The following is a 115092-nucleotide window of genomic DNA, read 5'->3' on the forward strand; positions in this document are numbered from 1 at the left end:
GATCGGCTGGGCGTCGTCCGGAAACAGGTTGATGATCGGCGCACAAAACAACCGGACGTGGTCGGCCGTGGCGGCGGCCAGGCGCTGGGCGCGATGCGAATCCGGATGCACGCCCGCGATCGCGAGGTGGAGCGCGACGCGACGGCTGCCGCCGGCGATTCGCTTGATCGCCCGCATGTCCAGGTCGACAAAGTCGAAGCGCTCCGGCACCGCGCAATACGCCATCAGCAAGTGGAACGGCCAGAGGGCATCGTCCGGCCGCACGTCGAGCAGCGCATCGGCAGGCTCGAATCCGACGGCCGTGAACGTCGCGTCCGGCAGACGCTTCCAGCGCGTTGAATCGCCTGCTTCGGCGAAGCTTCGGCCGGCAAGAAGCAACGCGGCATCGGTGAGCGCCGCGACGATTTCCCTCGCACCGGTGAAATGCAGGCGCAATCTGTCCGGCACGATGGCGAACGTCGCCTCCGGCGTAGTGAGCTCGAACGTGAAGGTCAGCAAGCCGGTCGTTTCCGCGGGCAACGCGACGTCGCGCGGCGCGATCGACGATGTCGTGTAACGCACCGACGACACCGTCAGCGGCACGATCTCGATGTCATCGGCAATACGAAATACTTCCTTGCCGATCGGCGTGATCAGCCGGTCGCCGCGAGGAACGACGCGGGGCGCAGTCAGTTCGCTGCTGCGGTCGCCATGAAATTGCGCAATCGCGCACGACGGGAACGGGCGCAGGAATGCGCCGTGCAGCGTATCGAGAAAACCGTGCGTAAACGCAGGCACATCATCTTCGAGACGAATGTCGTGACACGCCGCCATCAACGCGAACGACTGCAACAGGCGTTCGACGTGCGGATCGTCCGAATGCCCGCCGGCGATCGCCAGGCGAGCGGCTATTTTGGGAAAGTGTTGAGCAAACGTCTGCATCGAACGGCGCAGCAGCGTCATCTCGCGTTCGAAGTGCGGCAGCAGATCCTTGGGTTCGATGGCCATACTCGTTCCGTCCGTCGCCGCATGTGCGTACCCACGATGCAGCGTTCAAAAAGGCGGAACGATTTTATTTGGACGACCGATCGTTTCATTTCCGATGAATCGAAAATCGCCATTTTGGCGATGATGAATCCAGTCGATGGCGATCCTGAATTCCGCGAACATCAAGGCTCGCCGCTTACGAACGGCCGCTCGGACATTTTCGCGCCAATGGTGACGAACCGTTACAACAGACGGCCCAGCGTGCTTGTCGGCGCCGGTAGCCACGCGCACCGCGTCGCCTCACCGCGGCGAAACCACAATCGCCGCCCGCCGATTCTGCGCCCGCCCGGCCGGTGTGCGGTTATCCCCTACCGGATCGCGCTTCCCTTTCCCGATGATCGCGATCTGCTTCGCATCGAGTCCGACGTCAACCAACTCAACCGCAACGACTTCAGCCCGCCGCCTCGACAACTCGAGATCGTAAGCAGCCTCCCCCTCCTCGTCCGAGTACCCATAAACCCGCACCCCGTTGATTCCCGCCGAACTCAACGTCCGCCCGATCCGCTCAACGATCCGCCGCACATCCGGCTTGAGGTTGTACCGGTCGAAATCGAACAGAATCGGCCCGGTCGACCCGAACTCGAATCCCTGCCCGGTCTCCTGGAACCCGGCCGACTTCAGCGCCGTGACCTGCGTCTGCGTCAACCCGCGATGAAGCGGCGGCGTCTTGCAGCCCCCCAGCAGCATGCACAGCAGCAGCGCGCTCCCGACGCACATCCGCCCCATGCTCACAGGAAACGAGTGGTTCATGTCACATCCCCTTCTATCGCGCCCGCTCTGCAAGCGCTTCTTTTAACCGCCGCTGCGGCCTCGCCCGCAGCGCGAGTCGATCGACATCACACCGGCCCTGCAACGCTCTCCGCGAGCTGCCACGATCCCGGCCGCGCGCGCTTGGCGCGGTACATCGCGATATCCGCCGCGCGCAGCAAGCCGCTCGCGTCCGACGCGTGATCGGGATACAGCGCAACGCCGGCACTCATCATGGTGGCCACCACGCGGCCGTCGGACAACTCGATCGACGGCGCCATGCCGGACAAAATCTCGTCGGCGATCCGGCCCACGCTGCCCGCTTCAGGCAGCGCCGCCAGCATCACCGCAAATTCGTCGCCGCCCAGGCGGGCGACGAGATCGGTCTCGCGCACCCGCGTGCGCAGCCGCGACGCGATGCCGATCAGCACCGCGTCGCCGGCGTCGTGGCCGAGACAATCGTTAATCTCCTTGAAGCGGTCGCAGTCGAGATAGAGGACGGCGACCCGCTGCCCCGTCAACGTGGCCTCGCAAAGCGCAAGCGCGAGGCGCGATTCGAACTGCACGCGGTTGGGCAACCCGGTGAGCGCATCGTGCGTCGCCTTGTGTTCGAGCGACGCGTTCTCGTCGCGCAGCGTGTTCTGCCAGTCTTCGAGTTCGTCGAGCAGCGCGTTGAAGTCGTCGCCGAGCTGGTTCAGTTCGGCGATCGCCGCGGGCTCGACGCGCCGCGCGAACGCACGCTCGCGCCGCACTGCGTGCGCGACGCCCGCCAGCGCGCGCAGCGGCGAAACGATGTCGCGCAGCAGACGCTTCGAGCTGACATACGCACCGAACACGCTGACGGCAAGGCAGCCGAGAATGCCGCCGACGCCGCCGAGCAGGAAGCCGAAGAACTGGTGCCCGCGCCCGCGCACGACGACGTGGCCGACGATGATGCCGTCATGCATCACCGGGGCGGTGACCGGCCCCGGCAGCGCCACATCGGCGACGGCGCGCTCGAGCCGCGCGATCCCGTTTCGGGCCGGCAACTGCCACGTCGCGAACAGTTGTCCCTTGCTGTCGGTGACGACCACCTGCGCGACGTCCTCGTCGCCGGCGATCATCCCGATCGCCTCGTTCGCCGCGACGCGATCGCCGAACACGAGCGCCGCCTCGACCGTATAACCGAGCGAGCGCGCCAGCAGGTTCAGGTTGTTGCCGGCATACGCGCGCAACGCGATCACGGCGACGACGATCAACGACACGGCGGCCATCGTCACCGCGACGAACGCGAGGCGCAGGTGCGCGCGACGCAGCACGCTTTGCAGCGTCGGGCGCCGCAGGCGCGAAGCGGAAACGGGGGGCGCGAAGCGTGTCATGGCGTCACCGGCCGTCGTGCGAGATTGAGGACGTTCGGATGCACGCGCACGCCGCTGCGCGCGACGGCATCGAGATTGATGTCGAAGGTGACGCGCTCACCCTCGACAGTGACGCAGAACATCGCGCCCGCGGTGCAGGACATATCGTGTTCGGCGATGGTCAGCACCGGGCGGCCGGACAGCTCGGCCTTCACCCGTGCTCGCTCATCGTTGCCGAGGGTGCCGAGATAGACGACGTCGCACGCCATGCCGAGCGCGGGATCGTCGAAACGGATGCGCTGCACGTCGAGCAGGGTCGAGCCGGCCTGCAGCGTATCGGTCAGGCCACCCGCGTAGTCCGGCCTGCCCGTCACGCACAGATGCAGGCGGACGGGCGTCGACGGCCAGCGCGTGAAGCTGATGATGCCGAGCACCACCTGACGCACGGCGGAGTCGTGTGACGAAAAGGCGGGACCCGTTGGACTAACCGGCGTGGTGGCGGCGGCAAGTTGCACCGTGTCGACCGGACGCTCCGTCACCGCAGTCGCTCCGGCGAGGACGGCAGGTGTCGCGCTCAGGACGCAAACGATTGCGGCAATCGCATGGCGGAACGTGGCGACTCGGTCGCGCCGGCCGGACGCCTTTCGCGCGGCGATTGCCGCCGCACACGCTGGCGTCGATGCGACTGCAAGATCCGCAGCCGCCACGCACACATTCGCATCCATGATGGAAACATCTGCTGCAGTCGTTCCCGGCCCTGCCTCCTGCCTGCCATGCGCGTGCAGGCACCGTATCACGCGCACGAGTCCTTCCATCTTAGGTAAAAATTCGTATCCCAAACCAGTGGGATACACCCGCGCATCATGTCGGAAACCATGCTGAATCGGCGCTGCGGCAACCAACGGCGGCCCGGTGTCGGCGTCGGTAAATTGATCTGCGGATTGAACCCCGGGTCACGGCAAACTTCATCCATCCGACCGCCACGCATTCAAGCGCCTCGCCTGCGTCAAATCGATATCGACGAGAATATCCGCTTGTCCTGCGGCCATACGTCGGAATGCCGGCATGCCCGAATGCCGGATCCAGCCTGCACACCGGAGCTCCATGAAAGTCGAAAACTCGGAACTCGAAGCATTCGTCGCCGTCGCGGAGCTCGGCACGTTCCATCGCGCAGCGGAAAAGCTGAACCTCACCCAGCCGGGGCTGTCGCGCCGCATCCAGAAACTCGAACAGACGCTCGGCGTCGAGTTGTTCCAGCGCACCACGCGCAGCGTGACGTTGACGGGCGTCGGCCGCCAGTTCCTGCCGATGGCGCGCGAGCAGATCGCGCAGCTCGGGATGATGCTGTCGTCGATCCAGGACATCGCGCAAAAACGTTACGGCAAGGTACGGCTCGCGTCGATTCCGACGGTCGTCGCACAGGCGCTGCCCGACGTGCTGCGTCGCTACGCCGCCAAGTATCCGCACGTCGCCGTGCAGATCCTCGACGGCAATCACGACTTCGTGCTGTCGCAGGTGCGCGCGGGTATCGCCGAATTTGGCGTGAGCCTGCATCCCGGCGACGACGACGATCTCGTGTTCGAACCGCTCTTCACCGACCGTTACGTGCTCGCGGCGCACGACGACGATCCGCTGGCGCGCGCGGACGCCGTCACGCTCGGGGAGTTGCGCCATGCGAAGCTGATCATCGGCGGTCGCGACAGCGGTAATCGCCTGCTGCTCGAAATGCTGATGGGCCAGGAAGCGGTGCGAACCCGCTGGTTCTACGAAGTCGAGCACATCTCGTGCGTTGCCGCGCTGGTAGCGGCCGGGGTCGGCTGCGCGATCCTGCCCGAGAGCGCGCTGCGTGCATACGGCTCGCCCGCAGTGCGCGCGGTGCCGATCGCGAGCCCGACGATCGAGCGCACGGTCGGCATCGTGCGCCATCGCGCCATCTCGATGTCCAGCTTCGCGAGCGACCTCCATGCGCTGGTGAAGGCATCGTTCGCGTAACGCCGCGCGCCACGCGGCGGCACAGCGGCGCGCGCATTGATGCCGGTTTCGCATGAATCGCGAGCCGAACGGCATTGGACACCCGAAAAATGGCTGGGGACGATGGGGGCGAACATGAACGACGGAAACGGGCACGGCCCGGCTCCGGGCGAATTCTGGAGGAACCACCATGCATTTCGACGTGATCCTGCGTCGCGGCGAGTTGATCGACGGCACCGGCGCCACACGCTTCGAGGCCGATCTCGGCGTGACCGGCGAGCGCATCGCCGCGATCGGCGACCTGGGCGATGCGACGGCCACGCACACGCTCGATGCGAGCGGCCTCGTCGTCGCGCCGGGCTTCATCGACAGCCACACGCACGACGACGCGTTCGTGCTGACCGATCCCGACGTCGAGCCGAAGGTCGCCCAGGGCGTCACCACGGTGATCGCCGGCAATTGCGGCATCAGCCTCGCGCCGCTGCTCGCCGAACGCGACGTGCCGCAGCCGCTCGACCTGCTGGGCGCCTGGCAGTCGTTCCGCTTCCCGTCGTTTCGCGCGTATCTCGACGCACTCGACGCAACGCCCGCCGCCGTCAATACGGCGGCCCTGATCGGCCACTCGACGCTGCGCGTGCGGCACATGGCCGATCTCGACCGCGCAGCCAACGCGGCTGAAATCGCGGCGATGGCGGCCGACGTGCGCGAAGCGATGGCGGCCGGTGCGTTCGGCGTCTCGTCGGGCACCTTCTACCCGCCCGCGGCAGCCGCGACGACGGACGAACTGATCGACGTGTGCGCGCCGCTGCGCGAGACGGGCGGCGTGTTCGCGACGCACCTGCGCGACGAAACCGACGCGATCATCGCGTCGCTCGACGAAGCGTTCTCGATCGGGCGCGCGCTCGACGTGCGCGTGGTGCTGTCGCATCACAAGGTGGCCGGCAAGGCCAATCACGGCCGCTCGGTCGAAACGCTTGCGCATATCGACGCGCAGCGCACGCGACAACCGCTGTGTCTCGACTGCCATCCGTATCCGGCCACGTCGACGATGCTGCGCGCGGATCGCATCCGCCAGTCGTCACGCGTGATCCTCGCGTGGTCGAAGCCGCATCCCGAACTCGCGGGCCGCGATTTCCATGAACTGCTGCCGCTGTTCGGCGATTCCGTCGACGCCGCGATCGACGCGCTGCGCCCCGCCGGCGCGATCTACTTCGTGATGGACGAAGCGGATGTCGAGCGCATCATCCGTCACGAACTGACGATGGTCGGCTCCGACGGCCTGCCCAACGACATGCGCCCGCACCCGCGCTTGTGGGGCACGTTCCCGCGCGTGCTCGGCGAATTCTCCCGCGAGCGCGGCCTGTTCCCGCTCGAAACCGCCGTGCGCAAGATGACGGGCCTCACCGCCGAGCAGTTCGGCATCGCGGAGCGTGGGCGGCTCGCGGTCGGTCATTACGCCGATCTCGTCGTGTTCGACCCGGCGCGCGTGATCGACCGCGCGACGTTCGCGAGCCCGACGCTGCGCCCCGAAGGCATCGAGCACGTGTTCGTCAACGGGCGGGCCGTGCTCGAACATGGCCGGCACACCGGCACGCGTCCCGGCCGGGCGCTGCGCCGCGACATCTAGAACCGGCCGATCGACGGCGCGCGGTCGCGTGGTCGCGGCAGCCGCCCCGGAGTCCACCTGCACGGAGTCACCATGACGAATCCCAACGGTGCCGCCACGCCGCGCGGCATGCAAGCCGGCCCGCCCGCGCACGCGGAAGCCGTCGCCCCCGGCCTCGATGCGCTGTATGCACGCCTGAGCCGGCGCATCATTCCGCTGATCCTGGTCTGCTATTTCTTCGGCTATCTCGACCGCGTCAACGTCGGCTTCGCGAAGCTGCAGATGGTGACGGACCTGCACCTCACGGACGCCGCATACGGCGTCGGTGCGGGCCTGTTCTTCGTCGGCTATCTGCTGCTGCAGGTGCCGGCCGGCTGGCTCGTGCGGCGGATCGGCGTGAAGCGCTGTCTCGCCGGCTCGATGCTGACGTGGGGCGTCGTGTCGGTCGCCACGCTCGCGACCCGCGACACCGCGAGCTTCTACGCACTGCGCTTCCTGCTCGGCGTGACCGAAGCGAGCTTCTTTCCGGCCGTGATCGCGTACTTCAGCGTGTGGTTTCCGTCGCACCGGCTCGCGAAGGTCATGGCCTTCCTGTTTCTCGCGATGCCGCTCGGCGTGATCGTCGGCGGGCCGCTGTCGGGCTGGATCATGGACGCCACGCACGGCGGCTTCGGGCTGCGCGGCTGGCAGTGGATGTTCGTGATCGAAGGCCTGCCGGCCATCGTGCTCGGCCTGTACCTGCTCGTGCGTGTGACGGAACGGATCGACGACGCAACCTGGCTGACCGATACGGAAAAGCGGATGATTCACGCGGAGATGGCTCAGGAAGCGGCCGGCAAGCGCACCCATCTCAGCGCCGCGCTGCGCGAGCCGACCCTGTGGCTGCTGTTCGCGACGTCGTTCCTCTACAACGTCGGCAACTACGGGCTCGTGTTCTGGATGCCGACGATGATCAAGGCGCTCGGATCGTTGAGCAACCTCCAAATCGGCCTGGTCAGCGCCATCCCGTACCTGGTCGCGTCGGTCGCGATGGTCGCGAACGCGCAGCATTCGGTGCGGACCGGCGAACGCCGCTGGCATACGGCGCTGCCCGTCGCGATCGGCGGCGTCGCGCTGCTCGCGAGCCTCGGCATGCGCGCGCATCCCGTGCTCGCGGTCGCGTGCCTGACCGCCGGCGTGGCCGGCATCATGAGCACGCTCGCGATGTTCTGGAGCCTACCGTCGCGAATTCTCGCGGGAGAAGCGGCCGCGGGCGGCGCCGGGCTCGTCAACATCGGCGCGGCCGTCGCGGGGTTCGTCGGCCCGACGCTGATGGGCTATGCCACTGGATTGACGGGCAGCACCGAGCTCGGCGTCGCGCTGCTCGCCTTCACGCTGTTCGCCGCCTCCGCGCTGATCCTGTCGATTCCGCGCCGGCTCATGGTGCGCACGTGAACGCGGCGCCGTCGATGCGCAGCGCGCTGGCGTTGGCGGCCGGGGTGCGCAGCGGGCGGGTGAGCGCGGCGTCGCTCGTGCAAACCGTGCTCGCCGACATCGCCGCGCGCGACGGTGCGATCAACGCCTGCGCGGCCACCTTCGACGAGCGGGCCAGGCGCGATGCGCTGCGCATCGACCGCCTCGTGCGGGACGGGCGCGACCCGGGCCCGCTGGCAGGCGTGCCATTCCTCGTGAAGTGGAACATCGACGTGACGAGTTATACGACGGTTGCCGGATCGCCGGCGCGCGCTGCGTTGCCGGCCGCCCGCGCCGATGCGCCGATCGTTGCGCGACTCTGCGCGGCCGGCGCGGTCCCCCTAGGCGCGACGCAGATGGACGAACTCGCGTGCGGCGCCACCGGCGTGAATCCGCACTATGGCGCGGTGCACCTGCCGGCCGATCAGACGCGCATGACGGGCGGCTCGTCGAGCGGCTCGGCCGCCTCGGTCGCCGCCGGATACGTGCCGCTCGCGCTCGGCAGCGATACCAACGGCTCGATCCGCGCGCCGGCGGCGCTGTGCGGCGTATGGGGGTTTCGTCCCGGCGACGGACGGCTGTCACGCGCCGGCTGCGTGCCGTATGCTGACTCGCTCGATACCGTCGGCGGGTTCGCGAACGATATCGACGATCTTGCGGTGCTGTATGACACGCTGTGCGAAGCACGTGCACCGCGCGCGCAACCGCCGCGCGATCCAGCCGCCCCGCTTCGCGTCGCCGTGCTGACCGGCGATTTCGAAACACATGCCGATGCGGATGCGCAACGCGCTGTCCGGCGTGCAGCGGCGTGCCTGCGGGCGAGCGAAGCCGTGCCCGTCGCCAGCGACGAAGTCGCGCACGTGCGAGAAGCGGCGCTCGTGATCTCGAACGTGGAGCTCGCGCGCGCCCATCGCGGGTTGCTCGACGCCCCGGCGGCGCTCGTCTCCGAGCGCCTGCGGTCGCGCGTCGCGGCCGGCCTCGCGACGTCCGACTCCGCGTATCGGCACGCGCTTGCCTGCCGTGCCGCCTGGCGTGCGCGCATTGCAGCGCTGTTCGCGCGCTACGACCTGCTGCTCGCGGCCGCGACGCCTTGTGCGGCGCCGCGCTTCACCGACGCGACCGTCGAGGTCAACGGCGTCGCGCTCGAACCCGCGAAGACGCTCGGCCTGCTGACGCAGCCGATCTCATTCGCGGGGCTGCCGGTCGTCAGCGCGCCGTGCTTCGCATCGGGCGAACTGCCGGTCGGGGTGCAGTTGATCGGTTCGCCCGGCGATGACGCGGTGTGCTTCGACGCCGCGCGGCAGTTCTCGGCGGCGTGGCGCGACGACATGCGCCGGTAGCGACACGCCCCTCTTGGTGCCCCGCGCCGCCGCGAGTATGCTTGTGCTTCGCACGCTCTCCAACACGCGGCGGCACGGTAGACGCGACACCGATGCCCCGCCAACCGTCACTCACCATCGATGGATTTCGACGTCATCGTTCTCGGCGCCGGCATCGTCGGCGTCTGCGCCGCGCTGCACCTGCAGGATCGCGGCCGCAAGGTCGCCCTCGTCGATCGCGGCGCGCCCGGCGAAGGCACGAGCTTCGGCAATGCCGGGCTGATCGAGCGCTCGTCGGTCGAGCCGTATCCGTTCCCGCGCAGCCCGTTCACGCTGATGCGCTATGCGCTGAACCGTTCGACCGACCTCTACTGGCACAGCGCGTCGCTGCCCGCGTTCGCGCCGTGGCTTGCGCGGTTCTGGTGGGAATCGGCGCCGCTGCGTCACGCGGCGGCTTCGCGCGACATGCTGCCGCTGATCGAACGCTGTATCGTCGAACACGACGCGCTGATTTCGCGCGCCGGCGCCGGCGAGCTGATCCGCGCGAGCGGCTGGCTCGAAGCGTTCCGCACGCCGGCCGCATTCGAACGTGGCGTGGCCGAGGCCGGCCTCACCGCGCGCCGCCACGGGCTCGGCATCACGCCGCTCGACGCGGCCGCGCTGCTCGCGCACGAACCGAGCCTCGCACCGGGCTTCTGCGGCGCGCTGCACTGGCTCGACCCGAAAAGCGTCGTCGATCCGGCCGCGCTCGTCAAAGCGTATGCGCACCTGTTCGTGCAGGGCGGCGGCACGCTGCTGACGGGCGACGCCGCGAGCCTCGACGCGCTGTCGCCCGGCTGGCAGGTGACGACCGACGACGGCCCGGCGGCCGCGCCGGCCGTCGTCGTCGCGCTCGGGCCGTGGTCCGACACGGTGTTCGGCAAGTTCGGCTACAAGATCCCGCTGCGCGAGAAGCGCGGCTATCACATGCACTACGCGCCGTCCGCGCGCGGCGTGCCGTCGGCGCCGATCGTCGATCGCGAATACGGGTACGTGATCGCGCCGATGCGACGCGGGCTGCGGCTGACGACGGGCGTCGAGATCGCGCGGCGCGGGCTTCCGCCAACGGGTGTGCAGCTCGAACGCGCGGAACGCGTCGCGCGGCCGGTGTTCGGTTTCGGCGAGCGGCTCGACCCGCATCCGTGGCTCGGCTTCCGGCCGTGCACGCCCGACATGCGCCCGGTGATCGGCCCCGCGCCCGCGCATCGCGGGCTGTGGTTCGCGTTCGGGCACAACCATCACGGGCTGACGCTCGGCCCCGTCACCGGCCGCCTGCTGGCCGAGATGATGACCGGCGAGGCGCCGTTCACCGATCCGGCGCCGTATCGCGCGGATCGCTTCTGAGCGCGCGATACCGGCCGGCACACAGGCCCGAATGGCGTCGCACCCGCCGTCAGCGAAAGCGCAGCTGATTCCGCCCGAGCTGCGAAACGGACGCGCAGCCCATCAGCCGCATGTCCCGTTCGATCTCCGCCCGCATCAGTTGCAACGCGCGCTCGACGCCGGGCTGCCCGGCGGCGGCGAGCGGGAACAGGTAATAACGCCCCAGGCCGACGGCCTTCGCCCCCAGCGCCAGCGCTTTCAGCACGTGCGAACCGCGCTGCACGCCGCCATCCATCATCACGTCGATCCGGTCGCCCACCGCGTCGACCACCTCGGCAAGCTGGTCGAATGCGGCGCGCGAACCGTCCAGTTGCCGTCCGCCGTGGTTCGACAACACGATGCCGGTACAGCCGATGTCCACCGCCCTGCGAGCATCGTCGACCGACATCACGCCTTTCAGGCAAAACTGCCCGTTCCACTCCCGCACCATCGCGGCGACGTCGTCCCATGACATCGACGGATCGAGCATGTCCGTGAAGTAGCGGCTGATCGAGATCGCGCCGCCGCCCATGTCGACATGCCGGTCGAGTTGCGGCAAACGGAACCGCTCGTGGGTCAGATAGTTGAACGCCCAGGCCGGCTTCAACGCGAACTCGGTCATCCCCGCGAGCGTCAGCCGGAACGGAATCGAGAAGCCGGTGCGCTTGTCGCGCTCGCGATTGCCGCCGGTGATGCTGTCCACCGTCAGCATCATCACGTTCACGCCGGCCTGCCTCGAGCGGTTCATCATCTCGCGGTTGAGGCCGCGATCCTTGTGAAAGTAGAACTGGTACACCTGCGGGCCCGGGCTGATCGCACGGGCTTCCTCCAGGCTCACGGTGCCGAGCGACGACACCCCGAACATCGTGTCGAATTTCGCGGCTGCGGCGGCGACCGCGCGCTCGCCGTCATGGTGAAACAGGCGTTGCAGCGCCGTCGGCGAACAATAGACCGGCATGCCGAGCTTTTGCCCCATGACCGTCACCGACAGATCGACATCGCGCACGCCACGCAACACGTTCGGCACCAGATCGCAGCTGTCGAACGCGCTCGTGTTGCGTCGATACGTGACTTCATCGTCGGCCGCACCGTCGATGTAATTGAAGATCGGTCCCGGCAACCGCCGCCTGGCCAGCTCACGGAAGTCGTGGAAATTGTGGCAATCGTTCACGCGCATTCGTCACACTCCATTCGGCGCGCGAGCGGCATGCCGGTGGGTCGGCGCGCGGCGCTCGCATCGCAGCGTTCGTTCGGTCCCGGCAGCCGGTGTCCTCGTGCGGGACGGATGCCGCGTCGGCACCCCGGGAGAGGCCGCATCGCGTCCGCCGCTTGCGAACATGCAGCGAATCGATTCGCGCGCTCAGTCGAGCGCACGGCCGAAGATGCGGATCACTTCGTCGAGATGCTCGGCCATCGCACGGCGCGCGGCATCGGGGTCGCGCGCGCGGATCGCGTCGAGGATCGCGCGATGCTCGCGCTCCGAGCGGTGCGGCATGTCGTTCGGCATGTACAGCGACTGCAGCCGCTGGAACATCAGGTCGTACTTGTGCGCGAGCAACTGCTTGATCATCAGCGCATACGCGGCGTTGTCGCTCGCTTCTGCGATGCGGATATGGAACAGCCGGTCGCCCGGGTGCGTGAGCGAGCCGCTGCGGTTGTCGTCCTGGTTGCGCAGGAACGCTTCGTGAATGCCTTCGATCTGCGCGTCCGAGCCGTGCTTCGCGGCAAGCGACGCGGCTTCCGGCTCGATCAGCCGGCGCGCCTGCAGCAGCGCGAACGGCGGGATTTCGGTGTCGAGATCGAGCGCGATGCCGAGTTCCGGATCGATCTCGACGATCGAGAACGGTGCGACCGTCGCGCCGGGCGCCGAGGCGGGTTCGGGCACGGCGGCCGTTTCGGGATGGCGCACCTTCACGCCGTCGCCGACGCGCACGCTGACGAGCCCGTTGACTTCGAGCGCGATCAGCGCCTCGCGCACCGACGTGCGCGACACGCCGAACCGTTCGGCGAGTTCGCGCTCGGGCGGCAGATAGCTGCCCGGCGGGAAATCGCCGGACTCGATCATCGCACTGAGCTTGTCGGCGATCTGCTGGTAGAGGCGGCGGTTCTGAATCGGCTGGATGGACATACGTTGACGCTGGTAATCGGTTTCGTTCCGGACGGCCTGACGAATCGACAGACCGCTCGCGCCTATTTTATATGCCGCGCTTCACATCGCCCGGCACCGCGTAGCACCGCGCGGCCGTGCCGCCCCACAACGCGCCGCGCTCGGCCGCCGACAGTCGCGATTCGGCCCAGCGTTCGACCAGCGACGCCACCTCGTCATACGACGCCGCGAGCAGGCACACGGGCCAGTCCGACCCGAACATCAGCCGCTGCGGGCCGAACGCGTCGAGCGCCGCGTCGAGACACTGCTCGATATGCCGGAGGTCCTGCCCGCGCAGGCCGCGCCGCCAGTCGGCCTCGGTCACGAGCCCCGACAGCTTGCACGCGACGTGCGGCAGCGCGCCGAGTTCATGCAGCGACGCGCGCCAGCGCGCGAGCGCCGTATCGTCGTGCTCGAACTCTGCGAGCGCCGGCTTGCCGGCGTGGTCGAGCACGAGCCAGTGCGCATCGTGCCGCGCGCAGAACGCTTGCACGTCCGGCAACTGGCGCTCGAACACGAGCACGTCGTACACATAGCCGTTCGCCTGCAGCCACGCGACGCCGCGATTGAAGCCGGGATCCGCGACGAACGCGCCGACGTCGGCTTCGTCCTGCACCTGATGACGAAAACCGCGCAGCTTCGGGCTGCGCCACTCGGCGACACGGTCGGCCAGCGCCGGCGCACCGAGATCCTCCCAGCCGACCACGGCCGCGATGCGTGCGTCGTCGCGCGCCAGATCGAGCAGGAACGCCGTCTCGTCGCACCCGGCGCGCGCCTGCACCGCGATCGACGCGTCGAGCGCCTGCGCATGCATCTGCGGCCACAGCGCGTCGGGCAGGTAGTCACGGGCGAGCACGCCCATCCCGGGGCCGATCCACGGATAGTCGGCCGCGCGATAACGCCAGAAGTGCTGATGCGAATCGATACGCACTGCGCCCATGATGCCCTCGTGTTCGATCACCGCGGCGGCGACGGCCGCCTCGCCGCCGCCCATCCGCCACGTTCAGTCGTACAACACCGCTGCGATCTTCGGATCGTCGATATTGGTCTTGTCGTACCAGTAGAAACCGGTATCGATGACCTTCGGCAGCTTCTCGCCCTTGATCGCCTTCACGGCCGCCTCGACCGTCTTGTAGCCGATGCCGATCGGGTTCTGCGTGATCGCGCCGGCCATCAGCCCGCTGCGGATCGCGTCCTTCTGCTGCTTGCCGGAATCGTAGCCGACGATCACGACCTTGCGCTTCATCTCGCGCACGCCGTTGACCACGCCGATCGCCGAGCCTTCGTTGGTGCCGAACAGCCCCTTGAGCTTCGGATAGCCCTGCAGGATCGACTTCGTCACTTCGGTCGATTTCAGCTGATCGCCTTCGCCGTACTGCACGGTCACGACCTTCACCTTCGGGTGGGCGGACTTCATCCGGTCGAGAAAGCCGTCGCGGCGGTCGATGCCGGTGCGGCTCGTCTGGTCGTGCGCGACCACGGCCACCTCGCCTTCGTCGCCGATCAGCGCGGCGAGCTTGTCGGCGGCGAGCGCGGCAGCCGCCTTGTTGTTGGTCGCGGCCGTCGTCACCGGAATGTCGCTGTCCACGCCCGAGTCGAACGCGATCACCGGAATCTTCTCGGCCTGCGCCTTCTTCAGCAGCGGCAGCGCGGCCTTGCTGTCCAGCGCCGCGAAGCCGAGCGCGGCCGGCTTCTTCGCGATCGCGGCCGACAGCATGTCGATCTGCTTGTCGACCATCGCCTCGGTTTCGGGCCCTTCGAACGTCACCTTCACCTTGTAGTCCTTCGCGGCCTGCGTCGCGCCCGATTTCACGGCCTGCCAGAACTGATGCTGGAAGCCTTTCGAGATCAGCGGGATATAGGCTTCCTGCGCTTGCGCGCCGGCCGTGACGCCGACGGCGAACGTCAGCCCGACGATCGCGTTCAACACCTTGCTCCTGATCACTTCGCGTCTCCTTGGTTGGTATCGACTGAAATGCCGGCCCGGCCGGCGGTGAAGCCCATGCGTGTTGGCGTCCGTATTGGCGTCCGTGTCTGCGTCAGCGGCGACGCCGGCGCAGGATGTCCACATAGACGGCGAGGATGATGATCACGCCCGTCACGACCGTCTGCCATTCCTGCGCGACCGACATGATGCGCAGGCCGTTGGTCAGCACGCTCATGATGAACGCGCCGATGATGGTGCCGACGATGCTGCCCGCGCCGCCCGACAGCGACGTGCCGCCGATCACGACGGCCGCGATCGCATCGAGCTCGTAGCCCTGCCCGAGCGCCGGCTGCGCCGAGTTCAGCCGCGAAGCGATCAGCAGGCCGGCGATCCCGCACACCGCGCCGCTGAACGTGTAGACGGCGATCTTCCACGCATCGACGTTCACGCCGGATAGCCGGAGCGCCTCCTCGTTGCTGCCGAGCGCGAACGTGTAGCGGCCGAAGATGGTGCGGTTCAGCACGATCGACGCGCCGATCGCGACGAGGAACAGGATCAGCACCGCGTTCGGGATCGGCAGCGCGGGAATCAGGTTGCCGATCAGCGAATCCTGCGCGATCGACGTGAAGCCCGGCGTGTCGTTGAAGTAGATCGGCCGCGTGCCCGAGATCACGAGCGACAGCCCCTTGAGCAGCATCATCATGCCGAGTGTCGCGATGAACGGCGGCACCTTCATCTTCGCGATCACGAAGCCCGACACGCAGCCCGACAGCGCGCCGAACGCCAGCGCGGCCAGGATCCCCAGCGGCAGCGGCATGCCCCACTTCGTCAGCACGACGCCGGCCATCACCGCGCAGAACGTCATCAGCGTGCCGACCGACAGGTCGATGCCCGACGTGATGATCACGTACGTACAGGCGACGGCCAGCACGCCGTTCACGGCGGTCGCCTGCAGGATCGACACGAGGTTGTCGACGTCGAGGAAGTTCGACGACGCGAAGCTGAAGAACACGATCAACAGCACGAGGCTCGCGAACGCGAGCAGCTTCTGCCGTGCGGCCGGGTTGAAGAAGCGCGATTTCAGGCTCGACGCGCCGGCCGGCGTGTCGCCGGTGGCAAGGGGCGGAACGGGATGCGTATCGTTGGACATGATCGGGTAGGCGTGTGAATCGGGACAATCAGGACAACACGGTCGACTCGCGCTGCGTCGCGAGCTGCATGATCTTTTCCTGCGTGGCGTCGGCCGCGCGCAGTTCGCCGGTCACGCGGCCTTCGCACATCACGAGAATCCGGTGGCTCATGCGGAGCACCTCGGGCAACTCGGACGAGATCATCACGATCGCCTTGCCGGCGGCGGCGAGCGCATCGAGCAGCTTGTAGATCTCGCTTTTCGCGCCGACGTCGATGCCGCGCGTCGGCTCGTCGAAGAACAGGATGTCGCAGTCGCGCAGCAGCCACTTCGCGATCACGATCTTCTGCTGGTTGCCGCCCGACAGCAGCCGCGCAGGCTGCGCGACCGACGGCGTGCGGATCGCGAGCTGCCGCACGTACGACTGCGCGGCGTCGCGCATCCCGCGCGCATCGAGGAACACGCCGCGGCGCACGAAGCGGCGCATGCTCGACAGCGCGATGTTGTTCTGCACGTCCATCCCGACCGCGAGCCCGAAGTGCTTGCGATCCTCGGACAGGTAGCCGATGCCGGCCTTCACCGCGTCGGCAGGCGTGCGGATCGTCACGGCCCTGCCGTGCACGCGAATCTCGCCCGCGTCGACCGGGTCCGCGCCGAACACCGCGCGCGCAACCTCGGTGCGGCCCGCGCCCATCAGCCCGGCGAAGCCGAGGATCTCGCCGCGCCGCAGCGTGAAGCCCACATCGCGGATCGCGCGGCCGCGCGACAGCCCGCGCACTTCGAGCGCAATCTCGTTCGCGGACGTATCGGGCGGCGTGCGGGATTCCGTGTCGAGCTGGCGGCCGACCATCATCGAAATGATCGTGTCCATCGACGTATCCGCCATCGGCACGGTCGCGACGTACTTGCCGTCGCGCATCACGGTCACGCGATCGGCGATCTGGCGCAGCTCGTCCATCTTGTGCGAGATGTAGACGATGCCGACCCCGTGCGCGCGCAGGTCGCGGATGATGCGGAACAACTCGGCGATCTCTGCGTTGTTCAGCGCGGCGGTCGGCTCGTCCATGATCAACGCGCGCGAGTCGAACGACAGCGCCTTCGCGATCTCCACCATCTGCTGCTTCGCGACCGTCAGCCGGCCGACCGGCGTGCGCGGATCGAGATCGAGCCGCATCCGCTGGAAAATCGCAGCCGCGTCGCGGTTCAGCCGGTCTTCGTCGACGAACACGCCGAAGCGGCCGCGCGGCTCGCGGCCGATGAAGATGTTCTGCGCGACGCTCAAGTGGTTCATCAGGTTCAGCTCCTGATGGATGATGCCGATGCCGAGCGCCTGCGCGGCACGCGGGTCGGCGATCTCCACCGGGCGGCCGTCCATCCGGATTTCGCCTGCGTCGCGCTGATAGACGCCCGCGAGAATCTTCATCAGCGTCGACTTGCCGGCGCCGTTCTCGCCCATCAACGCATGCACTTCGCCCGCGCGCAGGTCGAAACGGCAATCGTCGAGCGCCTGCACGCCCGGAAAGCGCTTGCCGATGCCGGTCAGCGCGATCAACGGCGGCGCGGTGTTCGGGTTCAGGTCGGGTTGCATGAATCGCGGCCCTCAGCTGATCGCACGATCGAGATGCGTATAGCCGCCATCGACGAACAGCCACTGGCCCGTCGTGTGCGATGCGCGATCCGACAGCAGGAACACGGCCGTATCGGCAATCTCGTCGGCCGTCGTGAAGCGTTGGCCGAGCGGCACCTTGCCCGCGATTTCCGCGACTTTCGCTTGCGGATCATCGAAACCGGCAATCCAGTTCCGATAGAGCGGCGTCATCACCTCAGCGGGGATCACCGCGTTCACGCGCACGCCGTCGTCGCGCAACGCGACGGCCCATTCGCGCGTCAGCGCGAGCTGCGCGCCCTTCGACGCGCAATAGCCGCTCGTGTTGCCCTGGCCGGTCACGGCCGTCTTCGACGAGATGTTGACGATCGCGCCGCGCGCCGCCTTCAGGTGCGGCACGCAGTAATGCGCCATCACGTAGTAGTGGATAAGGTTGCGTTCGAGCGATGCGACGAACGCGTCGCGCCCGGCGTCGAGCCCGATGCTGTCGTTGATGCCCGCGTTGTTGACGAGGCCGTCGATGCGGCCGAAGCGCGCGACGGTCTGCGCGACCGCGTCGCGGCACTGCGCGTCGTCCTGCAGCTCGACGGTCACGCACGCGGCGCGCGGCTGCTGCTGCGCGAGTGCGCGCCAGAACGCGTCGTCGGGCGCGTGGCGTGCGAACACCACCGGGATCGCGCCTTCACCGGCCAGCCGCATCGAGATCGCAGCGCCGATGCCCGACGCGCCGCCGGTCACGATCACGACCTTGTCTTGCAGATTCAAATCCACTTCGCGTCTCCGTCGTTCATGTTGTCGCCGCGCACGATGCACATGACTCGCATCGCGCGCCGTCGCGCGTTGCCATGCGTCAGCCGCGGAACCGGTACTGCTCCAGCGATTCGGGCTTCATCTCGATCGAGAAACCGGGCGCCGTCGGCGGCATGTACGCCGCGCCGCGCACCACGCACGGTTCGACGAAATGCTCGTGCAGGTGATCGACGTACTCGGTCACGCGCCCTTCCTTCGTACCGGAAATGCACACGTAGTCGATCATCGACAGGTGCTGCACGTATTCGCAAAGCCCGACGCCGCCCGCATGCGGGCACACCGGCAGCCCGTACTTCGCGGCCATCAGCATCACCGCGAGAATCTCGTTCACGCCGCCGAGCCGGCACGCATCGATCTGCACGACGTCGATCGCGCCGCGCGCGATGAACTGCTTGAACAGCACGCGGTTCTGGCACATCTCGCCGGTCGCGACCTGCACCGGCGCGATCGCCTCGCGGATCTTGCGATGCCCTTCGACGTCGTCGGGGCTCGTCGGCTCCTCGATGAACCACGGCCGCGCGAACGCGAGTTCGCGCACCCAGTCGATCGCCTCGTCGACTTCCCACACCTGGTTCGCGTCGATCATCAGCTTGCGGTCTGGGCCGATCACCTCGCGCGCGATCGTCACGCGACGGATGTCGTCCTCGAGGTTCGCGCCGACTTTCAGTTTCACGTAGTCGAAACCTTCTTCCACCGCCTCGCGGCACAGCCGGCGCAGCTTGTCGTCGCTGTAGCCGAGCCAGCCGGCCGAGGTCGTGTAGCACGGGTAGCCGTCGCGCTCCAGCGCGGCGATCCGCGCGGCCTTGCCGGGCGCCTGCCGGCGCAGCAGGTCGAGCGCTTCGTCCGGGCTCAGGCAGTCGGTCAGGTAGCGGAAGTCGATCGCCCGCACCAGCTCCTCGGGGCTCAGGTCGGCGACGAGCCGCCACAGCGGCTTGCCGACGGCCTTCGCCCACAAATCCCACACCGCATTGACGACGGCGCCCGTCGCCAGGTGGATCGCGCCCTTGTCGGGGCCGATCCAGCGCAACTGGCTGTCCGACGTGACGTGCCGCCAGAAGCGGCCCATGTCCTCGCGGATCCAGTCGAGGTCGAGACCGACGACGAGGTGGCGCATCGCGTCGATCGCCGCGCAGCAGATTTCGTTGCCGCGCCCGATGGTGAACGTGAGCCCGTGGCCTTCGAGGCCGTCGTGGTCGGTTTCGAGCACGACGTAGGCCGCCGAATAATCGGGGTCCGGATTCATCGCGTCGGAGCCGTCGAGCTGGCGCGAGGTCGGAAAGCGCACGTCGAGGACGCGCATCGATCGAATGATAGGCATGACGAACCGTCCGTTGAAGGGAGGAATCAGGCCTGCACGGTGCGCTGGCGTTGCTCGCCGAGCCCGTCGATGCCGAGCGTGATCACCTGTCCGGCGCGCAGGTACACGGGCGGCTTCTGCCCGAGGCCGACACCCGGCGGCGTGCCGGTCGAAATCACGTCGCCCGGCTGCAGGCTCATGAAGCGGCTCAGGTAGCTGATCAGGTGCGGCACGCGGAACACCATCGTCGCGGTCGTGCCGTTCTGGTAGCGGTGGCCGTCCACCTCCAGCCACAGCCGCAACGCGTGCGGATCGGGCACTTCGTCGGCCGTCACCAGCCAGGGCCCAAGCGGGCCGAACGTGTCGTTGCCCTTGCCCTTGTCCCACGTGCCGCCGCGTTCGAGCTGGTATTCGCGCTCCGACACGTCGTTCACCACGCAGTAGCCGGCGACGTGCGACAGCGCATCGGCTTCCGCGATATAGCGGCCGCCCTGGCCGATCACCACGCCGAGCTCGACTTCCCAGTCGGTCTTCTCGGAGCCGCGCGGGATCTCGACGTCGTCGTTCGGGCCCGAGATCGCGCTCGTCCACTTGCCGAACACGACCGGCTCCTTCGGCACCTCCATCCCGGATTCGGCCGCGTGATCCGAGTAGTTGAGCCCGATGCAGATGAACTTGCCGACGCGGCCGACGCACGCGCCGAGCCGCGGCGTGCCTTCGACGAGCGGCAGCGACGACGGCGGAATGTCGCGCAGCCGCGCGAGCGATGCGGGGGTCAGCACGTCGCCGGCGATGTCGTCGATCACGCCGGACAGGTCGCGAATCTGGCCGTGCGCATCGAGCAGGCCCGGCTTTTCATGGTGTTTGTCGCCAAATCTCAGCAGTTTCATAGCGTTGTCAGAACGGAAATGGGAAGGGGATGGGAAGACTGGGTCAGTTCGACACGGTCAGTTCGACGCGGTCGGCTAGACGCGGTCGGCTAGACGCGGTCGGCTAGACGCGGTCGGCTAGACACGGTCAGTTCGACACGGTCAGTTCGACCAGCCGCCGTCGATCAGGTGAATCGTGCCGGTGGTGAACGACGCTTCGTCGGACGCCAGGTACAGCGCGAGCGCGGCCACTTCGTCCGCGGTGCCGATGCGGCCGATCGGCTGGCGCGCGACGAACGCCTGGCGCACCTCGTCGGTGGACACGTGGCGCGTGCGCGCCTGATCGGCGATCCGCTGCGCCAGCGACGGCGATTCGATCGTGCCCGGGCAGATCGCGTTGCAGCGGATGCCCCGCTCGACGAAATCGGCGGCCACCGCCTTGGTCAGCCCGATCACGGCCGCCTTGGTGGTGCCGTACACGAAGCGGTTCGGCACGCCCTTCACGCTCGACGCGGCCGACGCCATGTTGACGATCGACGCGCCGCCGGCTTCGAGCATCGCGGGCAGCAGCGCGCGGATCAGCCGGTACATCGACGTGACGTTCAGGTTCAGCGAGAACGCCCACGCGTCGTCGTCGCAATCGAGGATCGAGCCGTGATGCACGTAGCCCGCGCAGTTGAACAGCACGTCGAACGCGCGTTCGCTCGCGGCGAGCGCGGCCACCTCGTTCGAATCGGTGACGTCGAGTCGCCGCGTGACCAGCCGGCCGCCCGCGCGCTCGGCGTCGGCTTCGAGCCGCACCAGCGCGGCTTCGTTGATGTCGGTCGCCAGCACGTCGGCGCCCTCGCTCGCGAACCGCAGCGCGGTCGCGCGGCCGATGCCCTGCCCGGCCGCCGTCACCAGCGCGCGTTTGCCCTGCAATCTCATGAGCAACTCTCCCGAAATAGCCGGCCGCCAGTCGGCCGATTGGCACAAAGGACTAAAGGTCCAACCAATCATAGAAAGGGAGTGCGCGTTTGTCACGAAATTGGGATTCAGTATTTACCCGGGGCGGATGAATCCGTCTGGCGCACCAAATTCGGCGTGAAAGCGGCGTTGAGGCCTCGCCCCGCGATCCGCTCAAACCCAATACCGGCGGGCCTTCCAGCCGATTCTTCCGCAACGTTCGGCACTACGGACGGGGCAAACTGACAAAAAAGTCATGTTCGCGTCAGGGTGTCAACGGGTGGCGCGCGCCATCATGGCGTTGCCGGACCGCGCTTCCGGTATATCGCCTCCCCGCCCGCGCTGGATCCCTGCGGGCACCTCCGTCCCCCGGCGATATATCCCGTGACTGGGCGAGCAGACACGGCGCGCGGCCCGATTTTCCGCCCCGGACTGTCCGTCCGGGGCTTTTTGTTCTTGGTTTTCCAAGAAAATAAGCGTGGATTGTTTCTAAATCGGCAAAAGGTAATTCGAGCCGGACAGGATGTTTTTTCCGGTCACAGACGCTTACATTTAGCGCACCACTCATGGAAACCGCTACGGATTCGCCATCGGGTAGTGACATCCACTGCCACGGCCGAAACCGCACGAGCTTTAGGAAACGGCAAAATGAAGGCCTCCAAATCCCTGCCTGCGCTCGATCCCGCCGACGTCCACGTCGAAATCCTCGAACGTTCCGATACGCTGCTCGTCGTCCGCTGGGTCGAACCCGGCCGCTGTCACTACGGTGAACAGCGCTGGCGACGCCGCTTCGCACAGCGCACCGGCACCTGCGCGCTGTCGCGCCAGGTCATCCACCGCGGCGACGAAGTGTTCCGCCCGGCCGAGCGCCCGGCCCCCGCGAACGCCGCCGCCATGATCTCCGCCGCCGAGGTGCTCGCGCTGGCCGGCAGCAGGTAAAACCTGCCGGCCGCGCGCCGGGCTTGCAGTGCCACGCCACACACGCCACGCGCCAGCCTTAGAAGCGCCGGTCTAATTCCCCCGCTTGTCTGCTACGTCCGCCCGCACTATCGTTACACCACTCAATGTAACGATTACGTGCCGCGGCCGACCGGCCGCGCCGACGGAGGCAGACATGCATGCATGGAGCGCGCGCCACGTCCCGGCGCAAGGCGGCAAGGTCGCGGTCGTGACCGGCGCCAACAGCGGTCTCGGCTGGCAGCTCGCGGAAACGCTGGCCGCGAAAGGCGCGACGGTCGTGATGGGCTGCCGCGACGCCGCACGCGGCGCGCAGGCCGCCGACGCGATCCGCCGGCTTCATCCTCATGCACGCGTCGAAGTCGATCCGCTCGACCTCGCCGATCTCGCGTCGATCGCACGCTTCGCGGCCGACGTCGGCGAACGCCACGGCCGCGTCGACATCCTCTGCAACAACGCCGGCGTGATGTTCCTGCCGCTGCGGCACACGCGCGACGGCTTCGAGATGCAGTTCGGCACCAACCACCTCGGCCATTTCGCGCTGACCGGCCATCTGCTGCCGGCGCTGCGCGCCGCGCGCCGGGCGCGCGTCGTCACGATGTCGAGCGGCTTCAACCGCGGCGGCCGGATTCGCATGGACGACCTGCGCGCCGCGCATCGCTACAACCGTTATCTCGCCTATTGCGACAGCAAGCTCGCGAACCTCGTGTTCGCGATCGAGTTGCAGCGCCGCTTCGAGCGCGCGGCGTTCGCCGGCATCAGCGTCGCCGCGCATCCCGGCTATGCGGCAACCAACCTGCAGTTCGCGGGCCCGGCGATGGAGCGCTCGCCGGCCCGCGCCGCGCTGATGCGCGCCGCGAACCGTTATCTCGCGCAACCGGCCGACCAGGGCGCGCTGCCCGCGATTCATGCGGCGACATCGCCCGATCTGGCCGGCGGCGCGTACATCGGCCCGTCCGGCTGGTTCGAATCGCGCGGCCTGCCGGCACCGGCGAGCGTGCCGCGCGCAGCGTGGCGGCGGCGGCGTTGCTGTGGGAAGCCTCGGAAGCCGCGACGGGCGTGCGCTTTCTCAGCGCCGGCGCGCCCGCCGGACGCACGCCGGGCCGGCCGTTCGATGCGGCGGCCGAAGCGCGCTGAACCGCGCGCCAGGGATTCCGACATTCTTCATACTTATTACGCCAACCGAAAAGAAAGCCCGTTGAAAGACTGATTCGACGTAGCACTGTTACCGGTCAGGAAACAATTTATCGTCAAAATCAGCGTTTACCCTGAACACGCCGGTGACTAAGATTTGATCAATCGCTCAAGACAAGGGTGTCGAGAGCGAACTCAATAAAACACCGGAGGTCACCATGAAATCGCTCGTTTCCGCAGTCGTTGCCGCTGCCGCCCTGTCCGCTTCGTTCGGCGCATTCGCGCAAAGCACCGTAACGCGCGCTCAAGTGCGCAACGAACTGGTCCAGCTCGAACAAGCCGGCTACAAGCCTGGCCTGTCGAGCCCGTACTACCCGAACGACATCCAGAGCGCCGAAGCGCGTGTTCATGGCGCCGACACCAGCGGCTACGGCGCACAACCGGCTCCGCTCGTCCACTCGGGCGCGCCGGCCACGTCGTCGAACGCACGCGACTCGATCTTCTTCGGCCAGTAAGCCGACGCGCCCTCGGCGGGCGCCGCGCATCGCGCGATGAAGTCATGCAGTCCGGACGAGCCCCTTCGCGGGGCTCGTCTTTTTTGTGAAACGCATACCTCCGCCGCCCGGCAGCGGGTGGCTTCGCCCGGACGCCTGGCGTCCGGGTGCTTTTTCCCGACGAGGTGTGCGGGAATGCGCCGGGTGCGCCGGTCAGCGCGCCGCAGCTTCGGCCGACGCCGCCCGCGACAGCACGCGCCACCGCGACAGCAATTCGTCGCGATCGACGTAACAGCCCTGCAAGTGCCGCCGGCCCGTCGACGGGTCGAACTCGGTGCGCGCATGCAGCACGCGCCGGTTGTCGAACGCCCACATGTCGCCCGCCCGCAGCCGGCGCTGCACGCGAAAACGCGGCTCGCGCGCCAGCGCGAGGAACCGTCGGTATGCGCGATAGACGGCCGCCACAGCACCGGCCGGCGCATCGAGCGGCCCGCGCAGGAAGTTCGCGACGCGCACTTCCGTCACGTTGCCGCGCGCATCGCGCCCGATCACCGGCGCCGAACAACGGTAGTCGCTGTTCGCGCTCTTGTTCCAGAACTCGAACGGCGTCGACGCGAGTCGCTCGAAATCGTCCGGATGTTCGCGCCGCAGCGCATCCGCGAGCGCGAAGCCGTCGAGGAAGATACTGTCGCCGCCCGTCGCGTCGTTCGCGAGGCAGTGCAGGAACTGCACGCCCGGCTGCAATTCGCGCGTCGGCAGGTCGGTGTGCGGCGGAAGATTCAACGACGTATACGCATTGCTGTCCGGGCGCGGCTTCGATTCGACGTCGAACAGCACGCCGAAATTGCTTTCGCGGATCAGGCCGATGCGGCGCGCGATCCCGTCGACGCGGCCACGCTCGGCCGGCACGCCCTCGACGAGCGTCAGCCCCGTGCGCTGCAATGCGCCGAGCCATGCGAGCAACGCGCGGTCGTCCTCCATCACGTCGCGCCATGCGAACACGCCGATCGCCGTCGCGTCGTCGCCGGTCCACACGTGCCGCCCGTGCGCGGCCAGGCGCTCCGCGCGCGACGCATCGTCGTATGCATGCGCACGCAACCAGCCCGGCGACCACGCGCTGCGGTGCCCGTCGTTCCATTCCACCTGCAGCGCGCCGTCGGTTTCGACGTGCACGGTGAGCGCGGACAGATCCTCGCGCGCATCGGCGATCTCGAACACCTGTTCGCGCGTGACCGCATGCACGCACGCGGAACACGCGCAGTTGTCGCGCAGCCAGTCGAAATGGAACGGCGATCGTCGCGCGTCGCTCCACTCGACGTCGATCGCATCATCGCCGATCGTCGCCGCCGCGATGGCCGCGTCGGCCGAAAACGTCCGCCAGTCCTCGATACGGTGTTGCGCTGCCGCCTGCATCGTTGCCTCCCGGAAAACGCCCGCTACGCGTGCGGTGCGAGCAAGAAATGGCCGACCATCCGGTGCATCCGTGCGGCTTGCGGACTCGTCCCGAGCGCGCGCCAGCAGCCGTGCACCAGCCCCTCTCCCATCCAGTAGCGCGCGACCCCGCCGGCTGCGCGAATCCGTTCGACGTACACGCGCGCATCGTCGCGCAGCGGATCGTGCTCAGCGCCGATCGCGAGCACCGGCGGCAAGCCGTCGAAACGCGCCGCCTCGAGCGGCACCGACGCGCGCAACAGCGGGTTGCCGCTCCGTAGCGCGTCGGACAAGTCACCATCCCAGTACAGTTCTCGATAGCGATGCACGTCGTCGAGCGTCAGCATCGGCGCGTGCGCTTCCGTTTCGCGCGCGGGCGATTGCGGTTCGAAACCGAGCATCGGATAAACGAGCGCGATGCCGTCCACGCTACCTTCGCCTGCATCACGCAGCGCGGTCGCCACCGCCGCCGCGAGCATGCCGCCCGCGCTGTCGCCCGCGAGCGTCAACGGATGCACGCACGGCCCGAATGGCCAGCGCGCATCGCGTGCGGCGCGCGTGACGGCCACGCAATCTTCAAGTGCGGCCGGCGCGCGGTGTTCGGGCGCCAGCCGATAGTCGACGGCGATCACGTCGAGGCCCGTATCGGCCGCCAGTTGCGCGGTGATCAGCGCATGACTGTCGAGCGAGCCGACGACGAAACCGCCGCCATGAAAAAACAGCACCGTGCCGCGCGGCGTGCCGTGCGCGGACCTATAGCGCCGCAGCGCGATCGCGCGACCGTCCGGCGCGTGCCACACGGCGTCCTGCTGCACGATGCCGGCCGGCAGCGCGGCCGGCGTCCATTCAGCCGCGAAGCGGTCGTAGAGGCGACGCTGCTCGTCGGGCGAGCGCGCCGCCGCATCGGCCGGATACCACGCGTCGACGGCCGCGACGAACGCCGCGATTTCCGGTTCGAGCATCGTGTGCGCTCCGCGGTCGAAGGTGAAGGTCGAAGATCGAAAGGTGAAGCGCGCCGCTAGCGGCGCGGCGGCAGCCCGATCACGCGGCCCGCATACGCAGGCGCCGCGCAATCGCACTGCAACGCATGCAGTTCGGCCACGCGCGCGGCCACGTCGTCGTCGAACGGTGCCGATTTCGCACCGTCGCGCGTATCGACGTGCAGCAGCATCTGCTCGCTCGCCGATACCGCGTCGTCATGCCCGTCGGCGAACAGTTCGAGATACAGGTGCAGCCGCTTCGCGTCGTGCGCGAGCACGCGCGCATCGACGCGCACCGCCGTGCCTTCCTTGATCTCGTGCAGGTAGTTCACGTGCGCTTCGAGCGTGTAGACCGAGCGGCCCCGCTCGCGACGCGCGGCGTCGTCGAGGCCGATCCGATCCAGCAACGCATCGGTCGCGAAGCTGAAGATCAGCAGGTAGAACGCATCGCGCAGGTGGCCGTTGTAGTCGACCCATTCGGGCCGCACGACGTCGCGGTAAATCGTCAGCGGGGTATCGCCCGTCATCGCCTGTCCTTTAGTCCTCGAATCGCATCCCGTGCCGCGCCTTCACCGCGGCGATCGATTTCAGCACCTCGGTGATGCACTCGTCGCGATAGCGTTCGAGTTCCTTGATGCTGCGCGTGCCCTGCTGTTCGGTCGTGCCTTCGACGACGCTGTCGATCAGCGCGTCGGTCAACGTCGGCGCGACCAGCTTCGTCCACGGCAGCTCGAGCGCGGGGCCGAATTGCTGCATGAAGTGTCGCATGCCCGCGTCGCCGCCGGCCAGCGTGTAGGTCAGGAACGTGCCCATGAACGACCAGCGGATGCCCGCGCCGAAGCGGATCGCATCGTCGATCTCGCCGGTCGTCGCGACGCCTTCGTTGACGAGATGCAGCGCCTCGCGCCACAACGCTTCGAGCAGACGATCCGCGATGAAGCCCGGCACTTCCTTGCGCACGTGCAGCGGCCGCATGCCGAGCTTGCGATAGATCTCCATCGCGCCTTCGACCGCTTCCGGCGACGTGCGCGCGCCGCCGAGCACCTCGACGAGCGGCAGCAGGTAGACGGGGTTGAACGGGTGGCCGACCACGCAGCGCTCCGGATGCGTCGCCCGCGCGTAGAAATCGGTCGGCAGCAGCCCCGACGTCGACGACGCGATGATCGCGTCGGGCTTCGCCGCGCGGCTGATCTGCTCGTGCAGTTCGAGCTTCAGCGCCTCGCGCTCGGGCGCGCTTTCCTGGATGAAATCGGCATCGGCGACGCAGGCCTCGATCGTCGGCTCGAAACGCAGCCGCGCGGGATCGGCGCCCGGCGCGAGGCCGACGCGTTCGAGCGCGGGCCACGCGTTCGCGACGTTCGCACGCAGCCGCGCTTCGGCGCCGGGCGCCGGATCCCACACGACCACGTCCAGGCCGTGCGCGAGCGCGCGGGCGATCCATCCGCTGCCGATCACGCCGGTACCGATGGCGGCAAACGTCTTGATGTCGGTCTTCACAGCCATGTCAACGCATCCTTCAAATCAGGGGAAATCGGTGGGCGACCGCGCTCGTGCGCACCGCCCTGTCGTATCAATCAGCGAAAAAACTCACGCGAATTCGGCGATCGCGCGACGTTCGAGCGCACGCTCGCCGCGCGCCGGCAGGCCGAGCTTGCGGCGGCCCTCGGCCGGCGTCAGCACGCGGCCGCCGAGACGTTCGACGATCTCGCGGGCGCGCTCGACGAGCGTGCCGTTGGTCGCATGCACGCCGCGGTCGAGCCAGATGTTGTCCTCGAGGCCCACGCGTACGTGGCCGCCGAGCAGCATCGCCTGCGCAACCATCGGCATCTGCATGCGGCCGATCCCGAAGCCGGCCCAGTGCGCGCCCGGCGGCAGGTTGTCGACCATCGCCTTCATCGTGCCCGTATCGGCCGGCGCGCCCCACGGAATGCCGAGGCACAGCTGGAACAGCGGCGGATCGTCGAGCAGCCCTTCCTTCAGCAACTGCTTCGCGAACCACAGATGGCCCGTATCGAAGATCTCCAGTTCCGGCTTCACGCCGAGTTCCTGGATGCGTTTCGCGCCGGCGCGCAACTGCGCGGGCGTCGAGACGTAGATGTAGTCGCCGTCGCCGAAATTCAGCGTGCCGCAGTCGAGCGTGCAGATTTCGGGCAGCAGCTCCTCGACGTGCGCGAGGCGCGTGAGGCCGCCGACCAGATCGGTGCCCTTGCCGAAGCGCATCGGGTCCTCGCCCGGGCCGATCTCGAGATCGCCGCCCATGCCGGCCGTCAGGTTGATGATCACGTCGACGTCGGCCGAGCGGATGCGGTCGACTACTTCGCGATACAGGTTCGGGTCGCGGCTGCCGCGCCCCGTCTGCGGATCGCGCACGTGGCAGTGGGCGACCGTCGCGCCGGCCTTCGCGGCCTCGATCGCGGCGGCCGCGATCTCCTTCGGCGTGACCGGAATCGCCGGATGCTTGCCGACCGTATCGCCCGCGCCGGTGACGGCGCAGGTGATGATGACTTCGTGATTCATGCTGGATGCCTCGCTTGATTCGGGTTGTGTCGCATTGCTGATAGCGTATGGGCGCGGGCCGTTACAGGCCGAGATACGCCTTCACGGCAGGCAGGCCGTCCTTGCCGTCGAACGTCTTGACGCCCGCGAGCCACGGATCGAGCACCTGCGGGTTCTTCTTCAGGTACGCCTTCGCGGCGTCGGCCGGCTTGGTCTTGTTCATCACCGTCTGCATCAGTTGGTTCTCGAGCTGCGTCGAGAAGCGCAGGTTCGTCACGAGCTTGCCCGCGTTCGGGCAGCGCGCGATGAAGTCCGGCGCGGTGAGCGTGTACACGCGCGCTTCGCCATAGTTCGGCCCGAACGACGCGTCGCCGCCGGACAGGTAGTTCATGCTGAGCTGGATGTTCATCGGATGCGGCTCCCAGCCGAGAAACACGACCCACTTCTTCTCGCGGACCGCGCGCTCGACCGTCACCAGCATCCCGGCCTCGCTCGATTCGACGAGCTTGAAGCCGCCGAGCCCGTACTGGTTCGTGTCGATCATCTTCTGGATCGTCGCGTTCGCGCTGCTGCCCGGCTCGATCCCGTAGATCTTGCCGTCGAGTTCCGCACGGTGCTTCGCGATGTCGTCGAAGGTCTTCAGGCCGGCCTGGTATGCGTAGCTCGGCACCGCGAGCGTCGCCTTCGCACCGGACAGGTTCGGCGGTTCGACGACGTTGATCGACTTGCTGTCGAGGAACGGTTGCAGCTGCTTCTGCTGCACGGGCCACCAGTAGCCGAGCGACACGTCGAGCTGCTTGCTCTTGAGGCCGGCGAACGAGATCGGCACCGATGCGATCGTCGTGGTCGGCTTATAGCCGAGCGCCTCGAACACGGTCGACGCGAGCGCCGTGGTCGACGTGATGTCGGTCCAGCCGATATCCGCGAAACGCACGGTGCGGCAGGTCGCGGCCTCCGTCTCGGCCAGCGCGGCTTGCGTGAACGCGCCGGTCGCCAGCATGGCCGCGGCGAGCGCGGCGATCTTCGTCGACTTCATGGTTCGATTCCTCCCGATTGGTCTCGCGGCAGCCGGCGCGCGGAGTGTGCGCCGGCCTGCATCGTGGGAGTAAAAGTAACGAGCCATATTCGCCGCGAGAAGACCGGCGGCGACCTGTTCTTGCCTGTTTGCGACTATGAGTAGAAACCACTACGTGCGGGCTGTGGCACGTGTGACGTGGGTTGCGGGCGGATTTTGACGGGGATGGCCTTGTCCGGATGCGGCGTTGCGGGAGGTAGACCGGACGTGCTTCGGAGACGGGGGGCGAACGGGCCCGATGCAGTTTCCGGCGGCTGCCGATGTCGTCGCTCAAGGGAGTGGCACAGTCCGCTGAAAAGCGATCTTCGCGAGCGTTGGTATTAGAATCGTCGGCAATCGGCTCCCGATTCTGCAGCCTTCCCCGTTCGCGAGAACGTAGCGATGAAGGTAACGATTGCAACCATCGACGAACCGGCATTTGGATGGACACTCACGGCCTGCGGTTACGGGCAATCGGCGGCGTTGAACATCGAAAACACGTGGAGGCTATACCGTGACCGACACCGAAAAATACGTGATGGAGTGCATCACCCGATGGGTTTGGTCAGGCTTTCATGACCCCGACGACGTCCGGGAAATGATGGACGATATTCTGGAGCCCGACTGCGATGTCGATCGGTTGGAAGGCTTCATCGAGACAGAATTCCAGCGCAAGCTCGACGCAGAAGCATCGTGGCCTCGAGAGACCGATTGCGATCGACTGGACCGCGTGTTCGACGAGCTGGACGACGACGGCGTCTGCGCGCTGTCGAACGCCGGATACACGATGTCGGACGGTCGCTCGGACGTTTCGGAAGTCGTGCGGGATACGCCGCACGGCCGCTACCACGGGTACTGCTTCTATCACGGGCAGGATGTCGAAAGGGCCTTGGATGGACACGGCCTGACGATCGCCTTCGGCGACCTGGCCGACGACAAGGAACGTAGTGCCGCGGTGGGCCGCCAGGTCGTGGAAGCGCTATCGCGGGCCGGGTTCGGAGCAGCCTGGAATGGGTCCGTTACCACTCGCATCGACATTCCATCGTTCGACTGGAAGAGACGACATCGGTAACGTTCGGTTCGCCAGTTTCGCGAGCGTGTGCGGAAACCGAAACGTATCAGCTTCGCTGCGATGAACATGAAAAGCCGTACCCGCCAGCACATGGTCCAATCGACCCGCAAGCCCGCTGCCGGTCCGCTGCGGTGGATCAACGGACTGGCCGTGGCGCGTGGCTATCAATGGCCGTGGCTGCCTCACGATCTGCTTGCCGGCGTCACGCTCAGCACTGTTCTCGTGCCTGCCGGCATGGCATACGCGCAGGCAGCGGGCCTGCCCGCCGTCAACGGGCTCTATGCATCGTTTGCCGCGATGCTCGCGTATGCGCTCTTCGGCCCAAGCCGCATCCTCGTCCTCGGACCGGACTCCGCGCTGGTCGCGCTGATCGCCGCAAGTATCATGCCGCTTGCTCACGGCGACGCCACCCATGCGCTGGCCCTCGCTGGTGCGCTCGCAATACTCACGGGCGCGATCTGCATCGCGGTAGGGGCGCTCAGGCTCGGATTCGTCACCGAGCTTCTGTCGCTGCCCATCCGGTACGGTTTTCTGAACGGCATCATGCTGACGATCGGCATCGGACAATTGCCACGGCTGCTTGGATACAAAGGCACCGGCGAATCGTTTGTCGAGCAGGCGCGCGACATCATCGAAGGCATCTCGGCATCGAGGGTGAACGCGGCCTCGTTCGCGATCGGCGTCGCCGCGCTCGCGTTGATACTCGTCTTCAAACGGCTCTGGCCCAAGGTGCCGGGCGTGCTGCTCGCCGTGGCGGGCGCGACGGTGGTGGTGATGTGGTTCGATCTGTCCGGGCGCGCGGGCGTCGCAACCGTCGGCGCGGTCGCGCAGGGCCTGCCCGTGCCACGCATACCCCGCGTGGCCCTCGGCGACTGGCTGCATCTCGCCGGTAGCGCGGCGGCGATCGCGCTCGTTTCGTTCACGGATATCAGCGTGCTGTCACGTACCTACGAACTGCGCAACGACACCAGCGTGGACCGGAATCACGAATGCGTCGCGCTCGGGCTGTCGAACATCGCCGCCGGCCTGGTGCAGGGGTTCGCGGTGAGCGCGAGCGGATCCCGCACGCCCGTCGCGGAAGCCGCGGGCGCAAAGACGCAGGCGACGGGCGTGGCGGCTGCCGCTGTCGTCGCCGCGCTGCTCCTGTTCGCGCCACGCGCGCTTGCGCACACGCCGCAATCCGCGCTGGCCGCCGTCGTGATTGCGGCATGCCTGAACATGGTCGAGGTACGGGGCGTCATGCGGCTTTATCGTCTGCGCAAAAGCGAGTTCGTTCAGGCGGTGGTGTGCTTCGTCGGCGTTGCGATCCTGGGTGTCGTGAACGGCATTGCACTGGCGCTGCTGCTCACCGTGCTGTCGTTTCTATGGCGTGCGTGGCGGCCGTACGATGCCGTGCTCGGGCGAGTGGACGGCATGAAGGGCTATCACGACGTGTCGCGCCATCCGGAAGCGCGGCGCGTGCCCGGGCTCGTGCTGCTGCGCTGGGATGCGCCGCTCTTTTTCGCCAATGGGGAAATCTTTCGTGAACGCGTGCTGCGCGCCGTCGACGAGTCGCCCGAGCCGGCACGCTGGATCGTCATCGCGGCGGAGCCCGTGACCGATATCGACCTGACCGCCGCCGATGTACTCGAACGGCTGCACGGCGAACTGGCGGCGCGGCAGGTCAAGCTGGTCTTCGCTGAACTGAAAGGCCCCGTAAAAGATAGCCTCAAGCATTACGGCATGTTTGGCATGTTTGGCGACGGCAACTTCTTTCCGACGGTTGGCGCGGCGGTAAGCCGATATCTGAAAACGCATCGGGTCGCATGGCATGACTGGGAAGACGAAGATCCGGGGTGAAAACGGATCACTCGCCGCCAGTGGAGATCAGTACCGGTCGGACACGCCATCGATCCCGCGCGCCTGCAATGTGCAGACCAGCCCGGCGCGTATCGTCACGACGTACCGTCGACGACGGCACGCCGAACGGTGCGTGGTGCAAAAACGCGCTGAGCGCCGGCAAAACCCGCGATAATCCCGGCTTGAACGTTCGGCGCCCGCGCCTGCCCACTCGCCGCGTCGCGCGGTGCGCGACGACCACCCGCTTCCACCCCACGCCCCGATGCCCGAGGATTTCCACTTCCTGTTGCTGCCCGGCTTCTCCGCGCTCGGCTTCATGTCCGCGGTCGAGCCGCTGCGCGTCGCGAACCGTTTTCGCACCGAGCTGTATCGCTGGCACGTGATCAGCGCGGACGGCGCGCCCGTCGCCGCGAGCAACGGCATTCCGGTCGCCGCCGAAGCCGCGTGCGCGGACGTCCCGCAGGTCGATACGGTATTCGTCGTCGCGGGCTTCGATCCGCTCGTGTGCTACACGCGCACGCTCGGCGACTGGCTGCGCCGCCAGCACCGGCATGGCGCCACGCTGGGCGGCATCGATACGGGCAGCTTCGTGCTCGCGGAAGCCGGGCTGTTCGACGCGTCGCAGCCGCTCACGCTGCACTGGGAGGCGCTGGCCGCGTTCCGCGAGCGCTATCCCGGCCTGAATGCGACGCAGGAGCTGTTCGAGATCGACGACCGGCGCATCACGTGCGCGGGCGGCACCGCGTCGATCGACATGATGCTCGACCTGATCGGCCGCCGCCACGGCACCGACCTCGCGGCGGCGATCTCCGAGCAGTTCGTCGTGAGCCGCATCCGGCAGCGCTCGGACAGCCAGCGGCTCGAGATCGCCGCACGCTACGGCGTGCACAACCGCAAGCTGATCCAGGTGATCGGCACGATGCAGCGGCACATGGAGAACCCGCTCGGTTCCGATGCGCTCGCGCAGGAGGTCTCGATCACGCGGCGCCAGCTCGAACGGCTGTTCAGCGCGACGCTGAACGATACGCCGACGCACTTCTACCTGAACCTGCGCCTCGAGCGCGCACGCGAACTGCTGCAGCAGACCGACATGAGCATCACGTCGGTGTGCGTCGCGTGCGGCTTCGAATCGCCGTCGCATTTCTCGCGCACCTATCGCGCGCGATTCGGGATGAGCCCGCGCAGCGACCGGCGTGCGACGCGCTGATCGTCGCGGCTTTTGATTACAATCCGGCGCGGTATTGCGCGTTCCGGCAGCGTTTCCCGCCGCTCGATGAACAATGCCGGCGATTGATCGGCGGACCGAAGCGGTCGTCGAAAATAATCTGGAATGTCGCTGAAAATATTCTGTAACATACCAAAAAAAGTTAGATAGGCAGCCTAACGACACGCATGCTTCATCTCGACGTGCGTCGCGCCACGCAGGCTGCCAACCGATATCGATCCGACCCGAGGGGTATGACATGACGATGCTCGCTTCGCCGTCGCCGCACCTGCCTGCCGTTCGCATCCCTTCACGCGCGTCCCCCTCTTCGCCTGCCCGCTTCTTTTCGACCTGACATTTAGGTTTCCTTAGTCAGTCGAGACTCCCAACACCGCTTCGCCGCACCGGTTCCATCGAACCGGCGCGCGGGCCGTGTCGTGCCTGCTCGCCACGAGCGCGCGGGCGTGTCCAACCGTTGAGATGAGGATCACGTATGCAGACATCACGCAAAGCATTGCCGCTCGCCCTGAGTCTCGCGCTCGGTTTCGGCATCGTCGGCGGCACCCTGGCCGATACGAAAGTGTCGAATCCGCAGGCCGCGAGCCTGCGCGAAAGCCTGACGCGCGGCGTCGCGCCGCCGGCCGCGAAGGCCGATACGGCCGCCGGGCAATTCCGCGCGGACGGCGTCGCCGTCACGCTGTACAACCCGGCCTATCGCGTCAAGAAAGCCGCCGCGACGCCCGCCGCCACCGCGCGCGACTTCGTCGCGTCGCAGGCGGCGCAGCTCGGGCTCGACGCGGCCGCGCTCGCGAGCCTCGTCGTCACGTCGGAACGCAACGATGCCGACTTCACCGTCGTGCGCCTACAGCAGCAGGCCGCCGGGTTGCCCGTGTACGGCAGCGACATCGCAGTGACCGTCGCGAAGGACGGCCGCATCCTGTACGTCGCGAGCAACACGATCAACGGCGTGGTCGCGACGACGCGCAAGTCGCAGGCCGTCGATCAGCAGCAGGCGCTCGACCGCGCTCGCGCGTATCTCGGCGCGAGCGGCTTCACGCATCTCGATGCGCAGCTCGTCGCATTCGTCGACAAGGCCGGCACGCATACCGCGTGGAAGGTGCGCGGCCGTCCGCAGGACGGCCCGAAGGGTGACTGGGAACTGCTGATCGATTCGGGCAGCGGCGAAGTGCTGCGCGCCGAGGACAAGGCGTTCTACGCGACCGACGGCACCGGCTTCGTGTTCCGCCCCGATCCGCTGTCACCGACGAAGAGCAGCTACGGCAGCACGGGCTACAAGGACGGCAACGACGCCGATTCGACGCAGCTCACGGCCGCGCGCGTGCGCGTGACGCTGAAGGAGCTCGCGCAGTCGGGCTCGCGCTACACGCTGACGGGCCCGTACGCGGCGTGCGTCGACTTCGATGCGCCGCTCGACAAGGCCTGCCCGTCGCAGTCCACGCCCGCGTTCGAATTCACGCGCGGCAACCTGTATTTCGAGGCCGTGAACACGTACTACCACATCGACACGTTCCTGCGTTACGTGAACCAGACGCTCGGTATCAAGGCGCTGCCGTACCAGTACACGGGCGGCGTGCAGTACGACCCGCACGGCGAATCGGGCGACGACAACTCGTCGTACTCGTCGAGCAGCGGCCGGCTGACCTTCGGGCAAGGCGGCGTCGACGACGCGGAAGACGCGGACGTCGTGATCCACGAGCTCGGCCACGGCATCCACGACTGGGTCACCAACGGCGGCCTGTCGCAACAGGAAGGCTTGTCGGAAGGCACCGGCGACTATCTCGCCGCCGCGTACAGCCGCGACTTCAACCAGTGGAGCCCGTCGGACGCGCAGTATCACTGGGTCTACAACTGGGACGGCCACAACGAGTTCTGGGGCGGCCGCGTGACCAACTGGAACGTGGGGCGCACCTATGCGCAGGCGCGCGGCGCGGAAATCCACACGGCCGGCCAGTACTGGGCGTCGTGCAACCTCGTCGCACGCGATGCGATCGGCGCGCAGGCGATGGACAAGGCGTTCCTGAAGGGGCTGTCGATGACCAACAGCTCGACCAACCAGAAGGCCGCCGCGCAGGCCGTGCTGACGGCCGCCTCCGCGCTCGGCTACAGCAGCGCGCAGCTCACCGCGATCGGCAACGCGTACAACAAGAGCTGCACGTACGGCGTGACCGTCCCGCAGAAGTCGTAATAGCGCAGCAGGCGGGAGCGCATCGCACGATCTGCGGCGCGCTCCCTTCATCGACATCGCCATCCTCACGAGATCGAACATGCCTACTCTGAAACCGACCCGCCTGAGCGCCGCGCTGGGCGGCATGCTGCTGAGCGCCGCCGCGCACGCGACGCCCGTCTGGATCACGCTCGGCGACACCGCGTTCCGCCAGCTTCAACGCATCGATGCGACCGCAACCGCGCAGTACAGCACGACCGTCGACGCCGGCAAGGCGGCCGACGGCGCCGCGCGCCGCGAAACCGTTCACGTCGTCGAGATCGACGATGCCCGGCTCGGCGAACTGGCGCGCGCCGTCCACCACACGCGCGGCCACGGGCCCGGCTACGTCGTGCACGATTCGTTCGACGACGCGCGGCAGGCGCTGCAGCCGTTGCCGGCGACGCTCGCAAAACAGGCCGCCGCCCCCGCGTACACGGTGTCGAACGTGCCGCAGATCGGCACGTGGGTCCAGCAACTGCAGGCCAGCAACATCGTCGGCACGATCACGTCGCTGTCCGGCTTCACGAACCGCTACTACACGACGTCGCACGGCGTCGCCGCGTCCGACTGGCTCGCGTTGCAGTGGAAGCAACTGGCGGGCTCGCGCGCCGACATCACCGTCGAACAGTTCGCGCACACGGGCTTTCCGCAGAAATCCGTGATCCTGACGATTCGCGGCAGCGATCCGGCCGCGGGTACCGTCGTGCTCGGCGGCCACCTCGATTCGACCGTCGGCCGCACGACGGAGAACACGCGCTCGCCCGGCGCCGACGACGATGCGTCGGGCATCGCCAGCCTGACCGAAGCGCTGCGCGTGCTGCTCGCGAACAACTACCGGCCGAAACGGACGATCAAGTTCGTCGGGTATGCGGCCGAGGAAGCCGGCCTGCTCGGCTCGAAGGCGATCGCGAAGCAGTTCCGCACGCAGAATGCGAACGTGGTCGGCGTGCTGCAGCTCGACATGACGAACTACAAGGGCGATCCGAAGGATATCTACCTGATCACCGACTACACGAACGCGGCGCAGAACACCTACGTGAAGAACCTGGCGGCGACCTACCTGCCGGAGCTCGCGATCGGCACGTCGCAGTGCGGCTATGCATGCTCGGATCACGCGTCGTGGAATGCGCAGGGGTATCCGGCATCGTTCCCGTTCGAGGCCGACCAGAACGACAGCCCGTACATCCACACGGTGAACGACACGCTGGAAAACTCGGATCGACAGGCCAACCATGCACTGAAATTCGGCAAGCTGGCGCTGGCCTATACGGTCGATCTCGGCGGCATTGCCGGCGCAACGGTCAAGCACTGAGCGTGCCTCGCCGAGCGGCTCGCGCGTTCGGCAATGAAACGGGCGTTCACCCGCGTGGGTACGCCCGTTCGAATGCCTTTTCTCGGTCCGGCTAGAATCGTCGTTCGACCACTCGCTACGCGCTTGCCCACCATGACCGATCCCACCCGCTCCATCGACGACCTGTCGCCCGCCCGCGTCACGACCGCCTTCGACCTGCCCGGCCATACGACCGTTCGCTCGCTCGGCGTCGCCCAGGGCATCGTCGTGCGCTCGCGCTCGATCGTCGGCTCGTTCGGCGCGTCGCTGCAGACGATCTTCGGCGGCAACATCACGCTCTATACGTCGCTGTGCGAGAAGGCGCGCGAGCACGCCTTCGACAAGATGCTCGCCGATGCGCGCAAGCTCGGCGCGAACGCGATCGTCGCGATGCGCTACGACTCGACCGAGATCGGCTCGGGCGTGACCGAAGTCATCTGCTACGGCACGGCCGTGCGCGTCACGCAGGATGCATGACGTGTGATGCACGTCACGCGTCGCGTTCGAGCGACTTCATGTTCGTGAGCTGCGGAAACAGCCGCATCCACGCCAGCGCGACCGCGATCGTCGCCGCGCCGCCGACGACGATCGCGGCCGGCGCGCCCCACCACGCAGCCGTCACGCCCGATTCGAATTCGCCGAGCTGGTTCGACGTGCCGATGAACAGCGAGTTGACCGCGCTCACGCGGCCGAGCATGTCGTCGGGCGTGCGCAGTTGCACGAGCGACAGGCGAACGACGACGCTGATCACGTCCGATGCGCCGAGCGCGGCCAGCGACACGAGCGACAACGTGAAATGCCGCGACAACCCGAACACGATCGTCGCGATGCCGAACGCGATCACACCGCCGAACATCGCGCGGCCCGGCCGGCCTTTCAACGGGAAACGCGTGAGCCACAGCGTGCCCGCGAGCGCGCCGACGGCCGGCGCCGCGCGCAATGCGCCGAGCCCCCACGGGCCAACCTGAAGGATGTCGCGCGCATAGATCGGCAGCAGCGCGGTCGCGCCGCCGAACAGCACCGCGAACAGGTCGAGCGACAGCGCACCGAGTATCGCCGGTTCGCGCCGGATGAACGCGATGCCCGAAAACACCGAGCGCAGCGTGACCGGCTCGCGGGCGGGCGGCGCGCTGCGCAGCGGAATCGTGCCGCTCAGCATCGCCGCGACCGCGAATGCCGCGACGCTCGTGCCGAACGCAACGGGCGCGCCGACACCGTAGAGCAACCCGCCGAACGCGGGCCCGAGAATCTGCGCGGCCTGGTTCGCGGACGTCGACAGCGCGGTCGCGCGCGGCAGGTCGGTGCGCGGCACGACGGCCGGCAACAGCGACGACACCGACGGCGACTCGAACGCGCGGGCCGTGCCGACGATGGCCGCAAGCGCATACACGGCCGGCGCGGTGAGCGCGCCTTTCGCCGCGCCGAGCAGGAACACGCCGGCTGCCAGCGCCTCGACGCCCTGGCAGATCGTCGCGATGCGCCGGCGGTCGTAGCGGTCGGCCACCTGCCCGACGACGAGCGTCAGCGCGAACATCGGCACGAACTGCGCGAGGCCGACGAGACCGAGCGCGAATGCGCTGTGCGTGAGCGCGTACACGTACCAGCCGATTGCAACCGACAGGATCTGGAAGGCCAGCGACGACATCACGCGCGTGCCCCAGAAACGCTGGAACGGTGCGTGGCGGAACAGGTTGGCGGGTAACGGGGATAAAGGACTGGAATCGGGCACGGGGGTGGTCATCGGGTTCTCGGCGATTGGCGCTGCGCACCGCAACCGTTCGGGAAACGACGACGCACACCGGTGCGCGCGGCAACGGTGCAGACGCGGCCAAACCGTGATGATATGCCAACCGCCGACAACCGGCCGGCCACCCGCCGCGAGTCCCGTCGAGCCGGCGCATCGCACAAAAAAAAGCGCGAACCGAGGTTCGCGCCAAAGAGAGATCTCGCTGAAGACGTCACACCACCCCGCTTAGAACGAATGCCGCATCCCGATCCGCACGTCGGCCTGCGTCTGCGTCGTCGACGGCGTGAAGCTGTAGCCGATCACCGCATCGACGCCCTGCGACGCGCGCAGGTAGTCGCCGGAGATATACACGTCCGTGCGCTTCGACAGCAGGTAATGCAGGCCCGCCGTACCCTGGTTCCAGTGATGGCCTTCGAAGCGCGTGTGCTGGTAGCCCGCGATGAAGCTCAGCGCCGGCGTGAACTGGTACAGGCCGCCGCCTTCGTACACCTGCATGTGCGACGACTGGCCGAAGCCCTTGATCGTCGTGTACGAGTAGTTGGCGTCGAGCGTCAGCTTGCCGATCGTATAGCTCGTGCCGATGCCGAACGTGCCCTGGCTGTCGACGTCCATCGCGGTGTTCGCGAACAGGTCGGTGCGCGCGCCGGTCGCCGGATCGACGGTGACGGTCTGCTGACCGAGGAACGTGTGCGTGCCGATCATCGCGTACGGGTCGAACGCGTAGATGCCGTTCGGGTTGTTCAGGCGCGTGTACGCGGCGCCGATCGAGAAGTCGCCCTTCGTGAAGCTCGCGCCCGCGCTCCATGCGCTGTTGCGATGGAAGTTGCCCGCGACGTTGCCGAACGAGTACATCGCGCCGAACTTGAAGCCGCTCATGTCGTTCGACAGGAACTTCACCGAGTTCGGCAGGCGGTCGCCGTTGAAGCGGTCGAAGTCGCCCTGGTGGATCGCATAGCCGCTGCCCCACGCCGAGATGTTGTAGATCGACACGAGTTCGTTGGTGATGTCGAGCTGGTTGCCGAACGACAGCGTGCCCCAGTCGTTCTGCAGGCCCACATACGCCTGCCGGCCGAATTCGGCGCCGCCGAAGCCGAGTTGTCCGTTGCCGAGGTGGAAGCCGCTCTCGAGCACGAACACGGCCTTCAGGCCGCCGCCCAGGTCTTCGGTGCCCTTGAGGCCGAAACGGTTTCCGTAGGCAACGCCGTCGTCGAACTTGACCACGTGCGAACCGCCCGTGTTGTTCACGTACGTGATGCCCGCGTCGAGAATCCCATACAGCGTCACGCTGCTTTGCGCATGCCCGATGGCGGGAATACAGGCCGCGCATGCAAGCGCGGCGGCTACGGCAACTTTCTTTTGCTTCATTGTCGACCACCCTCCCTGAACCGTTCGATGGATAGAATCTCGTCCCGGCGCGTGCCGCGATGCGCCGGTGGATTCGAATTCAGACCGCCCCGCTGGCCCCGGTATTTCGTTTTCCGCAATAACGCAGCCATTGGCGAAAAATACAAACCCATATTTCAGGTCACCCGTCTGAAGGCGACACTAAATGGTCACGATGCGACGGGTCGGGAAAACACGTAGACAGGCGGCACGGTAAAAACCGGCCGCCCGGAGGGAGGAAATCAGCGACCGTCGAGGGCCGTGCGCACGGCCGGCAGGCCCGGCGCGCCGGCCGCCGTCGTCACGCCGTCGAGCCAGCCGGCGACCAGCGCGGGCTCGGCTTTCAGCGCATGCTGCGCCGCGAGCGCGGGCGACGTCTTGTGCTCGAGCATGTCGGCGATCATCCGGTTCTCGACGTCGACGGAGAACGTCATCTGCCGGAACAGCCGCGCGAGGTTCGCGCACTGGCCGGCGAACCCGGCACGCGTGACCGTGTTGACCGTCGCGCCGCCGTAGTTCGGGCCGAAATACGCATCGCCGCCCGACAGATACGTCAGATGGAACTTCGTGTTCATCAGATGCGGCTCCCACGCGAGAAACACGATCCAGCGCTTGTCGCGCACCGCGCGCTCGACTTGCGTGAGCATGCCCGTCTCGCTCGATTCGACGAGCGACCAGTTCGCGGCCCCCAGCGCATGGTCGGACAGCATCCGCTTGATGTTCTGGTTCGCGGGCGCGCCGGGCTCGATCCCGTAGATCTTGCCGCCGAAGCGGTCCGCGTAGCGCGCGAGATCGGCGAATGTATGCACGCCGGCGGCGGCCACATAGTCGGGCACCGCGAGCGTGAACTTCGCACCGCTCAGGTTCGCGTGCAGCACGTCGATCGATTTCTCGTCGACGAACGGCTTCACGAGCGGCGCCTGCGCGGGCATCCAGTTGCCGAGGAACACGTCGACCTGCCCTTTCTTCAACCCCTGGTACGTGATCGGCACCGACAGGTTCGCCACGTCCTGCCGGTAGCCGAGCGCCTTCAGCACGACGCCCGCCATCGCGTTCGTCGCGTCGATGTCGGTCCAGCCGGGCGCCGCCATCTTCACGTCGCCGCACGTCTGCGGGTCGGCCGCATGCGCAGGCAGCGCCGCCACCACGCACGCGGCGGCGGCGAGCGCCGCGCCGATCCTTCGGATTGCTGCATTGCATTGCCGTTTCATGGTTCGCTTCCTCCGTCGTTCTTCAATGACCGCGATGCGGTACGTTCAGCGCCCGACGCGCGGAAAACGCGCCATCGCTTCGAGCGTATCGAGTTCGATGTGATTGCGCATGTAGCGCTGGCTCGCGTCGGTGAACGGCTGCCAGTCCCACGCGTGGATGCGGCCCTGCGTCGTCGCCGCGTAATGGAAGCGCCGGCGACGCTGGCTCGCGCGCACCTGCCGGTCCAGCTCGGGCAGGTTCCAGCGCTGCGCGGCCTCCGCGCGGAACGCGGCGAGCACGTCGGCGGCTTCCGGCTGCCCGGCCAGGTTCGTCAGCTCGCGCGGGTCGTCCGACAGGTTGTAAAGCTGGTCGGGATCGGCCGGGCAATGCACGTATTTCCAGTCGCCGCGGCGGATCATCACGACCGGCGCGAGCGCGCCTTCCGCGAGGTATTCGCCGAGCGCGACATCGTGCGCGGGTGTGCCGTGCAGGTGCGGCACGAGGCTCGCGCCGTCGACCGGGTCCGGCCATCCGGGGTCGGGCCAGCCACCTGCGGGCGCCGCGCCGGCCAGGTCGACGAGCGTCGGCAGCAGGTCGACGTGCGACACGGGCCCGCGCACGCGCGCGGCGTCGAAGCGGCCCGGCGCATGCACGATCAACGGCACGCGGCAGCCGCCTTCGAAGAACGTCATCTTGTACCAGAGCCCGCGCTCGCCGAGCATGTCGCCATGGTCGGACGTGACGATCACGATCGTGTCGTCGGCGAACCCGCATTGCTCGAGCGCGGCCAGCACGCTGCCGAACTGCGTATCGACGTAGGACGTCGCGCCGTAATACGCACGGCGGGCGGCGCGGATCTGCGCGTCGGTCGGCGGCGTGCGATCGTTCTCGCAGACGAAGCGCAGCCGCTGCGAATGCGGATCGCTGTCGGCCGCATCGAGCCGCACGGCCGGCATGTCGATCTCGTCATCGTCGTAGCGATCCCAGTATTCGCGCGTGATCGCATACGGGTCGTGCGGATGGGTCAGCGACACGACCAAGCAGAACGGCCGCGCATCGTGCCCGGCCGCGCGCTCGCGCGCGACGTCGTACAGCTTCTGCTTCGCGGCGAACGTGACTTCGTCGTCGAAGTCGAGCTGGTTCGTTCGCACGCACGGGCCGGCCTCGAGCACCGAGCTCATGTTGTGATACCAGCTCGGTCGCTCGGTCGGGCTGTCCCAGTCGGGCACCCAGCCGAAATCGGCCGGATAGATGTCGGTCGTGAGGCGTTCCTCGAAGCCGTGCAACTGGTCGGGCCCGCAGAAATGCATCTTGCCGGACAGCATCGTCCGGTAGCCGCCCGCGCGCAGGTAGTGCGCGAACGTCAGCGTTTGCGCGGGCAATTCGGCCGCGTTATCGTAGGCGCCGATCCCCGACGGCAGCTTGCCGGTCAGCAGCGAGAAGCGCGACGGCGCGCACAGCGGGCTCGCGCAATACGCGGCGTCGAACACCACGCCTTCGGCGGCGATCCGGTCGAGCGTCGGCGTGCGGGCGACGCGGTTGCCGTACGCCGGCAGCGCGAACGGCGTGAGCTGGTCGGCCATCAGGATCAGGATGTTGGGTGTCGGGTTCGTCATCGGCGGTCGTGGGGAAAGCGGTGTTCGAATGGAACGGATCGTCGCCCGGGCAGCGAGACGTCCGGCATGACGGAGGCGGTCCACAGAAACTGCCGCGCGCAGGGGCCGCGCTGGCTAGAATCGCGGAATGCGTTGCGCGGCGGCGCATGAAGCGCATGTGCCGCACCGTCCGCCGCACTATCGCCCGCCCGAATTCGCGCGGGTAGGCGTCCGGCCCTTATGGGGCCATTAGAGGGGCTTATGTCGGGACTTATGTCGAAATCCGAACCGTTACCGTCGATGCAGGCGCTGCGCGCGTTCGAATCGGCCGCCCGGCTTGCGAGCTTCACGGCCGCCGCGCGCGAGCTCGGCTCGACGCAGCCGGCCGTGAGCCAGCAGGTGTATCAGCTCGAAGCCGAACTCGGCGTGCCGCTGTTCGAACGCAGCCCGCGCGGCGTCACGCTGACGGCCGACGGCGAGTGCCTGTACGAAGCCGTGCGGCTGAGCCTCGACACGCTGCGCGGCGCGACCGCGACGCTGCGCGCGCGCCGCGAGCACGGCGCGCTCACGATCGTCACCGATTTCGGTTTCGCGACCTACTGGCTGATGCCGCGCCTGGCCGGACTGAAGCGCGTGATGCCGGACGTCGACGTGCGCGTCGTCACGTCACAGGATTACGACGCGCAGCGCGACCACGGCGACATCGCGATCCTGTTCGGCGACGGCCACTGGCCGTCGTGCACGGCCGCGCGGCTGTTTCCGGAATCCGTCACGCCCGTCTGCTCGCCCGCGTTCCGCGACGCGCACCCGGGCGTCGCGCGGGCCGACCACCTGCTCGCGCTGCCGCTGCTGCACGTGCAGCCGACGCGCCCCGAGCGCTGGCTGTCGTGGTCGGGCTGGTTCGACGCGCACGGGCTCGAACCGCCGCCCGCCGCCCGCGGCGTGACCTTCAACAGCTATGCGCTTGTGATCCATGCGGCGCTGCTCGGCGAAGGCGTCGCGCTCGGCTGGTCGCCGCTCGTCGACGAGCTCGTCGGGGCCGGCCAGCTCGTGAAGCTGGTCGACGCGCCCGTCGTCACGCCACGCGGCTACTTCCTGGTGCGCCCGCCGCAGCGGCCCGAACCGGATGCGACCCACGTGTTCCGGCGCTGGTTGCTCGACGCGTGCGCGGCGGCCTGAGGCAGCGCGCCCGCCCTCGTTTCCGTTCCCCCTTCCCCGCTCCCGGCCCGCTGGCGCACCGATACCAGCCACACGGCGCGTTGGTTCTATCCGCGCCGAAATCGTCCTGATTTACTTGAGCCTCCCGCTATCCGCGCGGCGCGGCGCTGTCGTGCGCCGCCGCGCGGCCGTGCGCCCCATGCCATCCGAGGAGTCTCATGAACGCCGAGCACCGCCCCGATCAATTCGTCCTGACACTGTCGTGCCCGAGCGCGGCCGGCCAGGTCGCCGCCGTCGTCGGCTTTCTCGATCGCCATCGCTGCTACGTCGATGCGCTGAACGTGTTCGACGACGATCTCAGCAACCGCTTCTTCGTGCGCTGCGTCTTTCATCCGACGGATGAGACGCTGCAGATCGACGCGCTGCGCCAGGAATTCGCGCCGATCGCGTCCGGACTCGGCGGCCACGATGGCGACATCCAATGGGCGATCCACGACGTCAATGCACGCCCGAAGGTGCTGATCATGGTGTCGAAGCTCGAGCACTGCCTCGCGGATCTTCTGTTCCGCTGGCGAATGGGCGAGCTGAAGATGGACATCGTCGGCATCGTGTCGAACCATCCCGACTTCGAGCCGCTCGCCGCGCAGCACGGGCTGCCGTTCCGGCACTTCCCGATCACGGCCGATACCAAGGCGCAGCAGGAAGCGCAATGGCTCGACTTCTTCGAATCGAGCGGCGCCGAGCTCGTGATCCTCGCGCGCTACATGCAGGTGCTGTCGCAGGAGACGAGCGCGAAGCTCGCGCACCGCGCGATCAACATCCACCACTCGTTCCTGCCCGGCTTCAAGGGCGCGAAGCCGTATCACCAGGCACATGCGCGCGGCGTGAAGCTGATCGGCGCGACCGCGCACTTCGTCACCGACGATCTCGACGAAGGCCCGATCATCGAGCAGGTCGTCGAGCGCGTCGATCATGCGCTGCGGCCGGAGCAATTGCTTGCGGTGGGGCGCGATGTCGAAAGCCTCACGCTCGCGCGCGCGGTGAAGGCGTTCATCGAGCGGCGGGTGTTCTTGAACGGGGATCGGACGGTGGTGTTTTCGTAAGCGCGTCGCATCCGCGAACGCCGTCGCACTCCGTCACGCGGACGCCGACGACGCGCGCGCAGGCGCCGCGCCAATGCGTCGCGCGCGGCGTCGCAGATACAGGTTGTTGAGGATCAGCGCCACGCCCGTCAACGCGGCGCCCGCGATCTGCGCGCGGTTGGGCACCACGCCCGTGACCGCGGACACGACGAACGCGGTGATGGGCACGATGTCCATGAACAGCACGCCGTTCATCGGCCCCAGGTTCCGGTTGCCGGTCATCCACAGCAGGATCGCGCCGAAGCCGGCCACCGGTCCCATGTAGGCGAGGTGCGGCAGCACCGCGTGCACGGTAGCCCATGACGGCGCCGCGACCCGGTGCGTCGCGACCAGCACCACGTTCACCGTGACGATCGTGGTCAGCCCGAGCCACGTCGTGAACGTCGTGTATTTCAGTGCCGACCAGCCGGTAAAACGCGCCGCACCGAAGGTATAGACAACCCAGCACAACGCGCCGACGATGATCAGTGCATTGGCCGCGTAGTGCTGCGGTTCGTGCAGCGCGACAATCACGTCGCCGCGCGTGATCACGAGCGCGACGCCGGTAAAGGACAGCACGACGAACAGCACCGACACCGGTGCAGGTGCGACGCGCCGCATCAGCGCGTTGAGCAGGAGTCCCATCATCGGCTGCGTCGCCATCATGATCGATGCGGTCAGCGCGCCTTCGTCGCCGGCCAGCTGCTGGCCCAGGAACACGAACGAGCCGAATCCGCAAAAGCCGATCGAGCCGAGCAGCCATGCAAGCGGCACCGATTGGCCGGCCGCGCGGAATGCGCCGGGCCCTTCGACGATCCGCAGCAACACGATGAACGCGGTACCGGCGATCAGATAGCGCAGCGATGTGAACGTGAAGGGGTCGATGTATCGCAGCGCATCGGTCATCACCGGGAACATCACGCCCATCAGGATCGTCGCGACGACACATGCCACGATGCCCTTCCCGTATGCGCTCGCGGCCGGGATTCCGTTATTCGCACCATTCATGACCGATCATTCCCAAATTAATTGAACAAGGGTGCCGGCGCGGCTGTACGCAGCGGCGGCGTGTTTTCAACTTTCTAGCTGAGTCTGCTTGCCCTTCACGGTCTCGTAGCGTACGTAGCGCACGCATCATTTGAAACCAATCATTCTCAAAATAATCAAAAAAAATCAGGTCAGCGCCCGCATCGCGATTTCGACGATCGACGCCAGCTCCGCCTCCGACGCACTCGACTTGCCCAGCACGCGCATGCCCTGGATCAGGCACAGCAGGAACCGCCCGACCTCTTCCGGATCGAGGTTCCGGTCGAAATCGCCCGACTGCTGGCCACGCGCCACCGCAAGGCTGAACTGCGTGCCGATGCGCAGCAGCGTCGATTCGATGTACGGCCGCAACGCGTCGTCGCCGGGCAGGAGTTCGACGGCCGAATTCGTGATGAAACAGCCGCGGCGCTCCGACAGCCGCACACCGATTTCCGTGTAGTACAGCAAAGCGTCTCTGAGCGCCTGCCGAGGCGGCAGGTCCGCCGCGAGACGCTCCTTGAGCCGGGCGATCGCACCCTCCGCGTAACGGTCAAACGCGGCGACCAGCAACCCGTGCTTGTCGCCGAACGTCCGGTACAGGCTGCCGCGGAAAACACCGGTCGCCTCGCATAACGTATCGATCGACGTCGCGTGATACCCCTGCTCCCAGAACACGCGCGCAGCGACGTCGATCACCTCGTCGGTGTCGAATTCGCGTGGACGCCCCCTGTCGCGGGAGCCGGGAGAGGTCGGGCTCATGAATCCGGATATTAGAACCGAACATTCCCAAAATCAAGTGTCCTTGATCGCGTAGTTGCTGCGCCGTACACGCCGGCAATAGCGCCGGCCATGAACGACGAAAGCCCGACCGGTTGCAAGCCGGTCGGGCTTCGTTGCTTCGTTGCTTGCCGCGCGATCGATCGCGACGCCCGTGTGCGGTTTCCGGGCGGCGCGCACCGTTACCCGGCCTCGCGCGTCACTTCCCCCACGCGAAGTAATACGACAACCAGATCGTCAACCCCGCCCCGATCAGCGCCGCATACGGCATCAAGTTCAGCCACGGCGCGCGCTTCGGTACTTCCAGCTCCATGTCGCGCTGCATCTGCTCGGGGAAGCGGCCGCGATCCTGCCAGTAGTGGCGGAACAGGAACACCGGCACGATCAGCAGCATCGCGATCAGCCCGTTGCGCAGCGTGCCTTCGCCCTGCAGGTTCGCGCCCGCGCCGACGTAGACGAGGTTCGCATAGCCGCAGATCGCGCCGCCGACGAGCAGCCAGGTCGGGCAGCGGAACGGCCGATCCCAGTTGCCGCGATCCATCCGGTGGATCCAGCCCGACTGAAGATTCAGGAATACGAACAGCATGTAGCAGACGTTCGAGATCGACAGCACCGTCATGTAGTCCGACATCATCAGCAACACGAGGTTGAAGCCGAGATCGGTCCACATCGCGCGGGTGGGCGAGCCGTGCTCGTTCACGTGCGACAGGTACTTCGGCAGCCAGCCGTCGACCGATGCCTGGTACAGCGTGCGCGACGAACCCATCATCGACGTCATCACGATCAGCAGGATCGACAGCATCAGCATCACGACGACCGCATTCGCGACCCACGCGCCGCCGCCGACGATCTTCGCCATCGCGGCCGCGACGCCGGTGCCGTCGCCGATCGACGGATCGAGCATCGCCTGCGTGCCGAGCGCGCCCTGGAACGCCATCGGCACGAGCGTCATCACGACCAGACACAGCGCACCCGACCAGAAGATCGCCTTGGCGGTATCGCGCCGCGGATCGCGGAATTCGCGCGTATAGCAGACGGCCGTCTCGAAACCGTACGACGCCCAGCCGGCCATGAACATCGCGCCGAGCGCCATCGTCACGCCCTGCCCGTTCCACGAGCCGAAGGTCGCGGCCGTAAGGTTGCCCTGCGCGTCGTGACCGAGCGGCAGCAGCGGGAGCAGGTTCGACATCGGCACGTCGCCGGTGACGAACGGCACGATGCCGACGATCAACAGCGGCGTGAGCGATGCAATGCCGAGAATGCGCTGCGTACGTGCAGCCTTCGACGCACCGCTGTGCTGAAGCTTGAACGTGATGAGAAGCAGAATCGTCGCGATGATGAACGTCGCGTTGATTCGCAGGGAAAGACCCGGCTTGATGAACCCGAGATCCGCAATCTTGAGCTGCCAGTGCAGCACCGCCGCATTGGCGGGAAAGAGACTCGTGAGCGCATAGCTCGCCGCGAGGCCGCAGCCGAGCGCGAGCATCGGCGACCACGCAAGCCAGTTGCACCACACGGAAACCGGGGCAATCAGTTTGCTGTAACGCACCCAGCCGATCGCGCCATACACCGACGCGCCGCCCGATTTATGGGGAAATAGCCCGGATATTTCCGCATAAGTCGCGCTTTGAACCAGCCCCATCGTGATCGCGGCGATCCAGATCGCCCACGCGGGCTGGCCGATCGTCGCGCATACGCCGCCGATCGTAAACAGCACGCCTGCCGGCACGCCGCTCGTCACCCAAAAAGCGTCTTTCCAAGTGAGGCCACGATGCAGCGTGTGGCCCGTCGAATCATGTGAGATGGTTGCCTCAACATCACTGGTGCGATTAGCACGCAGTCCTGCCTGACTCATCCAATTCCTCCTCTCGATCAGTGTTAGCGCTTCAGCGCTTACTCTGTTCAGATGCAAAGCAGATGACTCCGCACAAGGGCGCTAGTGTAACAACTTACGCGCTTTTTTGCAGAATTCGCAAAACAATTCCGAGATATGGCCGCACGGAATCAGGATTATTTCGGATTCCTGCGTGCCATTCTCGGTGCATTTTTTTGTCGATTCGTATAACGTACTTTTCGGTGATTACTGGACGCCTTCAGTCCACGAATTCACACGATCCGAATGGGCCGCAATCCACGCGTCGGCGGCCGCTTCCGGCTTCGAACCGTTCTGGATCGCGAGCATCACGCTATCGATTTCACCCGGCTTCCACTGGAATTTCTTCAGGAACGCGACGACCGGCTTCGCCTTGGTTTCGAGCTGCGGATTCACGACGCTGTCGACGTGCTCGGCGCCGCCGAACACTTTCTTCGGATCTTCGAGGAAACGCAGCTTCCACTTCGCGAACATCCAGTGCGGCGCCCAGCCGGTCACGATGACCGGCTTGTTCGCACCGACGGAGCGGGACAGCTCGGCCGTCATCGCACTGCCCGAGCTCGGCATCAGCGTGTAGCTCAGCCCGTAGTTCTTGATCGCTTCGTCGGTCTTGCGCATCACGCCCGCACCGGCATCGATGCCGACGATCCGGCCGCCGAAGCTGCTCTTCTCGGCGTTCAGGTCCTCGATGCTCTTCGCCTTCACGTAATCGGGAACGATCAGGCCGATCTTCGCGTCGGGAAAGTTCGCGCCGACGTCGACGACCTTGCTCTTGTATTCGCTCCAGTACGAGCCGTGCGTGACGGGCAGCCACGCGGACAGCGTCGCATCGAGATCGCCGCGCGCGACGCCCTGCCACATGATCCCGGCAGCGACCGGCACGAGCTTCACCTCGTAGCCGAGCTTCTTCTCGATGACGCGGGCCGCGACGTTCGACGTCGCGACGCTGTCGTCCCAGCCTTCGACGTAGCCGATTTTCAGCGTCGGCTTCGTATCGGCGAGCGCCGATGCGCTCAATGCCACCATCGCCGACAGGGCGCCGGTCCAAAGCAGTTTTCCAAACAGTTTCATGGTCGATCTCCTGGGTCTGCGCACCGTGCGCGTTGTCTCTCTAGGTTCTTCAACCACAAATCCGCGGTATCGTTGTTTTCCGACGGATGCTTGTCCGGACGCGACGCGCCCGGACAGCCGATGGCGAGTTTCGACTACTTGTCGATCACGAGATCCGACAGCGGCTTGCTGCAGCACAGCAGCACCATCCCCTGATCGATCTCGCGCTGGCGGATGCCGCCGTTGTGTTTCATCTCGACCTGCCCCGACACGAGCTTCACCTTGCAGGTGCCGCACATGCCCTGCGTGCACGATGCCGGCAGCCGCACGCCCGACTGGCGCGCCGCGTCGAGCACGTGCTGCGCCGAGCCGCACGAGATCTCGCGGTTGCTCTTCGCGAAGCTGACCGTGTACTGCTTCGTCGCTGCGTCGCCGCTTTCGGCCGGTGGCGCAAGCTCGGCGAGCAGTTCGTCGCTCGCGGTCTGCGCGAGCGTCTCGAACGAGAAGCTTTCCTCGTGATACTGCTTGCGATCGAAACCGGCTTCGTCGAGCAGGTCGCGCACCGCCTTCATGTACGGCGCGGGGCCGCACGTGAAGATCTCGCGTTCCATGAAATCCGGTGCGATCAGCTTCAGCAGCGGCAGCGTCAGGAAGCCCGTGACGCCCGGCCAGTTGGTGCGTGCGCCGACGCGCTCGACGACGAACGACGTGCGGAAATTCGTATGGTTCGACGCGATCAGGTCAAGCTCGCGCGCGAAGATGATGTCGTCCGGCGTGCGTGCGCTGTGCACGAACAGGATGTCGCGATCTTCCGCGAGATCATGGTGTGCACGGCTCATCGACATCAGCGGCGTAACGCCCGAGCCGGCCGACAGGAACAGGTACTTGCGCGCCGGATGCCGTGCGCACGTGAATTCCCCGGCCGGGCCGAGCACGCGAATCGACGCGCCCGGCTGCAGGTTGTCGTGCAGCCAGTTCGACACCTTGCCGCCCGGCACACGCTTGACCGTGATCGAGATCGTGTGCGGCCGCGCCGGCGACGACGAGATCGTGTAGCACCGGTTGATCGTTTCGCCGTCGATGTCGAGCTCGAGCGTGATGAACTGCCCGGGCTCGAACGAGAACGTGCGGCCCTGCGGCGAACGGAAGAAGAAACTCTTCACGTCGTGGGTTTCCTGCCGCACGTGGCAGCACACCAGCGTTTCCTCGACGTCGCTCGTCCAGCGCTCGGGCAGCGCGTTCCAGAAGGCCGGGTGCGTCACCCGGCTGTCCACCGGCTCGAAATTGGCCGCATCTCGCATCATGTCTTGCTCCGCTTGTTCGCTGCTATGTCCTACGCGCCGGTTTTTTCGGCGAGCCGGCCGATGTACCAGGCCGAGAATTTTTCGACGAGACCTTCCGTGTACGGCGAATACGGGCCCGGCTCGTACGCGCTGCTGGTCGCGCCGCGCTGCGAGAATTCGACGAGCGCGCGATCCTGGTCGTTGGTCGCGTTCCATACGGCCGTGAGGTTCTTCACGTCGTAGTCGATGCCTTCCTTCGCGTCCTTGTGCACGAGCCACTTCGTACGCACGAGCGTCTTGCCGGCCGACAGCGGGATCACCGAGAACGTCACGATGTGATCGCTCATGAAGTGGTGCCACGAGTTCGGCTGCGTCCAGAACGACAGCCCGCCGAGGTCGGCCTTGTCGAAGCCGCCGAGCAGCTTCTTCGACGCGACCTTCGCGTCGAGCGTCTGCGATTCGCCGTGGCGGTCGAGCGGCAGGCGCTGCGTGCGGAAACCCGTCACGTCGGACAGCTTTTCGATTTCGGCGGACGGCAGGCCCATCTCGGCCCACTCCTTGCCGCGGCGGACGCAGGTTTCCGCGAACGCGTCCATGCCTTCGGCGTTCGCGTCGGAACGCTGGTAGCCGAAGCCGTATTCGTACAGCGAGATCGTCAGCTCCGGATGGTTCGCGACGCAGTGATAGCACTCGCGGTTGTTCTCCATCGTGAGCTTCCAGTTGCCTTCCTCGATGATGTCGATCTGCGCGGCGATCTTCGTGTTCGGCAGGTCGTGCGGCAGCAGGTACGGCTCCATCTCGGCGCGCATCTGCGCGAAATCGACCGGCGGCTCGTCCGCGAGGCAGATGAAGATCAGGCCCGCGAGGTTCTCGACGTGCACCGACTTCAGGCTGTGCTTGCAGCGGTCGAACTTCTCGCCCATGTGCTCGGCGAACATCAGCTGGCCCGTCAGGTTGTAGGTCCAGCTGTGGTACGGGCACACGATGTTGCCGACCGAGCCTTTATCTTCGTTGCACAGGCGCGCGCCGCGGTGACGGCACACGTTGTGGAACGCGCGGATCGCCATGTCGTCGTCGCGCACGATCAGGATCGAATCGCTGCCCAACTGCACGGTCACGTAATCGCCCGGCTCGGGAATGTCCGGTTCGATCGCCACCTGGATCCAGTGCTGGCGGAAAATCGCCTCCATGTCGAGCGCGAAGATGTCCTCGCTCGTGTAGAACGGTGCGTCGAGGCTGTGCCCTTCCTTGCGCCGCTCGATCAATGCACGAATGTCTGCCGATACTTTCATCGTTTGCTCCGGATTCCTTGCATCCCTGGGTTCTTGCCGACAGGCATCAAAATCAGTAGTCGATGAGCTGATGCTCGCGCAAATACGCGAGGATCACTTGTGCTTTTTCGACCGAACTCCCTTCATTTACGACGTTGCCGCCACGGCTTTCGGTCGTCGTCGCGGACAGCATCCGGGCATGCCCGGAGCGCTTCTCGGCGGCGACCAGTTTTACGGGTTTACGCTCGACCGGGCCGACCGTCCACGCGGCCGCGTCGGCGTCCGTGCCGGGCGCCGCGAGCGCCGGCCGGATCGCGCCGGCGCGCAGCCGCGCATACGCATAGCGCGGCTCCACACCGGCGAGCGGATGGACGGCGACGACGGCCGGCAGCGCCGCGTCGACACGCCGCCGCAGCCCTTTCGGCAAAAATTGCCGCACCGCCGCGCGGCCGCCGTCGACCGTCACGTCGACGGCCGAGCCGACGAGCGGATAACCGAGCGCCGCGGCGACGCGGTACGGCAGCATCCCGGTGTCGTATGCGCCCTCGGCGCGCGTACCGGTCAGCACGAGGTCGTAGCCGTCGAGACGCGCGGCGAGCGCGTGCACGGCATCGTCGTCGTCGCGGCAGGCCAGCACCTCGACCTCCCGCGCGCCGAGCGCGAGATACTCGGCAAGCGCCACATTCGCGGGGTCGCCTGCATGGATCACGTCGAGCGTCGCGCGATGCTTCTCGGCGAGCTGGCGGCCGGTTTCGAGCGCGGCCGCGTCGTTGCGGCTGTAGCGCGCGACGCCGCTGACCGGATGCCGGCCGACGGACACGAGCACCGCGATGCGTTGCAAGGGGCGAGGGGCGTTCATGCGGCGACTCCTTCGGGTTCACGGGTACCGACCGCGGCCGGCGATTCGCCGCGCGCGGCCCGCGCGGCCTGGACCTGTTCGATCAGCGCGGCGATCGTCGCCTGCGCGTCGCCGACCACGGTCAGGTTCGCGCGCTTCGCGATCGGCGCGCTGCCGTCGAGGTTCACCGCGATCACGTGGCGGCAGTCCTTGATCCCCTGCAGATGCTGCACCGCGCCCGAGATGCCGAACGCGATGTACACGCTCGCCTCGACCGTCTTGCCGGTCGCGCCGACCTGCTTGTCGCGCGTGAAGTGGCCGTTGTCGACCGCGACGCGGCTCGCGCCGATCGCCGCGCCGAACACGCCGGCCAGCCGCTCGAACGCGCCGATGTCGGACACGCCGTTGCCGGCCGACACGATGAAATCGGCTTCCTCCAACGCGACCTGAGCCGCGTCGATTTCGTCGAGACCGAGATCGCGGTACGGCTGCGCGGCGTCATGCGCCGGGCGGATGAAATCGGCGGCGACGCGTTCGCCCGCGCCGACGAACGGCAGCTTCGCTTCGACCGCGTTCTGCGCGAGCAGGATCACGTCGGGCAGCGCACGGGTCGCGAACGCACGCCCGGCCTGCGCATACGCGCCCACATGCTTCGCGTCGATCTCGACGACGTGAGTCGCGACGCTCGCGCCGGCGGCCGCCGCGTAACGCCGGCCGAGATCGCCGTCGCCCGTCGCGTTGTCGGGCACGAACACGTGCTTCGGTGCGAGCGCGGCCACGCAGGCCTGCAATGCTTGCAGTTCGCTTTCGGGATCGAACGCGCGGCGCTCGAAGCCGGCCAGCTCGAGCAGCTTGTCGACGCCGAGTTCGGCCACGTCGTCCTTCAGTTCGCCGAACGCGAGCAGCGCGACTTCGGTCTGCGCATCGGCGAGCACGGCGGCGGCGGCGATCGCCTGCCGCGAATGGTCGTCGAGCGCGCCGCGTTCGCTGTGCGCGACCACCAGCATCACGTGCTTCGGGTCTTGCAGCGCGCGGCGCGGCTTCGCGGCGGCGCCATGACCGTGCGCGGACCACTGCGCGGCGTTCGCATCGGCGCTGCCTTCCTCGCCGAGCGTGATGCGCTTCAGGCCGGCGGCCGTAATGATGAACGGCCGGCGCGGATCGATTCGTTTGATCGTATTCATCGATTCACTCCAGCGAGGCGGCGACGAGTTCGGCGACGTCGAGCACGTCGGGGCGCGGGCCCACGACGCCTTCGAGCATGGCCGTGCAGTTCGGGCACGCAACCGCGACCACGTCCGCACCGATCGTGCGTGCATCGGCGATGCGGATGTCCGGGATGCGCTGCTTGCCGGGGATGTCGGTCAGCGGCGCACCGCCGCCACCGCCGCAGCAGCGGCCGCGCATGCCGTTGCGCTCCATCTCGACGACCTGGATGCCGATCGTCTTCAGCAGCTTGCGCGGCGCTTCCGTCTCGCCGTTGTAGCGGCCGAGATAGCACGGATCGTGATAGGTCGTGCGCTTCTCCTGCAGCGCCTCGACCGCCTTCGGCACGATCTTGCCGCTGTCGGCCAGTTCGGCCAGATAGGTCGTGTGATGCTTGACCGTCACGCGCAGCCCGAGCGCACGGTATTCGTTGCGCAGGCTGTGCATCACGTGCGGGTCGGCCGTCACGATCTGCTTGTACGACAGCGAACCGAGCGTGCCGATCAGGCGCTTGGCCATCTGCTGGAACGTCGCTTCATCGCCGAGCCGGCGTGCGACGTCGCCGGTGTCGGTCTCGGTCCCGCCGAGCACCGCATAGTCGACACCCGCCTTGTTCAGCACCGTGACGAACGCGCGCAGCGTACGCTGGTAGCGCATGTCGAATGCGCCTTCACCCGCGACGAACAGCACGTCGACCGACTTGCCGGGTTGCGCGACGGGTGCACTCAGGTCCACCGACCAGTCGTAGCGCGCGGCCGTGTCGTAGCCGCCCATCGTGCCGGTCTCGCGCAGGTTCGCGAGCACTTCCTGGCCCTTGCCCGGCACCGTGCCGTGCACCAGCGTACGGTTACGGCGCATGTCGACGATCGCGTCGACGTGTTCGATCAGCATCGGGCATTCCTGCACGCACGCGCGGCAGGTGGTGCACGACCACAGCGTCTGTTCCTCGATCAGGCCCGACACGATCGGGCCGTTCGGCTCGCCGCGATGCTGGCCGACCGCGATACCCGGCGACGGGCTGCCCGCATACGCCGCATCGGTGCCGCCGGCCATCCCGACCACGAGATCCTGGATCAGCTTCTTCGGATTCAGCGGCTGGCCCGACGCGAACGCGGGGCACGCGGCTTCGCACTTGCCGCACTGCACGCAGGCGTCGAAGCTCAGCAGCTGGTTCCAGCGGAATTCGACCGGCTTCGCGACGCCGTACTCCTGATGCTCGATGTCCGGCAGCTTCAGCGCGGTCGGCGGCGTGGCCGTGCCGTTGCCGGTGAACGAGTCGCGCGTAGCCGCGAAACGCTCCTGACGCGGGTGGAACGCGAGATGCAGCAGGCCGGCGATCGCATGCTTCATCGGGCCGCCCTTCGCGGCGCCGACCGTCATCGTGAACGCGCCGATACCGATCAGCAGCGCGCAGAGCACCGCGAACGTACCCGACATCGCGCCGGTCGGCACCAGCATGAACAGCACGAGGCCGAGCGCGAACGAACCGAGCAACCAGGGCAGCGTATTCCACGGGCCTTTCGACAGGCGCGCCGGCACGTCCTTCGCCGCGCGTCGACGCCACACGAACACCGCGCCGACCAGCATCGCGAGCGCCGCGAGGAAGATCAGCTTGTCGAGCCACGGCGAGTAGATCGCGAGGCCGTAGTTGACGAACACCAGCGCGAGCGCGCCGATCGCGCCGCCGGCGGTCGCGACGTGGGTCTTCGCGATGTACGGATCGCGGGCCACCACGTGGTGCAGGTCGACGAAATAACGCTTCGGAATCGCGAACAGGTTCGCGACGCCGAACGAGCCGGGCGCCGTCGCACGGCCCAGACGCCAGTAGGACGAGCGCTTCGCGACCGCGAACGCGAGCCCCGCCACCGACAGCCACAACAGGGCGGTAATGAGGAAGGACGGGTTCATCTTTTAGAAATCCTTCACGAGACGCAGCGAGTCGTAGATGGCCCCATGGACGTTGTGCATCGAGATGCAGTCGCCGACACGGAACAGCAGGAAACGGCCGTTGCCGAGTTCTTCCGACAGGCACGGCTGCGGCTCGGCCGCGAACAGCGTGTGCGGATCGATCTGGCCGCGGTTCACCGATTCCGGCTTGAGCTTCCAGTACAGTTCGTCGTTCGGCGACGAACCGTTCTCGATCACCACCTGGTCGACGGCGCGCTCTTCCAGTTCTTCCGTGTACTCGTTGCGCAGCACGGCGATCATCTTGCCGTTCTCTTCATAGACGCGATCGAGCATCGTGTTCGGCGTCGGGATCACGCCGAATGCGTACAGGCGGCGATAGAAGATCGGGAATGTCGTGCCGCCGCAGTCGTCGGCCACCTTCACGTCCGGCGTGACGACCTCGACCTTCGAGCCGCGGCTCGCCATGAAGTCGGCCACGCCCGCGCCCGCATGCGTGCTCACGCCGTCGAACAGCAGCACGTTCTGCTTCGGCTCGACCTTGCCGGTCAGGATGTCCCATGAGCTGACGGCGAGGCCTTCGGCCACGCCCCACGCCGGCACCTGCCATGTGAAGCTCGAGCCGCCCGTCGCGAGCACGACGATGTCCGGCTTCTCGGCCATGATCATCTTCTCGTCAGCGGCCACGCCGAGACGCCGGTCGACGCCCAGACGCTTCGTTTCCATGTCGAACCAGCGGATGATCCCCGACATCTGCTCGCGCTGCGGCGCCTTCGCGGCGATCATCACCTGGCCGCCCACTTCCGCGTTCTTCTCGAACAGCACGACGTCGTGGCCGCGCAGCTTCGCGACACGCGCGGCCTCGAGGCCCGCCGGGCCCGCGCCGACCACCACGACCTTGCGCTTCGGGCCGCGCGACTTCTCGATGATGTGCGGCATCGTCGCTTCGCGCGACGTCGCCGCGTTCTGGATGCACAGCACGTCGAGGCCGTTGTACTGGCGGTCGATGCAGTAGTTCGCGCCGACGCACTGCTTGATTTCGTCCTCGCGGCCGTCGCGGATCTTGATCACCATGTGCGGATCGGCGATCTGCGCGCGCGTCATGCCGACCAGGTCGATCATGCCGTTCGCGAGCAGGCGCTCGGCCTGGCCCGCATCGCGGATGCTCTGCGCGTGCATCACCGGAATCTTCACGACCGACTTGATGCCGGCCGCGAGGTGCACGAACGGCTCCGGCGGCAACGCCATCGGCGGCATGCAGTTGGCGATCGTGTTGTGCGTATCGCCACCCGAGCCGACCACGCTCAGGTAGTCGATCAGGCCCGTTTCCGACATCGCCTGCGCGATTTCCTTCAGTGCCTCATGGTCGAGGCCGTCCTCGTGGAATTCGTCGCCGCACATGCGCAGGCCGACGCAGAAATCCTTGCCGACCGCCTCGCGCACGGCCGTCAGCACTTCGATGCCGAAGCGCAGGCGGTTTTCCAGGCTGCCGCCCCACTCGTCGGTGCGATGGTTCGAACGCTTGCTCCAGAACTGGTCGATCAGGTGCTGGTGCGCGGCGGAGATTTCGATGCCGTCCATGCCGGCCGCCTTCACGCGCTTCGCCGCCGCCGCGAAATCGCTGATGATGCGGCGGATTTCCTCGATCTCGATGATCTTCGCGTTGCCGCGGTGCACCGGTTCGCGCACGCCCGACGGCGACATCAGGTGCGGCCAGTGCTCGCCGTGGAACGACGAGCGGCGGCCCATGTGCGTCGCCTGGATCATGATCTTCGCGCCGTGCTTGTGCATCGTGTCGGCCAGGCGCGTGAGCGGATCGATGATCTTGTCGGTCGACAGGTTCACCGATTTCCACCAGCCTTGCGGGCTGTCGATCGACACGGGGCTCGAGCCGCCGCAGATGGCCAGGCCGACGCCACCCTTCGCCTTTTCTTCGTAGTAGCGGATATAGCGGTCGCCCGGCAGGCCGCCCGGCTCGGCATACACCTCCGCGTGCGCGGTGCTGACGATCCGGTTGCGCAGCGTCAGCTGGTTCAGCTGCATGGGTTTGAACAGGTGGGGATAACGCATCGCTGGCGACCTCTGGCGTTCGAATGTCTCGTGTTGCGGGTGTTGTTGTGCTTCAGTGAATCAATGCGTCAGTGCGCGATCGGCGACACTTCGAAGACGCAGTGGTCGTGATGCTCGGCCGCACACTGCACTTCCTTCGATTGCGCGCGCGGCGCGTTCTTGCCTTCCGGCGTCGTGTCGTTGACCCAGTCCATCGCGCCCGCGAACCAGCCCGCGAACATGTAGCAGAGCTTGCCTTCCTTGCCCGGCTGCTGGAGCACGAACGACGAGTGGCGCAGCTCGATCTTCGCGCGCGCGCTCGCCGGATCGGCCTCGATGATCGAGAACAGGCCCCAGCCGCGTTGCGACAGGCGATTCAGGTAGTGCTCGAACACGGCCATGCCGGTGATGCCGTGCTGCTTTGCTTCCTTGTCGCACCAGTGGTAGGCGGACTTGTAGCCGGCCTTGTAGAGGATCTCGGCATACGCCTCGACGCCGAGCGCTTCCTCGACGGCGACGTGGTTGTTCGTGAAGAAGTGGCGCGGCACGTACAGCATCGGCAGCGCGTCGGTGGTCCAGACGCCGGTATCGGGATCGACGTTGATCGGCAGTTGCGGTTGCATCGTGGTGACTCCGTGAGGAAAGTGGCCGCGCGGTTCAGTGCGCAGGCGCGACATCGTCCGCGTGCCCGCGCTGCTTGCGCGGGCACGTCCCGATTTTTTTATGTTTAAACGAAGGGTGCGATTCGGCTCGGCGGGCGCTTACGCGCCCCACACGTCCTTGAACACGCGCACCCAGTTCTCGCCCATGATCTTGCGGATGCGCGACTCCTTCCAGCCGTGGCGTTCCATCGCGGCGGTCAGGTTCGGGAATTCGCCGATCGTGCGGATGCCGTCCGGGTTGATCACCTTGCCGAAGTTCGTCAGCTGGCGATAGCGGCCCTTGTCATGCGTTAGCATGTCGAAGAATTCCTTCGCGAAATCCTGCGTGAAATCCGTGCCGATGCCGACCGCGTCTTCGCCGATCAGGTTCACGACGTAGTCGATCGCCTCGATGTAGTCGTCGATGTTCGCTTCGATGCCGCGCTTCAGGAACGGCGCGAACATCGTCACGCCGACGAAGCCGCCCGCATCGGCGATCTCCTTCAGCTGCGCGTCGCTCTTGTTGCGCGGATGTTCCTTCAGGCCGGACGGCAGGCAATGCGAGTAGCACACCGGCTTCTTCGAGAACGCGATCGCTTCCGACGACGTGTTGCCGCCCACATGCGACAGGTCGACCATGATGCCGACGCGGTTCATCTCCGTGATCACTTCGCGGCCGAAGTCCGACAGCCCGCCGTCGCGCTCGTAGCAGCCGGTGCCGACCAGGTTCTGCGTGTTGTAGCAAAGCTGCACGACGCGCACGCCCATGTCGGCGAACGCCTCGATGTAGCCGAGGTTGTCCTCGAACGCATGCGCGTTCTGGAAGCCGAGGATGATCCCGGTCTTGCCTTCCTTCTTCGCGCGGAAGATGTCGTCCGTCGTGCGCACGAGCGTCAGCAGCTCGCCGTTGTCGCGGATCTTCTTCTTCATCACGCCGATGTTGTCGACGGTCTTGGCGAAGTTCTCCCACACCGACACCGTGCAGTTCGCGGCCGTGATGCCGCCCTTGCGCATGTCCTCGAACACCGGCTTCTCGAACTTCGAAATGTTCAGTCCGTCGATGATGATGCTGTCCTGATGCAGCGTGCTCATATCTGCTCTCGCTCGTGTGACTGTTCTGGTGGGGTCGATCAGTAGATCGGGAAGCGCTCGCAGAGCGCGAAGATCTCGCGGCGCACGCGCTGTTCGGTTGCCGGGTCGCCTTCCGGGTTCGCACGCAGCGCGTCGAACACTTCGAGGATCAGGCGGCCGACTTCGCGGAACTCCGCGACGCCGAAGCCGCGCGTCGTGCCGGCCGGCGTGCCGAGACGAATGCCCGACGTGACGGTCGGCTTCTCGGTGTCGAACGGGATGCCGTTCTTGTTGCAGGTGATGCCCGCGCGTTCCAGCGCCTGCTCGACCGGCGCGCCCTTCAGGCCCTTCGGGCGCAGGTCGACCAGCAGCAGGTGGTTATCGGTGCCGCCCGTGACGAGATCGACGCCGCCGGCCTTCAGCACTTCGCCGAGCGCCTGCGCGTTCGCGAGCACGTTGTCGATGTAGGTCTTGAAGTCCGCATGCAGCACTTCGCCGAACGCGACGGCCTTGCCGGCGATCACGTGCATCAGCGGGCCGCCCTGCAGGCCCGGGAACACGGCCGAGTTGATCTTCTTCGCGATGTCTTCGTCGTTGGTCAGCACGAAGCCGCCGCGCGGGCCGCGCAGCGTCTTGTGCGTGGTCGACGTGACGACGTGCGCGTGCTCGACCGGGTTCGCGTGGCGGCCCGCGGCGATCACGCCCGCGATGTGCGCCATGTCGACCATCAGCTTCGCGCCGACGCTGTCGGCGATCGCGCGAAAGCGTGCGAAATCGAGCGCGCGCGGGTACGCCGAGAAGCCGGCGATGATGAGGTTCGGCTTGTGCTCGTGGGCGAGCGCCTCGACCTGGTCGTAATCGATCCGCAGCGTGTCGCGGTTCACGCCGTACTGGACCGCGTTGAACCACTTGCCCGACAGCGCCGGCTTCGCGCCGTGCGTCAGGTGGCCGCCCGCGTCGAGCGACATGCCGAGCACCGTGTCGCCCGGCTTCGCCAGCGCGAGCATCACCGAGCCGTTCGCCTGCGCGCCCGAGTGCGGCTGCACGTTCGCATAGCCGGCGTTGAAGATCTGCTTCACGCGTTCGATCGCGAGCGCCTCGACTTCATCGGCGAATTCGCAGCCGCCGTAGTAGCGCTTGCCGGGATAGCCTTCCGCGTACTTGTTGGTCAGTACCGAGCCCTGCGCCTCGAGCACGGCGCGCGACACGATGTTTTCCGACGCGATCAGCTCGACCTGCGACTGCTGACGCTCGAGTTCCTTCAGGATGGCGCTGCGCACCGGCGCGTCGCGCTCGGCAAGGGGCTGCGAGAAGAAAGGCTGGGTGTTCGACATAGTGCGTCCGTGACGAAGAAGAAAGGGCTGCAACCGAAGCTCAAGGCCCACCGTGCCTGGTTTCCCGCTCGTCCAGTGCAAGGCTGCCGACGGCTCTATTCTTGTCGTTCGGATTTTCGGCGGATTGATGAATTTAGACGCGTTCTTTGCCTTTTCCGCCATGCACGTCCGTTTTATACAAGTGACCGGTCGTGCTTTTCGGGATGACCGACCGAAACGGTGTCGATGGTTCACCTATGGACACGCACACCGGCAGTGCGTTTGCCGCACGTTCGAGTGCGGCCTCTCCCGGATACGGTGCAGTGCAGCAACGACCTGATGCCCAGACAACGTATGGAGCTAGGGTTTAGCCGTATGGCACGCTTGTTGCACTCGCTCACACAATACCGCAGCCCGATTCGTGCCCCGGGCCAAAAGCTATTAGAGATTCAAGGAACGCTCCCCATGTCGCCCGACCGCACAGCGTCGCTGTCCCACTTCGCGTTCATGCCTTTACCGAACTTCACGATGATCGCGTTCACCAATGCGATCGAGGTGCTTCGGATGGCGAACTACCTGAGCGGCCAGCCGCTCTACCGCTGGTCGGTGATCAGCCCGGACGGCGGCCCGGTCACGGCGAGCAACGGCCTCACGGTCGACACGGGGCCGGCCGAATGCGTGGGGCAGCCGGATATCGTGTTCGTGTGCGGCGGCATCGACGTGCAGCGCGCGACCACGCCCGCCCATCTGTCGACACTGCGCCGCTTCGCGCGCATGGGGCTGCCGCTCGGCAGCCTGTGCACGGGCACCTATGCACTCGCGAAGTCGGGGCTGCTCGCGGGCTACGCGTGCGCGATCCACTGGGAGAACATGTCGGCGCTGAAGGAAGAGTTTCCTGACACGCGTTTCCTGAAGGAACTGTTCGTGATCGACCGCGACCGCATCACGTGCACCGGCGGCGTCGCGCCGCTCGACATGATGCTGAACCTGATCGCCGCGCGCGTCGGCACCGCGCGCGTCACGCAAATCGCCGAGCAGTTCATCGTCGAACACGTGCGCGACACGAGCGCGCAGCAGCGCATGCCGCTCGTCGCACGCCTCGGCTCGGCGAACAAGTCGCTGTTCGAAGTGATCTCGCTGATGGAGAACAACATCGAGGAGCCGCTGTCGCGCGAGGAACTCGCGCGGCTCGCGAACATGTCGCAGCGGCAGTTGCAGCGCCTCTTCCGCGAGCATCTCGGGATGACGCCGACGCACTACTACCTGACGCTGCGGCTGCGCCGTGCGCGCGAGCTTCTGCTGCAGACCGACATGTCGATCATGCACATCACGATGGCGTGCGGCTTCCAGTCGGCGTGCCACTTCAGCAAGAGCTATCGCGACGCGTTCGGCGTCGCGCCGACCCGCGAGCGCCGCAAGCAGGTTGCGCCGCTGGCGCAGGGGGCGGCGGCGGCCGGGCCGGCGTTTCCGGCGCATGTGCTGCATGCGTGAGGCGGCAGTACTTGAAGCAAAAAAAAGCGGCCTCGAAGGCCGCTTTTCTGTTTGCGCTTACGATCCCCACACCTGCATTTCATCGAGCGAATACCCCCACTGCGTCGCCCGCTTCGTGCCGACCATCCGCACGTAGCGGCCCTGCGCGTTGAGGTTCGGCAGCGTGACGTGGCCGTACGACACGCCGTTGCTCGTCGAGTAGACCGTCGTCCAGTTCGCGTTGTCGTTCGACGTCTGGATCTGATAAACGAGCGCGCCGGCGTCCCAGTACAGATCGACGCTGCTGATCTTCTTCACCACGCCGAGATCGACGGAGATCCACTGCGGATCGACGCCCGCGCCTTCCGGCGAATCCCAGCGCGTGCTCGTCGTGTTGCCGTCGAACGCCTTGTCGGCCGTCAGCGACGTGTTGTAGCTGGCCGATGCAGCGGCCGGACGCCCCTGTGACAGCAGCGTCGGCTGCGCGGCCGCCGGGCCGCCGTAGTAGTTCGCGCCGAGCTTCGCCTTCGTCGCGTCGGCATTCACGCCGAACTGCGACAGGCTCCAGCGCTGGCCGGTCGTTACGTTGCCGACGTAGAGCTGATAGCCGCCCGCCGTCGTCGACGAGAAAAACAGGTAATTCGTACCACTTACCGGTGCCGGGTCTGAGTTGTTGCTCATGCAGTCGTTGAGCGCCAGCGCGCTCGGCGTCGAGGCCGGGTCGGCCGTCTTCGCATAGATCTGGTCAGCCCCGCCGCTGTCCTTCCAGCGCGCGTAGTACACCATGCCGTCCGCACGCACGGTCGGATAGTACGTCTGCAGCCCGGCCGGACGATCGAACACGGCGGTCGCGCCGGTCGCGATCGTGCGCTTCATCAGCCCCATGTTCGAGCCGGTGCCGGTCGCGTAGTACACGGCGCTCGCGTCCGGCGCGAGGAACGGCATAGAGTATTCGGCGCCGGCCGGCGCGTTCGTCAGGCTCACGACCGACGTGAACGCCGGGCCCGCGCTCGTGTACGACAGCGTCGCCTGCTTGACGTCGCCGTTCTGCTTGAACACGAGCGTCTTGCCGTCCGTGCTGAACTTCGGGTCTTCGTTGCGGGTGGCGCCCGTGCTGTTCGTCATGTTGACGGGCGGCGTGCCGGCGCCGAGCTGCAGCATGAACACGTTCCATGCGCCGTTGCTGATGCCCATGAACGCGAGCCACTTGCCATCGGGGCTGAACACGCCGTTCATCGGATCGGTGATGCCCCACGCGCCCTTGCTGAGTTGCGTCAGCGTATGGGCCGAGAAATCGTAGAGGAACAACTGGCTCGTGCCGTCGCCGTACTTGACGTAGCTGTGATAGACGAGCTTGCCGGTCAGCGCGGCGGGGAACGTCGCGTTCGACTGGGCGGCGGGATTGTTGACGCAGGCTGCGACTGCCGCGCCGCTGAACAGGTTGAGGGCGATGCCGGCCACGAGGCCCGCGACCAGGGTCTTCAGTTTCACGCTGGATGCTTCCGGATAAGGTAAGGACGCCGCAGAAAAGGACTCGCGCGACACGCGCGGGCGTCACGGATTCGCGGTCGAGCAGCGTGAATTCCGTATCGGTCGGACAGCGGGAACAAAGCTTGCGAGAGGATGCCCGTTCGTCAGACGAAAGAACAGGATCAGAGCGCTCAAAAAACATGCGGATCAGCGATTTGGGGCGCGCTTGCACGTGACGGCTGCCGTACTACTCTTTGTCATCTAGGTCCAACGGCCGGAGGGTACGCATGAAGCGTTATGCGGCGCTGGCACAGACGATCGCCGACGCCATTCGACGCGGCGACCTGGCGCCCGGCGCGCGCATCCCCACGGTGCGTGCGGCATGCCGCGCGTATCGCGTGAGCCCGTCCACGGTGTTTCGTGCGTACTACGCGCTCGAAAGCGAGGGCCTGATCGTCGCGCGGGCACGCTCCGGTTATTTCGTTGCGAACCTCGCGGACAAGCACGTGCGCTTCGGCCGCGATCCGCCGCGCAAACCGGGCGCCGCGCAAACCGGCGACGACGATGCGCTGTTGCGTCTGCTCGACTCGCTCAAACGCGACGACATCGTGCCGCTCGGCTCGGCATTCGCGAGCTATTCGCTGTTCCCGATGAGCAGCCTGTGGCGCTACGTGGCATCGGCCGCCCGCAACATGGACCGCACGAAACTGCTGGACGGCTTGCCGCCCGGTAACGAAGCGCTGCGCCGCCAGATCGCGTTGCGCTACCTGAACGCGGGCGCGTCGCTGCCGCTTGAGGAAATCGTCATCACGACGGGGGCGACCGAAGCGCTGACGCTCAGCCTGCGGGTGCTGACGCGCCCGGGCGACATCGTCGCAATCGAACGGCCGGCATTCCACGCGGTGCTGCAGGCCGTCCAGTGCCTGCACCTGAAGGCCGTCGAGATTCCGGTCGACCCGCGCACGGGCCTCGACCTCGACGCGCTCGCCGAGGCGCTCGACACGCATCCGGTGCGCGCGTGCTGGTTCATGACGTCATTCCACAACCCGACCGGCGCGACGCTGACCGACGAGCGCAAGCGCGCGCTGATCGACCTGCTCGCGTCGCGCGGCGTGCCGCTGATCGAGGACGACGTGTATGGCGAACTGCAGTTCGGCACGGCCCCCACGCGCCCCGCGAAACTGTATGACGACACCGGGCTCGTCCTGCATTGCGGATCGTTCTCGAAATGTCTCGCGCCCGGGTTCCGGATCGGCTGGGTCGCGGCCGGCCGCTTCGTGCAGCAGATCCGCGAGGCCAAAGGTGCGAGCGCACCGGCCGCCGACGTACCCGCGCAGATGGCGATTTCGAGCTACCTGCGCGACGGCGCATACGATCGTTTCCTGCGCAAGCTGCGACGCAATCTCGCCGCGCACCAGGCGCAGATGCTCTCGGCCGTGCGTGCGTATTTTCCGGCCGACACCGAAGTGTTCGCGCCGCGCGGCGGGTATTTCCTGTGGATCGAACTGCCGCCGCACATGGATGCGATGCACCTGTTCGGCGATGCGATGGAGCACGGCGTCAGCATCGCGCCCGGGCCGATCTTCTCCGCGACCGGCGGCTTCCGCCGCTATTTGCGACTCAACTACGGGCGGCCATGGACACCGGCCGTCGAGCGTGCGCTGGAAACACTCGGCACGCTCGCGGCCCGACAGCGGCACGGCGGCTAGCGCGAAACATGCGGAACGCGACGCGCGACATGTACTTGCGTTTCGCGCGCGAACGACCAAAAATTAAGCGGCAGGCAGTTGCGGACGAACGGGTTCCACGCGTCCGATGTTATGGAGAATGGCATGAACACCGCATGCGAACGACCGCCGATGTGTAGCCCGACGATAGCGTCCGTCGGTCGCTGACATGCGCGTCCTGCCCAACCGAAGTGTCCGCGCGCGCGATGCCTGGCGTGCCGTGCTGAATGCACGCGCCGAATCGCGGCACGCGACGTGCTGCCGCTGCCGCGAATGTGGTTTCGTGGCGTTCCGTGCACTCGAGCACTGCCCCGTCTGCGGTCAGTGGAACTGGCCGTTCGAGCCGATCGATCACCGACCGGCCGACGCGCACGCCGCGCATGCGCCGCGGTCCTTCCATACGTGGTCGTCGCGCGTCGCCCGCGTGCTGCGCAACGCGGCTTTCCAGCGCCCGCGCGCGTCGAGCGCGCCGATCCTGAGCATCCTCACGCTCGTGCTGATGGTCGGCGGCTACGTGACGGTCGACCAGACCTGCAAGGCCGATCCCGTTTGTCGCGGGTCCGGTGCGCCGGCCGCCGTCGCGACCGAAACCGGGCTGCCCGCGTCGAACGATCCGCTCCTGCCGGTCGTGCCCGCCCCTATCTACCCGTTTCATTCGCCTGATGAAACGCAAGTGGCGGCCAATCCGCCACAGAGCGCCCCGCTCGCCGTCAAACCCGCTCGCAGGATGGCGGTTGCACAAGCCGCGCCGTCGTTGCGCGCGCCTGACCGGAAGCGCGCCAGCACAGTCCGCGTGGCCGACTGGAAAGGCAGCCGCGATACCGCCCATCGCACGCGCCCGATCCGCCGCGTCAGCCTGCACACCGGGCACCCACGTCGCGCCGCAGCCAGCAACACTCAAATCGCGCAACTCTATCGCGGCCACTGAGCGCGCGATCCAGGCCCGCGCGCCCGTCGATTCAATTTTCTAAACCGCCCGTCACAAAACCTCGTTTGTGTCACTACGGACGCGTGACGTTCAATGGGTCATTCGCCCGCGCCGGCGCGTATCGCGCGCCGGCCGCCCGATCCACCGGACGGAGTCTGTCTATGAATGCACTGCAGCTCGTGACCCTGGCTGCCATCTGGGGCGCGTCCTTCCTGTTCATGCGCATGGGCGCGCCGGAATTCGGCGTCGTCCCGCTGATCGCGCTGCGCGTCGCGATCGCGGCCGTGCTGTTGTCGCCGGTGCTGCGCAACGCGCAGGCGCGGCGGGAATTCCGCTCGCACGTCGTGCCGCTGTTCGTCGTCGGCATCGCGAACTCGGCGCTGCCGTTTTGCCTGCTGACCTATGCAGCCCTGTTCGTGACGGCCGGCACCGATTCGATCCTGAATGCGACGACCCCGCTATGGACCGCGATCGTCGCGTACGTGTGGTTGCGCACGCCACTGACGAAGCCGCAGGCAGTCGGCCTCGCACTGGGCTTCGCCGGCGTCGTCGTGCTCGCCGGCTCGGCGCTCGGCGCCGGCACGCCCGGCGCGCCGCTCGCCATCGCCGCCGCAATGCTCGCGACGCTGTCGTACGGGTTCGCCGCGCACTACTCGAAGCGCAAGCTCGCGAACGTGCGGCCGTTCGTATCGGCGTTCGGCAGCCAGTTGTTCGCGGCCGTCGCACTCGTGCCGCTCGCGCTGCCGATGTGGCCGCACGGCCCCGTGCATGTGTCCGCTTGGATCGCGGTGGTGCTGCTCGGCGCGATCTGCACGGCGCTGGCCTACCTGCTGTATTTCGGATTGCTTCTCAATGCGGGTGCACAGTACGCGGCGTCGGTCACGTTCCTGATTCCGGTGTTCGGCGTGGTGTGGGGCGCGATCTTCCTGCACGAGACGATCGCCGTGCAGACGATCGCCGGGTGCGCGATCATCCTGCTCGGCACCGCGCTCGCGACCGGCAAGCTCAAGGGCTTCGCCACGGCCGCCGTGCGTGGGTCACGCCAGTAGATCGCGCGGGTCGCGATCGTCGCCGCCGATCTCCTGGGCCAGCCAGTCGCGAAACGCGGCGATCTTCCACTCGTGCTGGCGCGCTTCGCTGCACACGACGTAATAGGAGAACTCGGTCGGCCAGGGCCGCGCGAGCACGCGAACCAGCCGCCCGGCCGCGACTTCGTCGCGCGCATAGATGTCGCGCACCAGCGCGATGCCCTGCCCGGCGACCGCGGCCTTGATCAGCAACGCATCCTCGCTGAAGCTCGCGCCGCGCGGCGCACGCGCATCCTCGATGCCCTGCGCGCGCAGCCACAGCACCCAGTCGGCGCGGTCGGCGTCCTGCAGCAGCGGGTACGACAGGCAGTCGGCGGGCGCGCCGATCGGGCGCGCGGGATCGAGTAGTCGCGGGCTGCACACGGGCCACAGCTCCGGCGTCCAGATGCGGAACGATGCGTGCCCGGGATAGCGGCCCAGCCCGTGCCGGATCGCGACGTCGACGTAGTCGCGGCGCAGATCGACCAGTTGCGCGCGCGTCTCGACGGTGATTTCGATTTCGGGGTACGCGGCGTTGAACGAGCCGAGCCGCTGCACGAGCCACGTGTTCGCGAACGACGCGGTGGTCGTCACCGCGAGGCGGACGATGCGCCGGTTCGCGCCATGCACGTTCGCCCACGCGGCCTCGATCTCGTTGAAGCCGCCGGCGAGCTGGTCGAACAGCGCGCGGCCGGTGCCGGTCAGCTCGAGTTCGCGGCCGGTGCGCTCGAACAGGCGCACGGCGAGGCGATCCTCGAGATTGCGGACGTGCTGGCTGACGGCGCCCGGCGAAATGCAGAGCAGGTCGGCCGCCTGTTTCATGCTGCCGCAACGCGCCACTTCGACGAACGTGTGCAACGCGGCGAGGGGAAGTGACTTGGCCATCCGGGGATCGCCGCCGCGCGGCGGTGGAGGGTTCGGGAACGGGCGATGATTATCGCAGCAATTCCGCGCGGCCGGGATCGGGGTGCGCCGCGTTGCGCTGCACTCGCCGTCGCTCCCGCAACGAAAACGGGCGGCCCGTTTCCGGAACCGCCCGTGCTCACGTCACGCGTCGTGCGTGTCGAACGCTAGCGCATCACGCCGCCAGCAACCCGTGCGGGTCGATGACGAATTTGCGCGGCGCGCCGCCGTCGAACTTCTTGTAGCCTTCCGGCGCCTGGTCGAGCGAGATCACCTCGACGTTGACGATCTTCGCGATCGGCAGCCGGTCGAACAGGATCGCCTGCATCAGGTTGCGGTTGTACTTCAGCACCGGCGTCTGGCCCGTGAAGAACGAATGCGACTTCGCCCAGCCGAGGCCGAAGCGGATGCTCAGGCTGCCGTGCTGCGCGGCCTTGTCCTTCGCGCCCGGATCGTCCGTCACGTACAGGCCCGGGATGCCGATCGCGCCGGCCGGGCGCGTGATTTCCATCAGCGAGTTCAGCACCGTCGCGGGCGCTTCCTCCGAATGGCCCGACGAGCCGTGGCCGTGCGCCTCGAAGCCGACGCAGTCGACCGCGCAGTCGATCTCCGGCACGCCGAGGATCTGCTCGATCTGCTCGCCGAGCGACGCGTCCTTCGACAGGTCGACCGTCTCGAACCCCATCGCCCGCGCGTGCGCGAGGCGTTCCGCGTTCATGTCGCCGACGATCGTCACCGCCGCGCCGAGCAGGCGCGCCGATGCGGCCGCCGCCATCCCGACCGGGCCCGCGCCCGCGATATAGACCGTCGAGCCGGGCTTCACACCCGCGCTCACCGCGCCGTGATAACCGGTCGGCAGAATGTCGGACAGGCAGGTCAGGTCGCGGATCTTCGCCATCGCCTGGTCGCGATCGGGGAATTTCAGCAGGTTGAAATCGGCATACGGCACGAGCACGTACTCGGCCTGGCCACCGATCCAGCCGCCCATGTCGACGTAGCCGTACGCGCCGCCGGCACGCGATGGGTTCACGTTCAGGCACACGCCCGTATGCGTGTCCTTGCACATCGCGCAGCGGCCGCACGCGACGTTGAACGGCACCGACACGAGATCGCCGAGCTTCAGCGTCTCGACGTCACGGCCCACCTCGACCACTTCGCCGGTGATTTCGTGACCGAGCACGAGACCGACCGGCGCGGTCGTGCGACCGCGCACCATGTGCTGGTCGGAGCCGCAGATGTTCGTGCTGACCACTTTCAGGATCACGCCGTGGCCAATCGCGCGGCCAGTCGGATCGACCATCTTCGGATAATCGATCTTCTGGACTTCGACCTGGCCCGGCCCAAGATAGACGACACCTCGATTGCTGCTCATCGTATTGTCTCCATGTCTCGTTGGATGGCGCCGCGGCGCGCCGGCGCCATGCGGCGCACGCGCAACGTGCTGTTCGAGAGTAGTCCCGGAGGCAGGGGCGCCGATGTCTCAAACGCGACATGCGTTTGATCGGCGCCGACATCGATGGCGGAAATACGAAAGTCGGACGGGAAACGACGGGAAGCTCCGGGCGCGAGATGCACCGGGGGTCGGACCGGCCCTTGCGGCCGGCCCTGCCTTGACGGGCCGGCGCTACCCGCCCTGATTCTCGCGGATGATCGCGGCGGCGGCCGCTTCCGCATCGCTCGCGACGCCGTCGTGCACGCGCGTGCTGACGGCCAGCGTCGGCGGCTCGCTATCGAGCGCGTGGCCGTTGCGGTCGTGCGTGTCGACCGTCGCGCGCATCGACAGCCCGACGCGCAGCGGATGGGCGGCGAGATCGCGCGGATCGAGCGCGATCACCACCGGCACGCGCTGCACGACCTTGATCCAGTTGCCGGCCGCGTTCTGCGACGGCAGCATCGAGAACGCGCTGCCCGTGCCCGCCGAAAAGCCCTGCACGCGGCCGCGATAGGCGATGCGCGAGCCGTAGAGATCCGACACGACCTCGACCGGCTGCCCGACGCGCATGTGGCGAATCTGCCCTTCCTTGAAATTCGCCTCGACCCACAGCCGGTTGAGTTGCACGATCGACATCAGCGGCACGCCGGGCCCGACCTGCTGGCCGACCTGCACCGAGCGCTGCCCGATCGTGCCGTCGACGGGCGCGACGATCGTCGTGCGCTTCAGGTTCCGGTACGCGAGCTTGAACTGCGCGGCCGCCTGCACGACGGCCGGGCTTTCGTCGACGGGCAACTTGCTGCCGAGCGCGCGCGCCGCATCGAGCTGCGCCTGTGCGGCCGCGAGGTTCGCCTGCGCGCCGGCCACAGTCGCGCGCGCCCGCGCCAGTTCTTCCGGCGCGACGATCTCGACCGATGCGCCCGAACGCGCGGCGAGCGCGCGCTGCGCCAGCGACAGGTCGGCGCGCCGCGCATTCACGGCCTCGACGTACATTCCGTTCGAAATCTTCGCGTTCGCGACCTGGCGCACGGCCTGCGCGAGCTGCGCCTTCGCCTGCGCGAACGCGACGGACGCCTCGGTGTCGTCGAGCCGCACGAGCGTCTGCCCGGCGCGTACGGCCTGCGTATCGGCGACCACCACGTCGGTCACGGCGCCCGGGATCTGCGCGGCGACCTGCACGATGCTGCCCGCGACGTACGCGTCGTCGGTGTCTTCGTAGTAGCGGTCGCTCAGCAGCCAGTATGCGATCCACGCGATCGCGGCCAGCAGCACGATCGCGAAGAACACAGTGAAGCGCTTGCGGCGCGTCGCGCGGCGCGCGTCGAGGGCCGGGTCGTTCAGCGCGGCCGGCGGCGCGGCGGAATGAAGGTTGTCGTGGTGCATCAGTCGCTTTGCGTAACGATCAGACGATCGTGCTGGAAGACAGGGATCGCGGGCATCGGCGATGCGCCCCGCATCGGGCTCGCCGAGGCCGTGCGCGCGAGAACGGGCGTGCCGCGAGGCGTCGCGTCGGGGTGGGTCGCGCCGACCGTCGACGGGCGTGCCGTGTCGTCGCGTCGTGCGGATTCAGGCGCGGGCACGCTCCTCGTCGTGGCGGCGGCCGGCGACATTGCCGTGCTCCCCGCGGGCGCGTCGTTCGAAGGGCGCGCCACCGCCGCCCGGTTCGCGGCCACGGCAGCCGCTGCCCCGCGCGTGGCCGCCCCGCTGCGCGCCCGATGCACGGCCGGCGTCTGTGCCTGCGCGACCGTTGCGCCCGCATCGAACCCGCCGCCCAGCGCACCGATCAGCCCGACCCGCAGCGTCCGCTGCTTGCCGAGCAACGCGATCATCTGCGCGCGCTCGTCGATCAGCGTGAGATCCGCAACATCGACATCCTTCTGCATCAGCACGCCGCGCCGATGCCGATCCGCCGCGATCTGCACGATCTTCTGCGCGGCCGCGACCGCGTCCTGCTGCTGCGCGACGAGCGTCTGCGACGTCTGCAGCGACGTGACGAGTTGCGCGACCTGCCCGAGCGCGTCGTCGACGGTCTTGTTGTACAGCCCGATCGCGACGTCGGCCTGCGCGACGTCCGCGCCGAGCTTCGCCTTCAGCCGGCCGCGATCGAAGATCGGCAGCGAAATCGCCGGGCCGACGGAACCGGCAAGCGAATCGCGCGAGAACAGCGACGCGGGCGTCAGCGCGAACACGCCGCCGAGCGCGACGAGGTTTACGTCCGGGTAGAACTGCGCGCGTGTCGAGTCGGCATTCGCGAACGCGGCCTCGACCCGCAGCCGCGCGGCGACGATGTCGGGCCGACGGCCGAGCAGATCGGCCGGCAGCCGCGCGGGCACCGCGCCGCCCGCGAACGCGCCGACACGCGGCCGCTGCAGCGCGAGTCCGCGCTCCGGGCCGCGGCCCGACAGCACGCCGAGTTGCAGTTGCGCGAGCTTGATCTGCTCGTCGTTCAACGCGATCTGTTCGAGCAGGCGGCTGCGCTTGATCGACGCATCGCTCGCGTCGTACGCGTTGTCGAGGCCGCGCGCGGTGCGCTCGCGCAGCACGGCCGTCACGCGCTGGCTGATCTTCAGCTTCTGCTGCAACAGGTCGCGCACCGCGTACGCTTGGTCGAGCTGGCAATACACGGTGACGATCGCGACGGCGAGCGTGAGCCGCACCTGTTCGGCCTCGACGCCGGCCGCGTCGCGCAGCGACATCAGGCTCTTGGTCGCCGCACGGTTCTTGCCCCACAGGTCGAGCTGGTAGTTCAGCCCGACGAAGATCGACGACGGCGACACGTTCGGATCGCCGAAAATCTGCACCGGCACGCGATAGCCGCCGGCCGTGACATCGGCAATATCGCCAGGCTTCGGCATCCGCGCGCGGCTGACCGTCGCGCCGGCCGTGCCGGTCAGCCCAGTCAGCGAATCGAACTGCTGAAGCTGCGCCTGCACGATCCGCAGCCGCGCCTGCGCGACCTGCAGATCGGGGTTGTGCTGCGACGCCTCGGCGACCAGGTCGTCGAGCTGAGGATCCTGCAACTGCTTCACCCAGTCGGGCGCCGGCCATGCGCCGTTCGCGCCCGGGCCTGCGGTATGCGCGAGCGCATCGTCGGCCGGCGCGCGCAGCGACAGCGACGGCAGGAAACCCGACGGCACGCATCCGCCCAATGCGAGCAATGCCGCGGCCGCCGCGATCAGCGAGCCGCCCTTCACGCCACGCGGCGAACCCGCCGCTTGTTTCATCCGCCGCATCGTCACCCCTGCCGAACGCGCTGCGCCCGCGCGGCCAGACGCGGCCGCGTGCGCTCGAGCGGGCCGAGCCGGCCGAACAGGCCGTCCGCGACGCCGAGCAGGATGGCGGCCAGCTTCGCGCGCTTGTCGCGCTCGACGAGCGCGATCTGCACGATCTGCCACACGGTCAGCAGGTTCGGCACGAACGCCACCGGAAAGCGCAGCCCGTACTGCATCCCGAGCTGCACCGCATTGCGCGCGCTGTAGTAGCGCCGTTGCCACGAGTGATTCATCGACGTCATTTCGAAAGGGCCGATCGCATGCCGCTGTTTCGCGCCGATCCGGTGCGGCAGCACCAGCGACGGAACGACATAAAGCGGCACGTTGCGCGACAGCGCGCGGAAGCTGTATTCGGTATCGACGTGATCGATGAACAGCGTCTCGTCGAAACGGCCGAGCACGTCGAACGCATCGCGCGACACGACGCAGCCCGACGAGATCAGGAACGCGCAGCGCTGCATCGGCGTGCCCGGCTCGATGCGCAGGCGACGCAAGCTGATCCCGTTGGTCGCGAGTTCGGGCAGGAAGCTGCGCGCGTTCTCGTCGAAGATGCGCGGGCCCGCCAGGAACGCACGCCCCGCGAGCCCCGCGCAGACCTCGCGCATCGTCGGGAAATACGCGGCCGGCACCGACGAATCCTGGTCGAACAGCGCGACCGCGTCGACGCGGTCGCGAAACAGCGCCGCGAGCCCCGCGTTGTACGCGCCCGCGATACCGCCGCGATTGCCGTGATGCAGCAGCGCGATGCCTTCGCGCGCGCACAGCGCGCGGGCCCGCGCATCGGGCTGCGGCGTGTTGTCGACGACGAGCAGCGCGTCGCATGCGTGCCGCCATGCGCGCAGCGCGTCGAGCTGCGCGTCGCTCGGGTGATACAGGATCACGAGTGCGCCGAGTGTCGTCATGGTCTGCTCCTCAATGCCCGAACGACGCGGCCGCGCCGCGCTTCGGCCGCGTCAGCCACATCATCGCCGCGAGCGCGAGACACGTCATGCTCGCCATCCAGAACATGTCGTTGGTCGCCATCATGTAGGCCTGCTGCATCACGACCTGATGCAGCGTCGTCAACTCGCGCACGCCGTCCACGCCCATCGCGTTCAACGCATGCACGAAGCGTTGCGTGTTCGCCGACGCATGCGTGACCGATTGCGACACGACGTCGTAGTGATAGGTCGCGCGGTTGTCCCACAGCGTCACGCTCATCGCGGTGCCGAACGCGGCCGACAGCGTGCGCAGGAAATTCGACAGGCTCGACGCGGCGGCGAGCCGGTCGTCCGGAATGCGCGACAGCGTCGCGGCGGTCAGCGGAATGAAGAAGCACGGCAGCCCGATCCCCTGGATCAGCCCCGGCGCGGCGATCTGCGCGAACGTCATCCTCAGTGTGAAATGCGCGTCCCATGCGAGCACGGCCGCGAACACGACGAAGCCGAACGTCGCGAGCACGCGCGCGTCGAAGCGGTGCGCATGCAGCCCGACGAGGATCGAGAACACGAGCGCGAGCACGCCGAGCGACGCGGTCGCGAGCCCCGCATGAAACGCGTTGTAGCCCATCACGGCCTGCATCCACAGCGGAAACACGACGCCGACCACGGAGAAGCTCATCATCCCGAGCGAGATGATCAGCACGCAGAACGAGAACGTGCGGTCGCGGAACAGGCTCAGGTCGACCACGGGATGCGCGTCGCCCGCTTCCCAGATCAGCAGCGACACGATCGCGAGCGCCGCGACCACCGCAAGCGTGACGATCAGCGGCGAATCGAACCAGCCGCGGTCGTGGCCGAGATCGAGCATCGCCTGCAGCGAGCCGACGCCGATCACGAGCAGCACGATGCCCGGCACGTCGATCGGGCCGGCCGCGCCGCGCTGCGCGTCGGGGCGCAGCATCGCGGTGCATACCGCGAACGAGAACAGCCCGATCGGCAAGTTGATCAGGAAGATCCACGGCCACGAGAAGTTGTCGACGATCCAGCCGCCGACCACCGGCCCGAAGATCGGCGCGAGCAGCACCGTCATCGCCCACAGCGCGAGCGCAATCGTGCGTTTGTCGGGCGGAAAGGTGCGCAGCAGGATCGTCTGCGACAGCGGCACCATCGGCCCCGAACACAGCCCCTGCAGCGCACGGCAGATCACGAGCACGTGCAGGTCGCGCGCGAGCCCGCACAGCAGCGACGTCAGCGTAAACAGCAGCACCGCGCCGACGAACAGCCGTAGCTCGCCGACGCGCCGCGCGAGCCAGCCGGTGAGCGGCACCGCGATCGCGGCCGCGACGGAATACGAGCTGATCACCCACGTGCCCTGGCTGTTCGACACGCCGAGACTGCCGGAGATCGCCGGCACCGCGACGTTCGTCACGGTCGAGTCGAGCACTTCGATGAAGGTCGCGAGCGACAGCGCGAACGTCAGCAGCGCGAGCCGGATGCCGCGCACCGGCTGCGCGGCCGGCATGGGCGCCGGCACGTCGAACGCGGATGGCGCGACGGGCCCGTCGTGAAGCGGCGACGCGGTGCTCATGCGCCGGCCACCGCGACATCGGCCCGCGCGGCCGACCGCCCGCGCCTGGGCACGAACCGTTCGATGAAATCGGCGGCCGCGCCGCAGCCGTCCGGCGCGGCCGCGAGCAGCGCGCGCGTCCGCTCCGCATGCACCGCGAACGCGGGCTCGTCGAGCGCGCGTGCGAGCGCCGCGCCGAGCCGCGCACCGTCGAGCGGGCCGTCGACCCGCACGCCGCAGCCGTTCGCGACGACGCGTTGCGCGTTGTCGAACTGATCGTGCGCGAACGGCGTGACGACCTGCACGATGCCGGCTTCGCACGCGAGCGCCGCCGTGCCGATCCCGCCGTGATGCACGAGCGCGCGGCAACGCGGCAGCAGCGTGCGCATCGGCACGAAGCGGCGCACGAGCAGCCGGTCGCCGTCCGGCGCGATGTCATGCGGCGTCAACAGGATCCCGCGCGCGCCGGTCGCGCGCAGCGCGTCCGCCACCGTGCGCGCATACGCCGCGTGATCGACGAGCGTCGAACCGGCCGTGAACACGACCGGCGGCTCGCCGGCCGCGAGAAACGCATCGAGTGCCACATCATCGTCGGAGGTCGCAATATCGTTGAACAACGGAAAACCGCTTTGCAGATGGTTCGACGGCCAGTCCGGCTGCGGCGGCGCGAACCACTGGGGAAACAGGCACAGCACGCCGTCGGTGGAATGCAGCCAGCGGCCGAGCACACGCCGCGCGGGCGCGAGCCCGAGTTCGCGGCGCACCGCGTCGAACGCCGGGCCGCACACGCGGTCGAGCACCTGCCGCTCGATCAGCGTCATCAGCGCCGACTTCACCGGCAACGGCCAGCGCGCGGGAATCGTCAGGCGCGGGTGGGTCGGCGGCGCATGTGCGGACAGCAGCGTCGACGGCGACACCTGCACCGACACGTACGGCGTGCCGTGCAGTTCCTGCATGAAGCGCGCAGAGAATGCCCAAAGCGTGCCGACCAGCACCGTGTCGGCATCGGTCAGCGCGCGCAGCGCGTCGTAATGCGGGCGCAGCGTCGGCGCGATCACCTGCCACAGCGTGCGGAACGACGTGCGCGGATCCCACAGCGCGGGGTTCGCCATCGCTGCGTCGTAGTCGACCGCGGTGCCGACCGGCACGAACGCGAACCCGCAGCGGCGCACGGCCGCCTCGAACGGCGCATGCGTGCAGAACACGACCTCGTGACCGCGCGCCGCGAGCGTGCGCGCGATGCCGAGCAGCGGATGCACGTCGCCCGCCGAACCGATCGCGGTCACGATCATCTTCGCCATCGCGCGCCTCGCGGGGGTCAGTAGAAGCCGGGGATCAGCGCCGCCACTTCGCGGCGATACTGCGCATAGGCCGGCCCGAAATACCCGGTCAGCCAGTTCTCCTCCACGCGCACCTTGTACGCGAGCGACGCGAACACGAGCAGCACGCCGATCGCGCCGCGCCATTCGCCGCCGATCAGCGCGGCGCCGACCAGCGCGATCAGGCAGCCGGTGTAGATCGGATGACGCACGAGCGCATACGGCCCCGTGCGCACGAGTTCGTGGTCTTCCTTCAGCGTGACCGATACGCTCCAGTTCGTGCCGAGGTGCAGCCGCGCCCACACCGAGAACAGCAGGCCGGCCACCAGCACCGCGAGCCCGCACTGCGCCTGCAGCCCGAAGCGCTGCCAGTCGGGCGCGAGCGCCTGCCACGACGGATCGGGCAGGATGATCAGCGCGCCGCCGACGATCAGCGGAATCGACTGCAGCGTGCGCGAGCGCGACGCCTCCTTGCGCACGGTCGTCTTGACGCCCTGCGACGTGGCGATCCAGTAAGCGAGCCACGCGGCCCACGGAACGACGATGGCGATGGTCTGAACGATATTCACGGCTGGCCTGCCTCGTTGGGATGGGAATTCGGATGCGCGGGACGCGCCCGCTGCACGACGGATGACGTCACGACGACAGCGCATGCATCGGCGCGGGCACGCATGCATGCCCGGCCGCGCGTGCGACGCCCGCCGCGACGGGCGCTTCGCCGCAGAAGAAATCGAGCAACGCGGCACGGGTGTATTCGCGCTGCGCACGGCCTTCGATGTCGAGGAAATGGCCGGCGTCCGGCACCGTCGCGAACCGCGCGCGCGCCACGTGCGCGCCGAGCTGGCGCACGTCGGCCGGCGTCGTGTATTCGTCGCGCTCGCCGTTCAGGAACAGCAGCTCGCAGCCGATGTTCGAGAACTCGCTGAAGTAGCGCTCGGGCTGCAACGACAGGATCTGGTCGACGTGGAACGCGACCTGGTCCTGTTCGTCGCGCGGCAGGCGCGTGAGATACCGGTAGTTGTACAGCTTCATGATGCGCGGCAGATAGCGGCCGACGGTGTCGTTCAGCAACTGCGCGGCCTTCAGGTTCTCGCCGGCCGCGATGTGGTCGCGGGCGCGCGTCACGTAGTCGACCATCGCATCGTTCAGGAACGGCGAGAACGAACAGATCGCCGCACGCCGCACGCTCGGGCAGCCGCGCGCGAGCGCGAACAGCGACGCGACGCCGCCCCACGACACCGACACGAGGAACGCCGGCGCGAAGCGCTCGACCAGGTACTGGAGGATCGCGGCTTCGTCGTCCTTGGTCAGGATGAAGCAGCCGGGGTTGTGCTGGCGCGACTGCCCCGCATACGGCAGGTCGAAGCAGATCGTGTTCATCCGCTCGCCGAGATACTGGACGGTCTGGCCGAACGACGCGGTCGTCGCGAGCGCGCCGTTGACGAGCATCGCCGTGTCGAAGGCCGGGTCGAACACGTTCCGTTCGACGTAGACCTTCAGACCATTCGGCAGCGGGACCACGTGTTTTTCGGTCGGCATCGTCGTTCTCCGGTGGATGCGGCGTCTCGACGTCGCGGCATGCTGCAGGTGCGCAATGGCTGGCGCCGCCCCCGTGCGCGGTCGATCGACGCGCCGATTGCCGACGCACCGCGGCAATTGCCGGCGGCGCCATTCATTCCTTGTGGTGCGGCGCCATACTAATACGGTCGATATTACTTACTCAAGTCATTCCAAAAATCCCTCTACTCGGACCGGAAATACGCCAAATTCAAATTTATTTATCGATTTCTATGGTATGCGGAATCGTCAAAAGGGTGAACGCAATCGTTTGCGAACAGTCCTCATCAGCGCTCACAAATTTCATATTCTCTATTTTTTTCAATGAGTTGCATTATTTAAATCGCCTGATTGAAACGGTTTTTAGAAAACCGCACATCTTCACAATCCGATTTAACAATTTCACAATGTGAATAATATTGCAGATTTCGACATTCTTTCGATTTGTAATAGAAACGAGTGCAGAAACGGTTCTCTGCATTGCGTCATTTTTCATGAGCCGTTTTAAACAGATTCAAACTTAATTAACCTTCTTTCAATGCGTTTTTCCGCACCTGCACATGGGCTCCGGGCGTGACGAATCCTCCCGTTTGGAACGCGACACGCCGTTCGGCCCCGATTTTTTGTTGATTGAACGATCAATAAAAAACCGCTAAGCTCTCGACTTCCATGGACGGCCCGTCCGGGCGAAGGGAGTCGCGATGCCGAAAGTCGGAATGCGGGAGATACGCCGCGCACAGTTGATCGATGCCACGCTGCGCTCGATCGACGAAGCGGGCCTGCCCGGCACGACGCTCGCATCGGTCGCGCAACGCGCGAACATCTCGACGGGCATCGTCAGCCATTACTTCGGCGACAAGGACGGCCTGCTCGAAGCGACGATGCGGCACGTGCTGCGCGACCTGTGGTCGGCCACCACGCGCCGCCGCGTCGCCGCACGCAAGGATCCGCGTTCGCGGCTGCGCGCGGTCGTCGCCGCGAACTTCGACGACACGCAAGTCAGCGCACCCGTGATGAAGACGTGGCTCGCGTTCTGGTCGCAGAGCATGCACGACCCGATGCTCAAGCGCCTGCAGCACGTCAACACGCGGCGCCTCCATTCGAACCTGTGCGCCGAATTCGCGAAGGCCTTGCCGCTCGCGAAGGCGCGCGAAGCCGCCAGCGGCCTCGCCGCGCTGATCGACGGCCTGTGGCTGCGCGGCGCACTCGCCGGCGGCCCGATCGACACCCGAGCCGCTTTGAAGCTCGCCCACGATTACATCGACCTGCTGCTCGCGTCCGCCTGACGCGCGACGCAGTCGCCCTCAAGGAGATCCTCATGTCCGTATTCGGTTTGCAGCGCCTCTACATCGGCGGCGGTTACGTCGACGCCACGAGCGGCAAGACTTTCGACACCTTCGATCCGGCCACCGGCGAACTGCTCGCGCAAGTGCAGCAGGCGAGCGCGGCCGACGTCGATCGCGCGGTTGCATCGGCGCAGGCAGGCCAGCGCGAATGGGCGGCGATGACCGCGATGCAGCGCTCGCGCATCCTGCGCCGCGCGGTCGACCTGCTGCGCGAGCGCAACGACGAACTCGCGGCGATCGAGACGCGCGACACCGGCAAGCCGATCGGCGAGACGCTCGCGGTCGACATCGTCACCGGCGCGGATGTGATCGAGTACTACGCGGGCCTCGCGACCGCGATCGAAGGGCTCCAGGTGCCGCTGCGCGCCGATTCGTTCGTCTATACGCGCCGCGAGCCGCTCGGCGTGTGCGCGGGCATCGGCGCGTGGAACTACCCGATCCAGATCGCGTGCTGGAAGACCGCGCCCGCGCTCGCGGCCGGCAACGCGATGGTGTTCAAGCCGAGCGAAGTCACGCCGCTGACCGCGCTGAAACTCGCGGAAATCTATACGGAAGCCGGCGTGCCGGCCGGCGTGTTCAACGTCGTGCAGGGCGACGGCTCGGTCGGCGCGCTGCTCACCGGCCACCCGGACATCGCGAAGGTGTCGTTCACCGGCGGCGTCGAGACCGGCAAGAAGGTGATGTCGCTGGCCGGCGCATCGTCGCTGAAGGAAGTGACGATGGAGCTCGGCGGCAAGTCGCCGCTGATCGTGTTCGACGATGCGGACCTCGACCGCGCGGCCGACATCGCGGTAACCGCCAACTTCTTCAGCTCGGGCCAGGTCTGCACGAACGGCACGCGCGTGTTCGTGCACCGCTCGATCAAGGACGGATTCACACAGAAGGTGCTCGAACGCGTGAAGCGCATTCGCGTCGGCAAGCCGACCGATGCCGACACCAACTTCGGCCCGCTCGTGTCGGCCGCGCAGCTCGACAAGGTGCTCGGCTTCATCGACAGCGGCAAGGCCGAAGGCGCGAAGCTGCTCGCGGGCGGCACGCGCCTGACCGACGGCCACTTCGGCAGCGGCCAGTACGTCGCGCCGACCGTGTTCGGCGACTGCCGCGACGACATGAAGATCGTGCGCGAGGAAATCTTCGGCCCGGTGATGAGCATCCTCGATTTCGAATCGGAGGACGAAGTGATCGCCCGCGCGAACGACACACATTACGGGCTCGCGGCCGGCGTCGTGACCGAGAACCTGTCGCGCGCGCACCGCACGATCCATCGCCTCGAAGCCGGCATCTGCTGGATCAACACGTGGGGCGAATCGCCGGCCGAAATGCCGGTTGGCGGATACAAGCAATCCGGTGTCGGGCGCGAGAACGGCATCACGACGCTCGAGCACTACACTCGAATCAAGTCGGTGCAGGTCGAGCTCGGCCGCTACAACCCGGTGTTCTAAGACAAGGAGAGCCGTCATGACGACACGCGAATACGACTACATCATCTGCGGCGCAGGGTCCGCGGGCAACGTGCTCGCAACGCGCCTGACGGAAGATCCGGACGTCACGGTGCTGCTGCTCGAAGCGGGCGGCCCCGACTACCGCTTCGACTTCCGCACGCAGATGCCGGCCGCCCTCGCCTATCCGCTGCAGGGCCGCCGCTACAACTGGGCGTACGAGACCGACCCCGAGCCGCACATGGACAACCGCCGGATGGAATGCGGGCGCGGCAAGGGGCTCGGCGGCTCGTCGCTGATCAACGGGATGTGCTACATCCGCGGCAACGCGCTCGACTACGACAACTGGTCGACGCACAAGGGCCTCGAAAACTGGACGTATCTCGACTGCCTGCCGTACTTCAAGAAAGCCGAGACGCGCGACGTCGGCCCGAACGACTATCACGGCGGCAGCGGCCCCGTGTCGGTCACGACCAGCAAGCCGGGCGTGAACCCGCTGTTCGAGGCGATGGTCGATGCGGGCGTGCAGGCCGGCTATCCGCGCACCGACGACCTGAACGGTTATCAGCAGGAAGGCTTCGGCCCGATGGATCGCACCGTCACGCCGAAGGGCCGGCGCGCGAGCACCGCGCGCGGCTACCTCGACCAGGCGAAGGTGCGGCCGAACCTCGAGATCGTCACGCACGCGCTCGCCGATCGCATCCTGTTCGACGGCAAGCGCGCGTCGGGCGTCACGTACCTGCGCGGCAGCGAGCGCGCGACCGCGCAGGCGCGCCGCGAAGTGCTCGTGTGCAGCGGCGCGATCGCGTCGCCGCAACTGCTGCAGCGCTCGGGCGTCGGCCCCGGCGCATGGCTGAAGGCACTCGACATTCCCGTCGTGCTCGACCTGCCCGGTGTCGGCCAGAACCTGCAGGACCACCTGGAGATGTACATCCAGTACGAGTGCAAGGAGCCGGTGTCGCTGTACCCGGCGCTCAAGTGGTGGAACCAGCCGAAGATCGGCCTCGAATGGATGCTGAACGGCACGGGCCTCGGCGCGAGCAACCACTTCGAGGCGGGCGGCTTCATCCGCACGCGCGACGACGACCTGTGGCCGAACATCCAGTATCACTTCCTGCCGGTGGCGATCAACTACAACGGCTCGAACGCGATCGAGATGCACGGCTTCCAGGCGCACGTCGGCTCGATGCGCTCGCCGAGCCGCGGCCGCGTGAAGCTGCGCTCGCGCGACCCGAACGACCATCCGAGCATCCTGTTCAACTACATGGCCGAAGCGCTCGACTGGCGCGAGTTCCGCGATGCGATCCGCGCGACGCGCGAGATCATGCGGCAGCCCGCGCTCGACCGCTATCGCGGCCGCGAGCTGAACCCGGGCGCCGACTGCAAGTCGGACAAGGAACTCGACGCATTCGTGCGCGCCCGCGCGGAAACCGCGTTCCATCCGTCATGCTCGTGCAAGATGGGTTACGACGACATGGCGGTGGTCGATGAAGAAGGCCGCGTGCACGGGCTCGACGGGCTGCGCGTCGTCGATGCGTCGATCATGCCGATCATCACGACCGGCAACCTGAACGCGCCGACGATCATGATCGCCGAGAAGATCGCCGACAAGATCCGCGGCCGCACGCCGCTCGCGCGTGTCGACGTGCCGTACTTCGTCGCGAACGGCGCGCTGGCGCGCAATGTCGCGAAGGCCGTGCGGCAACCCGAGACGGTCTGACGCAGACGGGCGCCCGGCCCGACCTCCGATGGTGTCCTGACGAAACGCCGCCGACAGTGATTGTCGGCGGCGTTTTACTTTCCTGCGTCAGCCGCTGTTCACTTCCTGCCGCAAACGCTCGACGTCGACCTGCTTCAGGTAATTCGTGATGTTCCGCCAGACCGGATGAAATCCGTAGCCGCCGTGCTGCAGTTCATCGAGCGCCTGCTCGCGCGTCCAGCCCTGGTACACCATCCGGTACAGCGCGGACACGAGGCCCGTGCGATCGGCGCCGTGCTGGCAATGGATCAGCACCGGGCCGTCCTGGTCGGCCGTGCGCAACGCCTTCAGCGCGGTGACCATGTCTTCGTCGCGGATGTCCCACGTGTTGATCCGGATACGCTGCATCCGGATCTGCGTGCCGGCCAGGATGGCGTCGTCCGCGTGAAACGACCGGAAGCTGATGACCTTGCGGATACCGAGCTTCTGCAGTTCCGGCACGTCGGCGCGCGACAGCTGCGCGCTGCGGTACAGCGTCGGCGTGATGCGATGCAGGTTGTTCACGTGCGCATCGACGACGCTCTGCGCCCACTTGATCGGCCGGGCCGACACCTCGGAGGCCGGGTCCGCATGGGCCGGCTGCACGAGCGCGGCAAGCACGACGGCGAGCGAGGCAATGAAGGCGATTTTCATGTTGGTTCAATAGAATGCGCGCTTGCGCTCGCGGGACAGGACGAACAGCGCGATCGCGGCGGCGCTCATGGTCCAGTAGTCGGTCGGCGCCACGCCCAGCCAGTGGATATGCCACGGCACGTTGGCCGGGTTGAAGCGGGCAAGGCCATACGCCGGATTCAGCACGAACCACAGGAAGTCCTCGGTCAGCCAGAACACCATGATGCACGCGATGATCCGCGCCTCGATGCGCCACGACCAGCGCGCATTGAAGATAGGCGGCAGGTGGAAGAACAGCGCGACGAACGGAAACACCCACGCGTGGTAGCCGGTCATCGGCCGCCCGCCCCAGAAGAGGTCGAGCAGCCAGTGATGCTCGACGCGCCAGGTCGGCAGGTTCGCGGCCCAGCCCGCGCTGCCCTCGATCTGGATCTCGACGTTCGCGAAGAAATACGCGAGCAGCATGACCCATGCGACGACGAACAGCGTATGGCGCGTCGGCACGAAACGCGCGCCGCTCATGCGGCCGGCTCCAGGCCCAGCACGCGGTCGAGCACGAAGCGGCCGGCGAGCGGCCGCCCGAGCGGCGCCAGGCGGCGGCGCATGTCGGCCAGGCGTTCCGGCGTCCGCAGCAACGCGCGGATCCGGTAGACGAGCGCATCGTCGTCGATGGCCTTCAGCGCGACGCCCTGCTCGAGCAGGAAATCCGCGTTGCGTTCCTCCTGGCCCGGAATCGGCGAGTTGACGATCATCGGCAACTGCATCGCGAGGCATTCGGAGGTCGTCAGGCCGCCCGGCTTCGTGATGACGAGGTCGGCGCAGGCCATCAGGCGTTCGACCTGCTGCGTGAAGCCCTGAGGAAAGAGCCGGCCCGGGTGCTGCGCGGCGAGCGCCTGCAGCGACGCGAGCATCGCCTGGTTCTTGCCGGCCAGCGCGATCAGCTGGAAATCGTCGTCCATCCCGAGCAGGCGCGCGGCCAGCACGTCGAGCCCGCCGAGGCCCGCGCCGCCGGACATCATCAGGAAGGTTCGGCGCGCGGGATCGAGGCCGAACTCGGCCGCGCAGGCCGCGCGATCGAGCGGCTGGCCGAACGCCGGCATGATCGGAATGCCGCTCACGTGCACCGTGTCCGGTGCCATGCCGCGCGCATGCATGCGCCATGCGATCTCGTCGTTGGCCGCGAAGTAGCCGCGCATGTGCGGCACGACCCACATGCTGTGCAGGTCGAAATCGGTGACCTGCACCCACACCGGCGTGTCGACGCGTCCCTTGCGGATCTCGCGCGACAGCAGTTCGGCCGGCAGGAAGTGCGTACAGATGATCGCGTCGGGGCGCTGCCGCTCGATCTCGGCGAGCAGTTGCCGGCAATTGAGCCGCTCGATCGCGCGCCGGATCTTCTGCGACGCGGCGGCAGGATCGACCTCGTCGGTCTTCTGGTACAGGTAGCCCCACAGCGCCGGCTGGCTGCTGACGAGCTTGATGTAGAGATCGGTGTAGAGCTTGCGGAAGCCGGTGGACACGAAGTCCATCACGTCCAGGTGCGTAGCGTCGATGCCGGCCGGATGGTGGTCGGCGAACGCACGAATCGCTTCGGCCGCGCGGGTATGCCCGGCGCCGGCGCTGACGCTCAGGAGCAGGATTTTCTTGTTTTGCTTTGACATCTGACTGACCGTTTCGATGAGGGTGGCCCGGATGCGGATCGGCAGCGGCGCGATCGCGCAGCGGCAGCTTGCGTCCGGCTTTCTACAAGCCTGCCGGATCTTCAGCGATGCGGGCGGCCGGCTGGCCCGGTTCGGCCGATCGCCCGCATCGTCTGCGGCATCATACTGCGTCCGGTCGATGGGGCGCGGAAGCGAGGTGTCGCGCGGTCGGTCCGCGCATGAAGGGTATGCAGTCGCGCGTGGATGCCGACGGCACGACACCCCGCTCGCGCGTGCGAACGGGGCACGGTATTACTTCAGTGTGAGCGCGGTACTCGAGCGCCGCGTTTCCCGTCGTCTCGATTCGCCAACGGCTTTGCGTCAGCCGGCCTTGCCCTTGCGCTCGTCCTCGCCGAACGGGGATATCGCCACGGCGCGCGTGCGCATCCGCTTGGCGCGGACGATCGGGTTCCGGCGCGACGTCAGGCTCATCGCGTCGCGCAAGCGGTCGAACGCGGCATCCTCCGTCGGCCCGAAGCGGCTGACAACCGGCCACGCGAGCACGTCGTCGAGCCAGGTCTGCCAGGTGTCGCCATGAAAGCGCCGGCCGATTTCCCGGACCGTATCCGGCGCGGCGATCGCGATGCCCGCCAGCAGGTAGTAAGCCCAGAAGCTGCCCGCGCCGACGAGCCGGTCGAGTCGGCACACGGCGAGCGCGGCAAGCAGCCCGTCCGTCGACGCGAGATCGGCGCGATGCGTGCGGATCGCGCGCGCGACGAGGTTGTGCTGGCCGCCGTACGCGTGAACGGAAACGCCGTTGCCGGCCGCAAGCTCGGCGGAGAAGATCGCGAGCGCGGTCATCTCGTCGATACGCGCCGCGTCGTCGCGCGGGCCGCTGATGCGCAGCACGATCGCGTCGATCACGGCGCCGGGAAGGGTCGGTGTTGCCACGTCCGTTGCCGCGACAGCGGTCAGCCTTTCTCTCAGGTTCTTCGCAGGCCGCGTCTCGCGCTGCCCGTCATGTTCGTTCGTGACGTGTTCGACTGCATCTTCACCGCTGCCTTCGACGCCGCCGGCAATCCGTTCGAGCGCGGCCCAGCCGACCTCGGGATCATCGAATGCGCACGCATCGATCACGCCGTGCGCGGTGTCGAATACGGCACGCGAGCCGGGGCAGCAGCGTTCGGCTTCGGCAAGCTGCGGCACGGAAGGCACGTGCGAGCATGCGGCGAGCGGGTCGGCCGGGTCGCATGCGCAGCCGCGGCCGTCCGTGGCGATCCACGGGACGAGCCGGTGGAGGACCGCGCTTGCGTCGCGGGACAGGCTCGCTCCTGCCCCCGCACGTAGCGCATGCGACGCGACGCCGGTCGTGTCGCCGGTGTCGCCCGTTGCGTCGAGATGGTCGATCACGTACTGCAACCACGCGGCCGTGCGCAGCCGGTCGGGCGTCGCGCCGCGGGCATCACCATACTTGGCTGGATCGGTCAGCATGGGTCGTCCGGGATGGTTCTGGCCAATTGGCTTCGAATTGGCCTGGTTTGGTTTCAATCGCATCGGGCGGCGCGGTACGCCACGCCTGCCCTGCCAGTCCGCGCGTGTCGGATCGCGACACGGGCGGCCAACCGGCCGTCGCGCGGGTAAGCGCGAAGGCACGAGTACGTTCAGAAAGCGGAAGCTCACATGTGTCCAGCACGGCCCTCATGCGCGCGTGCGCCCGGCATCAGTCCGCTACGGTTGCCGGACCTGGCGCTTCGGCGAAGTCACGAGCATGCCGGCGGAAACACGACCTGCCGCCCAGATGAATCCGGCCGCCGCGCCGATACACGCGACGGCACGAACCCATCAAAGCCACGGAACCCGCCGCGCATACCGCACGGCCCTCGCGCGCGGCGGGTTCCGCTTCGATCGCGCGACGCTTACTGCACGTGGAACTTCGGCGACGTCAGGACCGTACCGTTCACCGTGCAATCCGGCGTCAGCACGGAGTTGTTGAACGCCAGCGACGAGTTCGCCTCGCTCCACGCGGTCACGACCTTGCTCGGCCCGCACGTGCCAAGCAGCGTGACGTTCACCTTCACGTTATTGATCGACAGCTGCGTCGTGCTGTCGGCCTGCCCCGTCCACGGCGACGTGCTGCTCGCGCTGCCGCTGATCAGGCCGCACGTCGCGCCCCCCGAGAACGTCGTCGACGTGATGTTGACGATGCCGGTCGACGTGATCGTGCCGTTGAAGGTCGCGTTGCAGCTTGCGCTGATCGATCCCTTGCTGAGATTCGTGAGCCCCGTCGCCGAGAACGGCTCGCCGTTCGGATTCATCGGCTGGCCGTCGGCACGCGAAACGGTGACGGCAAAAGCAGGCGCGGCCGAAACCGCGGTGAAAGCCACTGCAGCAACAAGCGATACGATTTTGCGAATGCTCATTTGAACTGCCCCCTCTCTTCACAAATGGCGGCACGCCGCCAGGAACGCGACCTTCCGGCCGGAACGATCCGGCCAGCCGGTCGCAGGAAGCCGCCGGCGCGCGTCATGCGCGCCGGTCGGCTCAGAACTTGTAGGAAATCCCGACGAACGTGATCAGCGGGTCGGCCTTCAACTTCGTGCGCGTGGTCGCGAGCGTCGAACCGTCGGCCGCCTTGATCACCAGCGACGAGTAGGTCTTCAGCGGCATGTACGTCAGCGTCGCCGTGAGCCCCCAGTGCTTGTCGATCGCGTAGCTCGCGCCGACGTTGTAGACCGGCGTGAACGACGACGACGCCTTGCCCTCCACCGACGTCGCGCCCGGCTTGCCGGCGCCGGCCGCGAGCACGCTGCCGAGGTTCTCGTTGATGTCCTTCGCGAAGTTGCCGTTCAGTTCGATGTTGCTGAACCAGCTGTAGGCCACGCCGATCCCGACGAACGGCCGGAACTTCGCCGTCGGCGAATTGAAGTAGTACTGCAGGATGACCGTCGGGCTCCACTGCCGCGCGTTTTTCACGGCCGGCTGGTTCGCCGACTTGTCCATGTCGACGTTGCCGAGCGAGCCGGCCGGGCCCGGCGGCCTGATCACGCCATGGCCCGTCAGCGTGAACTCGGGCGGCACGCCGAGCACCGACGTCACCGCGATGTGATCGGTGAAGAAGTGCGTGAGCGTGAGGCCGACCGTATCGGCGTTGTTGACCGTCAGGCTCGTACCCGGTGACGTGAACGAACCGGGCAGACGCAGCGGCCCATTGATCGGCATGCTCGCGAGATTCGTCGTCAGCCCGTTGGTCGAATCCTGCGGCATGATGTGCAGCCAGCCCAGCGTCGCGACGTTGTCGCCCGCCTGCTGGGCCGATGCGAGCGTCGAGGCGCCTGCGACGACACCCGCGACAATCAGCTTCTTCATGAAGTCTCCCCCTCATTCTGTCCGGACGCCGCGCATTCGCGCGCGGCGCCGCCGTGTCTCCATCCCTGCGGTCACTGCACGAACGCGCCGACCGTGAAGTACGGGTTGCGCGTATCGGCCATGTCGAGGAACCCGAACACGCCGCCGGTAAACACGAACTTGCCGGTCGCCGGCCCCGACGCCGCGTCCGCGTGCACCGTCGTCACGACGCCCGGCACCTTCTGCGTGTAGTCGAGGTTCAGCGCGCGCGTGAGCGCGGCCTGCGACGCGTTGAACGGATCGAGCAGCGTGGCCTGCGCACCGACGAGTGCGGTCGCGCGGTAGTTGAACGCGCTGTCGACGCCCGTGTACTCGCCGTCCTGCGAACCCTGCGTAATCGCCGTCTGCGGGCTCAGGAACGAGATGCCCGATTCGTCGTCCGCGCTGGGCGGCCCTTGCGTGAGGTCCGCATTCGCGGCGCCGGTGCGGATGAAGACCGGCACGAGCTGGTTGCGCAGCTTGCCGACGATCAGGATCCCCTTGCCGGCCTTCGCCGGATCGAGCGCGGCAAGCGTCGGCGGAATCTGTGGCTGGTAGTTCAGCGACTGGAATGCCGGCGCATCCGGGCGCAGCGTGAACGGCTGGTTCACGGTCGCGCTCGACGCAAGCGGCTGCCCGCCATTCTTCTTGCCGAAGTTGTCGGTTTCCGTATAGCTGCCGTCCGCGTTGATCGTCACCTTCTGGTCGAGCGCCACCGGCTGGAAATTCTGCGACGGCACCTGGTGATAGCCGAGCTGGTTGTACGTGCCGGCGATCTTCGTCAGGTCGGTTTCCAGCGACGAGAAGCTGATGAACGGGTAGTACGGGAACGTCGTCTTCGTGATCTTGCCGACGCCGATCACGCCGTCGAACTGGATCGTCGCGCCGGGGATCGCGCCGCCCAGCACGCCTTCGCCGAGGAACAGCCGCGCGGGCCGGCTCGGGTCGAGGCTCGCGTTCTGCATCCGGAACGTGCACTGGTTCAGCTTCACCGTCGGCAGCCCCGTTTCGTCGGCCAGCGTGCCGTCGACCACGTTCGCGGGCGCCGTGTCGCGGGTCGGCTGCACGGTGCCCGTCGTGGTCGGCACCGGCGATGCGAGGTAGGTCATCCGGTACGTCATCTTCGTCGTGTCGAGCTGCACTTTCACGAGCTCGCCCGACCCGGAGCCGCCGACGAACACCGTGTTGTAGTCGATCGTCTGCGGGCACAGCCGGACCGCCGGCGCGGGCGGCGGGTCGCCGTCGCCGCCGCATGCGGCCAGCACGGGCGCGAGCGACGCCGCGGCCATCCACTGTTTCAAATTCATAGGAATCCTCTTGAAATTCGATTCGCCGGCGGCAACGCATGCGCCGCCGGTGTGACATGTTCAATGCAGGGTTACTGGACGAACGAGCCGACCGTGAAGAACGGGTTGACCTTGCTGTTGTTGACGACCATCGCGTAGACGTTGCCGGCCGTCACGAGCCAGCCGGTGTCGCCCTTGCTGAAGATCGCCACGTTGCCGTTCGCGCCCTTCGCGTTGAAGTCCTGCGTGGCCGTGACCTGGATCTTGCCGGGCGTGGCCTGCGTATAGTCGAGCGCGAACTGCGAGGTGACCGACGACGTCTGCGGATCGATGAACGCCGCGGTACCGCCCTGGAACAGCGTGGACGTGTAGTTCGCGGCCAGCGTCGACACCGCGGTGCCGTCGTTGCAGCTGCCCGCTTCCGAATAGAAGGCGTTATTGGCAAAGATGCCGGGCAGGTCAGGGTGCGGCACGCTCGGGTCGAAGCTCGGCCCCGCCGACGCCAACTTGTTCCCCTGGCCACTGGATGTCACGATGCCGCATGCGGAGGCACTGGTCGCGCCGATGTAACCGCCCTTCAGGGCGTTCGCGGCAATCGCTTTCGTCGACGACAGCATCGAGATGCCGACTTCGGCATCGGCGACCGATGCGAACAGATTGACCGTATCGACGTGCGTGTAGCCGACACGAATCACGATTGGCACAAGGACGCCGTTCAGCCTGCCGACGATCATGATGCCTTTCGCCTGACTCGGTGCAATGATCAGCGTCGAGCCCTGCCCCGCAATCGGATACCCCTGCCCCACGGCCGGGTTGCTCACGAATACATTGTCTGCCGAGCCGTCCGCGTTCTTGCGCTGCGACCACGGCGTCCCGGTCGTCTGACACGAGTAGTCGCTGCCCGTCGTGATCGAACACGAGCCGTCCGCATTCAACGTCTGATTCCAGTTGACGACGTCGGATTCCCAGCCGACCGCGCCGGTCGGGCTCTGACCATCACCGCCGATGGGCGACAGATGGATGCCGACCTCGTTGTAGTTGCCCGCCACTTTCGTGAAGTCGGTTTCGGTGTCGGTGAAGCCGATGAACGGATAGAAATCGAAGGTGCGCGACGGTACGACGCCAAGCGTGACGCCCGGCAGCAGCGGGATACCGGCGAACGCGATCGTCGCCCCCGGGATCCCGCCGCCCACCACGCCGTTGCCGACGAACAGCATCGGCGGGTCCGCGCGGTTGATCGTCACCGAATACGCGCCGTCGCTCGTCACGCCGCTGTCGAGCACGAACGCGCAGCGGTTCTGCTCGGCCGTCGGGAGATTGGTCGGATGATGGAACGCGCCGTTGATCGTCAGGCCCGCGCGCGTGGTGTTGACTTGCCCTGCCGACGTCGGCACCGACGATTCGATGAACTGCATCTGGTAGGTGAGCTTCGTCGTGTCGAACTTCACCTTCACGTACTCGCCGCTGCCGGCGCCGCCCGTATACGTCGTCGTGTAATCGAGCGCGTCCGGACACAGCTTCGTCACGACCGGCGGTGTGGTTTCGGCGCCGCTCGGCCCGCATGCGCTGCCCGAGCACTGCGGCACGTTGATCGGCCCCGGATCGTCGCCGCCGCCGCAACCGGCGACGAACGGCAGCGCCAGCACCGCGCACGACAGGATCGCCTTCCGCCATTCAGGAATGCAAATCATCAACCCCTCCTTTTCAGGTACGACAAGTCTCGTCCGGCCGGGCTGCATGGCCCGCCGGTTTGGTATCGCGCCGCCGCACGAATGCGCGGCGCATGACATGCACGCAGGACTGCCGCGAGGCCGGTCAGGCACATGCGGCACATGCCGCGGCGGCAGACGAACGCGCTCCCGCAGCGCCGTCATGCGGCACGGCGCTGTCGGAACGATCGAAACGGAAAGTGGCTTGCCGCTACGCGGCGAGGTGACGATGCAGGCGTGCGACCTGCATCGCGCCTGCATGCAGCGAAAAATCGGAAAACGGCAGTCCCGCTGGCCCTGCGGATAGGCGTCTCATGGTTTGGTCTCCATCCGTACGCTTGATTCGTTATCGTGATGCGTCGTGTGTCGAGACTATGATCGGACCATTCGCGCAAGTAAATGGATGCAGAGTTCCAAACGACTGGAGCCGCGCGATCCTAGCGTTTATACGGCATTTAACAGAGTTTCAAACAGCCTTCATTTTATTTGCTCAGACAAATACCCGGACCGTAGAACACGCGTTTGAACGGCAACCGCCAAGCCGCGCCGAGCCAAGCCGGCCGGCCTTCAGCAGCCCGCACGCGTGCTGCGGCGCACCCTCAGACATCGATGATCGCGAGCGTGCCGTGGCTGCCGGGCAGCACCGCGTGGCGCGTGCCGGCGCGCGCGAGATACATCTGCCCGGCCCCGACCACGACCGTTTCCGCCTCGACCTCGAGCATCAGCGTGCCGTCGAGCACCAGCAGCCCTTCGTTGTAGTCGTGCACTTCCGCTTCGTAAGGCTGCGCGTCCATGCGCAGCACCTTGATGCGAGCCGGCCCGACTTCGCCGACGATCGTGGATTGCCACGCGATAGCCTGTGCATCCGCCACGGATTTGAAATCAATCAAAGACATGCGCCCCACTCCGTATCGCCGAGAAAGGAACGCATTATCGCGAGCGCCACGCATGCCGTCCCGGTACGGCGCGAGGGCCGGCGGGCAGCACAGTCGGGCGGCAACGTGATCGCCGTCCGATTCACGGGAAACGATCCGGATTGTTCGCGTTACTCAAATAAATCACCGGATTATTGATCGATACCACCGAAATTCACACAAATCCGGCACCAGCAGGACCCGGCCTTTCCATCAGAATGCATTTCGATCTGCCGATTGCTAATATGGCGGTCCCGCGATCCCGCACCACAATACCGTTCGACATGACGCCCGTTCGCCATGCCGTCCCCGGTCCCGGCCGCTTCGCAGCGGCGGCGGCGCCGGGCACGCGCGGCGCCCGCCGTCGCGCCGGGCGCCCGTGCCATCCGTGAGCATGCAACCGATCCTTTCCGTCTCCGATCTCTCCAAGACTTACGCGTCCGGCTTCCAGGCGCTGAAGCACGTGACCCTCGACATCCGCCCCGGCGAGATCTTCGCGCTGCTCGGGCCGAACGGCGCCGGCAAGACGACGCTGATCGGCTCGATCTGCGGCATCGTCACGCCGACCGAAGGCCGCGTGACGGTCGGCGGCCACGACATCCGCGATCAATACCGCGCGGCCCGCGAAATGATCGGCCTCGTGCCCCAGGAGCTGACCACCGACGCGTTCGAAACCGTCTGGGCCACCGTGTCGTTCAGCCGCGGCCTGTTCGGCAAGGCGCCCGGTCCCGCGTACATCGAGAAGACGCTGAAGGCGCTGTCGCTGTGGGACAAGCGCGACAACAAGCTGATGACGCTGTCGGGCGGCATGAAGCGCCGCGTGATGATCGCGAAGGCGCTGTCGCACGAGCCGCGCATCCTGTTCCTCGACGAACCGACGGCCGGCGTCGACGTCGAGCTGCGCCGCGACATGTGGAAGCTCGTCGATTCGCTGCGCGAAAGCGGCGTGACGATCCTGCTGACCACGCACTACATCGAGGAAGCCGAAGAGATGGCCGACCGGATCGGCATCATCCTCGGCGGCGAGCTCGTGCTCGTCGAGGAAAAGCGCGAACTGATGCGCAAGCTCGGCAAGAAACAGCTCACCGTGCAGCTCGAGCAGCCGCTCGCGGACGTGCCGCCCGCGCTCGCGCCGTTCGGGCTCGAACGCACGGAAGACGGCGCCGCGCTCGTCTATACGTACGACTCGCAACGCGACGACGCGAGCATCGCGAAGCTCATCAATGCGCTCGGCTCGGCCGGCATCGGCTTTCGCGACCTGCACACGACGCAGAGTTCGCTGGAGGACATTTTCGTCAGCCTGATCGACAACCGCCGCAACGGCTTGCAAGGAGCCTGACGCATGAACTGGCATGGAATCCGCGCGATCTACCGCGCAGAAATGGCCCGCACGCGCCGCACGCTGATGCAGAGCATCATCGCGCCGGTGATCTCGACGTCGCTGTATTTCGTCGTGTTCGGCTCCGCGATCGGCTCGCGCATCAGCGACGTGAACGGTATCGGCTACGGGTCGTTCATCGTACCGGGCCTCGTGATGCTGTCGCTGCTGTCGCAGAGCATCTCGAACGCGTCGTTCGGCATCTACTTCCCGCGCTTCACCGGCACGATCTACGAGATCCTGTCGGCGCCCGTGTCGTACTGGGAGATCGTGATCGCGTACGTCGGCGCGGCCGCGTCGAAGTCGATCCTGCTCGGCGTGATCATCCTCGCCACGGCCGGCCTGTTCGTGCCGCTGCACATCCTGCATCCGTTCTGGATGGTGCTGTTCCTCGTGCTGACGGCCGTTACGTTCAGCCTGTTCGGCTTCGTGATCGGCATCTGGGCCGACAGCTTCGAGAAGCTGCAGCTCGTGCCGCTGCTGATCATCACGCCGCTCACGTTCCTCGGCGGCAGCTTCTACTCGGTCGACATGCTGCCGCCCGCGTGGCGCGTCGTCACGCTGTTCAACCCGATCGTCTACCTGATCAGCGGCTTCCGCTGGTCGTTCTACGGGATCGCCGACGTGCACGTGTGGATCAGCCTCGCCGCGACCGCGCTGTTCCTCGTGATCCTGCTCGCGATCGTCGCGTGGATGTTCCGCACCGGCTACAAGCTGAAGAATTGACGCCGGCCGGCGTCACGCGCGCCGCCCGCCGATGACGCATTTGGGCAAGCAGGCGGCGCTTTTCCTCTGATGCGGCAGTTTGTGGTCGCGTCTACTGAATACGAAGCATCGGGGCCCTGGAGCATGCGCTGCACGGCCCCTTTTTCATTTCAGAGGACGCCATGCCCGCCGCCACCGCTCCCGCCTCCGCCGCCGCCCGGCTCGAACGCCTGCCGTTCTCCGGCTATCACAAGCGGATCTTCTTCATCATCGCGATCGCGTTCTTCTTCGACTCGGTCGATCTCGGCACGATGACGTTCGTGCTCGGCTCGATCCGCAAGGAGTTCGGGCTGTCGACCGCGGCCGCCGGCCTCGTCGCGAGCGCGAGCTTCTTCGGGATGGTGCTCGGCGCGGCCGTGGCCGGCCTGCTCGCCGACCGTTTCGGCCGCCGGCCCGTGTTCCAGTGGAGCATGGTGCTGTGGGGCGCCGCGTCGTACCTGTGCTCGACCGCGCAGAGCGTCGACGCGCTGATCGTCTACCGCGTGCTGCTCGGCATCGGGATGGGGATGGAGTTTCCGGTCGCGCAGACGCTGCTGTCCGAATTCGTGCCGACCGAGAAGCGCGGCCGCCTGATCGCGCTGATGGACGGCTTCTGGCCGCTCGGCTTCATCACGGCCGGCATCGTCGCGTATTTCGTGCTGCCGCAGTTCGGCTGGCGCACCGTGTTCGCGCTGCTCGCGATTCCGGCCGTGTTCGTGCTGGTCGTGCGCCGCATCGTGCCGGAATCGCCGCGCTGGCTCGAACATGCGGGCCGGCACGCGGAAGCCGACACGGTGATGCACACGATCGAGGCGAAGGTGATGCGCTCGGCCGGCGTCACGACGCTGCCGCCGCCGTCGCGGCTCGCCGAACCGGCCGCCGCGCGTGGCCGCGGCGCGCTGCGCGAGATCTGGAGCGGCGTGTACCGCCGCCGCACGATCATGGTGTGGCTGCTGTGGTTCTTCGCGCTGCTCGGCTTCTACGGCCTCACGTCGTGGCTCGGCGCGCTGCTGCAGCAGGCCGGCTTCGAAGTCACGAAATCGGTGTTCTATACGGTGCTGATCTCGCTCGGCGGCGTGCCCGGCTTCCTGTGCGCCGCGTGGCTCATCGAACGCTGGGGCCGCAAGCCGACCTGCATCGCATCGCTGATCGGCGGCGGCGTGATGGCGTACGCGTACGGCCAGAGCGCGCTGTACGGCGGCAGCACGACGCTGCTGATCGTCACGGGCCTCGCGATGCAGTTCTTCCTGTTCGGGATGTGGGCGGCGCTGTACACGTACACACCCGAGCTGTACGGCACCGGCGCACGCGCGACGGGCTCGGGCTTCGCGTCGGCGATCGGTCGCGTCGGCTCGCTGATCGGGCCTTACGTGGTCGGCGTCGTGTTGCCGGTGTTCGGCCAGGGCGGCGTGTTCACGCTCGGCGCGCTGTCGTTCATCGCGGCGGCAATCGCCGTATGGACGCTCGGGATCGAGACGAAGGGGCTCGCGCTGGAGCAGCTGGCGGCAGGCGATGAAGCGGGCGGCAACGGCCGGTATCCGGCGGCGGCAGCGGACGAGGCGTCCTGATCGCGGGGTTGGCTTTGAGCCCGATTCAGGCCGGGCGGGCGTTCACCGCCGTGCCCGGCCTGCTGCGCGAATCGACCGGCTTCGCATCCGGCGCGCACGACATTCCACGCGTGCTCGCCGGCGCGATCGCTCACTGCGAAGCCGCCGCCGCGTAGGCCGCGGCAGCGGTCATCCGGCAGGGGTGCAGCGAGGCCCGTCAGGCGTCGGCGACGACGAACTCTTCGGCCGCCTTGCGCTGGACCGCGGCCAGCACGGCCAGTTCGCGCTTGCTGCGCGTGTCGCCGGACACGACGCCCGTCGCATGCTTCGCCTTCGCTCCCAGCGGGAAAAAGACGAACGACGCGCCGGCCGGGGCCGCCGGCTCCGCGCGCAGGCGTTTGTTCAGGATTTTCAGGTACTTCTTCTTCGACACTTCCTTAGCAGCCATGGCGTCCTCCGCGTACACGTGATGCGGATCAGCATACCAGTTTTGCCGATGCACTCCGTGACAACGGAACGGCCGCGCGGTGCTCCCACCGTTCCGACCGCGCGTGAAAATTTTTCGTCCGCGATGTCGATTTGCGTCGCCGTCGCGCGTCGTATTGTCGTAACCGATCGTTTTGCCATCGCACCGCCGGCAAACGCCCTCTTCCCGTTCAAGGAGATACGACAATGCGCGTCATGGTCATCGTCAAAGCCACCGCCGATTCCGAATCCGGCCGGATGCCCGACACCGAACTCATGGCCGAAATGGGCCGCTTCAATGAAGCACTCGTGAAAGCCGGCATCCTGCTCGCCGCCGACGGATTGCACCCGAGCAGCCGCGGCAAGCGCGTGCACTTTTCCGGCAAGAACCGCGCCGTCATCGACGGCCCGTTCGCCGAAACGAAGGAGCTCGTCGCCGGCTACTGGCTGTGGCAGGTGAAATCGATGGAAGAAGCCGTCGAATGGGTGAAGCGCTGCCCGAACCCGATGCCCGGCGACTCCGACATCGAGATCCGCCCGTTGTTCGAGGCTGAGGATTTCGGCGACGCATTCACGCCCGAGCTAAAGGAGCAGGAAGCGCGGATGCGTGCGGAAGTCGACGCCCGACAGAAGCCCTGAAACGGCCGGCGGGCGGCGAAAGCCGCCTCGCACGCACCCGGAGGAACCGGTTGACGGAGCCCCGCCGAGTAACGTATCGTTTTGTCACGTTATTCGGCAGGGCTCCGTCACGCATTCCCGTTTCGACCGTTTCCGCCTGACCGCGCTCGGCGCCCAGCTCGAAGCGCTGATCGAGCAGCCCGAGCGCTATCTCGAGTTCGCGGCGCTGTCGCGCGTCGGCGTCGCCGCGATCGGCGCGATCCAGGACGAGATCGCGCGCACCTTCCCCGAAGTCGAAGCCGACACGACGGCCCGCCAGTTCTGCGGCGCGATGGTCGCCGACGTCATGCGCCGCCACGGCCATGAGGTCGTGCAGGCGCGCGGGCGGCTCGGCGGTGCGCTGTTCAGCTATGGCGCGGTATTCAGCGCGTACCCGCACCGGCTGCCGTTCGCCGACGTCGTCGCCGCGCTGGCTCGCATGCCCGCCCGGCTCGCTGCCTGTGCGGCGCACGTGCCGGCGGGGCTGGCCACGCGCCGCCCGGCCGGCACCGGCTTCTCGCTCGTCGAACATGCGTGCCACCTGCGCGATCTCGATGCGGTGTTCGCCGCGCGCATCGACGCCGTGCGCACGGCCGAGCTGCCCGTGATCGAGTCCGTCGACGGCACCGCGCTCGCCGCGCAACGCGACTATCTCGCGCAACCGCTCGATCTCGCCGTCGCGGCGTTCGGCCGCGGCCGCGCCGCGCTGTGCGCCACCGCAGCCGCGCTGGAACCGTCGCAACTCGCACGCTGCGGGCTGCGCGACGGCATCCGCCGCATGTCGCTCGACGAACTCGTGCGCGAGCTGCTCGACCACGACCGCACGCACGTGCTCGAACTCGACGAACTGCTCGCCGAACTCGAATTGCCGCCCCTGCCTTCAGCGGCGGCCGCATGATCCCGCCCACGCCCGTCGTCTTCATTCACGGTTTCATCGGCACGTTCGACGTGCGCGGATGGAACGGCCCGCATCTCTGCCCCGACCTGCTCGGCTACGGCGCGCATCGCGCCATGCCGCCCGACGCGATCTCGCTTGCCGCGCAGGCCGAGCGGCCCGACGCGTTGCGCGCCGCCATCGAACGCATCGTATGCAAGCCGTCTGCCTGACAACCCGTAGGATTCGCCGAAATATGGTTGAAAGGCGCGGTTGCTAGAGTCGTCGGAACAGGGTTTTCCCGGCCTCCGGCCGGACTGGGTCGACACATGCAAGGATCGATGCGCCTGGCACGTACCTTCTGGCTGCTTCTGCTGCTCGCCGTCACGAGCCCTGCGTTCGCGTTCCACGCGCGGGTCGTCGCGATTCCGAGCGCCGCGATGAGCGAAACGCTGAAGGCCACCATCGTGCTGCCCGACGACTACGCACGCGACAACCACGGCGAACGCTATCCGGTCGTCTATCTGCTGCACGGCTCGGGCGGCGACCATACCGACTGGACGTCGAACACGCACATCGCCGCGCTGGCCGACCGCTATCGCGTGATCCTCGTGATGCCCGACGGCGGACATGAAAGCTGGTACATCGACAGCCCGTTCGATTCGGGCAGCCGCTACGAGACCTTCATCGGCGATGAAGTCGTGTCCTATGTCGACCTGCATTTCCGCACGATCGCGGCCCAGCACGCGCGCGCGATCACCGGGCTCAGCATGGGCGGCTTCGGCGCACTGCGCATCGCGCTCGACCGGCCCGACACGTTCGGCGCGGTCGGCAGCATCAGCGGCGCGGTCGATCCGCGCTGCTGCACGGACGAGCCGGGCATCGCCCACGTGTTCGGCGATCCCGACCGCCATCCGTCGTTCTGGAACCGCAACGTGATCGCCGAAAGCGCGCGGGCGTTCGTGCGCGCGCATCTCGACCTGACGATCGATTGCGGCCGCGACGATGCATTCGTCGACTCGAACCGCACGCTGCACGAACGGCTCGTCGCGCTCGGCGTGCCGCACGACTATGCGGAGCGGCCGGGCGGCCACACGTGGGATTACTGGGCGAATGCGATCCGCTACCAGATGCGGTTTTTCGCGACGTCGTTCCAGCATCGCGGCTACGCGTCTCGTGCCGCGCCGTCCGCGCCGGGCATGACGCGCGCGGGCTGACGCACGGCTCCCCCTTTACAGCGGCGATCCGGCCGAAGGCTGCAAGGCCTGACGTCGGAAATCGAAACGGGATGACGCAACGGGGTGACGAACCGACATGCCCGGCATGCGCGCCCGGCAAGAAGATGAACGCGCGTCGCCCGACGCGCGAAAAAGAGAAACGACGAAGCCGTCAGTTGTCGTGCGTGGTGTCCGCGCCGACGATGCGATCGAAGAATTCCTGTGCCCGCGCCAGCTCGTCGAGCGCGCGATCGAGACGCGACATCGCGCGTGCGTATTCGACCGACGAGCCGTCGTCGTCGCTTTCGCCGCGCACCGCGCGAAACGCCTGATCGACGTTGCGCGTCGCTTCGACGAAGCGTTGTGCGGCCCGGGCTTCCCGCGAACAGATGTGGGTCGACATCGACACTCCTCCCTCAGGATTGCAGTGTGAAGCACGCCGACGCTCAGTGTGCGTGGTGCGCATGTCGGCGGCATGAACCACGACCCGTCGCGTGTCGACGCATCGGCCGCCGCGCCGCGCGCTTCGTGCCGATTGTCCCTCCGCGCTCGCCGATCCGCTACGGCGAGATTGCAACAAATTCTTGCGCGAACGACTTCGCGCGTGTCGTCACGCGCGCCCGATGCGCGGATGCGCGAGCCCCGCGAACGCGGCCGCCTCGCCCGGCGACAGGTCGAACAGATCGCCGGTGAGATCGCGCGGATGCTCGGCCGCCGGCCGGTTGCGCAGGCGCGCGGCATGCGTGGGCGCCACATACGCGGCCGCCGTTTCGAGCGGCGGCACGTCGAACAGATCGCGCGTGACGCCGCGCACGGCGTCCGTCGGCGAACGGCCGCGCAGGCGCGCGACCAGCTCGACGAAGCGATCGAAATCGCCCGCGCGCGTGGCCTTGTTCACTTCCGCGAGATCACGTGCCTTCAACACGCACGGCTGCGCAAGCCGCACGAAATACGGCGCCTCGAGCTCGACCGACAGCGCGAGCGGATAGCTCTTGCCCGTCTGCTCCTTCGCCCGCCCGATGCAGTCGACCACGGCCGCGCCCTGCGCGGCGCCCAGCGGCCTGCCGGTGCTCACGCTGCGCAGATGGTCGGGAAACACGCGCAACTGCGTGCCGACCGTCAGCGCGGTGGACGACGCGCACACGAGCGCGTAGTGCTGCTCGCGACGCCGGCCCGACGGTAACGTCGAACGGCTGGCGATGAACGTATGCGGCGGCAACGGCCGCACCTGCCCGCTTGCGTCGACCCAGGCATTCCACAGCAGCGCGTCCTTGCGCTCACCCGCGCGCGGGCGCGACGCGACCGGCGAAAACAGCGCGAGCAGCGAGCCCGTGCGATGCGCGGCGACTTGCGCGCTGCTGCCGAGCGGCTGGTTGATGCCCCACAGAAAACGCCCGCCCCCGAGCCGGCGCTCCCATTCCTTGCGGAGCACGACGGTCGGCAGTTCCTCGCCGGACTCGGTACCGATCTTGGTCCAGCAGAACGTGGGTGGGAGGTGTTTCAGTGTCATCAACTTTCTCGGGATCCAGCCTCGCTGCTGACAGCAAGCCCATTCAACAGCCGTAACTGTATAGGTATAATGCATCGCATGGAAGCCCCGGACCAAGATTTTCCCGTTCAAGACCTGTTGCGCCGCCTGATGGCAGATACACGCTCGTCCAGCGAAATCGCGCGACTTTCCGGGGTCAGCCAGCCAACCGTGTCGCGCCTTCGGCTGTCGAACGGGTGCCGGCTGCGCCGCAGCGCGCCATTCAACAAGCTATGCAGTTTCTATGGTGTCGATGCGGAGCCGTCGCGCCGCCGGTACAACGACCTGCTGCGCGACGCGATCGTCGACGCGTGGGACGGCTCGGACGAACACGGGCGTGCGCTGCTGGTCGTGATTCAGGGGCTGAAGGATTTGCAGGCAAAGGCCGATGACGGGTGATGCCGCGCAAGTGCGCTGTCATTCATCGAGATTGAACGTGATCGGCACGCGGGCCCGCATCGGCGACGGCGCGCCGTTCTCTGCATGCGTCGCGCAGCGGCTCGCCAGCACCGCGCCGCCGTATCGAGACGCGGATAGCCGCTGCCGGTCACGACACGCGCGGCGACCACCCGCTCTGCCGCATCGGCATCCAGTTCGACGAGCGCGGTGCCGTGCGCAACGACAGCCAACGCGATGCGCATGCCACGCGAGCCGGCGCGATCGTCGACGACACTGCGTACCCCGCTCGTCTGTCGCATACCGAAAGCAGCGATCCGCGTCACGCGTTCCGTCCAGCGTCTAGCCGTTCTTGCATACGCAAATCGTTCAGGAGAGGTGAAGAGGACTGCCTATCGCTTGTCCCGACATCCATCGCGTCGCGCTGTCTCACTCGCCCGGCTTTCGTCCTGGCCGTGCCCCCTCAGCCGTCGCACGCCGCGCCGCATTGCGCGAGCGAATTCTCCTTGCTGCGGAAAACCAGCGGCTGTTCGTCGCTCGGCGCGCGACGTCGCGCGAACTGCACGGCCTGTTCGACCTGGCCGTGATGGGCGGACTTCGCGCACACCGGATCGGCCTCCTTCGGATCGCCGGCCAGCAGGTAGGCCTGGCAGCGGCAACCGCCGTGATCCGCATGCCGCTCGTCGCACGTGCGGCACGGCTCGCGCATCCAGTCGTCGCCGCGAAACGCGTTGAACGCATCGCTGTCGTACCAGATTTCCCGTAGCGACCGGTCGCGCACGTTCGGCAGCGCGAGCCCCGGCAGCGACCGCGCGGCATGACACGGCAGCGCGGTGCCGTCCGGTGCGACGCCGAGGAACACCGAGCCCCAGCCGTTCATGCACGCCTTCGGGCGGCGCTCGAAATAGTCGGGCACGACGAACAGGATCTTGCAGCGCTCGCCGATCAGCTTGCGATAGCGGTTGACCGTTTCCTCGGCCTCGCGCACCTGCTCGACGGTCGGCATCAGTTGGTCGCGATTGAGCATCGCCCAGCCGTAGTACTGCGTATTCGCGAGCTCCAGGTAATCGGCGCCGAGATCGAGCGCCATCTCGATGATCTGCCCCACGTGCGGCAGGTTGTAGCGATGCAGCACGCAGTTGAGCACCATCGGGTAGCCATGCGCCTTGATCAGCCGCGCCACGTCGCGCTTCAGTCCAAACGTGCGCGTGCTGGTCAGGAAATCGTTCAGCTCGCGCGTCGAATCCTGCAGCGACAACTGGATATGGTCGAGCCCGGCGGCCTTGAGCCGCTCGATGCGCGCGACGTTCAGCCCGATGCCCGACGTGATCAGGTTCGTATAGAAGCCGAGCCCGCGCGCATGCGCGACGAGCGTCTCGAGGTCGCCGCGCTGCAGCGGCTCGCCGCCCGAGAAGCCGATTTGCGCGGCGCCGAGCGCGCGCGCATCGCTGATGACCGTGCGCCATGCGTCGGTGTCGAGTTCCGCGCCGTGCGTCGCGAAATCGACCGGGTTGTAGCAGAACGCGCAGTGCAGCGGGCAGCGGTACGTGAGTTCCGCGAGCAGCCACAGCGGCGCGGACGGACGGGAAGTGTCGGGCGTCATGTCAGTCCAGCCAGCCGCGCAGTCGCGCATGATCGAGGAAACGGTAGACGTCGGTCGCGAGATCCGATTGCATGAACAGGCGCTCGAGTTCGCCGATGATGTCGTCCAGTTCGCGCGTGCCGTCGCAGCGCGCGAGTATCTCGCCCGCACTCGGGTTGAGCTTGACCATGCCCTCCGGATAGAGGAGCACGTACGCATCCTGGGCCGCCTCCCATTGCAGGCGGTACATGCCCCTGAGGCAGGGGCGCAGCGGCACGCCGCTGGCGGCTTCGATCGCGTTCATAACGGGTAGGCCTTTTCGACGGCGTCGAGCATCGACCACAGGATGTCGAGCTTGAATTGCAGAATGCCGAGCGCGCGCTGCTGCGCGTCCGGTGTCGTGAAATGCGCGAGCGTGACCGCGAGCCCATGCTCGACGTCGCGCTGCGCGAGCGGCACGCGGCTGCGGAAGTAATGCAGCCCGGCCGGCTCGATCCACGGGTAATGCGACGGCCAGCCCGCGAGCCGGTCGAGATGGATCTGCGGCGCGAACATCTCGGTCAGCGACGAGCACACGGCTTCCTGCCACGGCGCGCGCCGCGCGAAGTTCACGTACGCATCCACCGCGAAACGCACGCCGGGCAGCACGTGTTCGAGCGACCACAGTTCGGCACGCGTGAGGCCGCATGCCTCGCCGAGCCGCACCCACGCCTCGATGCCGCCTTCGTTGTCGCCCTGCCCGTCGTGGTCGATCAGCCGCTGGATCCAGCGGCGCCGCGTGTCGCGGTCGGGGCAGTTCGACAGGATCGCCGCATCCTTGAGCGGGATGCAGATCTGATAGTAGAAGCGGTTCGCGACCCAGCCGCGGATCTGCGCGGGCGAACAGGCGCCGCTGTTGAGCCGCCGGTTGAACGGATGATGGATGTGATAGCGCGATTCGAGCGCACGCAGGCGCGCCTCGAATTCGGTCGCGGTCCAGGGCGTCGCGTGCAACGCCGTAGCGGGGATCGGTGCGTTCATCGTCAGACCTGGAATTGCATGCCGTCGTGTGCGACGTCGATGCCATGCGCGCGCAGCTGCGCGTGCTCGACGGAATGCGGATCGAGAATCGGGTTCGTGTTGTTGATGTGCGTGAGCACCTTGCGCGTTCGCGCGGGCAGCCTGTCGAGCCAGTCGATCATGCCGGGCCGCCCGGCTTCCGCGCACTGCGCGAGATGCCCCATGTCGGCCGCGTGCTTGCCCGACAGGCCGAGGTCGATCATCTCGGTCCCGGTCCAGAACGTGCCGTCCACCAGCACGAGATCGGCGCCGTCCATTGCCGCGCGCACGTCGTCGGTGACGGACGCGAGCCCCGGCGCATAGAACGCGCGCCGCCCGCTCGCGACGTCCTCGATCGACAGCGCGATGTTGTCGCCGGGCGCGGCCGACGCGCGTCGCGGCGAATAAGGCGGCGGCTTGCTGTCGACGGCGATCGCGGTGAAACGGATCCCGCTCGCCGCCGGCACCGCGAACGGCTCGCCGGGCACGATCGTGTGCGCGGCGACGCCGCAGTAATGGCCGAGCAGCGGCACGAGCGGCAAGCCGGTCGACAGGTCGTCGAGCACCGGCGCGCTCGCGTAGAGCGGCAGCGGCGTCGAGCGCTCGCGCAGCATCAGCAGGCCCGTCACGTGATCGATCTGCGCGTCGCACAGCAGGACGGCGGCGATGCCGCTGTCGCGGATCGCGCGCGCCGGTTGCAGGTCCGGATCCGCGCGCAACTGGGAAAGAATGTCGGGCGACGCGTTGACGAGCACCCAGTCGACGCCGTCGTCGCTGACCGCGATCGACGACTGCGTGCGCGGCAGCACGTGGCCGCTTCCGCTGCGCGCACGGCGGCAGTTCGCGCAATTGCAGTTCCATTGCGGCAGCCCGCCGCCGGCTCCCGAGCCGAGTATCTTGATCTTCATGGGCGTCAGCTCCCGAGGCCGCCCGCGCCGACCACGGCGAAACGGGCGGCACGCACGGCGATCAGCGGTTGGCGATGTACATCGTGATTTCGAAGCCGAAGCGCAGGTCGGTATAAGACGGTGTCGTCCACTGCATGGTGTGTCTCCTGTCGAGTTGATGATGGATGCGTTGCTGGGTGAGTCGAACGACCGCGGCAATCGAGCGGTCGATTCATCTTCAGCAAGGAGCGTGCCGAAGCCGTATTTCGGCGGTGCAGCGGCGGTAGACCGCCGTCATCCGGGCAGCGGGGCGGAATCCTTACGAATAGCCGACACGATTCGCGCGAATGCATGCCACCACCCCGGCGGCACGATGTCCGCGAGTGGTGACAGGTGTTGAATCGTTGAACACCGGTGTTGCAACTTGACACACCGGCTGTGACAGGTCGCGCACCGCACGACGGCGGCGTCAGCTTTCGTCGGACGGATGGCGCCCCGCGTCGGCGCCCGGCATCTTCCGGTAGATCGTGTTGCGCGAGACGCCGAGCGCACGCGCCGCGGCGGATACGTTGCCGCCGTGACGGGCCAACGCGGCGGCGATCGCGGACGCGGCGACGTCCTGCAGGCGCGCATCGGCGGAAGGCAACGCGTCCGCGACGCCGGGCCCGGCGCCGGCGCTCGCCGCGGCGGGCAAATCGGGCGTGGCCGGCACGGCCTGCACATCGCCGCGCCGCAGGTCGTCGAAGAAGTCGTCCGGCAGGTGCTCGCGCCGGATTTCGCCGTCGTCGTCGACCATGGCCGCCGCCGTGCGCAGCAGGTTGCCAAGCTGGCGGAAATTGCCCGGCCACGTGCAACGCACGAACAACTCCATCACGTCCGGCGCGACGGACAAGGGCGGCCGGCCCGGGCCCGCGAACGCCTCGCGTTGCAGCATCTTCTGCACGACGACCGCGAGATCCGTGCGGTCGCGCAACGGCGGCAGGCGCACCACGAGGCCGTTCAGCCGGTAGTAGAGATCCTCGCGAAAACGGTTCTGCGCGATCATCTCGCGCAAATCGCGGTGCGTCGCGCAGATGATCGCGATGTCCACCGCGATCGTCTTCGTCGACCCGAGCGGGTTCACGAGGCGCTCCTGCAACACACGCAGCAGCCGCACCTGCAGCGGATACGGCATGTCGCCGATCTCGTCGAGAAACAGCGTGCCGCCGTTCGCCTGCAGCAGCTTGCCGATCGCCCCCTTGCGGCGCGCGCCGGTGAACGCGCCCTCCTCGTAGCCGAACAGCTCGGACTCGATCAGCGTCTCCGGAATCGACGCGCAGTTGACCGCGACGAACGGCGCGTCGCGCCGCGGCGAGTCGTTGTGGATCGCCTGCGCGAGCAACTCCTTGCCGGTGCCGGTCTCGCCGGTGATCAGGATCGGGATGTCCTTGCCGATCACCTTGCGCACCTTCGCGATCACGCACGCGACGTGCGCATCGCCGGTGTCGAGATAGTTGAGCCGCGACAGGCCGGCCGACGTGCCCGCCGCCGGCGCGGGCACCGCGTTCGCGCGCGCGGCCGGCGCCCCCGCGTCGCGGACGTCCGTCGGCCGGCTGCCTTCGGCGAGCGTCGCGCGGCGAAAGTGCACGCGCGCGCAGACCACCGCGCCGTTGCCGAGATTCAGCATCAGGTGCCGGTCGGTGCTCGCGCGCATGCGGTCGATCAGTTGCGCACTGGTGATGTCGAACAGCGACGACAGCGTGTGCGCGCGCAGCGCGGCGAGCGGCATGCCGAGCTGGAACTGCGCGCTGCGATTGGCCGACAGGAAGCGGCCGTCGGCGGTGAACGCGACGATCCCTTCCATCAGCGTACCGAGGAACTCGGGGCGGCCATGGAACGACACCTGCAGCGTTTCCTGAAACGTCGTCGTAAACAGGTGATTCTCGATCATCTGCACCGACATCTTCGCGAGCGCCATCGTGTGCTGGTGATAGCTGCGGTGGTCGCCCGTCACGTCGAGCACGCCGATCGCGTCGCCGTACGGATCGAGGATCGGCACGCTCGAACAGGTCAGGAAGCGGTTCGCGGCCAGGAAGTGCTGGTCGCCGTGGACGACCATCGGGCACAGCTCGGCCAGCGCCGTGCCGATCGCATTGGTGCCCTGCCGGTTCTCCGCCCAGTTCGCGCCCGGGCGCAGCGCGACCTTCTCCGCGCGGCGCAGGAAATCGTCGTCGCCGATCGAATGCAGGATCAGCCCTTCCGCATCGGTCAGCACGATCATGCTCTGCGTGTTGACGATCTGCTCGTGCAGCGTCTCCATCACCGGCATCGCGTGCACGCACAGCACCCGGCTCTGCTCGCGCTTGAGCACCAGCGCCGCATTCGACAGCACGTCGTAGTCGGGCCGTGCCGATACCTGCAGGCCGAACGTCTCCGAGCGCTCGTGGGCCTTCTGGATCGACGGCGCGGGCCAGCCAGCGGGATGCGCGGCCCGTGACCCGGCCGCCTGCTCTACGTCATCGCGCATTGTCTCCTCCGGGGGATCCTTCCGGTCAACTGCCGGACTCTTTGCCGTCATTGCAAGCAAGCATCGGGCCACGCCGGCGCCCGGGCGCGAATTGAAAGCACGATGTAATGAATCGGCCGGGCGCGGCGGCGGCATGTCGCGTCACGCGACGGCCAGGCCTTCGTGATACCGTGATTTCCCGATGCGTGACTACCGGTGCGAATCCGGATCTTCGGGGCTGGCGCGTTTCTGGCTTTATCGCAGAACCGATCCGGCCACTGGCCGGCCGAGTGACGGTTGCCTTCCCGATTCCGCCCGAACCCTATCGACATGACGCGTCACCCGATTCGATCCACGCCGTCGCCCGCGCCGCGGGCCTTGCCCGACACGCCGATGTCGCCGGCCACGCCAGCGCGCCGGCGCCTGCACCGCGACGCGCAATCGATCGCATTCGCCGTGGCCGGCGCTCCGCAGGGCCATCCGGTCGTCGTGCTGCACGGCGGGCCCGGCAGCGGCAGCCAGGCCGGCATCCTGCGGCTGTTCGACCTCACCCGCGTGCGCGTCGTGCTCGTCGACCAGCGCAGCGCGGGCGCATCGGCTCCACGCGGCGGCACGCGTCACAACAACACCGCACGGCTGATCGCGGATCTGGAGGCGGTGCGCGAGCAGCTCGGCATTGCACGCTGGGGCGTCGTCGGCGGATCGTGGGGCGCCGCGCTTGCGCTCGCGTATGCGGGCATGCATCCGGAGCGGGTGACGGGCGTCGTATTGCGCGGCCTGTTCCTGACGTCGCCACGCGAAGTTCGCGGACTCTTCATGACGTCCCGCACGCGTGCGCCTCGCGAATGGCGACGCCTGCATGCAGCGGCCGGCGGCGGCCGGCCGGATCGCCTGCTGTCGCGCTGTGCGCAGCGGCTGCGCCACGGCGCGAGCGCGGCCCAGCAGCGCGCGGTGGCGCTCGCGTGGCACGCGTACGAAAACGCCATCCTCGCATCGGCGCGAACGCGCCGCTCGCCCGTGCGCGCGGTCCGGTCGAACAAGACCGTCGGCCGGCTGATCGACAAATACCGGATCCAGGCGCACTACCTGCAACACGATTGCTGGCTCGGCGAGCGCCGCGTACTCGCGCTCGCGCGACGGGCCGCACAAGCCCACGTGCCGTTGTTCGCCGCGCACGGGATGCACGATCCCGTTTGCCCGGTCGGCAATGTCGAGCGCCTCGCGCGAGCCGCCCCCGAAGCGGAAATCGAACGCGTGAAGGCCGGGCATCTGGCAAGCGAGCCCGCGTTGGCGCGCAGCGTCGCACGGGCGGTGAATGCGATGTTCGCGACGGTGCCGTTCACGTGACGACCCGGCGCTCGTTCGCGTCACGGCGCGACCACACACGCGGCCGCACCACGCTCAGTCCCACGCATAGCGCACGCCGACCCACTCGCCACGCGGCGCGCCCGGCCCGACGAACTGTTCGTTCACCGGATGGGCGCCGTCGAACGTATGGTTCGGCCCGTTGAAGAATTCCTCGAACACCGACAGTTCCTGCGGCGTGCCGAGCTGCGGCGACGCCATAAAACGACGATAGTTGACGTCCGTCTGATACGGGTTGCCCTGCCCGTCCGGGATCGTCACGCTCTGCAGGTTCGCGGCGAAGAAATCGGTGAGCGTCGCGCGGTGCTGCACGTCGAGTTCCGCCGCACGCACCGTCTGCACGTTCGCCGGCACATTCAATAGCGGCGTGCCGATCCCGAGCGTCGGCGCCGTGCCGACGCATCGCACGCACCGACCTCGCCGCATCGTGCGGCACTGACCAACTTCATTTGTTTTCCTGATCATTTCCGTTGTCTCCGCACCTGTATTCCGCCGGCCCGTGCGAAGCACCGCGCGGCGACGGGTTGTCGCGAAGCCGGCGTGCGAGAACCGTGCCAGCGCCGCGAGCGCAAGCGGTGCGCGCTGCGCCGCACATCGATTTGGACCGGCATGCGTGCGACCGACGGCCCGCTGTTCTGCGGATTGCGCCACCTGTCATGTTTGGCAACACATCGCGCGCGACGGTGTACCTGAATGCAACACCTTCGTTGACGCCATGGCGCGAGCCGTCGCTCGACGCATCACCGGCGATGCGCCGGTGTGCCGCGCCACACCGGCTTCCAGCCGCGATGGCATGCGACTTGCGTGACGGGCAGTGCACTCGGCCCGGAACCCCAACCGTGCCGGCGCGACGAATCGTTCGCGGCGGTGCGACCACAATGACCCAGGAGACAACCATGAAGAAACTCTCGGCTTCAGCGAGCCGGCTGGCGACGATCGGCATCGCGGTGGCGGCCGCCGTCGCGCTGAACCCCGGCCTCGTCGAAGCGGCCGCGGACTACCCGGCCGTGACCTACCAGCGCCTGACCGATGCGCACGGCGATCCGGGCTGGCTGACCTACTACCGCACCTACGACGGCCGCTCGCATTCGCCGCTCAAGCAGATCGACACGTCGAACGCGAAGGATCTCAAGCAGGTGTGGGCGTACAAGTTCCCCGCCGACCTGAAGCAGGGTTTCGAGGCCACGCCGATCGTCAACGGCAACTATCTGTTCGTGACGACGCCGAAGGACAACGTCTACGCGTTCGATGCCAAGACCGGCAAGCAGCTGTGGAAATACGAGCCGAAGCTCGGCGCGGCGTCGTTCAAGACCGCGTGCTGCGACGTCGTCAACCGCGGCGTCGCGCTGTACGGCAAGAACGTCTACATCGCGATGCTGAACGGCGAAATCGCGGCGCTCGACGCGCAGACCGGCAATCTCGTGTGGAAGAAGCAGATGTTCGAGCCGGGCCTCGGCTACGCGTTCTCGCTCGCGCCGCTCGCGATCGACGGCGCGATCGTCGTCGGCACGTCCGGCGGCGAATACGGCATTCGCGGCTACATCGCCGCGCTGAATCCGGAAGACGGCTCGCAGGTCTGGAAACGCTACACGATTCCCGCCGCCGGTGAAAAGGGCGCGGAAACCTGGCCCGACGGCATGCAGAGCCATGGCGGCGGCGCCGCGTGGCTCACCGGCACGTACGACGCCGCGTCGCGCACGCTGTACTGGGGGGTCGGCAACCCCGGCCCGTGGCTCGCCGCGCTGCGCCCCGGCGACAACCTGTATTCCGACTCGCTGCTCGCGCTCGATGCGAAGAGCGGCAACCTGAAGTGGCACTACCAGTACACGAACAACGACACGTGGGACTACGACGGCGTGAACGCGGCCGTCCTCGCGGACATCAAGTACAAGGGCAAGGACTACGACGCGATCATCCACGCCGACCGCAACGGCTTCTTCCACGCGATCGACCGCACGACCGGCAAGCTGATCTACGCGACGCCGTTCGTGAAGGCGTTGTCGGTCACCGGCTACACGGCCGACGGCAAGCCGATCCAGGACGCGTCGAAGTTCCCGAAGGCCGGCACGACGATCGAAACGTGCCCGAGCTTCCTCGGCGGCAAGAACTGGTGGTCGATCTCGTACGACCAGGAACGCAACATCGCGGTCGTGCCCGCGCTGCATGCGTGCATGAGCCTGACCGGCAAGTCGGTCAGCTACATGGAAGGCCTGCCGTATCTCGGCGAAGGCTTCGAGATCAAGCCCGAACCGGGCAGCGAAGGCTACGGCGAGCTGACGGCCATCGACGTGAACACCGGCAAGAAGCTGTGGAGCCACTGGTCGAAGAAGCCGTGGAACGGCGGCGTCGCGACCACGGCGAGCGGCCTCGCGTTCAGCGGCTCGCTCGACGGCCACCTGTACGCGTTCGATACGGCGACCGGCAAGGTGCTGTGGGAAAGCCCGCAACTGGCGAGCGGCATCATTTCGCAGCCGTCGGTGTACGAGGTCGACGGCAAGGAATATGTCGCCGTGCTCGCCGGCTACGGCGGCGCGAACCCGATCTGGGGCGGCCCGATGGCCGACATCGCGAAGGACGTTCCGCGCGGCGGCACGCTCTACGTGTTCGCGCTCGACTGAACCGGCGCCACGCACGAGTCGCGCCCGAGTCGCGCCCGCATGCGCCCGATGCGGGCGCGACGCCCCACCCGCTTCAACCGGACACACGATCATGAATACTCGTCTCACTTCCGTTACCGTCGCCAGTCTGCTCGCCGTGGGCGTGGCGCTGACACCGGCAGCCGCGTCGGCCGGCGTGCGCGTCTGCACGCTGCCCGGCAGCCCGACCACCGCGCTCGACCGCTCCGTGGCGCGCGAAGTGTTCCGCACCGCGGGCATCGCCGCGACCTTCAACACACGCGGCATCGACGACAACGGCGACGACGACGGCATCTCCGCCAGCGAGCTGACGAAATCGCTCGAACGCGACTGCGACGTGATCGCCGGCTTCCCGCGTTCGGCGATCGCCGATGCGTCGGGATCGAAAATGACGTTCTCGCAGGGCTACCTGCGCTCCGGGTACGTCAGCGTGTCGCTGCCCGACGCGCAAGCGCCGTCCGGCGCGAAGGAAACGATCGCGGCCACGTACGGCAGCCCGTCGCAACTGATCGCCGCGCAGCAGGCGAACGCCCGCTTCGACCTCGAGAACACGAGCGAGAAAACGATCGGCGCGCTCGCCGCCGGCCGCGCGCAGCGCGCGATCGTCTGGTATCCGAGCGTCGTCGCCTACGAGCGTGCACATCCGAAACAACGGTTCAAGGTGGCGGCGACTGCATCGCCGTACTCCGACTGGCAACTGTCGTTCGCCTTCGGGCCGGGCAAGGACGCGCTGCAAAAGCGCATCGACGCCACGCTGTCGGAGATGAGCGGCAACGGCCGTCTCGCGTCGCTCACGCGCGGCTGGACGCTTCCCGACGACATCGCGCAAGCCGCCGCCACGCCCGTGCCCGGCCGGTTTCTCGACGGCGCGATCGCGTCCGCGCAGCGGCCGGCAAAGAGCGCCTTCATCAAGGTTTCGACGAGCGAAGGCAGCGGCGTCCCGTCGTTCGACCAGGCACAGGTGCAACACGGCAAGAAGCTCTACGGCGATGCATGCGCGAAATGCCACGGAGACCAGCTCGAAGGCAATACCGCGCCCGCGCTGAGCGGTGAATCGTTCGCGCCCGAAGGCAAGTCCCACATCACGGTCGGCGGCATCTTCCTGTACATGTCGAGCAACATGCCGGCCGATCGCCCCGGCAAGATGACCGCGCAGGAATACGAGGACCTGATGGCGTTCCTGCTTTACTCGAACGGCTACGACGCGTCGCAGAGCAAGCTGACCGCCGATCTCGCCAACGCGTCGAAGGCGCCGCTCATCGCCGGGCCGCGCAAGTAACTTTCCCGCCCGCTTTCGTTTCGGTCGACCGCCGCGCCGGGCAGCATGCCCGGCGCGCGGGCCGGATTTTTTCTTGTCATTTCATCCAGGACGACACCATGATCTCCCGCCATCGCAGAACCTTCTTCGTGCAGGCCGCCGGCCTGTGCGCCGCGCTCGCGACCAGCCCGCGCGCATTCGCGGCCGCACCGCCCGTCGACGAAAACGACGCGGCAGCGAAAACGCTCGGCTACCGCGCAAAGGCGACGGCCGTCGACGCAGGCAAGTTCCCGAAGTATCAGGCCGGCCAGACGTGTTCGAACTGCCGCTTCTACAAGGCCGCCGCGGGCGAATCCGTCGGTACGTGCCCGATGTTCGCGGGCAAGACGGTTGCCGCCGAAGGCTGGTGCAACGTCTATGCGAAGCTCGCTTGATGCCGGACCCGCCCGCGAGCGCGACGACGCGTCGCGTCGCGGCGCGGACGCCGAACGCGCGGACCATCTGCATGCGCTGATCGCGCTGGGCATCGACCGCGGATACGTGACGCACGGTGAAATCGCCGATGCGTTGCCCGATGCGTTGCCGGATGACGCGGCCGAACGCGCGGCTGTCGACGCGGCCGCGTCGATGCTGCGCGAGTTCGGCATCGACGTACGCGAGCATGCCGGCGCGCGTACTGCGTGGACGCTCGACCGCCATTTTTCTCCGGTGTCGGAAGTCGCGTCGTCGCTCGCCGACGCATCGACGCCGCTCGCGGCCGACGACCTGCTCGCGGGCAGGACCAACGATCCGGTCCGGCTCTATCTGCGGGAAATGAGCGCGACGCCGCTGCTCGAACGCGACGACGAGATCGCGCTCGCGCTTCGTCTGGAAAGCGGCCGTGCCGCATGCATCGACGCATTGAGCCGCGATCCGGCGGCGCTCGCCGCCGTCGCGGCGATCGCGGACGACATCCGTGCCGGCAAGGTGGCGGCGTCGGTTTACGTGACGGGATTCGCCAGCGATATCGC

General features: G+C 67.3%; 101 protein-coding genes and 3 pseudogenes (2 of these 104 running past the window's edge). 37 read left to right on the forward strand and 67 right to left on the reverse strand.

What is annotated here, in order from left to right:
* The 5 genes from tssF to HWW87_RS21385 all read right to left on the reverse strand — a co-directional run.
* Window positions 1–987: the 5' portion of a type VI secretion system baseplate subunit TssF gene (gene tssF, locus HWW87_RS21365; protein WP_175822012.1), read on the reverse strand. 894 nt of this gene lie to the left of the window's left edge; 987 of the gene's 1881 nt are visible here — the first part of the coding sequence; it begins with the start codon at window positions 985–987; its stop codon lies beyond the left edge, outside the window.
* 45 nt (window positions 988–1032) lie between these two features.
* Window positions 1033–1251, reverse strand: coding sequence for a hypothetical protein (locus HWW87_RS21370; protein ID WP_175822013.1), 219 nt, complete (start codon window positions 1249–1251; stop codon window positions 1033–1035).
* Window positions 1252–1266: 15 nt separating this feature from the next.
* The gene (locus HWW87_RS21375; protein ID WP_175822014.1) at window positions 1267–1776 is read right to left on the reverse strand and encodes an OmpA family protein; all 510 of its coding nucleotides are present in this window, start codon (window positions 1774–1776) and stop codon (window positions 1267–1269) included.
* A gap of 86 nt (window positions 1777–1862) precedes the next feature.
* Entirely contained in the window at window positions 1863–3131 is a 1269-nt protein-coding gene (locus tag HWW87_RS21380) for a diguanylate cyclase (protein WP_175822015.1), read from the reverse strand.
* Entirely contained in the window at window positions 3128–3835 is a 708-nt protein-coding gene (locus HWW87_RS21385) for a YfiR family protein (protein ID WP_175822016.1), read from the reverse strand. Before HWW87_RS21385 ends, HWW87_RS21380 begins: the two co-directional genes overlap by 4 nt.
* Before the next feature lie 379 nt (window positions 3836–4214).
* Here HWW87_RS21385 and HWW87_RS21390 point away from each other — a divergent pair, with 379 nt between their 5' ends.
* From HWW87_RS21390 to HWW87_RS21410, 5 genes are all read left to right on the forward strand, one after another.
* Window positions 4215–5102 carry a LysR family transcriptional regulator gene (locus HWW87_RS21390; RefSeq protein WP_175822017.1) on the forward strand — a complete coding sequence of 296 codons (888 nt, stop codon included), beginning with the start codon at window positions 4215–4217 and terminating at the stop codon, window positions 5100–5102.
* A gap of 169 nt (window positions 5103–5271) precedes the next feature.
* Entirely contained in the window at window positions 5272–6708 is a 1437-nt protein-coding gene (locus HWW87_RS21395; protein WP_175822018.1) for a D-aminoacylase, read from the forward strand.
* A gap of 72 nt (window positions 6709–6780) precedes the next feature.
* Window positions 6781–8121 (forward strand): MFS transporter, encoded by a 1341-nt coding sequence (locus HWW87_RS21400; RefSeq protein ID WP_175822019.1) that lies wholly within the window; start codon window positions 6781–6783, stop codon window positions 8119–8121.
* A 14-nt stretch (window positions 8122–8135) separates the two neighbouring features.
* Window positions 8136–9479 (forward strand): amidase family protein, encoded by a 1344-nt coding sequence (locus tag HWW87_RS21405; protein WP_175822020.1) that lies wholly within the window; start codon window positions 8136–8138, stop codon window positions 9477–9479.
* Window positions 9480–9599: 120 nt separating this feature from the next.
* On the forward strand, window positions 9600–10841 hold the full coding sequence (locus HWW87_RS21410; RefSeq protein ID WP_175822021.1) for an FAD-binding oxidoreductase: 1242 nt from the start codon (window positions 9600–9602) through the stop codon (window positions 10839–10841).
* Window positions 10842–10890: 49 nt separating this feature from the next.
* Here HWW87_RS21410 and HWW87_RS21415 read toward each other — a convergent pair whose 3' ends face one another.
* The 10 genes from HWW87_RS21415 to HWW87_RS21460 all read right to left on the reverse strand — a co-directional run bounded on the left by HWW87_RS21415 (window position 10891) and on the right by HWW87_RS21460 (window position 21570).
* Window positions 10891–12036 (reverse strand): alpha-hydroxy acid oxidase, encoded by a 1146-nt coding sequence (locus HWW87_RS21415; protein WP_175822022.1) that lies wholly within the window; start codon window positions 12034–12036, stop codon window positions 10891–10893.
* Window positions 12037–12219: 183 nt separating this feature from the next.
* The gene (locus tag HWW87_RS21420; RefSeq protein WP_175822023.1) at window positions 12220–12987 is read right to left on the reverse strand and encodes a FadR/GntR family transcriptional regulator; all 768 of its coding nucleotides are present in this window, start codon (window positions 12985–12987) and stop codon (window positions 12220–12222) included.
* A 67-nt stretch (window positions 12988–13054) separates the two neighbouring features.
* A complete protein-coding gene (locus HWW87_RS21425) occupies window positions 13055–13945 on the reverse strand; it encodes an amidohydrolase family protein (RefSeq protein ID WP_175822024.1) in 891 nt (296 codons plus the stop codon).
* 63 nt (window positions 13946–14008) lie between these two features.
* Entirely contained in the window at window positions 14009–14950 is a 942-nt protein-coding gene (locus tag HWW87_RS21430; RefSeq protein WP_174434313.1) for an ABC transporter substrate-binding protein, read from the reverse strand.
* Window positions 14951–15044: 94 nt separating this feature from the next.
* Window positions 15045–16082, reverse strand: a complete 1038-nt coding sequence (locus HWW87_RS21435) for an ABC transporter permease (protein ID WP_174434312.1) — start codon at window positions 16080–16082, stop codon at window positions 15045–15047.
* Window positions 16083–16110: 28 nt separating this feature from the next.
* A complete protein-coding gene (locus HWW87_RS21440; RefSeq protein ID WP_175822025.1) occupies window positions 16111–17649 on the reverse strand; it encodes a sugar ABC transporter ATP-binding protein in 1539 nt (512 codons plus the stop codon).
* A 12-nt stretch (window positions 17650–17661) separates the two neighbouring features.
* Entirely contained in the window at window positions 17662–18438 is a 777-nt protein-coding gene (locus HWW87_RS21445) for an SDR family oxidoreductase (protein ID WP_175822026.1), read from the reverse strand.
* Between the two features lie 79 nt (window positions 18439–18517).
* Window positions 18518–19795 (reverse strand): L-fuconate dehydratase, encoded by a 1278-nt coding sequence (locus HWW87_RS21450; RefSeq protein ID WP_175822027.1) that lies wholly within the window; start codon window positions 19793–19795, stop codon window positions 18518–18520.
* Between the two features lie 26 nt (window positions 19796–19821).
* Entirely contained in the window at window positions 19822–20664 is an 843-nt protein-coding gene (locus HWW87_RS21455; protein WP_175822028.1) for an ureidoglycolate lyase, read from the reverse strand.
* A 141-nt stretch (window positions 20665–20805) separates the two neighbouring features.
* On the reverse strand, window positions 20806–21570 hold the full coding sequence (locus HWW87_RS21460; protein ID WP_175822029.1) for an SDR family oxidoreductase: 765 nt from the start codon (window positions 21568–21570) through the stop codon (window positions 20806–20808).
* 666 nt (window positions 21571–22236) lie between these two features.
* Here HWW87_RS21460 and HWW87_RS21465 point away from each other — a divergent pair.
* The 3 genes and pseudogenes from HWW87_RS21465 to HWW87_RS21475 all read left to right on the forward strand — a co-directional run bounded on the left by HWW87_RS21465 (window position 22237) and on the right by HWW87_RS21475 (window position 24194).
* Window positions 22237–22527: a DUF3331 domain-containing protein gene (locus tag HWW87_RS21465; RefSeq protein WP_006484717.1), complete on the forward strand. Its 291-nt coding sequence runs from the start codon at window positions 22237–22239 to the stop codon at window positions 22525–22527.
* Between the two features lie 175 nt (window positions 22528–22702).
* A pseudogene (locus HWW87_RS21470) lies at window positions 22703–23682 on the forward strand (oxidoreductase).
* Window positions 23683–23897: 215 nt separating this feature from the next.
* A complete protein-coding gene (locus tag HWW87_RS21475; protein ID WP_175822030.1) occupies window positions 23898–24194 on the forward strand; it encodes a DUF4148 domain-containing protein in 297 nt (98 codons plus the stop codon).
* A gap of 192 nt (window positions 24195–24386) precedes the next feature.
* Here the strand turns inward: HWW87_RS21475 and HWW87_RS21480 are convergent, their stop codons facing one another.
* From HWW87_RS21480 to HWW87_RS21505, 6 genes are all read right to left on the reverse strand, one after another.
* Window positions 24387–25586, reverse strand: coding sequence for a TauD/TfdA family dioxygenase (locus tag HWW87_RS21480; RefSeq protein ID WP_175822031.1), 1200 nt, complete (start codon window positions 25584–25586; stop codon window positions 24387–24389).
* Window positions 25587–25609: 23 nt separating this feature from the next.
* Window positions 25610–26566, reverse strand: a complete 957-nt coding sequence (locus HWW87_RS21485; RefSeq protein ID WP_175822032.1) for an alpha/beta hydrolase — start codon at window positions 26564–26566, stop codon at window positions 25610–25612.
* 56 nt (window positions 26567–26622) lie between these two features.
* On the reverse strand, window positions 26623–27111 hold the full coding sequence (locus HWW87_RS21490; protein WP_175822033.1) for a thioesterase family protein: 489 nt from the start codon (window positions 27109–27111) through the stop codon (window positions 26623–26625).
* Between the two features lie 10 nt (window positions 27112–27121).
* On the reverse strand, window positions 27122–28087 hold the full coding sequence (locus HWW87_RS21495; protein WP_175822034.1) for an L-carnitine dehydrogenase: 966 nt from the start codon (window positions 28085–28087) through the stop codon (window positions 27122–27124).
* Between the two features lie 84 nt (window positions 28088–28171).
* The gene (locus HWW87_RS21500; protein ID WP_011547127.1) at window positions 28172–29101 is read right to left on the reverse strand and encodes a 3-keto-5-aminohexanoate cleavage protein; all 930 of its coding nucleotides are present in this window, start codon (window positions 29099–29101) and stop codon (window positions 28172–28174) included.
* A gap of 61 nt (window positions 29102–29162) precedes the next feature.
* Window positions 29163–30116, reverse strand: coding sequence for a choline ABC transporter substrate-binding protein (locus tag HWW87_RS21505; RefSeq protein WP_175822035.1), 954 nt, complete (start codon window positions 30114–30116; stop codon window positions 29163–29165).
* A gap of 532 nt (window positions 30117–30648) precedes the next feature.
* Between HWW87_RS21505 and HWW87_RS21510 the strand changes: the two genes are divergently transcribed.
* From HWW87_RS21510 to HWW87_RS21535, 6 genes are all read left to right on the forward strand, one after another.
* Window positions 30649–31206 carry a hypothetical protein gene (locus HWW87_RS21510; RefSeq protein ID WP_175822036.1) on the forward strand — a complete coding sequence of 186 codons (558 nt, stop codon included), beginning with the start codon at window positions 30649–30651 and terminating at the stop codon, window positions 31204–31206.
* 60 nt (window positions 31207–31266) lie between these two features.
* Window positions 31267–33045 (forward strand): SulP family inorganic anion transporter, encoded by a 1779-nt coding sequence (locus tag HWW87_RS21515; RefSeq protein ID WP_175822037.1) that lies wholly within the window; start codon window positions 31267–31269, stop codon window positions 33043–33045.
* A 262-nt stretch (window positions 33046–33307) separates the two neighbouring features.
* Window positions 33308–34252, forward strand: coding sequence for a GlxA family transcriptional regulator (locus HWW87_RS21520; RefSeq protein WP_175822038.1), 945 nt, complete (start codon window positions 33308–33310; stop codon window positions 34250–34252).
* A gap of 490 nt (window positions 34253–34742) precedes the next feature.
* On the forward strand, window positions 34743–36455 hold the full coding sequence (locus tag HWW87_RS21525; protein WP_175822039.1) for a M36 family metallopeptidase: 1713 nt from the start codon (window positions 34743–34745) through the stop codon (window positions 36453–36455).
* Between the two features lie 79 nt (window positions 36456–36534).
* Entirely contained in the window at window positions 36535–37788 is a 1254-nt protein-coding gene (locus tag HWW87_RS21530) for a M20/M25/M40 family metallo-hydrolase (RefSeq protein WP_175822040.1), read from the forward strand.
* Between the two features lie 132 nt (window positions 37789–37920).
* Complete coding sequence (locus HWW87_RS21535; protein WP_175822041.1) at window positions 37921–38283, forward strand: YbjQ family protein; 363 nt, start codon at window positions 37921–37923, stop codon at window positions 38281–38283.
* A gap of 13 nt (window positions 38284–38296) precedes the next feature.
* On the opposite strand, the gene HWW87_RS21540 is transcribed toward HWW87_RS21535, so the two are convergent.
* From HWW87_RS21540 to betC, 4 genes are all read right to left on the reverse strand, one after another.
* Window positions 38297–39547 carry an MFS transporter gene (locus tag HWW87_RS21540; protein ID WP_175822042.1) on the reverse strand — a complete coding sequence of 417 codons (1251 nt, stop codon included), beginning with the start codon at window positions 39545–39547 and terminating at the stop codon, window positions 38297–38299.
* A 231-nt stretch (window positions 39548–39778) separates the two neighbouring features.
* Window positions 39779–40918: a porin gene (locus HWW87_RS21545; protein WP_175822043.1), complete on the reverse strand. Its 1140-nt coding sequence runs from the start codon at window positions 40916–40918 to the stop codon at window positions 39779–39781.
* Between the two features lie 260 nt (window positions 40919–41178).
* Window positions 41179–42147, reverse strand: a complete 969-nt coding sequence (gene choX, locus HWW87_RS21550; protein ID WP_175822044.1) for a choline ABC transporter substrate-binding protein — start codon at window positions 42145–42147, stop codon at window positions 41179–41181.
* Window positions 42148–42192: 45 nt separating this feature from the next.
* The gene (betC, locus tag HWW87_RS21555) at window positions 42193–43743 is read right to left on the reverse strand and encodes a choline-sulfatase (RefSeq protein WP_175822045.1); all 1551 of its coding nucleotides are present in this window, start codon (window positions 43741–43743) and stop codon (window positions 42193–42195) included.
* 252 nt (window positions 43744–43995) lie between these two features.
* On the opposite strand from betC, the gene HWW87_RS21560 reads away from it, so the two are divergent.
* Together HWW87_RS21560 and purU are read left to right on the forward strand one after the other, a co-directional pair.
* Window positions 43996–44901: a LysR family transcriptional regulator gene (locus HWW87_RS21560; protein ID WP_174385440.1), complete on the forward strand. Its 906-nt coding sequence runs from the start codon at window positions 43996–43998 to the stop codon at window positions 44899–44901.
* Between the two features lie 197 nt (window positions 44902–45098).
* Window positions 45099–45983: a formyltetrahydrofolate deformylase gene (gene purU, locus HWW87_RS21565; RefSeq protein WP_175822046.1), complete on the forward strand. Its 885-nt coding sequence runs from the start codon at window positions 45099–45101 to the stop codon at window positions 45981–45983.
* A 33-nt stretch (window positions 45984–46016) separates the two neighbouring features.
* On the opposite strand, the gene HWW87_RS21570 is transcribed toward purU, so the two are convergent.
* From HWW87_RS21570 to HWW87_RS21630, 13 genes are all read right to left on the reverse strand, one after another.
* Entirely contained in the window at window positions 46017–47009 is a 993-nt protein-coding gene (locus HWW87_RS21570; protein ID WP_175822047.1) for a DMT family transporter, read from the reverse strand.
* Between the two features lie 165 nt (window positions 47010–47174).
* Window positions 47175–47786, reverse strand: coding sequence for a TetR/AcrR family transcriptional regulator (locus HWW87_RS21575; RefSeq protein WP_175822048.1), 612 nt, complete (start codon window positions 47784–47786; stop codon window positions 47175–47177).
* Window positions 47787–48003: 217 nt separating this feature from the next.
* Window positions 48004–49659, reverse strand: coding sequence for an APC family permease (locus HWW87_RS21580; RefSeq protein WP_175822049.1), 1656 nt, complete (start codon window positions 49657–49659; stop codon window positions 48004–48006).
* 225 nt (window positions 49660–49884) lie between these two features.
* Window positions 49885–50748 (reverse strand): glycine betaine ABC transporter substrate-binding protein, encoded by an 864-nt coding sequence (locus HWW87_RS21585; protein WP_175822050.1) that lies wholly within the window; start codon window positions 50746–50748, stop codon window positions 49885–49887.
* Window positions 50749–50882: 134 nt separating this feature from the next.
* The gene (locus HWW87_RS21590) at window positions 50883–52031 is read right to left on the reverse strand and encodes a hybrid-cluster NAD(P)-dependent oxidoreductase (RefSeq protein ID WP_175822051.1); all 1149 of its coding nucleotides are present in this window, start codon (window positions 52029–52031) and stop codon (window positions 50883–50885) included.
* Between the two features lie 29 nt (window positions 52032–52060).
* Entirely contained in the window at window positions 52061–53302 is a 1242-nt protein-coding gene (locus tag HWW87_RS21595; RefSeq protein ID WP_175822052.1) for an aromatic ring-hydroxylating dioxygenase subunit alpha, read from the reverse strand.
* A 52-nt stretch (window positions 53303–53354) separates the two neighbouring features.
* Entirely contained in the window at window positions 53355–54140 is a 786-nt protein-coding gene (locus HWW87_RS21600) for an electron transfer flavoprotein subunit beta/FixA family protein (protein WP_175822053.1), read from the reverse strand.
* The gene (locus HWW87_RS21605) at window positions 54137–55303 is read right to left on the reverse strand and encodes an electron transfer flavoprotein subunit alpha/FixB family protein (protein WP_175822054.1); all 1167 of its coding nucleotides are present in this window, start codon (window positions 55301–55303) and stop codon (window positions 54137–54139) included. Before HWW87_RS21605 ends, HWW87_RS21600 begins: the two co-directional genes overlap by 4 nt.
* A gap of 4 nt (window positions 55304–55307) precedes the next feature.
* On the reverse strand, window positions 55308–57233 hold the full coding sequence (locus HWW87_RS21610; RefSeq protein WP_175822055.1) for a (Fe-S)-binding protein: 1926 nt from the start codon (window positions 57231–57233) through the stop codon (window positions 55308–55310).
* Between the two features lie 3 nt (window positions 57234–57236).
* On the reverse strand, window positions 57237–59300 hold the full coding sequence (locus tag HWW87_RS21615) for an NADH:flavin oxidoreductase (protein WP_175822056.1): 2064 nt from the start codon (window positions 59298–59300) through the stop codon (window positions 57237–57239).
* A gap of 68 nt (window positions 59301–59368) precedes the next feature.
* Window positions 59369–59902, reverse strand: a complete 534-nt coding sequence (locus HWW87_RS21620; protein WP_175822057.1) for a DUF5943 domain-containing protein — start codon at window positions 59900–59902, stop codon at window positions 59369–59371.
* Window positions 59903–60040: 138 nt separating this feature from the next.
* Window positions 60041–61012 (reverse strand): dipeptidase, encoded by a 972-nt coding sequence (locus tag HWW87_RS21625; protein WP_175689779.1) that lies wholly within the window; start codon window positions 61010–61012, stop codon window positions 60041–60043.
* Window positions 61013–61050: 38 nt separating this feature from the next.
* A complete protein-coding gene (locus HWW87_RS21630) occupies window positions 61051–62325 on the reverse strand; it encodes a serine hydroxymethyltransferase (protein WP_175822058.1) in 1275 nt (424 codons plus the stop codon).
* Between the two features lie 354 nt (window positions 62326–62679).
* Here HWW87_RS21630 and HWW87_RS21635 point away from each other — a divergent pair, with 354 nt between their 5' ends.
* On the forward strand, window positions 62680–63795 hold the full coding sequence (locus HWW87_RS21635) for a GlxA family transcriptional regulator (protein ID WP_175822059.1): 1116 nt from the start codon (window positions 62680–62682) through the stop codon (window positions 63793–63795).
* Window positions 63796–63852: 57 nt separating this feature from the next.
* Here HWW87_RS21635 and HWW87_RS21640 read toward each other — a convergent pair whose 3' ends face one another.
* Window positions 63853–65265 (reverse strand): discoidin domain-containing protein, encoded by a 1413-nt coding sequence (locus HWW87_RS21640; protein WP_175822060.1) that lies wholly within the window; start codon window positions 65263–65265, stop codon window positions 63853–63855.
* A 266-nt stretch (window positions 65266–65531) separates the two neighbouring features.
* Here HWW87_RS21640 and HWW87_RS21645 point away from each other — a divergent pair, with 266 nt between their 5' ends.
* From HWW87_RS21645 to HWW87_RS21655, 3 genes are all read left to right on the forward strand, one after another.
* The gene (locus tag HWW87_RS21645; RefSeq protein ID WP_175822061.1) at window positions 65532–66953 is read left to right on the forward strand and encodes a PLP-dependent aminotransferase family protein; all 1422 of its coding nucleotides are present in this window, start codon (window positions 65532–65534) and stop codon (window positions 66951–66953) included.
* Window positions 66954–67140: 187 nt separating this feature from the next.
* A complete protein-coding gene (locus HWW87_RS21650; protein WP_175822062.1) occupies window positions 67141–67899 on the forward strand; it encodes a hypothetical protein in 759 nt (252 codons plus the stop codon).
* A 161-nt stretch (window positions 67900–68060) separates the two neighbouring features.
* Window positions 68061–68948: a DMT family transporter gene (locus tag HWW87_RS21655; RefSeq protein ID WP_175822063.1), complete on the forward strand. Its 888-nt coding sequence runs from the start codon at window positions 68061–68063 to the stop codon at window positions 68946–68948.
* Here the strand turns inward: HWW87_RS21655 and HWW87_RS21660 are convergent.
* The 9 genes from HWW87_RS21660 to HWW87_RS21700 form a co-directional block, all read right to left on the reverse strand.
* Window positions 68937–69851, reverse strand: coding sequence for a LysR substrate-binding domain-containing protein (locus HWW87_RS21660; RefSeq protein WP_175822064.1), 915 nt, complete (start codon window positions 69849–69851; stop codon window positions 68937–68939). The two genes, HWW87_RS21655 and HWW87_RS21660, sit on opposite strands and share 12 nt — an antisense overlap.
* Window positions 69852–70044: 193 nt before the next feature.
* Window positions 70045–71241 (reverse strand): formaldehyde dehydrogenase, glutathione-independent, encoded by a 1197-nt coding sequence (fdhA, locus tag HWW87_RS21665; RefSeq protein WP_098551258.1) that lies wholly within the window; start codon window positions 71239–71241, stop codon window positions 70045–70047.
* Between the two features lie 252 nt (window positions 71242–71493).
* Complete coding sequence (locus HWW87_RS21670) at window positions 71494–72684, reverse strand: efflux RND transporter periplasmic adaptor subunit (RefSeq protein WP_175822065.1); 1191 nt, start codon at window positions 72682–72684, stop codon at window positions 71494–71496.
* Window positions 72684–74525 (reverse strand): efflux transporter outer membrane subunit, encoded by a 1842-nt coding sequence (locus HWW87_RS21675; RefSeq protein ID WP_175822066.1) that lies wholly within the window; start codon window positions 74523–74525, stop codon window positions 72684–72686. Before HWW87_RS21675 ends, HWW87_RS21670 begins: the two co-directional genes overlap by 1 nt.
* Window positions 74526–74536: 11 nt before the next feature.
* Window positions 74537–75475, reverse strand: coding sequence for a glycosyltransferase family 2 protein (locus tag HWW87_RS21680; RefSeq protein ID WP_175822067.1), 939 nt, complete (start codon window positions 75473–75475; stop codon window positions 74537–74539).
* Window positions 75476–75485: 10 nt separating this feature from the next.
* Window positions 75486–77081: a DHA2 family efflux MFS transporter permease subunit gene (locus HWW87_RS21685; RefSeq protein ID WP_175822068.1), complete on the reverse strand. Its 1596-nt coding sequence runs from the start codon at window positions 77079–77081 to the stop codon at window positions 75486–75488.
* Complete coding sequence (locus tag HWW87_RS21690; RefSeq protein WP_175822069.1) at window positions 77078–78361, reverse strand: nucleotide disphospho-sugar-binding domain-containing protein; 1284 nt, start codon at window positions 78359–78361, stop codon at window positions 77078–77080. Before HWW87_RS21690 ends, HWW87_RS21685 begins: the two co-directional genes overlap by 4 nt.
* Before the next feature lie 17 nt (window positions 78362–78378).
* The gene (locus HWW87_RS21695) at window positions 78379–78948 is read right to left on the reverse strand and encodes an isoprenylcysteine carboxylmethyltransferase family protein (RefSeq protein WP_027781337.1); all 570 of its coding nucleotides are present in this window, start codon (window positions 78946–78948) and stop codon (window positions 78379–78381) included.
* Between the two features lie 67 nt (window positions 78949–79015).
* Complete coding sequence (locus HWW87_RS21700) at window positions 79016–79918, reverse strand: alpha/beta hydrolase (RefSeq protein WP_175822070.1); 903 nt, start codon at window positions 79916–79918, stop codon at window positions 79016–79018.
* Window positions 79919–80637: 719 nt separating this feature from the next.
* Between HWW87_RS21700 and betI the strand changes: the two genes are divergently transcribed.
* From betI to betA, 3 genes are read left to right on the forward strand one after another with little or no spacing between them, the layout of a single operon-like run.
* Window positions 80638–81222, forward strand: coding sequence for a transcriptional regulator BetI (betI, locus tag HWW87_RS21705; RefSeq protein WP_174430979.1), 585 nt, complete (start codon window positions 80638–80640; stop codon window positions 81220–81222).
* A 32-nt stretch (window positions 81223–81254) separates the two neighbouring features.
* Window positions 81255–82724, forward strand: coding sequence for a betaine-aldehyde dehydrogenase (gene betB, locus HWW87_RS21710; RefSeq protein ID WP_175822071.1), 1470 nt, complete (start codon window positions 81255–81257; stop codon window positions 82722–82724).
* A gap of 16 nt (window positions 82725–82740) precedes the next feature.
* Window positions 82741–84441, forward strand: coding sequence for a choline dehydrogenase (gene betA, locus HWW87_RS21715; RefSeq protein WP_175822072.1), 1701 nt, complete (start codon window positions 82741–82743; stop codon window positions 84439–84441).
* A gap of 87 nt (window positions 84442–84528) precedes the next feature.
* Here betA and HWW87_RS21720 read toward each other — a convergent pair whose 3' ends face one another.
* The 9 genes from HWW87_RS21720 to HWW87_RS21760 all read right to left on the reverse strand — a co-directional run bounded on the left by HWW87_RS21720 (window position 84529) and on the right by HWW87_RS21760 (window position 94007).
* Complete coding sequence (locus tag HWW87_RS21720) at window positions 84529–85113, reverse strand: dual specificity protein phosphatase family protein (RefSeq protein ID WP_175822073.1); 585 nt, start codon at window positions 85111–85113, stop codon at window positions 84529–84531.
* Between the two features lie 6 nt (window positions 85114–85119).
* The gene (locus HWW87_RS21725; RefSeq protein WP_175822074.1) at window positions 85120–85614 is read right to left on the reverse strand and encodes a hypothetical protein; all 495 of its coding nucleotides are present in this window, start codon (window positions 85612–85614) and stop codon (window positions 85120–85122) included.
* Window positions 85611–86753, reverse strand: a complete 1143-nt coding sequence (locus HWW87_RS21730; protein ID WP_175822075.1) for a glycosyltransferase — start codon at window positions 86751–86753, stop codon at window positions 85611–85613. The genes HWW87_RS21725 and HWW87_RS21730 overlap by 4 nt, the downstream gene beginning before the upstream one ends.
* 360 nt (window positions 86754–87113) lie before the next feature.
* Entirely contained in the window at window positions 87114–88223 is a 1110-nt protein-coding gene (locus HWW87_RS21735) for a hypothetical protein (RefSeq protein ID WP_175822076.1), read from the reverse strand.
* Between the two features lie 425 nt (window positions 88224–88648).
* A complete protein-coding gene (locus tag HWW87_RS21740) occupies window positions 88649–89152 on the reverse strand; it encodes an activator protein (RefSeq protein ID WP_175822077.1) in 504 nt (167 codons plus the stop codon).
* Between the two features lie 121 nt (window positions 89153–89273).
* A complete protein-coding gene (locus HWW87_RS21745; protein WP_175822078.1) occupies window positions 89274–90098 on the reverse strand; it encodes an OmpW family outer membrane protein in 825 nt (274 codons plus the stop codon).
* Between the two features lie 71 nt (window positions 90099–90169).
* A complete protein-coding gene (locus HWW87_RS21750) occupies window positions 90170–91423 on the reverse strand; it encodes a DUF2957 domain-containing protein (RefSeq protein ID WP_175822079.1) in 1254 nt (417 codons plus the stop codon).
* Between the two features lie 71 nt (window positions 91424–91494).
* Window positions 91495–93093 carry a DUF2957 domain-containing protein gene (locus tag HWW87_RS21755; RefSeq protein WP_175822080.1) on the reverse strand — a complete coding sequence of 533 codons (1599 nt, stop codon included), beginning with the start codon at window positions 93091–93093 and terminating at the stop codon, window positions 91495–91497.
* Window positions 93094–93710: 617 nt separating this feature from the next.
* The gene (locus HWW87_RS21760) at window positions 93711–94007 is read right to left on the reverse strand and encodes a cupin domain-containing protein (protein ID WP_175822081.1); all 297 of its coding nucleotides are present in this window, start codon (window positions 94005–94007) and stop codon (window positions 93711–93713) included.
* A gap of 412 nt (window positions 94008–94419) precedes the next feature.
* Between HWW87_RS21760 and HWW87_RS21765 the strand changes: the two genes are divergently transcribed.
* From HWW87_RS21765 to HWW87_RS21780, 4 genes are all read left to right on the forward strand, one after another.
* Window positions 94420–95364: an ABC transporter ATP-binding protein gene (locus HWW87_RS21765; protein ID WP_175822082.1), complete on the forward strand. Its 945-nt coding sequence runs from the start codon at window positions 94420–94422 to the stop codon at window positions 95362–95364.
* Between the two features lie 3 nt (window positions 95365–95367).
* Window positions 95368–96129, forward strand: a complete 762-nt coding sequence (locus HWW87_RS21770; protein ID WP_006481964.1) for an ABC transporter permease — start codon at window positions 95368–95370, stop codon at window positions 96127–96129.
* Between the two features lie 161 nt (window positions 96130–96290).
* The gene (locus tag HWW87_RS21775) at window positions 96291–97715 is read left to right on the forward strand and encodes an MFS transporter (protein ID WP_175822083.1); all 1425 of its coding nucleotides are present in this window, start codon (window positions 96291–96293) and stop codon (window positions 97713–97715) included.
* 14 nt (window positions 97716–97729) lie between these two features.
* Complete coding sequence (locus HWW87_RS21780; protein ID WP_175822084.1) at window positions 97730–97870, forward strand: hypothetical protein; 141 nt, start codon at window positions 97730–97732, stop codon at window positions 97868–97870.
* Between the two features lie 41 nt (window positions 97871–97911).
* Here HWW87_RS21780 and HWW87_RS21785 read toward each other — a convergent pair whose 3' ends face one another.
* Complete coding sequence (locus HWW87_RS21785; RefSeq protein ID WP_174430966.1) at window positions 97912–98142, reverse strand: hypothetical protein; 231 nt, start codon at window positions 98140–98142, stop codon at window positions 97912–97914.
* A 224-nt stretch (window positions 98143–98366) separates the two neighbouring features.
* Between HWW87_RS21785 and HWW87_RS21790 the strand changes: the two genes are divergently transcribed.
* From HWW87_RS21790 to HWW87_RS21805, 4 genes and pseudogenes are all read left to right on the forward strand, one after another.
* Window positions 98367–98798, forward strand: a complete 432-nt coding sequence (locus tag HWW87_RS21790) for a YciI family protein (RefSeq protein WP_175822085.1) — start codon at window positions 98367–98369, stop codon at window positions 98796–98798.
* 91 nt (window positions 98799–98889) lie between these two features.
* Window positions 98890–99714: a DinB family protein gene (locus tag HWW87_RS21795; protein WP_175822125.1), complete on the forward strand. Its 825-nt coding sequence runs from the start codon at window positions 98890–98892 to the stop codon at window positions 99712–99714.
* Window positions 99711–99866, forward strand: a pseudogene (locus tag HWW87_RS21800) (alpha/beta hydrolase); the annotation flags it as partial. The gene HWW87_RS21795 and the pseudogene HWW87_RS21800, both read left to right, overlap by 4 nt.
* 165 nt (window positions 99867–100031) lie before the next feature.
* Window positions 100032–100907 (forward strand): alpha/beta hydrolase family protein, encoded by an 876-nt coding sequence (locus HWW87_RS21805; RefSeq protein WP_175822086.1) that lies wholly within the window; start codon window positions 100032–100034, stop codon window positions 100905–100907.
* Between the two features lie 172 nt (window positions 100908–101079).
* Here HWW87_RS21805 and HWW87_RS21810 read toward each other — a convergent pair whose 3' ends face one another.
* Together HWW87_RS21810 and HWW87_RS21815 are read right to left on the reverse strand one after the other, a co-directional pair.
* Window positions 101080–101310: a hypothetical protein gene (locus tag HWW87_RS21810; RefSeq protein WP_175822087.1), complete on the reverse strand. Its 231-nt coding sequence runs from the start codon at window positions 101308–101310 to the stop codon at window positions 101080–101082.
* 207 nt (window positions 101311–101517) lie between these two features.
* Window positions 101518–102417, reverse strand: coding sequence for a hypothetical protein (locus HWW87_RS21815; RefSeq protein ID WP_175822088.1), 900 nt, complete (start codon window positions 102415–102417; stop codon window positions 101518–101520).
* Window positions 102418–102495: 78 nt separating this feature from the next.
* Here HWW87_RS21815 and HWW87_RS21820 point away from each other — a divergent pair, with 78 nt between their 5' ends.
* Window positions 102496–102834 carry an XRE family transcriptional regulator gene (locus tag HWW87_RS21820; RefSeq protein WP_175822089.1) on the forward strand — a complete coding sequence of 113 codons (339 nt, stop codon included), beginning with the start codon at window positions 102496–102498 and terminating at the stop codon, window positions 102832–102834.
* Window positions 102835–103294: 460 nt separating this feature from the next.
* Here HWW87_RS21820 and pqqE read toward each other — a convergent pair whose 3' ends face one another.
* The 6 genes from pqqE to HWW87_RS21850 all read right to left on the reverse strand — a co-directional run bounded on the left by pqqE (window position 103295) and on the right by HWW87_RS21850 (window position 108844).
* Complete coding sequence (gene pqqE / locus HWW87_RS21825; protein ID WP_175822090.1) at window positions 103295–104434, reverse strand: pyrroloquinoline quinone biosynthesis protein PqqE; 1140 nt, start codon at window positions 104432–104434, stop codon at window positions 103295–103297.
* Window position 104435: 1 nt separating this feature from the next.
* Entirely contained in the window at window positions 104436–104717 is a 282-nt protein-coding gene (pqqD, locus tag HWW87_RS21830) for a pyrroloquinoline quinone biosynthesis peptide chaperone PqqD (RefSeq protein ID WP_006480620.1), read from the reverse strand.
* Complete coding sequence (gene pqqC, locus HWW87_RS21835) at window positions 104714–105433, reverse strand: pyrroloquinoline-quinone synthase PqqC (protein ID WP_175822091.1); 720 nt, start codon at window positions 105431–105433, stop codon at window positions 104714–104716. Before pqqC ends, pqqD begins: the two co-directional genes overlap by 4 nt.
* A gap of 2 nt (window positions 105434–105435) precedes the next feature.
* Window positions 105436–106359, reverse strand: a complete 924-nt coding sequence (gene pqqB / locus HWW87_RS21840) for a pyrroloquinoline quinone biosynthesis protein PqqB (protein ID WP_175822092.1) — start codon at window positions 106357–106359, stop codon at window positions 105436–105438.
* 61 nt (window positions 106360–106420) lie between these two features.
* Window positions 106421–106495, reverse strand: a complete 75-nt coding sequence (pqqA, locus tag HWW87_RS21845) for a pyrroloquinoline quinone precursor peptide PqqA (protein ID WP_006485436.1) — start codon at window positions 106493–106495, stop codon at window positions 106421–106423.
* Between the two features lie 312 nt (window positions 106496–106807).
* Complete coding sequence (locus HWW87_RS21850) at window positions 106808–108844, reverse strand: sigma-54-dependent Fis family transcriptional regulator (protein ID WP_175822093.1); 2037 nt, start codon at window positions 108842–108844, stop codon at window positions 106808–106810.
* Between the two features lie 309 nt (window positions 108845–109153).
* Here HWW87_RS21850 and HWW87_RS21855 point away from each other — a divergent pair, with 309 nt between their 5' ends.
* On the forward strand, window positions 109154–110170 hold the full coding sequence (locus HWW87_RS21855) for an alpha/beta fold hydrolase (RefSeq protein WP_175822094.1): 1017 nt from the start codon (window positions 109154–109156) through the stop codon (window positions 110168–110170).
* Between the two features lie 174 nt (window positions 110171–110344).
* Here HWW87_RS21855 and HWW87_RS21860 read toward each other — a convergent pair.
* Window positions 110345–110587, reverse strand: a pseudogene (locus HWW87_RS21860) (TonB-dependent receptor); the annotation flags it as partial.
* Window positions 110588–111084: 497 nt separating this feature from the next.
* On the opposite strand from HWW87_RS21860, the gene HWW87_RS21865 reads away from it, so the two are divergent.
* From HWW87_RS21865 to HWW87_RS21880, 4 genes are all read left to right on the forward strand, one after another.
* Window positions 111085–112806: a methanol/ethanol family PQQ-dependent dehydrogenase gene (locus tag HWW87_RS21865; protein ID WP_174430950.1), complete on the forward strand. Its 1722-nt coding sequence runs from the start codon at window positions 111085–111087 to the stop codon at window positions 112804–112806.
* A 91-nt stretch (window positions 112807–112897) separates the two neighbouring features.
* Window positions 112898–114103 (forward strand): c-type cytochrome, encoded by a 1206-nt coding sequence (locus tag HWW87_RS21870; RefSeq protein ID WP_175822095.1) that lies wholly within the window; start codon window positions 112898–112900, stop codon window positions 114101–114103.
* 98 nt (window positions 114104–114201) lie between these two features.
* Entirely contained in the window at window positions 114202–114516 is a 315-nt protein-coding gene (locus HWW87_RS21875; RefSeq protein ID WP_175822096.1) for a high-potential iron-sulfur protein, read from the forward strand.
* On the forward strand, window positions 114500–115092 hold the 5' end (the start) of the coding sequence (locus HWW87_RS21880) for a sigma-70 family RNA polymerase sigma factor (protein ID WP_175822097.1). The gene runs 1300 nt beyond the window's last position; 593 of the gene's 1893 nt are visible here — the first part of the coding sequence; its start codon is at window positions 114500–114502; the stop codon falls past the right edge of the window. The genes HWW87_RS21875 and HWW87_RS21880 overlap by 17 nt, the downstream gene beginning before the upstream one ends.

It is taken from the genome of Burkholderia sp. BCC0419 (assembly GCF_902830285.1).
GTDB lineage: Bacteria > Pseudomonadota > Gammaproteobacteria > Burkholderiales > Burkholderiaceae > Burkholderia.

Excerpts from the sequence above, each read along its gene's own strand:
- HWW87_RS21375 (WP_175822014.1), bottom strand. The coding sequence starts at position 1,776 with ATGAACCACTCGTTTCCTGTGAGCATGGGGCGGATGTGCGTCGGGAGC.
- HWW87_RS21380 (WP_175822015.1), bottom strand. The coding sequence starts at position 3,131 with ATGACACGCTTCGCGCCCCCCGTTTCCGCTTCGCGCCTGCGGCGCCCG.
- HWW87_RS21385 (WP_175822016.1), bottom strand. The coding sequence starts at position 3,835 with ATGGATGCGAATGTGTGCGTGGCGGCTGCGGATCTTGCAGTCGCATCG.
- HWW87_RS21390 (WP_175822017.1), top strand. The coding sequence starts at position 4,215 with ATGAAAGTCGAAAACTCGGAACTCGAAGCATTCGTCGCCGTCGCGGAG.
- HWW87_RS21395 (WP_175822018.1), top strand. The coding sequence starts at position 5,272 with ATGCATTTCGACGTGATCCTGCGTCGCGGCGAGTTGATCGACGGCACC.
- HWW87_RS21400 (WP_175822019.1), top strand. The coding sequence starts at position 6,781 with ATGACGAATCCCAACGGTGCCGCCACGCCGCGCGGCATGCAAGCCGGC.
- HWW87_RS21405 (WP_175822020.1), top strand. The coding sequence starts at position 8,136 with ATGCGCAGCGCGCTGGCGTTGGCGGCCGGGGTGCGCAGCGGGCGGGTG.
- HWW87_RS21410 (WP_175822021.1), top strand. The coding sequence starts at position 9,600 with ATGGATTTCGACGTCATCGTTCTCGGCGCCGGCATCGTCGGCGTCTGC.
- HWW87_RS21415 (WP_175822022.1), bottom strand. The coding sequence starts at position 12,036 with ATGCGCGTGAACGATTGCCACAATTTCCACGACTTCCGTGAGCTGGCC.
- HWW87_RS21420 (WP_175822023.1), bottom strand. The coding sequence starts at position 12,987 with ATGTCCATCCAGCCGATTCAGAACCGCCGCCTCTACCAGCAGATCGCC.
- HWW87_RS21425 (WP_175822024.1), bottom strand. The coding sequence starts at position 13,945 with ATGGGCGCAGTGCGTATCGATTCGCATCAGCACTTCTGGCGTTATCGC.
- HWW87_RS21435 (WP_174434312.1), bottom strand. The coding sequence starts at position 16,082 with ATGTCCAACGATACGCATCCCGTTCCGCCCCTTGCCACCGGCGACACG.
- HWW87_RS21440 (WP_175822025.1), bottom strand. The coding sequence starts at position 17,649 with ATGCAACCCGACCTGAACCCGAACACCGCGCCGCCGTTGATCGCGCTG.
- HWW87_RS21450 (WP_175822027.1), bottom strand. The coding sequence starts at position 19,795 with ATGCCTATCATTCGATCGATGCGCGTCCTCGACGTGCGCTTTCCGACC.
- HWW87_RS21455 (WP_175822028.1), bottom strand. The coding sequence starts at position 20,664 with ATGAAACTGCTGAGATTTGGCGACAAACACCATGAAAAGCCGGGCCTG.
- HWW87_RS21460 (WP_175822029.1), bottom strand. The coding sequence starts at position 21,570 with ATGAGATTGCAGGGCAAACGCGCGCTGGTGACGGCGGCCGGGCAGGGC.
- HWW87_RS21465 (WP_006484717.1), top strand. The coding sequence starts at position 22,237 with ATGAAGGCCTCCAAATCCCTGCCTGCGCTCGATCCCGCCGACGTCCAC.
- HWW87_RS21475 (WP_175822030.1), top strand. The coding sequence starts at position 23,898 with ATGAAATCGCTCGTTTCCGCAGTCGTTGCCGCTGCCGCCCTGTCCGCT.
- HWW87_RS21480 (WP_175822031.1), bottom strand. The coding sequence starts at position 25,586 with ATGCAGGCGGCAGCGCAACACCGTATCGAGGACTGGCGGACGTTTTCG.
- HWW87_RS21485 (WP_175822032.1), bottom strand. The coding sequence starts at position 26,566 with ATGCTCGAACCGGAAATCGCGGCGTTCGTCGCGGCCGTCGACGCGTGG.
- HWW87_RS21490 (WP_175822033.1), bottom strand. The coding sequence starts at position 27,111 with ATGACGGGCGATACCCCGCTGACGATTTACCGCGACGTCGTGCGGCCC.
- HWW87_RS21495 (WP_175822034.1), bottom strand. The coding sequence starts at position 28,087 with ATGGCTGTGAAGACCGACATCAAGACGTTTGCCGCCATCGGTACCGGC.
- HWW87_RS21500 (WP_011547127.1), bottom strand. The coding sequence starts at position 29,101 with ATGAATCACGAAGTCATCATCACCTGCGCCGTCACCGGCGCGGGCGAT.
- HWW87_RS21505 (WP_175822035.1), bottom strand. The coding sequence starts at position 30,116 with ATGAAGTCGACGAAGATCGCCGCGCTCGCCGCGGCCATGCTGGCGACC.
- HWW87_RS21515 (WP_175822037.1), top strand. The coding sequence starts at position 31,267 with ATGAACATGAAAAGCCGTACCCGCCAGCACATGGTCCAATCGACCCGC.
- HWW87_RS21520 (WP_175822038.1), top strand. The coding sequence starts at position 33,308 with ATGCCCGAGGATTTCCACTTCCTGTTGCTGCCCGGCTTCTCCGCGCTC.
- HWW87_RS21525 (WP_175822039.1), top strand. The coding sequence starts at position 34,743 with ATGCAGACATCACGCAAAGCATTGCCGCTCGCCCTGAGTCTCGCGCTC.
- HWW87_RS21530 (WP_175822040.1), top strand. The coding sequence starts at position 36,535 with ATGCCTACTCTGAAACCGACCCGCCTGAGCGCCGCGCTGGGCGGCATG.
- HWW87_RS21535 (WP_175822041.1), top strand. The coding sequence starts at position 37,921 with ATGACCGATCCCACCCGCTCCATCGACGACCTGTCGCCCGCCCGCGTC.
- HWW87_RS21540 (WP_175822042.1), bottom strand. The coding sequence starts at position 39,547 with ATGACCACCCCCGTGCCCGATTCCAGTCCTTTATCCCCGTTACCCGCC.
- HWW87_RS21545 (WP_175822043.1), bottom strand. The coding sequence starts at position 40,918 with ATGAAGCAAAAGAAAGTTGCCGTAGCCGCCGCGCTTGCATGCGCGGCC.
- choX (WP_175822044.1), bottom strand. The coding sequence starts at position 42,147 with ATGAAACGGCAATGCAATGCAGCAATCCGAAGGATCGGCGCGGCGCTC.
- betC (WP_175822045.1), bottom strand. The coding sequence starts at position 43,743 with ATGACGAACCCGACACCCAACATCCTGATCCTGATGGCCGACCAGCTC.
- HWW87_RS21560 (WP_174385440.1), top strand. The coding sequence starts at position 43,996 with ATGTCGAAATCCGAACCGTTACCGTCGATGCAGGCGCTGCGCGCGTTC.
- purU (WP_175822046.1), top strand. The coding sequence starts at position 45,099 with ATGAACGCCGAGCACCGCCCCGATCAATTCGTCCTGACACTGTCGTGC.
- HWW87_RS21570 (WP_175822047.1), bottom strand. The coding sequence starts at position 47,009 with ATGAATGGTGCGAATAACGGAATCCCGGCCGCGAGCGCATACGGGAAG.
- HWW87_RS21575 (WP_175822048.1), bottom strand. The coding sequence starts at position 47,786 with ATGAGCCCGACCTCTCCCGGCTCCCGCGACAGGGGGCGTCCACGCGAA.
- HWW87_RS21580 (WP_175822049.1), bottom strand. The coding sequence starts at position 49,659 with ATGAGTCAGGCAGGACTGCGTGCTAATCGCACCAGTGATGTTGAGGCA.
- HWW87_RS21585 (WP_175822050.1), bottom strand. The coding sequence starts at position 50,748 with ATGAAACTGTTTGGAAAACTGCTTTGGACCGGCGCCCTGTCGGCGATG.
- HWW87_RS21590 (WP_175822051.1), bottom strand. The coding sequence starts at position 52,031 with ATGATGCGAGATGCGGCCAATTTCGAGCCGGTGGACAGCCGGGTGACG.
- HWW87_RS21595 (WP_175822052.1), bottom strand. The coding sequence starts at position 53,302 with ATGAAAGTATCGGCAGACATTCGTGCATTGATCGAGCGGCGCAAGGAA.
- HWW87_RS21600 (WP_175822053.1), bottom strand. The coding sequence starts at position 54,140 with ATGAACGCCCCTCGCCCCTTGCAACGCATCGCGGTGCTCGTGTCCGTC.
- HWW87_RS21605 (WP_175822054.1), bottom strand. The coding sequence starts at position 55,303 with ATGAATACGATCAAACGAATCGATCCGCGCCGGCCGTTCATCATTACG.
- HWW87_RS21610 (WP_175822055.1), bottom strand. The coding sequence starts at position 57,233 with ATGAACCCGTCCTTCCTCATTACCGCCCTGTTGTGGCTGTCGGTGGCG.
- HWW87_RS21615 (WP_175822056.1), bottom strand. The coding sequence starts at position 59,300 with ATGCGTTATCCCCACCTGTTCAAACCCATGCAGCTGAACCAGCTGACG.
- HWW87_RS21620 (WP_175822057.1), bottom strand. The coding sequence starts at position 59,902 with ATGCAACCGCAACTGCCGATCAACGTCGATCCCGATACCGGCGTCTGG.
- HWW87_RS21625 (WP_175689779.1), bottom strand. The coding sequence starts at position 61,012 with ATGAGCACGCTGCATCAGGACAGCATCATCATCGACGGACTGAACATT.
- HWW87_RS21630 (WP_175822058.1), bottom strand. The coding sequence starts at position 62,325 with ATGTCGAACACCCAGCCTTTCTTCTCGCAGCCCCTTGCCGAGCGCGAC.
- HWW87_RS21635 (WP_175822059.1), top strand. The coding sequence starts at position 62,680 with ATGGCACGCTTGTTGCACTCGCTCACACAATACCGCAGCCCGATTCGT.
- HWW87_RS21645 (WP_175822061.1), top strand. The coding sequence starts at position 65,532 with ATGAAGCGTTATGCGGCGCTGGCACAGACGATCGCCGACGCCATTCGA.
- HWW87_RS21650 (WP_175822062.1), top strand. The coding sequence starts at position 67,141 with ATGCGCGTCCTGCCCAACCGAAGTGTCCGCGCGCGCGATGCCTGGCGT.
- HWW87_RS21655 (WP_175822063.1), top strand. The coding sequence starts at position 68,061 with ATGAATGCACTGCAGCTCGTGACCCTGGCTGCCATCTGGGGCGCGTCC.
- HWW87_RS21660 (WP_175822064.1), bottom strand. The coding sequence starts at position 69,851 with ATGGCCAAGTCACTTCCCCTCGCCGCGTTGCACACGTTCGTCGAAGTG.
- fdhA (WP_098551258.1), bottom strand. The coding sequence starts at position 71,241 with ATGAGCAGCAATCGAGGTGTCGTCTATCTTGGGCCGGGCCAGGTCGAA.
- HWW87_RS21670 (WP_175822065.1), bottom strand. The coding sequence starts at position 72,684 with ATGCACCACGACAACCTTCATTCCGCCGCGCCGCCGGCCGCGCTGAAC.
- HWW87_RS21675 (WP_175822066.1), bottom strand. The coding sequence starts at position 74,525 with ATGAAACAAGCGGCGGGTTCGCCGCGTGGCGTGAAGGGCGGCTCGCTG.
- HWW87_RS21680 (WP_175822067.1), bottom strand. The coding sequence starts at position 75,475 with ATGACGACACTCGGCGCACTCGTGATCCTGTATCACCCGAGCGACGCG.
- HWW87_RS21685 (WP_175822068.1), bottom strand. The coding sequence starts at position 77,081 with ATGAGCACCGCGTCGCCGCTTCACGACGGGCCCGTCGCGCCATCCGCG.
- HWW87_RS21690 (WP_175822069.1), bottom strand. The coding sequence starts at position 78,361 with ATGGCGAAGATGATCGTGACCGCGATCGGTTCGGCGGGCGACGTGCAT.
- HWW87_RS21700 (WP_175822070.1), bottom strand. The coding sequence starts at position 79,918 with ATGCCGACCGAAAAACACGTGGTCCCGCTGCCGAATGGTCTGAAGGTC.
- betI (WP_174430979.1), top strand. The coding sequence starts at position 80,638 with ATGCCGAAAGTCGGAATGCGGGAGATACGCCGCGCACAGTTGATCGAT.
- betB (WP_175822071.1), top strand. The coding sequence starts at position 81,255 with ATGTCCGTATTCGGTTTGCAGCGCCTCTACATCGGCGGCGGTTACGTC.
- betA (WP_175822072.1), top strand. The coding sequence starts at position 82,741 with ATGACGACACGCGAATACGACTACATCATCTGCGGCGCAGGGTCCGCG.
- HWW87_RS21720 (WP_175822073.1), bottom strand. The coding sequence starts at position 85,113 with ATGAAAATCGCCTTCATTGCCTCGCTCGCCGTCGTGCTTGCCGCGCTC.
- HWW87_RS21725 (WP_175822074.1), bottom strand. The coding sequence starts at position 85,614 with ATGAGCGGCGCGCGTTTCGTGCCGACGCGCCATACGCTGTTCGTCGTC.
- HWW87_RS21730 (WP_175822075.1), bottom strand. The coding sequence starts at position 86,753 with ATGTCAAAGCAAAACAAGAAAATCCTGCTCCTGAGCGTCAGCGCCGGC.
- HWW87_RS21735 (WP_175822076.1), bottom strand. The coding sequence starts at position 88,223 with ATGCTGACCGATCCAGCCAAGTATGGTGATGCCCGCGGCGCGACGCCC.
- HWW87_RS21740 (WP_175822077.1), bottom strand. The coding sequence starts at position 89,152 with ATGAGCATTCGCAAAATCGTATCGCTTGTTGCTGCAGTGGCTTTCACC.
- HWW87_RS21745 (WP_175822078.1), bottom strand. The coding sequence starts at position 90,098 with ATGAAGAAGCTGATTGTCGCGGGTGTCGTCGCAGGCGCCTCGACGCTC.
- HWW87_RS21750 (WP_175822079.1), bottom strand. The coding sequence starts at position 91,423 with ATGAATTTGAAACAGTGGATGGCCGCGGCGTCGCTCGCGCCCGTGCTG.
- HWW87_RS21755 (WP_175822080.1), bottom strand. The coding sequence starts at position 93,093 with ATGATTTGCATTCCTGAATGGCGGAAGGCGATCCTGTCGTGCGCGGTG.
- HWW87_RS21760 (WP_175822081.1), bottom strand. The coding sequence starts at position 94,007 with ATGTCTTTGATTGATTTCAAATCCGTGGCGGATGCACAGGCTATCGCG.
- HWW87_RS21765 (WP_175822082.1), top strand. The coding sequence starts at position 94,420 with ATGCAACCGATCCTTTCCGTCTCCGATCTCTCCAAGACTTACGCGTCC.
- HWW87_RS21770 (WP_006481964.1), top strand. The coding sequence starts at position 95,368 with ATGAACTGGCATGGAATCCGCGCGATCTACCGCGCAGAAATGGCCCGC.
- HWW87_RS21775 (WP_175822083.1), top strand. The coding sequence starts at position 96,291 with ATGCCCGCCGCCACCGCTCCCGCCTCCGCCGCCGCCCGGCTCGAACGC.
- HWW87_RS21785 (WP_174430966.1), bottom strand. The coding sequence starts at position 98,142 with ATGGCTGCTAAGGAAGTGTCGAAGAAGAAGTACCTGAAAATCCTGAAC.
- HWW87_RS21790 (WP_175822085.1), top strand. The coding sequence starts at position 98,367 with ATGCGCGTCATGGTCATCGTCAAAGCCACCGCCGATTCCGAATCCGGC.
- HWW87_RS21805 (WP_175822086.1), top strand. The coding sequence starts at position 100,032 with ATGCGCCTGGCACGTACCTTCTGGCTGCTTCTGCTGCTCGCCGTCACG.
- HWW87_RS21810 (WP_175822087.1), bottom strand. The coding sequence starts at position 101,310 with ATGTCGACCCACATCTGTTCGCGGGAAGCCCGGGCCGCACAACGCTTC.
- HWW87_RS21815 (WP_175822088.1), bottom strand. The coding sequence starts at position 102,417 with ATGACACTGAAACACCTCCCACCCACGTTCTGCTGGACCAAGATCGGT.
- HWW87_RS21820 (WP_175822089.1), top strand. The coding sequence starts at position 102,496 with ATGGAAGCCCCGGACCAAGATTTTCCCGTTCAAGACCTGTTGCGCCGC.
- pqqE (WP_175822090.1), bottom strand. The coding sequence starts at position 104,434 with ATGACGCCCGACACTTCCCGTCCGTCCGCGCCGCTGTGGCTGCTCGCG.
- pqqD (WP_006480620.1), bottom strand. The coding sequence starts at position 104,717 with ATGAACGCGATCGAAGCCGCCAGCGGCGTGCCGCTGCGCCCCTGCCTC.
- pqqC (WP_175822091.1), bottom strand. The coding sequence starts at position 105,433 with ATGAACGCACCGATCCCCGCTACGGCGTTGCACGCGACGCCCTGGACC.
- pqqB (WP_175822092.1), bottom strand. The coding sequence starts at position 106,359 with ATGAAGATCAAGATACTCGGCTCGGGAGCCGGCGGCGGGCTGCCGCAA.
- HWW87_RS21850 (WP_175822093.1), bottom strand. The coding sequence starts at position 108,844 with ATGCGCGATGACGTAGAGCAGGCGGCCGGGTCACGGGCCGCGCATCCC.
- HWW87_RS21855 (WP_175822094.1), top strand. The coding sequence starts at position 109,154 with ATGACGCGTCACCCGATTCGATCCACGCCGTCGCCCGCGCCGCGGGCC.
- HWW87_RS21865 (WP_174430950.1), top strand. The coding sequence starts at position 111,085 with ATGAAGAAACTCTCGGCTTCAGCGAGCCGGCTGGCGACGATCGGCATC.
- HWW87_RS21870 (WP_175822095.1), top strand. The coding sequence starts at position 112,898 with ATGAATACTCGTCTCACTTCCGTTACCGTCGCCAGTCTGCTCGCCGTG.
- HWW87_RS21875 (WP_175822096.1), top strand. The coding sequence starts at position 114,202 with ATGATCTCCCGCCATCGCAGAACCTTCTTCGTGCAGGCCGCCGGCCTG.